General features: G+C 69.8%; 90 protein-coding genes, 1 tRNA gene, 1 other RNA gene, 1 pseudogene and 1 riboswitch. Of the genes and pseudogenes, 62 read left to right on the top strand and 31 right to left on the bottom strand.

Annotated elements, in window-relative coordinates:
* The first annotated feature begins 179 nt into the window (after window positions 1-179).
* A complete protein-coding gene (locus tag ACFYVR_RS15095) occupies window positions 180-1,157 on the top strand; it encodes an NAD(P)/FAD-dependent oxidoreductase (protein ID WP_387474586.1) in 978 nt (325 codons plus the stop codon).
* Here the strand turns inward: ACFYVR_RS15095 and ACFYVR_RS15090 are convergent.
* The gene (locus tag ACFYVR_RS15090; protein WP_387474390.1) at window positions 1,143-2,762 is read right to left on the bottom strand and encodes an acyl-CoA synthetase; all 1,620 of its coding nucleotides are present in this window, start codon (window positions 2,760-2,762) and stop codon (window positions 1,143-1,145) included. The two genes, ACFYVR_RS15095 and ACFYVR_RS15090, sit on opposite strands and share 15 nt — an antisense overlap.
* Window positions 2,763-3,109: 347 nt before the next feature.
* Between ACFYVR_RS15090 and ACFYVR_RS15085 the strand changes: the two genes are divergently transcribed.
* A complete protein-coding gene (locus tag ACFYVR_RS15085) occupies window positions 3,110-3,295 on the top strand; it encodes a hypothetical protein (protein WP_387474388.1) in 186 nt (61 codons plus the stop codon).
* A 565-nt stretch (window positions 3,296-3,860) separates the two neighbouring features.
* On the opposite strand, the gene ACFYVR_RS15080 is transcribed toward ACFYVR_RS15085, so the two are convergent.
* On the bottom strand, window positions 3,861-5,066 hold the full coding sequence (locus tag ACFYVR_RS15080; RefSeq protein ID WP_387474386.1) for an acyl-CoA dehydrogenase family protein: 1,206 nt from the start codon (window positions 5,064-5,066) through the stop codon (window positions 3,861-3,863).
* A 79-nt stretch (window positions 5,067-5,145) separates the two neighbouring features.
* Window positions 5,146-6,540, bottom strand: coding sequence for an acyl-CoA dehydrogenase family protein (locus ACFYVR_RS15075; protein WP_387474384.1), 1,395 nt, complete (start codon window positions 6,538-6,540; stop codon window positions 5,146-5,148).
* 187 nt (window positions 6,541-6,727) lie between these two features.
* On the opposite strand from ACFYVR_RS15075, the gene ACFYVR_RS15070 reads away from it, so the two are divergent.
* The 3 genes from ACFYVR_RS15070 to ACFYVR_RS15060 all read left to right on the top strand — a co-directional run bounded on the left by ACFYVR_RS15070 (window position 6,728) and on the right by ACFYVR_RS15060 (window position 9,990).
* Window positions 6,728-7,423, top strand: a complete 696-nt coding sequence (locus ACFYVR_RS15070) for a response regulator transcription factor (RefSeq protein WP_387474382.1) — start codon at window positions 6,728-6,730, stop codon at window positions 7,421-7,423.
* Window positions 7,420-8,400 carry an ATP-binding protein gene (locus ACFYVR_RS15065; protein WP_387474380.1) on the top strand — a complete coding sequence of 327 codons (981 nt, stop codon included), beginning with the start codon at window positions 7,420-7,422 and terminating at the stop codon, window positions 8,398-8,400. Before ACFYVR_RS15070 ends, ACFYVR_RS15065 begins: the two co-directional genes overlap by 4 nt.
* Before the next feature lie 99 nt (window positions 8,401-8,499).
* Window positions 8,500-9,990 (top strand): DUF4153 domain-containing protein, encoded by a 1,491-nt coding sequence (locus ACFYVR_RS15060; RefSeq protein WP_387474378.1) that lies wholly within the window; start codon window positions 8,500-8,502, stop codon window positions 9,988-9,990.
* A gap of 13 nt (window positions 9,991-10,003) precedes the next feature.
* Here ACFYVR_RS15060 and hisN read toward each other — a convergent pair whose 3' ends face one another.
* The gene (gene hisN / locus ACFYVR_RS15055) at window positions 10,004-10,786 is read right to left on the bottom strand and encodes a histidinol-phosphatase (protein ID WP_387474376.1); all 783 of its coding nucleotides are present in this window, start codon (window positions 10,784-10,786) and stop codon (window positions 10,004-10,006) included.
* Window positions 10,787-10,983: 197 nt separating this feature from the next.
* Window positions 10,984-11,475 (bottom strand): beta-class carbonic anhydrase, encoded by a 492-nt coding sequence (locus tag ACFYVR_RS15050; RefSeq protein ID WP_387474374.1) that lies wholly within the window; start codon window positions 11,473-11,475, stop codon window positions 10,984-10,986.
* A gap of 143 nt (window positions 11,476-11,618) precedes the next feature.
* Here ACFYVR_RS15050 and prfB point away from each other — a divergent pair, with 143 nt between their 5' ends.
* From prfB to ACFYVR_RS15015, 7 genes are all read left to right on the top strand, one after another.
* Window positions 11,619-12,722, top strand: a complete 1,104-nt coding sequence (gene prfB / locus ACFYVR_RS15045; protein ID WP_387474372.1) for a peptide chain release factor 2 — start codon at window positions 11,619-11,621, stop codon at window positions 12,720-12,722.
* The gene (locus ACFYVR_RS15040) at window positions 12,723-13,634 is read left to right on the top strand and encodes a mechanosensitive ion channel family protein (RefSeq protein ID WP_387474370.1); all 912 of its coding nucleotides are present in this window, start codon (window positions 12,723-12,725) and stop codon (window positions 13,632-13,634) included.
* Window positions 13,631-14,104, top strand: a complete 474-nt coding sequence (locus tag ACFYVR_RS15035; protein WP_387474368.1) for a hypothetical protein — start codon at window positions 13,631-13,633, stop codon at window positions 14,102-14,104. Before ACFYVR_RS15040 ends, ACFYVR_RS15035 begins: the two co-directional genes overlap by 4 nt.
* A gap of 88 nt (window positions 14,105-14,192) precedes the next feature.
* The gene (ftsE, locus tag ACFYVR_RS15030) at window positions 14,193-14,882 is read left to right on the top strand and encodes a cell division ATP-binding protein FtsE (RefSeq protein WP_387474366.1); all 690 of its coding nucleotides are present in this window, start codon (window positions 14,193-14,195) and stop codon (window positions 14,880-14,882) included.
* A gap of 51 nt (window positions 14,883-14,933) precedes the next feature.
* Window positions 14,934-15,839: a permease-like cell division protein FtsX gene (gene ftsX, locus ACFYVR_RS15025; protein ID WP_387474364.1), complete on the top strand. Its 906-nt coding sequence runs from the start codon at window positions 14,934-14,936 to the stop codon at window positions 15,837-15,839.
* Between the two features lie 92 nt (window positions 15,840-15,931).
* On the top strand, window positions 15,932-16,408 hold the full coding sequence (gene smpB, locus ACFYVR_RS15020) for an SsrA-binding protein SmpB (RefSeq protein ID WP_387474584.1): 477 nt from the start codon (window positions 15,932-15,934) through the stop codon (window positions 16,406-16,408).
* Window positions 16,405-17,265 (top strand): EamA family transporter, encoded by an 861-nt coding sequence (locus tag ACFYVR_RS15015; protein WP_387474582.1) that lies wholly within the window; start codon window positions 16,405-16,407, stop codon window positions 17,263-17,265. Before smpB ends, ACFYVR_RS15015 begins: the two co-directional genes overlap by 4 nt.
* A 147-nt stretch (window positions 17,266-17,412) precedes the next feature.
* Here the strand turns inward: ACFYVR_RS15015 and ACFYVR_RS15010 are convergent, their stop codons facing one another.
* Window positions 17,413-19,521, bottom strand: a complete 2,109-nt coding sequence (locus ACFYVR_RS15010; protein WP_387474362.1) for an elongation factor G — start codon at window positions 19,519-19,521, stop codon at window positions 17,413-17,415.
* A 77-nt stretch (window positions 19,522-19,598) separates the two neighbouring features.
* Entirely contained in the window at window positions 19,599-21,698 is a 2,100-nt protein-coding gene (locus ACFYVR_RS15005; RefSeq protein WP_387474360.1) for a peptidase, read from the bottom strand.
* 190 nt (window positions 21,699-21,888) lie between these two features.
* Here ACFYVR_RS15005 and ssrA point away from each other — a divergent pair.
* Both ssrA and ACFYVR_RS14995 read left to right on the top strand, forming a co-directional pair.
* Window positions 21,889-22,259: a transfer-messenger RNA gene (gene ssrA / locus ACFYVR_RS15000) on the top strand.
* A 60-nt stretch (window positions 22,260-22,319) separates the two neighbouring features.
* Window positions 22,320-22,670, top strand: coding sequence for a hypothetical protein (locus ACFYVR_RS14995; RefSeq protein WP_387474358.1), 351 nt, complete (start codon window positions 22,320-22,322; stop codon window positions 22,668-22,670).
* Between the two features lie 29 nt (window positions 22,671-22,699).
* Here the strand turns inward: ACFYVR_RS14995 and ACFYVR_RS14990 are convergent, their stop codons facing one another.
* Complete coding sequence (locus ACFYVR_RS14990) at window positions 22,700-23,899, bottom strand: lipase family protein (protein WP_387474356.1); 1,200 nt, start codon at window positions 23,897-23,899, stop codon at window positions 22,700-22,702.
* Between the two features lie 296 nt (window positions 23,900-24,195).
* Here ACFYVR_RS14990 and ACFYVR_RS14985 point away from each other — a divergent pair, with 296 nt between their 5' ends.
* The 6 genes from ACFYVR_RS14985 (at window position 24,196) to ACFYVR_RS14960 (ending at window position 29,070) form a co-directional block, all read left to right on the top strand.
* Entirely contained in the window at window positions 24,196-24,903 is a 708-nt protein-coding gene (locus ACFYVR_RS14985) for an LON peptidase substrate-binding domain-containing protein (protein ID WP_387474354.1), read from the top strand.
* Entirely contained in the window at window positions 24,903-25,313 is a 411-nt protein-coding gene (gene crcB / locus ACFYVR_RS14980) for a fluoride efflux transporter CrcB (protein WP_387474352.1), read from the top strand. Before ACFYVR_RS14985 ends, crcB (ACFYVR_RS14980) begins: the two co-directional genes overlap by 1 nt.
* A 1-nt stretch (window position 25,314) precedes the next feature.
* Window positions 25,315-25,677 carry a DUF190 domain-containing protein gene (locus tag ACFYVR_RS14975; RefSeq protein WP_387474350.1) on the top strand — a complete coding sequence of 121 codons (363 nt, stop codon included), beginning with the start codon at window positions 25,315-25,317 and terminating at the stop codon, window positions 25,675-25,677.
* Window positions 25,674-26,045 (top strand): fluoride efflux transporter CrcB, encoded by a 372-nt coding sequence (crcB, locus tag ACFYVR_RS14970; protein WP_387474348.1) that lies wholly within the window; start codon window positions 25,674-25,676, stop codon window positions 26,043-26,045. Before ACFYVR_RS14975 ends, crcB (ACFYVR_RS14970) begins: the two co-directional genes overlap by 4 nt.
* A gap of 90 nt (window positions 26,046-26,135) precedes the next feature.
* Window positions 26,136-27,779, top strand: coding sequence for a phosphoglucomutase (alpha-D-glucose-1,6-bisphosphate-dependent) (gene pgm / locus ACFYVR_RS14965; protein WP_387474346.1), 1,644 nt, complete (start codon window positions 26,136-26,138; stop codon window positions 27,777-27,779).
* Window positions 27,780-27,798: 19 nt separating this feature from the next.
* Window positions 27,799-29,070 (top strand): MFS transporter, encoded by a 1,272-nt coding sequence (locus ACFYVR_RS14960; protein ID WP_387474344.1) that lies wholly within the window; start codon window positions 27,799-27,801, stop codon window positions 29,068-29,070.
* On the opposite strand, the gene ACFYVR_RS14955 is transcribed toward ACFYVR_RS14960, so the two are convergent.
* The gene (locus ACFYVR_RS14955) at window positions 28,987-29,688 is read right to left on the bottom strand and encodes a VIT1/CCC1 transporter family protein (protein ID WP_387474580.1); all 702 of its coding nucleotides are present in this window, start codon (window positions 29,686-29,688) and stop codon (window positions 28,987-28,989) included. The two genes, ACFYVR_RS14960 and ACFYVR_RS14955, sit on opposite strands and share 84 nt — an antisense overlap.
* Before the next feature lie 236 nt (window positions 29,689-29,924).
* On the opposite strand from ACFYVR_RS14955, the gene ACFYVR_RS14950 reads away from it, so the two are divergent.
* The 4 genes from ACFYVR_RS14950 to ACFYVR_RS14935 all read left to right on the top strand — a co-directional run bounded on the left by ACFYVR_RS14950 (window position 29,925) and on the right by ACFYVR_RS14935 (window position 33,155).
* A complete protein-coding gene (locus tag ACFYVR_RS14950; RefSeq protein WP_387474342.1) occupies window positions 29,925-30,674 on the top strand; it encodes a DsbA family protein in 750 nt (249 codons plus the stop codon).
* 160 nt (window positions 30,675-30,834) lie between these two features.
* Window positions 30,835-30,907 (top strand) — tRNA-Ala (locus ACFYVR_RS14945).
* A gap of 479 nt (window positions 30,908-31,386) precedes the next feature.
* A complete protein-coding gene (locus ACFYVR_RS14940; RefSeq protein ID WP_387474340.1) occupies window positions 31,387-31,968 on the top strand; it encodes a dihydrofolate reductase family protein in 582 nt (193 codons plus the stop codon).
* A gap of 527 nt (window positions 31,969-32,495) precedes the next feature.
* Entirely contained in the window at window positions 32,496-33,155 is a 660-nt protein-coding gene (locus ACFYVR_RS14935) for a dihydrofolate reductase family protein (RefSeq protein ID WP_387474338.1), read from the top strand.
* A 10-nt stretch (window positions 33,156-33,165) separates the two neighbouring features.
* On the opposite strand, the gene ACFYVR_RS14930 is transcribed toward ACFYVR_RS14935, so the two are convergent.
* Together ACFYVR_RS14930 and ACFYVR_RS14925 are read right to left on the bottom strand one after the other, a co-directional pair.
* Window positions 33,166-34,752, bottom strand: a complete 1,587-nt coding sequence (locus ACFYVR_RS14930; protein WP_387474336.1) for a bifunctional 3-(3-hydroxy-phenyl)propionate/3-hydroxycinnamic acid hydroxylase — start codon at window positions 34,750-34,752, stop codon at window positions 33,166-33,168.
* Between the two features lie 56 nt (window positions 34,753-34,808).
* The gene (locus ACFYVR_RS14925) at window positions 34,809-36,098 is read right to left on the bottom strand and encodes a glycosyltransferase (protein WP_387474334.1); all 1,290 of its coding nucleotides are present in this window, start codon (window positions 36,096-36,098) and stop codon (window positions 34,809-34,811) included.
* Between the two features lie 232 nt (window positions 36,099-36,330).
* Here ACFYVR_RS14925 and ACFYVR_RS14920 point away from each other — a divergent pair, with 232 nt between their 5' ends.
* A complete protein-coding gene (locus tag ACFYVR_RS14920; protein WP_387474332.1) occupies window positions 36,331-37,380 on the top strand; it encodes a type III polyketide synthase in 1,050 nt (349 codons plus the stop codon).
* Between the two features lie 228 nt (window positions 37,381-37,608).
* A complete protein-coding gene (locus tag ACFYVR_RS14915; RefSeq protein WP_387474578.1) occupies window positions 37,609-38,685 on the top strand; it encodes an N-acetylmuramoyl-L-alanine amidase in 1,077 nt (358 codons plus the stop codon).
* A 102-nt stretch (window positions 38,686-38,787) separates the two neighbouring features.
* Here ACFYVR_RS14915 and ACFYVR_RS14910 read toward each other — a convergent pair whose 3' ends face one another.
* Complete coding sequence (locus ACFYVR_RS14910; RefSeq protein WP_387474330.1) at window positions 38,788-39,426, bottom strand: hypothetical protein; 639 nt, start codon at window positions 39,424-39,426, stop codon at window positions 38,788-38,790.
* A gap of 250 nt (window positions 39,427-39,676) precedes the next feature.
* On the opposite strand from ACFYVR_RS14910, the gene ACFYVR_RS14905 reads away from it, so the two are divergent.
* The gene (locus ACFYVR_RS14905; RefSeq protein WP_387474328.1) at window positions 39,677-40,717 is read left to right on the top strand and encodes a CobW family GTP-binding protein; all 1,041 of its coding nucleotides are present in this window, start codon (window positions 39,677-39,679) and stop codon (window positions 40,715-40,717) included.
* 28 nt (window positions 40,718-40,745) lie between these two features.
* Here the strand turns inward: ACFYVR_RS14905 and ACFYVR_RS14900 are convergent, their stop codons facing one another.
* From ACFYVR_RS14900 to glp, 4 genes are all read right to left on the bottom strand, one after another.
* Window positions 40,746-42,266, bottom strand: coding sequence for a DEAD/DEAH box helicase (locus ACFYVR_RS14900; protein WP_387474326.1), 1,521 nt, complete (start codon window positions 42,264-42,266; stop codon window positions 40,746-40,748).
* 242 nt (window positions 42,267-42,508) lie between these two features.
* Window positions 42,509-42,922, bottom strand: a complete 414-nt coding sequence (locus ACFYVR_RS14895; protein WP_387474324.1) for a molybdenum cofactor biosynthesis protein MoaE — start codon at window positions 42,920-42,922, stop codon at window positions 42,509-42,511.
* Window positions 42,915-43,901 (bottom strand): bifunctional molybdenum cofactor biosynthesis protein MoaC/MoaB, encoded by a 987-nt coding sequence (gene moaCB / locus ACFYVR_RS14890; protein WP_387474322.1) that lies wholly within the window; start codon window positions 43,899-43,901, stop codon window positions 42,915-42,917. Before moaCB ends, ACFYVR_RS14895 begins: the two co-directional genes overlap by 8 nt.
* Before the next feature lie 20 nt (window positions 43,902-43,921).
* Window positions 43,922-45,106, bottom strand: a complete 1,185-nt coding sequence (gene glp, locus ACFYVR_RS14885) for a gephyrin-like molybdotransferase Glp (RefSeq protein ID WP_387474320.1) — start codon at window positions 45,104-45,106, stop codon at window positions 43,922-43,924.
* 98 nt (window positions 45,107-45,204) lie between these two features.
* Here glp and moaA point away from each other — a divergent pair, with 98 nt between their 5' ends.
* Both moaA and ACFYVR_RS14875 read left to right on the top strand, forming a co-directional pair.
* Complete coding sequence (gene moaA, locus ACFYVR_RS14880; protein WP_387474576.1) at window positions 45,205-46,260, top strand: GTP 3',8-cyclase MoaA; 1,056 nt, start codon at window positions 45,205-45,207, stop codon at window positions 46,258-46,260.
* A complete protein-coding gene (locus ACFYVR_RS14875; protein ID WP_387474318.1) occupies window positions 46,253-46,522 on the top strand; it encodes a MoaD/ThiS family protein in 270 nt (89 codons plus the stop codon). The genes moaA and ACFYVR_RS14875 overlap by 8 nt, the downstream gene beginning before the upstream one ends.
* A 5-nt stretch (window positions 46,523-46,527) precedes the next feature.
* Here the strand turns inward: ACFYVR_RS14875 and ACFYVR_RS14870 are convergent, their stop codons facing one another.
* Both ACFYVR_RS14870 and nadE read right to left on the bottom strand, forming a co-directional pair.
* A complete protein-coding gene (locus ACFYVR_RS14870; RefSeq protein ID WP_387474316.1) occupies window positions 46,528-47,289 on the bottom strand; it encodes an SDR family oxidoreductase in 762 nt (253 codons plus the stop codon).
* 4 nt (window positions 47,290-47,293) lie between these two features.
* A complete protein-coding gene (gene nadE, locus ACFYVR_RS14865; RefSeq protein WP_387474314.1) occupies window positions 47,294-48,133 on the bottom strand; it encodes an ammonia-dependent NAD(+) synthetase in 840 nt (279 codons plus the stop codon).
* A gap of 52 nt (window positions 48,134-48,185) precedes the next feature.
* Between nadE and ACFYVR_RS14860 the strand changes: the two genes are divergently transcribed.
* On the top strand, window positions 48,186-48,740 hold the full coding sequence (locus ACFYVR_RS14860; protein ID WP_387474312.1) for a nucleosidase: 555 nt from the start codon (window positions 48,186-48,188) through the stop codon (window positions 48,738-48,740).
* A gap of 33 nt (window positions 48,741-48,773) precedes the next feature.
* Here ACFYVR_RS14860 and ACFYVR_RS14855 read toward each other — a convergent pair whose 3' ends face one another.
* Both ACFYVR_RS14855 and ACFYVR_RS14850 read right to left on the bottom strand, forming a co-directional pair.
* Complete coding sequence (locus ACFYVR_RS14855) at window positions 48,774-49,562, bottom strand: META domain-containing protein (RefSeq protein WP_387474310.1); 789 nt, start codon at window positions 49,560-49,562, stop codon at window positions 48,774-48,776.
* Between the two features lie 76 nt (window positions 49,563-49,638).
* Complete coding sequence (locus tag ACFYVR_RS14850; RefSeq protein ID WP_387474574.1) at window positions 49,639-50,217, bottom strand: helix-turn-helix domain-containing protein; 579 nt, start codon at window positions 50,215-50,217, stop codon at window positions 49,639-49,641.
* 122 nt (window positions 50,218-50,339) lie between these two features.
* Here ACFYVR_RS14850 and ACFYVR_RS14845 point away from each other — a divergent pair, with 122 nt between their 5' ends.
* The gene (locus ACFYVR_RS14845; protein WP_387474308.1) at window positions 50,340-50,903 is read left to right on the top strand and encodes an NADPH-dependent FMN reductase; all 564 of its coding nucleotides are present in this window, start codon (window positions 50,340-50,342) and stop codon (window positions 50,901-50,903) included.
* Between the two features lie 85 nt (window positions 50,904-50,988).
* On the opposite strand, the gene ACFYVR_RS14840 is transcribed toward ACFYVR_RS14845, so the two are convergent.
* Both ACFYVR_RS14840 and ACFYVR_RS14835 read right to left on the bottom strand, forming a co-directional pair.
* Complete coding sequence (locus tag ACFYVR_RS14840) at window positions 50,989-51,483, bottom strand: FBP domain-containing protein (RefSeq protein WP_387474306.1); 495 nt, start codon at window positions 51,481-51,483, stop codon at window positions 50,989-50,991.
* 118 nt (window positions 51,484-51,601) lie between these two features.
* Complete coding sequence (locus ACFYVR_RS14835; RefSeq protein ID WP_387474304.1) at window positions 51,602-51,901, bottom strand: hypothetical protein; 300 nt, start codon at window positions 51,899-51,901, stop codon at window positions 51,602-51,604.
* Window positions 51,902-52,137: 236 nt separating this feature from the next.
* Between ACFYVR_RS14835 and ACFYVR_RS14830 the strand changes: the two genes are divergently transcribed.
* Entirely contained in the window at window positions 52,138-53,601 is a 1,464-nt protein-coding gene (locus tag ACFYVR_RS14830; protein WP_387474302.1) for an APC family permease, read from the top strand.
* Window positions 53,598-54,044 carry a DUF732 domain-containing protein gene (locus ACFYVR_RS14825; protein ID WP_387474300.1) on the top strand — a complete coding sequence of 149 codons (447 nt, stop codon included), beginning with the start codon at window positions 53,598-53,600 and terminating at the stop codon, window positions 54,042-54,044. Before ACFYVR_RS14830 ends, ACFYVR_RS14825 begins: the two co-directional genes overlap by 4 nt.
* On the opposite strand, the gene ACFYVR_RS14820 is transcribed toward ACFYVR_RS14825, so the two are convergent.
* A complete protein-coding gene (locus ACFYVR_RS14820) occupies window positions 54,041-55,390 on the bottom strand; it encodes an APC family permease (RefSeq protein WP_387474298.1) in 1,350 nt (449 codons plus the stop codon). The two genes, ACFYVR_RS14825 and ACFYVR_RS14820, sit on opposite strands and share 4 nt — an antisense overlap.
* A gap of 129 nt (window positions 55,391-55,519) precedes the next feature.
* Here ACFYVR_RS14820 and ACFYVR_RS14815 point away from each other — a divergent pair, with 129 nt between their 5' ends.
* Window positions 55,520-56,290 carry a DUF899 family protein gene (locus tag ACFYVR_RS14815; RefSeq protein ID WP_387474297.1) on the top strand — a complete coding sequence of 257 codons (771 nt, stop codon included), beginning with the start codon at window positions 55,520-55,522 and terminating at the stop codon, window positions 56,288-56,290.
* A gap of 41 nt (window positions 56,291-56,331) precedes the next feature.
* Here ACFYVR_RS14815 and ACFYVR_RS14810 read toward each other — a convergent pair whose 3' ends face one another.
* Window positions 56,332-57,165, bottom strand: coding sequence for a putative protein N(5)-glutamine methyltransferase (locus ACFYVR_RS14810; RefSeq protein WP_387474296.1), 834 nt, complete (start codon window positions 57,163-57,165; stop codon window positions 56,332-56,334).
* 131 nt (window positions 57,166-57,296) lie between these two features.
* On the opposite strand from ACFYVR_RS14810, the gene ACFYVR_RS14805 reads away from it, so the two are divergent.
* Window positions 57,297-57,989: a TetR/AcrR family transcriptional regulator gene (locus ACFYVR_RS14805; RefSeq protein WP_387474295.1), complete on the top strand. Its 693-nt coding sequence runs from the start codon at window positions 57,297-57,299 to the stop codon at window positions 57,987-57,989.
* 117 nt (window positions 57,990-58,106) lie between these two features.
* On the top strand, window positions 58,107-58,778 hold the full coding sequence (locus tag ACFYVR_RS14800) for a TetR/AcrR family transcriptional regulator (protein WP_387474572.1): 672 nt from the start codon (window positions 58,107-58,109) through the stop codon (window positions 58,776-58,778).
* A gap of 32 nt (window positions 58,779-58,810) precedes the next feature.
* On the opposite strand, the gene ACFYVR_RS14795 is transcribed toward ACFYVR_RS14800, so the two are convergent.
* A complete protein-coding gene (locus tag ACFYVR_RS14795) occupies window positions 58,811-59,284 on the bottom strand; it encodes a MaoC family dehydratase (protein WP_387474293.1) in 474 nt (157 codons plus the stop codon).
* Window positions 59,285-59,452: 168 nt separating this feature from the next.
* Here ACFYVR_RS14795 and ACFYVR_RS14790 point away from each other — a divergent pair, with 168 nt between their 5' ends.
* From ACFYVR_RS14790 to ACFYVR_RS14750, 9 genes are all read left to right on the top strand, one after another.
* A complete protein-coding gene (locus tag ACFYVR_RS14790; protein WP_387474291.1) occupies window positions 59,453-60,271 on the top strand; it encodes an SDR family oxidoreductase in 819 nt (272 codons plus the stop codon).
* A gap of 38 nt (window positions 60,272-60,309) precedes the next feature.
* Window positions 60,310-61,536, top strand: coding sequence for an acyl-CoA dehydrogenase family protein (locus tag ACFYVR_RS14785; protein WP_387474289.1), 1,227 nt, complete (start codon window positions 60,310-60,312; stop codon window positions 61,534-61,536).
* 201 nt (window positions 61,537-61,737) lie between these two features.
* Window positions 61,738-62,496, top strand: coding sequence for a 3-oxoacyl-ACP reductase FabG (gene fabG, locus ACFYVR_RS14780; protein WP_387474287.1), 759 nt, complete (start codon window positions 61,738-61,740; stop codon window positions 62,494-62,496).
* A gap of 55 nt (window positions 62,497-62,551) precedes the next feature.
* A complete protein-coding gene (locus tag ACFYVR_RS14775) occupies window positions 62,552-62,695 on the top strand; it encodes a hypothetical protein (protein ID WP_387474285.1) in 144 nt (47 codons plus the stop codon).
* Entirely contained in the window at window positions 62,692-63,468 is a 777-nt protein-coding gene (locus ACFYVR_RS14770; RefSeq protein WP_387474283.1) for an SDR family oxidoreductase, read from the top strand. Before ACFYVR_RS14775 ends, ACFYVR_RS14770 begins: the two co-directional genes overlap by 4 nt.
* A 129-nt stretch (window positions 63,469-63,597) precedes the next feature.
* Window positions 63,598-63,906, top strand: a complete 309-nt coding sequence (locus tag ACFYVR_RS14765; RefSeq protein WP_387474281.1) for an acyl-CoA thioesterase — start codon at window positions 63,598-63,600, stop codon at window positions 63,904-63,906.
* Window positions 63,903-65,411 carry an MFS transporter gene (locus ACFYVR_RS14760; protein WP_387474279.1) on the top strand — a complete coding sequence of 503 codons (1,509 nt, stop codon included), beginning with the start codon at window positions 63,903-63,905 and terminating at the stop codon, window positions 65,409-65,411. Before ACFYVR_RS14765 ends, ACFYVR_RS14760 begins: the two co-directional genes overlap by 4 nt.
* 79 nt (window positions 65,412-65,490) lie before the next feature.
* A complete protein-coding gene (locus ACFYVR_RS14755; RefSeq protein WP_387474277.1) occupies window positions 65,491-66,090 on the top strand; it encodes a CHAP domain-containing protein in 600 nt (199 codons plus the stop codon).
* 86 nt (window positions 66,091-66,176) lie between these two features.
* Complete coding sequence (locus ACFYVR_RS14750; protein WP_387474275.1) at window positions 66,177-66,989, top strand: DUF1206 domain-containing protein; 813 nt, start codon at window positions 66,177-66,179, stop codon at window positions 66,987-66,989.
* Window positions 66,990-66,995: 6 nt separating this feature from the next.
* On the opposite strand, the gene ACFYVR_RS14745 is transcribed toward ACFYVR_RS14750, so the two are convergent.
* The gene (locus ACFYVR_RS14745) at window positions 66,996-67,829 is read right to left on the bottom strand and encodes a siderophore-interacting protein (protein ID WP_387474273.1); all 834 of its coding nucleotides are present in this window, start codon (window positions 67,827-67,829) and stop codon (window positions 66,996-66,998) included.
* Between the two features lie 386 nt (window positions 67,830-68,215).
* Between ACFYVR_RS14745 and ACFYVR_RS14740 the strand changes: the two genes are divergently transcribed.
* The 5 genes from ACFYVR_RS14740 (at window position 68,216) to ACFYVR_RS14720 (ending at window position 72,640) form a co-directional block, all read left to right on the top strand.
* Complete coding sequence (locus ACFYVR_RS14740; protein ID WP_387474271.1) at window positions 68,216-68,449, top strand: redoxin NrdH; 234 nt, start codon at window positions 68,216-68,218, stop codon at window positions 68,447-68,449.
* 40 nt (window positions 68,450-68,489) lie between these two features.
* Complete coding sequence (gene nrdI, locus ACFYVR_RS14735) at window positions 68,490-68,948, top strand: class Ib ribonucleoside-diphosphate reductase assembly flavoprotein NrdI (RefSeq protein WP_387474269.1); 459 nt, start codon at window positions 68,490-68,492, stop codon at window positions 68,946-68,948.
* Window positions 68,906-71,092, top strand: a complete 2,187-nt coding sequence (nrdE, locus tag ACFYVR_RS14730; protein WP_387474267.1) for a class 1b ribonucleoside-diphosphate reductase subunit alpha — start codon at window positions 68,906-68,908, stop codon at window positions 71,090-71,092. The genes nrdI and nrdE overlap by 43 nt, the downstream gene beginning before the upstream one ends.
* A gap of 37 nt (window positions 71,093-71,129) precedes the next feature.
* Complete coding sequence (gene nrdF / locus ACFYVR_RS14725; protein ID WP_387474265.1) at window positions 71,130-72,104, top strand: class 1b ribonucleoside-diphosphate reductase subunit beta; 975 nt, start codon at window positions 71,130-71,132, stop codon at window positions 72,102-72,104.
* A gap of 149 nt (window positions 72,105-72,253) precedes the next feature.
* Window positions 72,254-72,640 (top strand): VOC family protein, encoded by a 387-nt coding sequence (locus ACFYVR_RS14720; protein ID WP_387474263.1) that lies wholly within the window; start codon window positions 72,254-72,256, stop codon window positions 72,638-72,640.
* A gap of 12 nt (window positions 72,641-72,652) precedes the next feature.
* Here the strand turns inward: ACFYVR_RS14720 and ACFYVR_RS14715 are convergent, their stop codons facing one another.
* Both ACFYVR_RS14715 and ACFYVR_RS14710 read right to left on the bottom strand, forming a co-directional pair.
* On the bottom strand, window positions 72,653-73,126 hold the full coding sequence (locus ACFYVR_RS14715) for an NUDIX domain-containing protein (RefSeq protein ID WP_387474261.1): 474 nt from the start codon (window positions 73,124-73,126) through the stop codon (window positions 72,653-72,655).
* Window positions 73,127-73,156: 30 nt separating this feature from the next.
* The gene (locus ACFYVR_RS14710) at window positions 73,157-74,233 is read right to left on the bottom strand and encodes an ABC transporter substrate-binding protein (protein ID WP_387474260.1); all 1,077 of its coding nucleotides are present in this window, start codon (window positions 74,231-74,233) and stop codon (window positions 73,157-73,159) included.
* Between the two features lie 102 nt (window positions 74,234-74,335).
* Here ACFYVR_RS14710 and ACFYVR_RS14705 point away from each other — a divergent pair, with 102 nt between their 5' ends.
* The 4 genes from ACFYVR_RS14705 to ACFYVR_RS14690 all read left to right on the top strand — a co-directional run bounded on the left by ACFYVR_RS14705 (window position 74,336) and on the right by ACFYVR_RS14690 (window position 79,190).
* Window positions 74,336-75,151 carry a DUF427 domain-containing protein gene (locus ACFYVR_RS14705; RefSeq protein WP_387474258.1) on the top strand — a complete coding sequence of 272 codons (816 nt, stop codon included), beginning with the start codon at window positions 74,336-74,338 and terminating at the stop codon, window positions 75,149-75,151.
* 168 nt (window positions 75,152-75,319) lie between these two features.
* Window positions 75,320-77,050: a cytochrome c oxidase subunit I gene (gene ctaD, locus ACFYVR_RS14700; protein ID WP_387474256.1), complete on the top strand. Its 1,731-nt coding sequence runs from the start codon at window positions 75,320-75,322 to the stop codon at window positions 77,048-77,050.
* Window positions 77,051-77,187: 137 nt separating this feature from the next.
* A complete protein-coding gene (serB, locus tag ACFYVR_RS14695) occupies window positions 77,188-78,426 on the top strand; it encodes a phosphoserine phosphatase SerB (protein WP_387474254.1) in 1,239 nt (412 codons plus the stop codon).
* On the top strand, window positions 78,423-79,190 hold the full coding sequence (locus ACFYVR_RS14690; protein WP_387474252.1) for a peptidyl-tRNA hydrolase: 768 nt from the start codon (window positions 78,423-78,425) through the stop codon (window positions 79,188-79,190). Before serB ends, ACFYVR_RS14690 begins: the two co-directional genes overlap by 4 nt.
* Window positions 79,191-79,211: 21 nt before the next feature.
* Here ACFYVR_RS14690 and ACFYVR_RS14685 read toward each other — a convergent pair whose 3' ends face one another.
* From ACFYVR_RS14685 to ACFYVR_RS14675, 3 genes and pseudogenes are all read right to left on the bottom strand, one after another.
* Window positions 79,212-80,228 carry an ABC transporter substrate-binding protein gene (locus ACFYVR_RS14685; RefSeq protein WP_387474250.1) on the bottom strand — a complete coding sequence of 339 codons (1,017 nt, stop codon included), beginning with the start codon at window positions 80,226-80,228 and terminating at the stop codon, window positions 79,212-79,214.
* 28 nt (window positions 80,229-80,256) lie between these two features.
* Window positions 80,257-80,997, bottom strand: coding sequence for an ABC transporter ATP-binding protein (locus ACFYVR_RS14680; protein WP_387474248.1), 741 nt, complete (start codon window positions 80,995-80,997; stop codon window positions 80,257-80,259).
* A gap of 13 nt (window positions 80,998-81,010) precedes the next feature.
* Window positions 81,011-81,804 (bottom strand): annotated as a pseudogene (locus ACFYVR_RS14675) (ABC transporter permease).
* 199 nt (window positions 81,805-82,003) lie between these two features.
* Window positions 82,004-82,114: riboswitch (TPP riboswitch) on the top strand.
* Between ACFYVR_RS14675 and ACFYVR_RS14670 the strand changes: the two are divergent.
* The 8 genes from ACFYVR_RS14670 to ACFYVR_RS14635 all read left to right on the top strand — a co-directional run bounded on the left by ACFYVR_RS14670 (window position 82,106) and on the right by ACFYVR_RS14635 (window position 89,446).
* Window positions 82,106-83,455: a purine-cytosine permease family protein gene (locus ACFYVR_RS14670; protein WP_387474246.1), complete on the top strand. Its 1,350-nt coding sequence runs from the start codon at window positions 82,106-82,108 to the stop codon at window positions 83,453-83,455. (Overlaps the previous riboswitch by 9 nt.)
* The gene (locus ACFYVR_RS14665; RefSeq protein ID WP_387474244.1) at window positions 83,452-84,057 is read left to right on the top strand and encodes a TenA family protein; all 606 of its coding nucleotides are present in this window, start codon (window positions 83,452-83,454) and stop codon (window positions 84,055-84,057) included. The genes ACFYVR_RS14670 and ACFYVR_RS14665 overlap by 4 nt, the downstream gene beginning before the upstream one ends.
* Complete coding sequence (locus ACFYVR_RS14660) at window positions 84,054-84,668, top strand: hypothetical protein (RefSeq protein WP_387474242.1); 615 nt, start codon at window positions 84,054-84,056, stop codon at window positions 84,666-84,668. The genes ACFYVR_RS14665 and ACFYVR_RS14660 overlap by 4 nt, the downstream gene beginning before the upstream one ends.
* A 56-nt stretch (window positions 84,669-84,724) precedes the next feature.
* The gene (locus tag ACFYVR_RS14655) at window positions 84,725-85,555 is read left to right on the top strand and encodes an ABC transporter ATP-binding protein (protein ID WP_387474570.1); all 831 of its coding nucleotides are present in this window, start codon (window positions 84,725-84,727) and stop codon (window positions 85,553-85,555) included.
* Between the two features lie 49 nt (window positions 85,556-85,604).
* Window positions 85,605-86,411 carry an NUDIX hydrolase gene (locus ACFYVR_RS14650; RefSeq protein ID WP_387474240.1) on the top strand — a complete coding sequence of 269 codons (807 nt, stop codon included), beginning with the start codon at window positions 85,605-85,607 and terminating at the stop codon, window positions 86,409-86,411.
* 9 nt (window positions 86,412-86,420) lie between these two features.
* Complete coding sequence (locus ACFYVR_RS14645; protein WP_387474238.1) at window positions 86,421-87,200, top strand: enoyl-CoA hydratase/isomerase family protein; 780 nt, start codon at window positions 86,421-86,423, stop codon at window positions 87,198-87,200.
* A gap of 97 nt (window positions 87,201-87,297) precedes the next feature.
* Window positions 87,298-88,284, top strand: coding sequence for a class I SAM-dependent methyltransferase (locus ACFYVR_RS14640; protein ID WP_387474236.1), 987 nt, complete (start codon window positions 87,298-87,300; stop codon window positions 88,282-88,284).
* Window positions 88,285-88,291: 7 nt separating this feature from the next.
* Complete coding sequence (locus tag ACFYVR_RS14635; RefSeq protein WP_387474234.1) at window positions 88,292-89,446, top strand: class I SAM-dependent methyltransferase; 1,155 nt, start codon at window positions 88,292-88,294, stop codon at window positions 89,444-89,446.
* Window positions 89,447-89,685 lie beyond the last annotated feature (239 nt).

Here is an 89,685-nt window from a genome sequence, read left to right as displayed (position 1 = left end):
CCGGTCTCATTCGAGACCGGGCCCTCGTTGTGTCTCCGGTCCGGTGCTCGTCTCGCGTTCCACGCATTCGGTTCGGGAAGTGGTCCGCCTCCCAATCTTGCCAAGTTCGCAAGGCTTCTTGTCGAAATCGCTCACTCCGGTGACAGTGGTGGAGGAAGCCGCGAGTGAACGGAGCCGAGATGGACAACGCCGGGACGAACGACAGGTACGACGTGGTGGTCGTCGGAGGCGGCGCCGCTGGGCTCGGCGGCGCACTGTCGCTGAGCAGAGCGCGGCGCTCGGTGCTGGTGATCGACTCCGGAACACAGCGCAACGCGCCCGCGGCGCACATGCACAACTACCTCGGACGCGAAGGGGCCGCTCCCGCACAGCTCATCCGGATCGGGCGCGGCGAGGTGGCCGCCTACGGCACCGAGTTCCTCGACGGGGAGGTCGTCGACGCGCGCCCCGCGGAAGGCGGGTTCACGGTGACGCTCGGCGACGGCCGGTCGGTGTCGGCCCGTCAGATCCTCGTCACCTCGGGTCTGGTCGACGAACTGCCCGACGTTCCCGGACTGCGCGAGCGGTGGGGACGCGACGTGCTGCACTGCCCCTACTGCCACGGCTGGGAGGTCCGAGACACCGCGATCGGCGTTCTCGCGACGAGCACCGTCGCCGTGCACCAGGCGCTGATGTGGCGGCAGTGGAGCGACGATGTGGTCGTGTTCGCGCACACCGCACCGGCATTCGCCGCCGACGACCTCGAGAAGTTCGCCGCGATGGGCATCGAAGTCGTCGACGGCGCCGTCGCCGGCCTGGAGGTGGCCGACGACCGGCTGACCGGGGTGCGACTGGCTACCGGCGAGACAGTCGCGCGGGAGGCACTCGTCGTGCCGCCCCGATTCACCGCCCGGGCCGGGTTTCTCGCCGGACTCGGCCTCGATCCGGTCCAGCAGGAGATGGGCGGCGAGGTGATCGGCAACCACATCGCGGCCGGACCGACCGGCGCGACCGACGTGGCCGGGGTGTGGGCCGCCGGGAACGTCACCGACCCGCGCGCACAGGTCATCTCGGCCGCATCGGCCGGCGTGTTCGTCGGCTCGATGATCAACTCCGCTCTGATCGAGGAGGACGTCGCGGCGGCCGTCGCCGACCGTCGGGCCTCACGCGTCGGGTAGCCGAAGTTCGTGGAGGGCCCGGCGCAGCAACTTGCCGGTCGCATTGCGCGGCAACTCGTCGAGGAACACCACCTCACGCGGCACCTTGTACCGCGCGAGGTGCTCCTTGACGAACGTCTTGATGACCTGGGCGTCGGGAGTCGAGTCCGGCGCCGCGACCACGAAAGCCCGGAGCCGGTGGCCGAATTCGGCGTCCTCGACACCGATCACCGCGGCATCCGCGACGTCGGGGTGCTCGGCGAGCCGGTTCTCCACCTCGATCGGATAGACGTTCTCGCCGCCCGAGACGATCATGTCGTCGTCGCGCCCGTCGACGAACAGCAACCCCTCCCGGTCGAAGTGGCCGACGTCGCCCGTGGAGAGCAGGCCGTCGATCCGCTCCTTGTCGCGGCCGTCGGTGTAGCCGTTGAAGCTCAGACCGCTGGAGACGAAGATCCGTCCCACCGTGTCCGGGGTGGTGACCGGCGTGCCTGCGTCGTCGTACAGCGCGACACGGCAGGTGACGGGCGCGCGACCGGCGGTGCCGGGGGCGCGCGCCAGGTCGGCGGGTGTCGCGACGGTCGCCACCGCGCATTCGGTGGAGCCGTAAAGGTTGTGCAGCACCGGGCCGAACGCCTCGGTCGTGCGACGGCACACGTTGGGGGAGATGGCCGAACCCGCTGCGAAGATGACCGACAGGTTCGTCGTGTCGTACCGGGCCAGGACCTCGGGGCTGATGTCGAGGATGCGCTGCAGCATCGTCGGGACCACGACGAGGACGTCGGCGCGGTTGTCCGCGACCAGTTCCATCGTCCGAAGGGGCTCGAACCGACGCTGCAGGATCACCGACTGCCCGAGCGAGAGGGCAAGGCCCAGCTGGGACAGTCCGGTGCCGTGGAACGCCGGTGCCGCCATCACCATCGTCTGGCCGCGGCGCAGCGGCACCCGGTCCAGGAACTGGGCCGACGCGAACGGTGAGGTCTTCTCGCGCGGCGCGCCCTTCGGGGTGCCGGTGGTCCCGCTGGTGAGCAACACGAAACTGCCGTGAACGGACGGTGGGGGCGTCGCCTCGGTACTGCGACCGGCGATCGACGTGTCGAGGGTGCGATCGGTCCCCGACGTGCCCCAGGCGAGGTACCGCGGCACGTCGGCGGGCAGCCCGGCCGCGATCGCGGCGAACTCCTCGTCGTACACGAAGGCCCGAACCTGTTCGCGCGCCGCCACATCCACCAGCTGCGGGGTGGCGAAACCGGTGTTCATCAGCACCAGTTTCGCGCCGAGCTTGGCGGCGGCGAGCATCGTCAGGACGAGTCCGCGGTGATTGCGGCACATGACACCGACGACGGTGCCGGGCGCGATGCCGTCCGAGGTCCAGGCTCGGACCAGTGCGTTCGACATCTCCTCGAGCTGGAGGTAGGTGAGCTGACCGCGTTCGTCGACGATCGCGACCGCGTCGAGCCCGGCGGCGGCCTGGGCGTGGACCGCGCCCGCGAACGGCCCGTACCTGTCGACGGCGCGGATCGTGGCGAGGCCCTGGTCGAGTCGGGGGAACGGGACCAGGCCCGACCGCATCATCACCCGGACTGCCCCGACGGTGTCGGTGACCTTCGTCAGAACACGTGGCATCGCTTCTCCCCAACCTGTGATCCTCTGTGCCTCGGATCACAGTAGACGGTGAAGTCGATCTTGATGCCCGGAAATCGTCCGCGTGCGCCCGCGCCGGTCACCGGCCCGGTACGGGCATGGCGAGGACCGTCGCCGTCGCGGGAACGCGACGGGGTGTCGTGAAAGGCGTCGGCCTCCCCGCTGTCCGGTTCCGGTCATTCATGCACCGGGTGCACTATCTGACTCGCGAGTCAACCACTCGAGTCGGTAGCGTGCCGAACGTGCCGCCCGTCCACGAGAAGCGGGCGGCCTGGGCTCGTCATGCTCCTCGGCTGGCGGGCCGCCGATGTGAACCGGGAGAACTGACAATGCGACTACCACTGTGGATCGCCGGGCCCGCCGCTGTCGCACTGGCGGCAGCCGACGCGGCGCTCGAGCTCCAGGCCCGCGTCGTCAGTGCTGCTGCCCGGGCGGTGATTCACGGGATGGACCCGGATCATGTGGCCCCGTCCATCCCGGCGGCGCCCCCGCCGCGCGCCGCCGAGCGTAGGTAGAGTGACGCAGCCGTGCTCCTGCGCGACCCGGCCGGAAGCGCAGTCGCCATGTGATGTGCAACACAGTGTCCCGCTCGATCGACCGCGATTCACTGCGGCCGAGAGGGTGACGAGTGTGACGCGCGTCCAACTCTGATGTTCCCGTGCTGGCCTGGGAACGCCGGATCGCCACCGGGTCCGAACCCGCCCCACGGAGACAGCCCACGACGTGGATCGGCAACACATTCTCGAACCAAGCAACCTCTTGGTCTTGTACTCGCGAGCCGACTGGGGCGCAACTACGCTGCCGTTCGCGTCGTTGTCGCCCCTCTGCGGAACGGCGAAGGCCCGCCGGTGCCCCCTCAGCCCGGCGGGCCGCCGCCAATCCGTGTCGGGGCCACCCGCCCGGTCGGGCGTGTTCCCCAACTTCGTTCTCGCGCATGCGGCGCACGCCCGGCGACACAATCCCCGTTGCCGGTCTGGGAGGCGCTCAACGAAGCTGCGCGACATGTCGGAGACGAGTCCGCCCCCGACGCCGTGGAGGTGACGGGGACGGATGGCGTCTCGAAAGTGGCTGCGCCGAAAGCTACTTGAGCTCGGCCGACGACTTGCCGAGCAGGCGGCGCGCGACGATCAGCTGCTGGATCTGCTGGGTGCCTTCGAAGATGTCGAGGATCTTGCTGTCCCGCGCCCACTTCTCGAGCAGGGGACGCTGCGAGTAGCCCTGGGTGCCCGCCAGCTCGACGGCCTTGAGCGAGGCCGCGGTACCGGTGCGTCCGGCCTTGGCCTTCGACATCGACGCCTCGAGCGAGTTCGGCTTCTTGTTGTCCGCCATCCAGGTGGCGCGCAGAGCCAGCAGGTAGGCGGCCTCCCAGTCGGCCTCCAGGGCGAGGAACTCGGCCGCGGCGGCGTGCTGGTTGTTCGCCGGGACGTCGTACGACACCTCGACGCCCGCCTCGGACAGGATCGAGCGCAGTTCCTCGAGCACCGCGCGACCGAGGCCGACCGCCATGCCCGCGACGATCGGACGGGTGTTGTCGAAGGTCTGCATGACCCCGCCGAAACCCTTCTCCACGTTGACCTCCGCGTCGCCGAGGATGTTGTCCTTCGGGATGCGGCAGTCCTGGAGAAGCAGTACCGCGGTGTCGGACGCCTTGACGCCGAGCTTGTGCTCGAGCCGGGCGACGGACAGGCCCGGCGCGTCCCGCGGCACGACGAACGACTTGATCGCCGCGCGGCCCTTGGTCCGGTCCACCGACGCCCACACCACGATGTGGGTGGAGCGCTCGCCCGCGGTGACGAAGATCTTCTCGCCGTTGAGGACCCACTCGTCGCCGTCGAGAACGGCGGTCGCGGTGACGGCCGCCGAGTCGGAGCCGAAGCTCGGTTCGGTGATCGCCATCGACGCCCACACCTTGCCGAACCGTTCGAGCTGTTCGTCGGTGGCGACGGCGGCGATCGCGGAGTTGCCGAGACCCTGGTAGGGGATCGACAACGTCAGTCCTACGTCGCCCCAACAGGTTTCGATGACGTTCATCAGCGACGCCATGTTGCCGCCGTTGGCGTTGCCGATCACCGACGGGGCGTCGCCGCGGCCGAGGGCGGCGCCGGACGCGCCGGTCCCGGAGTCGTTGAGGCCCTCGACCATCGCCGCCATCGTGTCGAGTTCGACGGGATACTCGTGCTCGGCGAGGTCGTACTTGCGCGAGATGGGTCGCAGGATCTGCGCGGCGACCTGGTGCGCCTGGTTCGCGGATGCCTTGAGCTTCTTGGGAAGTTCGAGATTGATCATGTGTCTGTGTCTCCTGTGGCAAACGGCACTGGATGGAGGGCTCGTGCTCGCGTTGGACGGAGGGCACGGCCCTCGCGCGTCAGATCAGGACGATGCCCTCGGCAACGCCGATGGCGCGAAGGTCTCGGTACCAGCGCTCGACAGGGTGCTCCTTGGTGTAGCCGTGTCCGCCGAGCAGCTGCACCCCGTCGAGGCCGATCTGCATGCCCTTGTCGGTGGCCAGCTTGCGGGCCAGCGCGGCCTCGCGGGCGAAGGACAGGCCCTGCTCGGCGCGGGAGGCGCCGCGCAGGGTCACCAGGCGCAGGCCGTCCAGTTCGATGCCCATGTTGGCGACCGTGAACGCCACGGCCTGCCGGTGGCTGATCGGCTCGCCGAACGCCTCGCGCTCGTTGACGTACGGGATCACGTAGTCGAGTACGGCCTGGCCGGTGCCGACGGCGAGCGACGCCCAGCCGAGGCGGGCCAGCCGGATCGCGTCGGCGTAGTCGGCCGCCCGCTGATCGGCGTCGCCCTCGCCGAGGATCGCGGACTCGGGCACCGCGACATCGGTGAGGTTCAGCCTGCCCAGGCCCGCCGCACGCAGGCCCATGCTCGGATCCGCCTCGACGACAAGGCCCTTCGCGTCGGACTCGACGACGAACAGCGCGGGACGTCCGTCGAGTTCGGCGGCCACGAGAAACAGTTCGGCGTCCGCGGCGGCAGGCACGAACGACTTGACACCGTTGAGCCGGTAACCGCTGGGGGAGCGAACAGCCCTGGTCTGCAGCGCGAACGGGTCGAACAGGGCGCGCGGTTCGGTGACGACGAGTGCCGCGGCCGGCACGTTCTCGCCGGTGAACGACGGCAGGTAGGTCTTCTGCTGGCCCTCGGACCCGAACTGGGTCAGCGCGACCGCGACACCACTCGGCGCGAGGATCGGCAGGGCCAGGCCCATGTCGCCGTGCGCGAGGGCCTCGGCGACGAGGGAGTTGGTGACGGCGCCGCGTTCGGTGGCGACGCCCTCGAACTCCTCGGGGACGTTGACCAGGGTGATGCCGAGCTCGGCGGCTCGCATGCCGAGGTCGGTCGGTGACGCGGCGGCCTCGTCGGAGTCGTGCGCCGCGGGACGGAGGATCTCGGCGGCGAACTCGCGGACCGTGTCGACGATCATCTGCTGCTCGTCGGTGGGCGTGAGGTCGAAGTAGTCGGCGTTGCGCGCCTCACCCGCGGGCAGTCGGGTCGGCTTGCCGCCGCCGGACACCTTCGCGAAAGTCCGGGTGGCCGCGCCGAGCGTCTTGAACCCGGTCTTCGTGCCCTCGTAGGTGACCCGGTTGATCGGCTCGCGGAGGTTGTACTTCTCGGCGAGGTCCGAGCCGGTGATCCTGGTCAGCACGCGCATGGCGGCACCCATCGCGTCTCGCTTGATCGGGTTGAGGCCGACCGCGGAGGTGTCGCGCGGGGCCTTCACATCGCTGTCTTGCTTGCTCATGATCACCATTTCTCGGTGTTCGGGTCGGGGACGGTTCCATATCTTACTTGGGAGTAAGAAGTGAAGTCGAGCGTACACCGCACACGCCGCTCCGCAAGGCGTCCGGGCGGTGACGCGCACACCGCCGCGACCTCCACGGAACCTTCACAGGTCGTACCCGGGATTCCCGCATCGGGCCCCTACAGTCGAGAACATGACCCAGCGCACGGTGCTCGTCGTGGAAGACGACCCGACCATCGCCGACGCGATCGCGGCCCGGTTGCGGGCGGAGGGCTACGTCGTCCGAACCGTCGCCGACGGACCGTCCGCCGTCCGCGAGTGCGCCGATCGCCGGCCCGACCTCGTCGTCCTCGACGTGATGCTCCCCGGGTTCGACGGCCTCGAGGTGTGCCGGCGCATCCAGGCGTCCTCGCCGGTGCCGGTGCTGATGCTCACCGCCCGGGCCGACGAGACCGACATGGTCATCGGGCTCGGAGTGGGCGCCGACGACTACCTCGGCAAGCCGTTCAGCATGCGCGTACTCGTAGCCCGGGTGGCGGCGTTGCTGCGGCGCGTCGACCGGGCCGCAACCACCCGGGACGGCGAGGTGCTCGACTTCGGATCCGTCGCCATCGACCTGGCCTCCCGCCGCGTGCGGTGCGGCGACACCGAGGTGCACCTGACCCGCACCGAATTCGATCTGCTCGCCCACCTGGCCGCCCGGCCCGGTGCGGCGATGGCCCGCGACACCCTGCTCGACGACGTCTGGGGATGGGGTGCGGGCGCGACGAGCAGAACCGTGGACAGTCACGTCAAGGCGTTGCGCCGCAAGCTCGGCGGCGACCTGATCCGGACGGTGCACGGCGTCGGTTACGCCTTCGAGGGGACGGCTGGGGAGGTCCCCCGATGAGATGGCCGCGACCGCTCGACCCGTTCCGCTCGTTCAAGGTCAAGACCGGAGTGCTGGTGATCGCCTCGGTCTTCGCGGCGTCGGTGACCTTCTGGTTCGCCTCGGACTGGCAGTTCCGCTTCGCGCTCGGGGTGGCGTTGCTCGTCTCGCTCGCCGTCACGCAGGTGCTGGCGCACGGGATGACCTCGCCGCTGCGGGAGATGACGGCGGCGGCGCGGGCGATGGCCACCGGCGACTGGTCGCGGCGCGTGCACACCACCTCCCGCGACGAGATCGGGGAACTGGCACTGGCTTTCAACCAGATGGCCGAGGACCTCGAGGCCGACGACCGGTACCGGAGGGAACTGATCGCGAACGTCTCGCACGAACTGCGGACACCGATCGCGGCACTGCAGGGCGTGCTCGAGAACGTCGTCGACGGCGTCGTCGAACCGGAGCCCGAGACGCTGCGCGCCGCACTGCGCCAGACCGAACGCCTCGGCGACCTGGTGCGTGACCTGCTCGACCTCTCCCGTCTCGAATCGGGCGTTGTCCCGTTGCGCCGCACGGAGTTCGAGGTCGAGCCGTTCCTGCGGCGGATCGTCGACGAATGCCTCGATCCGGCGGTGGCCATCCGGCTCGACGTGGTCCCCGTGAGCCTGCGCGCATGCGCGGACACCGACCGTCTGCACCAGGTGGTGACGAACCTCGTCCACAACGCGCTGACCCACGGGGCGTCGGCGCAGGTGCTCGTGCGCGCCCGGACGGACCGGAGGTCGGGAACGCTGATCGTGGACGTGCACGACGACGGCCCGGGAATCCCGGCGCAGGAACGCATCCGGGTGTTCGAACGCTTCAGTCGCGGTGGCACCGCAGGCGGCGGCACCGGGCTCGGTCTCGCCATCGCCCGCTGGGCCGTCGAGCTGCACGACGGCCGGATCGGTGTGCTCGACACCCCGTCCGGGTGCTGTATCCGGGTGGAACTGCCGGCCGCCTGAGCCGACGAAACACCGTCCGGGGCAGCGGACGGTCGTCCGCCCTCCCTCGACGACGCCTGCCCACGGCCGGGTGAGGCACCACACGACAAGGAGTCCGCCATGACGGCACCGAGCACCGATCGCGACGTGAGGACGACGCGTGTCTTCGCGGCGCGGATCTGGCGACCCGACCGGACGTCACTCGCGCCGCCCGCCACCGTGACGGCGGCCGTGGTCACCGGACTGGTCGCCGGGGTCACGGTGCGGGCGGGGCAGCCGGGCGTCGCGTACCCGCTGATCGGCATGGCGGTCGTGGCGACGGTGCTCTCCTCCGGGCGGACGCGGTCCACGCGCGGACCGCTCCTCGCGGCCGCGCTCGTCGTCGCCCTGCTCGCGGTGGCGGCGGTGCGCGGCGCGGGCTGGCTGATCGCGCTGTGCGTGATCGCAGGCTGGACGGTGGGATCGGTGGCGCTGCTCGGCGTGCGGACCTGGACGGGTGTCGCGTTGGCGCCGCTCGCAGTGGCGGTCACTCCCGGCCGCGTCGCCGGCTGGCTGCGGCGCGGTCGGCGGCGGCGCCGACGCGTCGGCGGCGTCCCGGCCGGCCGCATCCTGGGCGTCGCCCTCGTCAGTGGGGGACTGCTGGTGGTGTTCGGATGGCTGTTCGCGGGCGCGGACCCGGAGTTCGCCCGGCTCCTCGGCGGCGCCGTGCCGACCGTTCCGACGGACGAACTGACCGCCGGAATCGTGATCGGTCTCGGTGTCGTCGCCGTGTCGCTGTCCGCGGCGTACCTGTGGCGCAGGCCGATTCGGTTCGACGCGCTCGCCCCGGCGGCGGGGCGTCCGATCGCGTGCTGGGAGTGGGCGGTGCCGCTGATCGCGCTCGACCTGCTGTTCGCGGGATTCGTAGCCGTCCAGGCGCGGGTGATGTTCGCGGGGGACGGGCACGTCCTGACCACGCCGGGCCTGACCTACGCGGACCACGCCCGGCAGGGATTCTGGCAACTGTGTGCGGTGACCGCGCTGACGCTGCTCGTCGTCGCGGTCGCGATCCGCAAGGTCGATCTCGCCGCCCGCCGAGACCGCGCGTTCGCCCGGGTGCTACTCGGCGTCCTGTGCCTGCTCGCGCTCGTGGTGGTGGCCTCAGCGCTGCATCGAATGGCGCTGTACGAGAACGCTTTCGGGTACACCCGGCTGCGGCTCGCGGTGTGGGCGGTGGAGCTGTGGTTCGGCGCGGTGTTCGTGATCGCGCTGGTCGCGGGGATCCGGATGCGCGGACAGCTGCTGCCGCGCGTCGTGCTCGGGTCCGCAGCGGTCGCGCTGCTGGCGTTCGCGGCGGTGAACCCGGACGGCCACATCGCCGACCGCAACATCGACCGGTACCAGCGGACCGGTGCCATCGACGTGACCTACCTGCGGGGCCTGTCCGTCGACGCGGTGCCCGCACTGGACCGGCTGCCGGAACCGCTGCGGTCGTGCGCCCTGCTCGGAACCTCGACGAGCCCGGATCCGTGGTACCGGTTCAACGCCGCCCGGGACCGCGCCCGCGAGATCCTCGGCGCACGCCCCGTCGACCGGGATGTGGTCTGCGCCGGCGCGACCGCGGTCCGCTGAGCGCACGGCTCGGTCAGGACAGCCGGCGGAGAACCTCGTCGTGCAGCAGTCCGTTGCTGGCGACCGCGTTTCCGCCGTGCGGGCCCGGCGTCCCGTCGAGAGCGGTGAACCGGCCGCCGGCCTCCCGGACCAGCAGGTCCAACGGCGCGAGATCCCACAGCGAGACCTCCGGTTCGGCGGCGATCTCGAGCGCGCCCTCGGCCAGCAGGCAGTAGGAGAAGAAGTCGCCGTAGCCGCGCACCCGCCACACCGCGTCGGTCAGGTCGACGAACCGGTCCCGGATGCCGAGGTCCCGCCAGCCGGACAGGCTCGAGAAGCTCAGGCTCGCCGACCCCAGCCGATCCACGCCGGAGACCGCGATACGCCTCGGCTCCTCGCCACCGACGGAGGTGAACGCACCGGCACCGGCGGAGGCCCACCACCGCCGCGACAGGGCGGGAGCGCTCACCACGCCGACCACCGGGACGCCGCCGCGCAGGAGCGCGATCAGCGTCGACCACACCGGCACACCGCGCACGAAGTTCTTGGTGCCGTCGATCGGGTCGACCACCCACTGCCTGCCCTCGAACCGGGCCTCACCGCCGAACTCCTCGCCGAGCACCGCGTCGGCTGGACGCTGGTCCGTCAGGATCGCCCGCACCTCCCGCTCCACCGCCAGATCCGCGTCGGACACCGGCGTCAGGTCCGGCTTGTCGTCGACCCGCAGGTCCAGGGCGCCGAAGCGGTCCCGGGTGATGGCGTCCGCGGCGTCCGCAAGTCGAAGGGCCAGGTGCAGGTCTGCGGAGTAGTCGGTCACGGGCTCACACGCTACCGCCGGCCCTCGACACCGCCCCTCCCGGCTGAAGGTCCCCTTGCGTTCGTTCGACGAGACGAAGGCCGCCTTCAGCCGAACCGGCGGGGGTCTGTGCGGCTGCCGGTTCGTTCCGGCTGAAGGTCTCCTTGTGTTCGTTCGACGAGACGAAGGCCGCCTTCAACCGAGCCGGCGGGGGCTCGTCAGGCGTCGACCTCGCGCAGCAGGCCGGTCGCGACGTCGAAGACGAATCCGCGCAGCGACGTCGTCTTCGACACGAACGAATTCGCCTCGATCCGGCGCAGCGACTGGCGCACGTCCTCGTCGAGGTCGGTGAACGCCTCCGCCGACCACGCCGGCTTGATCCCGACCTCGTCCTGGATGGACCGCTTGAAGTCGTCGTCGGTGAACGTGAGCATCCCGCAGTCGGTGTGGTGGATCAGGATGATCTCGGTGGTTCCGAGCAGACGCTGGCTGATCGCCAGGGATCGGATCTCGTCGTCGGTGACGACGCCGCCCGCGTTGCGGATCACGTGCGCCTCACCCTCCTTCAACCCGAGGATCCGGTACACGTCGAGGCGGGCGTCCATGCAGGCGAGGACCGCGACGTGGCGGCTCGGCGGCAGCGGCAGCGGGCCGGTGAAGGTATGGGCGTACTCGGCGTTGTTCTTCAGGTATTCGTCGGTGACGGTCATCGTGGCTCCGTTCGTCGTGGACGGGAATGGTCCGTGCATCGAACGCCGGGGTCACGGTCCGCGCAAGGGTTCCACGCACGCCGACGGCAACGAGCGGCGGCGGGCGGCGGCATTGTCGCCACGACCCGGTAGCCTTGATTCTCGTGCATCCCGACGTTTCCACAGACCTCGCCGAACTCGACACCACCCTGACCACCGTCGAGACGGTGCTCGACGTCGAGGAGTTGCGCCGCCGCATCGACGAGCTCGAACACCAGGCGGCCGACCCGGACCTGTGGAACAACCAGGAACACGCCCAGCAGGTCACCAGCCAGCTCTCGCACGCCCAGGCCGAGCTGCGCCGCGTCGAGGAGCTGCGGTCGCGGCTCGACGACATGGAAGTGCTCTACGAGCTCGCCGAGGAGGAGGGCGCCGACGCGGTCGCCGACGCCGACTCCGAACGCGCGAAGCTGCGCGAGGACATCGCCGCGATGGAAGTCAAGACGATGCTCTCCGGCGAGTACGACGAGCGCGACGCCCTGGTCAACATCCGCGCCGGCGCCGGCGGCGTCGACGCCGCGGACTGGGCCGAGATGCTGATGCGCATGTACATCCGGTGGGCCGAGAAGCACGGCTACGGCGTCGAGGTCTACGACACCTCCTACGCCGAGGAGGCCGGCATCAAGTCCGCGACCTTCGCGGTCAAGGCGCCGTACTCCTACGGCACCCTGTCGATCGAGATGGGCACCCACCGACTGGTCCGGATCAGCCCCTTCGACAACCAGGGCCGTCGCCAGACGTCGTTCGCCGAGGTCGAGGTGCTGCCCGTCGTGGAGACCACCGACCACATCGACATCGACGAGAACGACGTCCGCGTCGACGTGTACCGCTCGTCGGGTCCGGGTGGACAGTCCGTCAACACCACCGACTCCGCGGTGCGCCTGACGCACATCCCGACCGGCATCGTCGTCACCTGTCAGAACGAGAAGTCGCAGCTGCAGAACAAGGTGTCCGCGATGCGGGTCCTGCAGGCCAAGCTCCTCGAACGCAAGCGTCAGGAGGAGCGCGCCGAGATGGATGCGCTCAAGGGCGACGGCGGCAGCTCGTGGGGCAACCAGATGCGGTCCTACGTCCTGCACCCGTACCAGATGGTCAAGGACCTGCGCACCGAGTACGAGGTCAACAACCCGTCCGCCGTCCTCGACGGCGACATCGACGGGTTCATCGAGTCCGGTATCCGGTGGCGCATGCGGGGAGAGCAGGACTAGTTGACCGGCCCCGTCGTGTCCGGTGCCCTGGCGCTCGAGTGGCTTCCGGAGACCACCAACTTCGGTAACTGGCTGAAGTCGAGTGGCCTCGAGATCGTTCTGTACGTCCTCGGCGGCCTGCTCGTCGGTCGGTTCCTGTCGTGGGCGGGCAACCGCGTCACCGATCGCATCGACCTGAACTACAGCCAGGGCGACGCCCTGGTCCGGTCCGAGGCGACCAAGCACCGGCACGCGCTCGCCCAGGTGATCACCTGGGTGCTCGTCACGATCGTGTACACCCTGGTCTCGATCGAGGTACTGCAGCGGCTCGGGTTCTCCGTCGGGAGCCTCGTCGCGCCCGCGACGGTGCTCGGCGCCGCGCTCGGCTTCGGCGCCCAGCGGGTCGTGCAGGACATCCTCGCCGGGTTCTTCATCATCGCCGAGAAGCAGTACGGCTTCGGTGACGTGGTCAAGATCGCGATCACCGGGTCCGGCGACGACGCCTACGGCACCGTCGAGGACGTGACGCTGCGCGTGACGCGCCTGCGGTCGTCGGACGGCGAGGTGATCACCGTGCCCAACGGGCAGATCGTCAAGGCCGTCAACCTGTCCAAGGACTGGGCCCGCGCCGTCGTCGACGTGCCGGTCCCCGCGTCCGCCGACCTCAACCACGTCAACGACGTGCTGCGCACCGTGGGCAAGGACGCGTTCGCCGACCTCGACCTCGAACCGCTGCTCCTCGACGTCCCGACCGTGATGGGTGTCGAATCCATCGAACTCGACACCGTCAACATCCGCATGGTGGCCCGCACCCTCCCGGGCAAGCAGTTCGAGGTCGGGCGCGCGCTCCGGATCCGGGTCGCGGCCGCGCTGCGCCGGGACGGCATCCTCATCGGCCCCGACCTGTCCGTCGACCACGGAGACGCGACATGACCCGCCCGGAGGGCACACGCTCCGACCCCCCGGCCTCGGAGAACGACCCGAAGCCTGTCCGCGCGTGGCACTGGCCGCGGCACCTCGGCCGGCTCCGCACCTCGACGGTGGTCCTCGTGGTCGCCTTCGTCGCCACCGCACTGCTGCGCGGCTACTTCATGAACGTGGAGGAGGTGGACGAGCCGCAACAGACCGTCGTGATCCCTGTGCAGACGACGCAGGTGCCGGTGCCCCGGTCCGAGCCGGCCACCACCGTGCCACCGACCACGACCACCACACCGGCACCGGCCTCGTCGACGACCGCACCCGGTGGTACCGCCGGGACGGCGCAGACACCGACCACCTCGCCGCTGATCGTGCTGCCGCCGGGCGCGGTGCCCAGCGGCGTCGAACTCCCGCCCGGGGTCGCGGTCGAGACCACGAGCCCGGTCGCTCCGGCCACCTCCGCACCGGCCGCGACGACACCCTGACGTCGCCGCGCTGCCCCTCCGGCCGCCGGACCTGCACGCTCGTCGTCCTCGGGTGGCCGATCGCGGGTCGTGTCTAGACTGGCTCCTCGTGATCAGCGTGGAGAGTGTGTCCAAGTCCTACAAGGCGTCCTCGCGTCCGGCTCTGGACAAGGTGACGGTCTCGATCGACAAGGGTGAATTCGTCTTCCTGATCGGCCCCTCCGGATCCGGGAAGTCCACGTTCATGCGTCTGCTCCTGAAGGAGGAGACCCCGACTTCGGGCGACATCCACGTCGCCGACTTCCACGTCAACAAGCTGGCCGCGCGGCGGGTGCCGAAGCTACGGCAGTCGATGGGCTGCGTGTTCCAGGACTTCCGGCTGCTGCAGCGCAAGACCGTGTCGGAGAACATCGCGTTCGCGCTCGAGGTGATCGGCAAGCCGCGCGCGGTGATCGAGCGGACCGTGCCCGAGGTGCTCGACCTGGTCGGGCTGTCCGGGAAGGCCGACCGGCTGCCGACGGAACTGTCGGGGGGGGAGCAGCAGCGGGTCGCGATCGCGCGGGCCTTCGTCAACCGTCCGCTGGTGCTGCTGGCGGACGAACCGACCGGCAACCTCGATCCCGACACCAGCGGCGACATCATGCTGCTGCTCGAGAGGATCAACCGCACCGGCACGACCGTGCTGATGGCCACCCACGACAATCACATCGTCGACTCGATGCGACGCCGGGTGGTCGAACTCGACCTCGGACGCGTCGTCCGTGACGAGGCCAGGGGCGTGTACGGCGTCGGGCGCTAGCCGCCGCCCGCCCGCCCCCCACGACACACGACCGAAGGACGACCACTTCCGATGCGTGCCAGCTTCATTCTCGGCGAGGTCTTCACCGGCCTGCGCCGCAACATCACCATGACGATCGCAATGATCCTGACCACCGCGATCTCGCTCGCCCTGTTCGGCGGCGGCCTGCTCGTCGTGCAGATGGCGGGCAAGACGCAGCAGATCTTCCTCGACCGCGTCGAGGTGCAGATCTTCCTCACCGACGACGTCTCCAGCTCCGATCCCGACTGCGTCCAGGACATCTGCCGTGGCCTGCGGTCCGACCTGGAGAACACCGACGCGGTCGTGTCGGTGCAGTACCTCAACCGTGAGGACGCCGTGGCCGACGCGAAGGAGCGGGTGTTCGCGGACCAGCCGGAGCTCGCGTCGATGGTGAGCCCCGAGGCGCTGCCCGCGTCGTTCAAGGTCCGGCTCGACGACCCCGACCGGTTCGGGGTCATCGAGGACTCGTTCGCGACCCGCCCCGGAGTCGACAGCGTGCTGAACCAGCGGGACCTCGTCGAGCGGCTCTTCAGCGTGCTCGGCGGCATCCGCAACGCCGCGTTCGCGATCGCGATCGTGCAGGCGATCGCCTCGGTCCTGCTGATCGCGAACATGGTTCAGATCGCCGCGTTCACCCGTCGCACCGAGGTCGGGATCATGCGGCTGGTCGGCGCGACCCGCTGGTACACGCAGTTGCCGTTCCTGCTCGAGGCGGTCGCGGCCGCCCTGATCGGTGCGGTGCTCGCGATCGTGTCCCTGTTCACCGCGAAGAACCTGTTCCTCGACGACGTCCTCACCGACGTCTACGACGCCAACATCGTCGCCCGGATCTCCAACAGCGACATCCTCCTGGTGTCGCCGATCCTCATCCTCGTGGGTGTCGGCATGGCTGCCGTCACCGCGTACGTGACGCTGCGGCTGTACGTGCGGGAATAACCGGTTGTCCGATCGAACTATCCTAGGGTCGTGGTGAAACCGACTCACCCGCTGATCACATGCTCACCGCAGTGGACCGAAGGGGCCCGGACGTGAAGGAAAAGGGCCGGAAGGTCATCGCAACGAACCGCAAGGCGCGGCACAACTACACCATCCTCGACACGTTCGAGGCCGGTATCGCGCTCGTCGGTACCGAGGTGAAGAGCCTGCGGGAGGGCAAGGCGTCGCTGGTCGACGCGTTCGCCACCGTCGACTCGGGCGAGGTGTGGCTCCGCGGCCTGCACATCCCCGAGTACGGGCACGGCAGCTGGACCAACCACTCGCCGCGGCGCACCCGCAAGCTGTTGCTGCATCGGCGCGAGATCGACAACCTCGTCGGCAAGTCGCGGGAGGGAAACCAGACCCTGGTACCGCTGTCGATGTACTTCAGCGACGGCAAGGTCAAGGTCGAACTCGCCCTCGCGAAGGGCAAGCAGGACTACGACAAGCGTCAGGACATCGCCCGGCGCACCGCCGAACGCGAGGTCACGCGGGAGCTGGGCCGTCGCGTCAAAGGTATGAGCCGCTGACCGCTGTACTCCTGGCGTTGGTCGCTGCCGTCACCTACGGGGTGAGCGACTTCGTCGGCGGTATCGCGTCCCGTCGCGTAGCGGCGCTCCGCGTCGTACTCGTCTCGTACCCGGTGTCGCTGGTGATCGCGCTCGCCGTCGCGCCGCTCGCCGGTGGTTCCCCGACCTGGTCGACCACGATGTGGGGTGCGGTGTCGGGCGTCGCGTCGGGCTTCGCCATCTGGTGGTTCTACCTCGCGCTCGCCGACGGCCCGATGTCCGTGGTGTCGCCGCTGACGGCCATCCTCGTCGCGGGGATCCCGGTGGTCGTCGGATTCGCGGCCGGGGAACGGCCCGGCGGGCTCGCCATCGCCGGCGTGGTTCTGGCTCTCGTCGCGGTCGTGCTGGTCAGCCGCGAGACGCCGGAGACCGCGGGCGAGGCGGTCGACGGTCACCGGGTCGGGTTCACCCCGAAGGTGGCGTGGTTGACGGTCGGGGCCGGGGTGGCGTTCGCGGTGTCGTTCGTCGGTCTCGACCGGATCGGGGACGACTCCGGACTGTGGCCGCTGGCGGTGTCGCGTGCGGCGGCGACCGCGGCGGTGTGGGTGGCCGCCGCGGGAATGGGTCAGTTCCGGTTCCCGCCCCGCTCGGTGGTCCGGCTCGCGATCGGGATCTCGGTGCTCGACGTGATCGCGAACGGGGCGATGATGTACGCCTTCTCCGGCGGCATGCTCTCCCTCGTCGCGGTGATCGGCTCCCTGTACCCGGCGGCGACGGTCCTACTGGCGATGACGGTGCTCGGCGAGCGGGTGGGCGGGCTGCAGAAGGTGGGGATGGGCCTGGCCGTCGCCGCCGTCGCGATGATCGCCGTCGCCTGACCCGCGTCCCTGGCTGTGGCCGAAGGCGGCCTTCGTTCGGTCAGACCGAACGAAGGCCGCCTTCAGCCGCGGCGGGTGGGGGCCAGTGGGTCAGGGGCAGTGGGTCAGGGGCAGTGGGTCAGGGCCGGTGGGTCGGGGGCCGGATGGTCAGCGGCCGGCGGGGACGGCGCCGTCACCGGTGTAGCGCGCGGCGACCGCGGCGGGCATCACCTCGTAGCGCAGGTGCATGCGCGCGAACTCGGCGGTGCCGTGGGTGAGCGAACGCAGGTCGACGGGATAGCGGGCGAGTTCGATCTCCGGCACCTCCGCGCGCAGCAGTGCGGTGCCCGGCTCGGTGGTCTCGGTCCCGAGCACGTGGCCGCGCCGCGCCGACAGGTCGCCGAGCACGGCACCCAGGTAGTCGTCGGGCAGCGTCACGCGGACCGCCGCCACCGGCTCGAGGAGCCGGATCTCCGAATGCGACGCGGCGTCCTTGAGCGCGAGCGCCGCCGCGGTCTGGAACGCCGCATCCGAGGAATCCACCGAGTGCGCCTTCCCGTCCACCAGCGTGACCCGCACGTCGACGAGGGGATGACCGGTGGCGACACCTGCCGCCAACTGGGTGCGCACCCCCTTCTCCACGGACGGGATGAAGTTCTTCGGGACGGCGCCGCCGACCACCTTCACCGCGAACTCGAAACCCTCCCCGGTCGGCAGTGGCTGCACCTCGAGATCGCAGATCGCGTACTGGCCGTGGCCACCGGACTGCTTCACCAGCCTGCCGTGCCCGGACGCACCGGTGCCGAACGTCTCCCGCAGCGCCACCTGGTACGGCACGGTGTCGACGTGCACCCCGTGCCTGCGCCGCAGCCGGTCCAGCGTCACCTCCGCGTGCGCTTCGCCGGTGCACCACAACACGAGCTGGTGGGTTTGCGGGTTCTGCTCCAGCCGCAGAGCGGGATCCTCGACGAGCAGACGCGTCAGCGCCTGCGACAGCTTGTCCTCGTCGGCCTTGCTGTGCGCCTCGACGCCGATCGGCAGCAGCGCGTCCGGTCGTGGCCATGCGGGCAGCGGCAGTGTGGACGGATCGTCGGTGATCGTGTCGCCGACATGGGTGCCGGCCAGCTTCGGGATGCACACGATGTCGCCGGCGACGCCCTCGGGGATCGGCCGGGTGGTGGCGCCGAACGGTCCCGACAGCGTGGTGATCCGGTCTTCGACGGTTTCACCGGCCGGCGTCGGTGACGCGGTCGAGGTTCCGCGGTTCACCGACTCGGTCGGCCGCTTCACCCACACGTGCGTGTCCGGCCGCAGGGTGCCCGTGTACACCCGCACCAGGTTGATCCGCCCGACGTAGGGGTCGCCGGTGATGCGCATGACCTGAGCGGTCAACGGTATGTCCGCGTCGGACACGGGGCCCGGACCCACCCGGTGCGTCGGATCGGGGAACGACCCGGCTATCAGGTCCAGCAGTTCCTCCGCGCCGAAACCGGTGTCGGTGACGGCGAGCGCGGGATGCAGTGTGCAGTCGGTGATTTCGTGGCGCAGGCCGGCGAACAGCGCGTCGGTGTCGAGTTCCTCACCGCCGAGGTAACGCTCCATCAGGGTGTCGTCGAGGCCGGAGATCGCCTCCACCAGCGATTCGCGGGCGGCGGACGTGTCGACGTCGGCAGGGACGTCGCCGTGGTGGCGGCCGGTGAGCAGATCGACGGTGCCGACGGGGACGCCGTCGCGGACCACCGGGATGTAGATGGGACGCAACGTGTCCGGCCCCAGACCGAACGCGTCGTGGCAGGTTTCGAGGATGTCCTCGAAACTTTCGCGCGCGAGATCCAGTTTCGACACGACGACCGCGCGTGGGACCCCGAACTCGACGCCCGCGCGCCAGATGGTGCGGGTCGCCGCGCTGACCGGGTCGGTCGCGGACACGACGAACACTCCGGCATCCGCGGCCCGGAGCGCGGTCAGCATCTCGGCCTCGAAATCCGGATGCCCGGGCGGGTCGAGGACGTTGATCCGCACGCCCTTCCAGTCGAGCGGCAGCACCGAGAGTTGCACGGACCGCTGCTGCTGGTGCTCGATGTCCTCGTGGTCGGAGACGGTCGTGCCGTCCGACACCCGGCCGGCCTTGCCGACGGCGCCCGCGGCGAATGCCAGGGATTCGGCCAGCGTGGTCTTCCCGACGCCGCTGGCCCCCACGAGCACGACGTTGCGGATCTGTTCCGGACCGGTGACGGGCGTGACCTGCGCTGCGCGAGCTGAGGTTCGGTCGGCCACGGCGGCCTCCTGGCGGTTGCGGTGTCGGCTGCACCTCGAGTCTAGGCCCACGTGCCCACCGCGGCCGGACGATTCGGCTACTTCGCGACGCGCTCCCACATCTGCAGATACGCTTCGGCGCCGCGGCTCATGTCCTCGATGATCCGGTCGCTGTCCGGGCCCGCCGCGGTCCGCATGTCCGCGATCCAGTCGGGAATCAGTCCGTACTGGGCGACGCCGTCGGTGTTCAGGTCGAAGACCCGCTCGCCGGTCCGCTGGCGGTCCATCACCGTCCCGCCGTCGAAGGTCGTGTACGGGTAGATCAGGGGGTTCTCGGCCGCGTCCTTCCGCGGGGCCGCCTGCGGGCCGAAGCCGTTGGTGTCGGCGCCGTAGCCGAACCCGAAGTAGTAGTCCTCGCTGCGCTGCGCTCGGGCGTCGCGCCACGCCGCGACGAAGCCGGGGGCACGGTCCGCCTTCGGATCCTGGCCCGGTTCACGTTCCTGCGGGTCGAGCTGGCCGGCGTACAGCGCGACGAACCCGCCGAGCGCGTAGATCCGCTGGTAGAACAGTGGATCCGACCAACTGTGGCTGGACACCACACCGGAATAGCCCGCGTCCTCGAGAATGCGGAGCGTCGCGTCGGCCGTCTTCACGCTCATGTGGTCGATGTCGACGATCATGCCGCGGTCCGTCATGCCGCGGATCATGTGCTCGCCGAGGGGGGTGAGGCCACGGACGTTGCACAGCGGTCCCTCGGGGTAGACCGGCGTGGTGACGCCGGCGGGCAACGCGGCGAGGGCCTCGGCCGGACCGTCGCCCACCGACAGCAGCGGGTTGTCGTGCTCGGCGGTCGTGCACGGCTCCGCCTCCCAGAACCGGCCGGTGCCGAGGAAGTTGCCCGCGTTGACCGCGACCCCCTGCACGCCGGAGTCGAAGCGGACGCCGCCGAACGCGTTGTCGAACTTGTGGGTCACGATCATCTGCCGGACCCCGAGGTCGTACACCTCGTCGAGGCCGCGGTCGACGTCGGCCTCGGTGCACTGCGCGACGCCGTGCCGGATCCCGCAGCCGAACGGCTCGGACACCTCGATGCCGAGGGTCGCCGCAAGTTTGCCCGCGGCCGCGACCTGCCGGACCTCCTCGGGCGAGCTGACGATGCGGAACCAGCCGCGACCGGGCCCGCCGTACTGGGCGTCGATGTAGTCCTGCACGGCGTGCGCCTGCGCGGCCTGCGCGCGCACGGTGTCCATGTCGTTGCACGACCCGCTCTTGAGCGGATAGACCTCGCACAGCACGTGGTTGTTCACCAGCAGATTGGTGAAGATCCGCAGCCCGCCGCGCCAGGCCCGCTCGACCCACCGGTAGTAGGTCTGCTCGTGGGTGAGCGAATCGTGCGCCGGCCAGTCCTCGAACGTGGGCCAGCCGGTCGTGTCGTGCTGCTCGAACGGGGTGCCGTGCGAGATCACGTTCTCGAGCAGTGCGGGCAGGCCGTCGGTGCCGTGGTCCGGGCAGTCCCGCAGCGCGACGGTGATGCCCTGCGGGTCGAACGGGGTGCCGCAGTGCACGTCGCCACCGATGAAGAGGTTGGCGTCGAGATGGACGTGGGCGTCGATGAAACCGCGGACCTCCCCGTTCGGTCCGGTCCCGGACAGCGGGGTGCCGGTGGCGTTCACCTCGGAGTCCGGGAAGTCGGCGCACCCCGACGCCGGGACGAGGGTGAAGCGTCCGCCGTCCGGGTCGAGGCCGGGTTCGGACGAGTACAGGCGCCCGTCGTGCGTGGTGAGCTGGTTGCCGTTGTCGGTGGCGGTGAGGCTGTACACGCCGTCGGTGTGGGTCAGGGTCCAGTCCGTCGCGGGTGTCGCGTCGCGGGTGGCGACGATGCCGTTGCCGCCGCCGTGGGCGAGCATCTCGCCGCCGCGGCCGTAGAACATGAACCGGCCGAGCTGGGCGGCGTGCACGCGGAATGTCTCGGCGTCACCCTGGCGGGCGTCGACGCGGTAGCCGTCCGGGGTGAGACGGGTGAAGTGGCCCGACTGTTCGGAGCGGAGGGCGTAGCAGCCGTTGGCGAGCCCGAACACGGGATCGTCGCCGGGCGCGGTGGGCGCTGTGGCGGGTGCGGCGCCTGCCGTCGACACCCCGAGGGCGAGGGCGAGGACCAGTGCGGGGACGAGCGAGCGTCGTGGGGCTGCGAATGTCATGGGCTGTCCGGAACTCTTCCGCCGAGGAAACCGTGTCACGAATCATGAGTCGAGCAGGGTCCGGAGAGTACGAGCGGCTTGGACGATTGTCCAGCATTTGGGCCGGGCGACACGCCGACGAAGAGCGGGGATGATTTCTCGGCCGCGGGACGTTACAGTGTGTGGTCCCAGCATGGTGCTGGGTACGTACGGGGCTGAACGGTTTCGACTGCGTACGTTGAGTCAGGGGAAGCGTGTCGGTGCAGGCAAGAGACCACCGTAAGCGTCGATGCAACCAATTAAGCGCCGATTCCAATCAGCGCGACTACGCTCTCGCTGCCTAAGTAGCGAAGCGTGTCTGTCAGTCCGATCTCGCCCTCGGGTCGGGTACTGGCATCAGCTAGAGGGCTCCACCGCTCGGCTCGGTCACGGAGTCGGACGGGACATCCAACAGTGACTGGGATCGTCATCACGGCTTGTTCGCGAGACCGGGAGATCCAAGTAGAGGCATAGCGAACTGCACACGGAGAAGCCCAGGCGAAGCTGCGTAGGACCCGGGTTCAATTCCCGGCAGCTCCACCGAACGAGGCCCCGGACCACACGGTCCGGGGCCTCGCCCCTTTCCGCACTAGTCTTGTCGACGTGACCCCCGGCGACCCCGACACCCCGCAGGCCGTCGACTTCGCGCACACCGACGCGGCGTCGAGCCGGCGCCGCGACAAGGCGCTGGTCCTGGCCCGGTTCGTGTGGGACCACGCCATCACCTCCGCCGAACTGCTCGCGATGCCCGACGATCGGCTGCGGCGGCTGGCCCGCGCCGCGGGAGCGAACCCGCCGAGCACGCGGGAGACGTGGACCGTCGTCGCCGACCTCCTCGACGAGAAGTCCCGGTGGGCGGCGGCGCATCCCGACGACCCGCGTGCCACACCCGCGCACGGCGACGAGAAGATCACGTGGGTCAAGCCGCCGCTGCCGCCGTGGCCGACGAACTGAGCGGGCTCGGCAGTTGCACCTGAGCGGGCTCAGCAGTTGCTCGGTGCCGGGATGCCGGCGAACCGGTCACCGAGGTAGCCGAACACCCCCGGGATCCCGGCGATCGACGCCGGCCCGTGGTCACCCGGCAGGACGTTGAGCAGCACTCGCGTCCCGGACGCGCACCAGTGGCTCATCGTCGCGGCGGTCGAGGCGAGCGGTGCCAGCTGGTCCCCGGACCCGTGCCACGCGAACACCGGTGCTCGCGGAGCTCCCGGATAGCTGATCAGGCTGTTCTCGTCGAAGACGGTCCGCATCGGAGGTTCGAGGATCCGTCCCGGTTCGCTCGTCACCTCGGCGGTGCTGTGGCCGGCGCCGTTGTCGATGATGTCCTCGGAGCAGCCGTCGACGATGCGGTCGCGCAGCGCGGCGCCGGTCGGTGTGAGGAACGGTGACACCGCGATCCGCGTCGGGTACTCCCGCTCGAGGCCGAGGGTGGCGGCGAACGCCAGCCCGAACAGGGGGTGCGGCGCGAGTCCCAGACCGGCGGCCATCTCGTTCAGATTGGTCGGCACACCGCCCTGCGCGACACCGACGATCGGCAGTTCGGGTGCGTAGGTCGGGGCCAGTGCCGCCGCCCAGCCGGTGGCCATGCCGCCGCCCGAGTAGCCGACCAGGCCGACGGCGCTGTGGCCGACCCGGGCCTCGGGCAGCCGTTGGACGGCGCGGATGCCGTCCAGTGCGATCTGCCCACCGAGCCGGGCCGCGCCGTACGCGCTGTTCGGGCCGAGGTGGTCGGGGATCGCGACCGCCCAGCCGCGCAGCAGGATCGGTCCGATCGCCGGCGCCTCGGTGAACTGCCCGTCGAACAGGCTGTGAGACGGGGCGCACCGGGTGCCGAGGGAGTTGATGATGGCCTGGTACGAGACGAGAGGTCGGTCCACGCCGCCGCGCGGCACCATCAGTGTGGTCGTCGCGGCGATCGGGGCGCCGGACGAGTTCGTGGAACGGAACAGGATCTGCCAGCCGTCGGCGTTTCCGTAACGTGACACGTCGACCGGACGCACCCCCAGGACGTCGCCGTTGGCGTGGGCGCCGAGATCCGGGGGCGCGACGTGGAAGACGTCGGGATCCGCGCCGGGGAAGGTGGGTTGGGCGGAGACGATCGGGGCGGTGCCCATCAGGGGTGCGGTTCCGAGCAGGGCGGCGGCTGCTGCGGCTCCGAGCAGCCGGGTGAGAATCGAACGCATCAACGGACCCTTCCTGCCGGTCGGTGTCGGGTCGATCAGCTCGAGATCGGTCGCCGGAGCACGGCGCCGAGAGATCGGCGCCCGGGTGGCGTTCGAGAGTCGGAAGAGGATCAGCGACCTCGCGCCGAACCCGGCGGCGTCACATGATGTGGATCACGATAGCCGGGTTCGGCGGCGAAGGTGGCCGGACCGGTGAGGTCGGTCGGGTCGATGCGTGTTCGGAATGCGGTGGCGGGGTGGGACCCGTCCCTGCTTGCCTGCCCAGGCGCAGGTCGGCGGGTTGCTAGCCTGTCTCGATGGGATGGGACGAGGGTGTCGACGCCGCCGGAAACCTGCCGCTCCTCGCGCCGGGGACGGAGTTGCCGATGTTCCCGCTGGGCGCGGTGCTGCTGCCCGGTGAGGAGCTGCCGCTGCAGATCTTCGAACCGCGCTATCTGGCGATGGTCGACCACTGCGTGGCCGCACCGGACCGGATGCGGTTCGGTGTCGTGCTGATCACACGCGGCCATGAGGTCGGCGGCGGCGACGAGCGGACCTCGGTCGGCACGGTCGCGCGGATCACCTCCTGCAGTCCGGCGGCCGGCGGCCGGCTTCTGCTCGGATGCGTCGGCGGGCATCGGATCCGGGTCGACGACTGGCTCGACGACGACCCCTACCCGCGGGCCCGGGTGCGGTCGTGGCCGGACGAGCCGTCCGCGGTCGGTGCCGCGATGGTCGCGGAGTTGACCGACCGGATCGCGGAACTGACCGATCTCGCCGGCGCCGCGTCACGCGCGCGGGGCTTCACGGCGCCCCGGTTCCCGGACTGGGAATCACTCGACGGCGATCCCGGTCGACGCGGATTCGCGCTCGCCCGGGCACTGCCTCTCGGCGCGATCGATAGACTGCGGGTGCTGTCCGCGCCGGGTCCTCGTCAACGGGTGGCGGCCCTGATCGACGCGCTGGACGACGTCGTGGCGGCGCTGCGGTTCCGGCTCGCGGATCCGGGTGGCGGGGAGGCGTGATGCGCGGTGAGGCGGGACCGGTCGCGGTGGTCGCCGCGGGCGGTGCCGTCGGCGCCCTGGCGCGGTACGCGCTGTCCGTCGCGATGCCCGTGCACAGCGGAACGATTCCGTGGGCGACCGCGACCGCGAATGTGCTCGGCTGCTTCCTGATCGGCATCCTGATGGTCCTCGTCGTGGACGTGTGGCCGGCGCACCGGCTGCTGCGGCCGTTCCTCGGTGTCGGCGTCCTCGGTGGCTTCACCACCTTCTCGACGTACGCGGTCGAGGTGCGCGGGCTGTACGCCGACGGCCACGCGCCGGTCGCCGTCGCCTACCTGGCAGGCAGTGTCGTCGCCGCGCTCGTCGCGGTGATGACGGGACTGTCGATCACCCGGGCCGTCGTCGGCATCCGGACCGGAAGGGGAACCTGACATGGCTGACGCGGAACAGACCCCGGTACTGGTGTCACGGCCGGAGTTGCGGCTGTCGATCATTCTCGGTCTCGACGACCTGTGGCACCACCGGCCGAAGTACCAGGAGATCGTGCGCCGGGCCCGCGACGCCGGGCTCGCGGGCGCCAGTGTCTGGCGCGGCATCGAAGGCTACGGTGCGTCGTCGCACATCCACACCACCCGGCTGCTCGACCTGGCGGACGGGCTGCCGGTCCTGGTGGTCGTCGTCGACGAGGAAACGCGGATCCGCGGATTCCTCGACACCGTCGCCGAACTGCTGACCCACGCCACGGTGACCGTCGAGCCGGTCGAGCGGGTGCACGTGAGCGACAGCCCGGCGTGACGACGGTTCTGCTGGTGCTCCTCGGCGGCGCGGTCGGGGCTCCGGCACGCTTCCTCCTCGACCGCGCGGTGCAGTCCCGCCACGACACCGCCTTCCCCTGGGGGACGCTGTGCGTCAACGTGATCGGATCCGCGATCCTCGGTGCGCTCGCCGGCGCCGCGACCTCCCACGACAGCGCGCTGTGGACCCTGGTCGGCACCGGTTTCTGCGGCGCGCTGACGACGTTCAGCACGTTCGGGTACGAGACGGTTCGCCTGCTCGAGGACCGGGCCCGGCTGCTCACCGCCGCGAACGTGACGGTCACCCTCGTGGCCGGGATCGGTGCCGCGGTCGCGGGCTTCGCCGCCGGAGCGGCGCTGGTCGGCTGAGCCGTCGCGGCGGGCATGGTGCGGCTCCCGCGGCGCCGTGATCGAATGACGGAGCACGTCGACGGGCGGGCAATCACAAGGGAGGGCATCGTGACACACGATCGGGCGGGTCAGCCGGCACAGGCGGGAGATCTGGAGGATCTGGCACACCTGGTGACGGCGTACTACACGCGCACGCCCGACGCCCTGAACCCCGACCATCGGGTCGCGTTCGGCACGTCGGGGCACCGCGGCTCCAGCCTCGACGACGCGTTCAACGAGGCGCACATCCTGGCGACGACGCAGGCGATCGTCGAGTACCGGGCGGGCAAGGGCATCACCGGTCCGCTGTACCTCGGACGCGACACCCACGCGCTGTCGGAGCCGGCGTGGACGAGCGCCCTCGAGGTGCTCGGCGGCAACGGTGTCGACGTGCTGATCGACGCCGCCGATCGTTTCACGCCCACCCCGGCCGTCAGTCACGCCATCCTGCGCCACAATTCGGATCTGCCGACCGCGCTCGCCGACGGGATCGTCGTCACCCCCTCGCACAACCCGCCGCGCGACGGCGGCTTCAAGTACAACCCTCCGACCGGCGGTCCGGCCGGCTCGGACGCGACGTCCGTCATCCAGGACCGCGCCAACGAACTGCTCGCCGCGGGACTGGACGGGGTGCGGCGCGTGCCGCTGGCCACCGCGCTGGCGACGGTCGCCCGCCCGTTCGACTACCTCGGTACCTACGTCGACGACCTGCCGAACCTCGTCGACCTCGACGCGGTCCGCTCCGCCGGGATCCGCATCGGCGCCGACCCGATGGGCGGGGCCGCCGTCGACTACTGGGGCGCGATCGCCGACCGGCACCGGCTCGACCTGACGGTGGTCAACCCGCTGGTCGACGCGACGTGGCGGTTCATGACCCTCGACAGTGACGGCAGGATCCGGATGGACTGCTCGTCGCCGCACGCGATGGCGTCACTGATCGGGGCCCGCGACCGCTTCGACATCGCCACCGGAAACGACGCGGACTCCGATCGGCACGGCATCGTCACCCCCGACGCCGGACTGATGAACCCCAACCACTACCTGTCCGTCGCGATCGAGTACCTGTACACCCACCGCCCCGGGTGGGGCGCCGGCACCAGGGTCGGGAAGACCCTCGTCAGTTCGTCGATGATCGACCGGGTCGTCGCCGGCCTCGGCCGGGAACTGGTCGAGGTGCCGGTCGGGTTCAAGTGGTTCGTGCCGGGCCTGCTGTCGGGGGAGCTCGGGTTCGGCGGCGAGGAGAGTGCGGGCGCGTCGTTCCTGCGCCGCGACGGCCGCGTGTGGACCACCGACAAGGACGGCATCGCGCTCGCGCTGCTGGCCTCCGAGATCCTCGCCGTCACCGGCACGTCGCCGTCGGCGCGGTACCGCGACCTCACCGCACGGTACGGCGACCCGGCGTACGCGCGGGTGGACGCACCTGCCGATCGGGCGCAGAAGGCGACGCTGGCTGCCCTGTCACCGGAGGCGGTCACCGCGACCGAACTCGCCGGCGAACCGATCACCGCCACCCTCACCGCGGCCCCCGGCAACGGCGCCCCGCTGGGCGGGCTGAAGGTGAGCACGGCGAGTGCGTGGTTCGCCGCACGCCCGTCCGGCACCGAGGACAAGTACAAGATCTACGCGGAATCGTTCCGCGGACCCGACCACCTCGCGCAGGTCCAGGACGCCGCGCGCGACCTGGTGTCCCGCGCGCTGGCCGTGGCCGGCTGAGCGATAGCGTGGGGCGGTCATGACCTCAGCAGAACCCGCCCCACATTCCCGCTCCACCCGGCTTCCCAGCGAGATTTGGGTGCTCGTCAGCGCGAGCTTCGTCGTCGCATTGGGCTACGGGATCGTCGCGCCCGTACTTCCGCAGTTCGCGGTCAGCTTCGACGTCGGCGCCTTCGCCGCTACCGTCGTGATCTCGTCGTTCGCGTTCATGCGGTTGGTGTTCGCGCCGGTGAGCGGCTCCCTCGTGCAGCGGCTCGGCGAGCGACCCACCTACCTGACGGGGCTGCTCATCGTCGCCGCGTCGTCCGGTGCGGTGGCACTCGCGTCGAACTACTGGCAGCTGCTGGTCTTCCGCGGCCTCGGTGGCATCGGTTCGACGATGTTCACCGTCTCCTCGTTCGGCCTGCTGATCCGGATCGCACCCCCGACCATCCGCGGCCGCGTCGCCGGGCTGTACTCGACGTCGTTCCTGTTCGGCAGCATCGGCGGCCCCCTGGTCGGGGCCGCGCTCGTCGGGTTCGGGTTGCGGGTGCCGTTCCTGATCTACGCGGGGGCACTGCTGATCGCGGCCGCGGTCGTGTACGTCCGGTTGAAGGGCTCGGCGTTGGCCGTGCCGGAGCAGACGTCCGGCACGGCCACCATGACCTTCCGTCAGGCGATCCGCGCACCGATCTACCGGGCGGCCCTACTGTCGAATCTCGCCAACGGCTGGGCGGTGTTCGGCGTGCGGATCGCGCTGGTGCCGCTGTTCATCGTGCAGGCACTCCACGCCGGCGACGGCTACGCCGGCATCGCGCTGACGGTGTTCGCGGTCGGCAACGCCCTCGTCCAGATCCAGGCGGGACGCCTGTCCGACGTGTACGGCCGTCGACCGTTCGTCCTCACCGGACTGGTGATCGCGGGCATCTGCACCGCAGGCATCGGCTTCAGCCCCAACCTGTGGGTGCTGTTCGCCCTGTCGGCGTTGGGCGGCATCGGGTCCGGTCTGATGAACCCGGCGCAGCAGGCCGCGGTCGCAGACGTGGTCGGGTCGAAGGCGCGGGGTGGTCCGGTGCTCGCCGCGTTCCAGATGGCGTCGGACGTCGGGTCCGTCGTCGGACCCCTGGTGGCGGGTGTGCTCGCCGAGCAGCTGTCCTACGGGACCGCGTTCGCGGTCACCGGTGCCCTGACGATCCCCGCGATCGCCGCGTGGCTGCTCGCGGGCCGGTCAACCCGGGACACCGACGCCGATCACGAGACCGACGAGGTACGTCGCCCCGACCGCGACGAGACCGAACAACAGTTGCCGTAACGCACCCCACACCAGCGGCCGTGACGTCAGGTGCGCCGTCGTCGCACCGACCAGCAGGAGGCCGAGACAGCCGACGGCCAGCCCGGCGATCAGGGACTCGAACCCGAGCAGGTACGGAATCAGCGGGATGATCGCGCCGATCGCGAACATCAGGAACGACGACGCGCCCGCCACCAGCGGTGACGGTTTCTCGGTGGGATCCACCCCGAGCTCGTGCGTCAGGTGGATCGTGACCGCCTGCGCGGCGTCGCGATGTACCTCCGCCGCCGCGACCCGTGCAGTCTCCTCGGTCATGCCCATCTCCACGAACGTGCCGACGAGTTCGGTCTGCTCGGACACCGGATGCCGAGCCTGCGCACGGGCCTCCACCTTCACTTCCGCGTCGATCTGCTGGTTCGCCGTCGTCACCGACGCGTACTCGCCCAACGCCATCGAGAACGCACCCGCCGCGAGTCCGGCGATTCCGCTCATCACGATCTCGTGCGCCCCGAGGCCGGCGCCGCCGACGCCGGCGAGCAGAGAGGTGTTCGTCACCAGGCCGTCCATTGCGCCGAACGCCGCGGCCCGCAACCAGCCGCCCGAGACGTCCGCATGGTGGTGGTCGAACTCGTGCGGCAACGCGCCGTGTGGCAGTGCCGGCCCGCCGGCGTGTGGCAGTGCCGGCTCGCCGGCGTGTGGCAGTTCCGGTTCGCCGGCGTGCGGAAGTTCCGGCTCGTCCATGGTCCGAATCTACGTCGGGGGACCGGCGGGACCGGACCGAAACGCCCCGCTCGCTCTCAGAACGCGCTCAGCCGGAGATGGCAGAGTACAGGGGTAGTTACCGCTCGAACCATCCGGACCGGAGGACCGCACCAGTGAGCAGCAAGAAGGTCAAGCCCGTCAAGGCCTCGCCGCAGCCGACCTCGAGTCGATCGACGTACGTACTCGGCGGCATCGCGGTCCTGGTGATCGCCGTCGTCGTGATCGCCGGGGTGCTGTGGAGCTCGAATCGCAGCAAGCCGCGCAACGAGGGCTACGGCGGCGTGTCCAACTCCGCGGTGCAGGTGTCCGCGGACGAGAACGGCGTGATCCTGCTCGGTGTGCCGAACGCCGCCACGACGATCGACCTCTACGAGGACCCGATGTGCCCGTACTGCGCGCAGCTCGAGCACACCAACGGTCAGGAGATGGCCCAGAAGATCGACGAGGGAGCCCTCGCGGTCCGCTACCGCACGCTCGACTTCCTCAACCGCCTCTCGGCCAGCGGCGACTACTCCACGCGCGCCGCGGCCTCGCTGCTGTGCGTCGCCGACAGCGGTAACGCCGTCGCGTTCTCCGCGTTCCACACGGCCCTGTTCGCCGAGGACGTCCAGCCGGAGGAGAACGGCGACTCCGACCACAGCAACGCCGAGCTCGCGCAGATCGCCAAGGACGCCGGCGCCGACGACACGGCGGTCGCGTGCATCAGCGACGGCACCAATGTGGAGAAGGCCGCGGCGTCCGCGCAGGCCGGGCGTCAAGCACTCGTCGCGACCGGCGCGACCGGCACCCCGGCCGTCGTCACCGCCGACGGCACCGTCGTCGACGCCCTCGGCAACCCGAACTGGCTCGCCGACCTGAACTGACCCGAAAGACGGTGGGCGCCGCGCAGGCGCCCCCCGTTTTTCGCCCCTGACCAGCCGATTTGTTGCGCTGACCGATGGTGGTGTAACTTTTTCCAGGCGAGAGCGGAACGGCCCGAAACGGCCGAGACACTCTCACGCTGGTAGGAAAATTCAACATCGCGGGGCTATGGCGCAGCTGGTAGCGCACCACACTGGCAGTGTGGGGGTCAGGGGTTCGAGTCCCCTTAGCTCCACTTCAAAACCCGCAGGTCAGATACTGTTTCTGGCCTGCGGGTTCTTCGTTTCTCCGGCCAGGTGGCTAGAACGTGGCCAAATCCCTCGCGAACGTGGCTCAGCCACGTGGCCACCGCCTTCGAGAGAGGTTTGGGACCGGCCCACCATTGCTGAGCCGCGAGACCGGCTGGTCACGGCGGACGGACCGCACGAGATGCCGACGCTGCTCGAGGAGGAGCTGATGCGACGGCTGCGGGACCGCCGCCTGGGGCGACCTCGCCGGTGGCGCAGGCTACTTCGACCAGGCCCACTTCGGCCCCGAGTTCCGGGCATTCACCGGGCTCACGCCGACCCGGTACGTCGAAGTCCGGCGGCGGTTCCGGCGCGAATCCCGGCCACGCGCTGGACGGCTGGCCGCTGCCGGCCCGATTGATTTCTTACATGAGCGACAGCTCACGACACGCTAATTTTGGGGCACCCCAAAGCGAAGGAGAGCCCCGTGGGCAAGGTGGTCATGTACAGCTCGGTGTCGGTGGACGGCTTCGTCGCGGACGAGAAGGACCGGCCCGGACCGCTGTTCGACTGGTTGTCCAGCGGTGACGTTCCGTTGGACGAGAGCGGCGAGGTGAAGGTGTCGCAGACGTCCTACGACTACACCCGGCCGTACTGGGACCAGATCGGGGCGACACTCGTCGGCCGCCACGTCTTCGACATGACGGACGGCTGGGACGGGAAGCCTCCGGGCGGGATCGACCACGTGGTCGTCGTGACGCATCGGCCGAAGCCCGAGGGCTGGGACCCCGAGGCGCCGTTTCACTTCGTCGACGGCGTCGAGGCAGCCGTGGCCAAGGCGCAGGAGCTTGCGGGTGACCGCGTGGTCGAGGTCGCCGCTGGAGACGTCGGTGGCCAGGTGCTTGCCGCGGGCCTGATCGACGAGGTGCGCATGGACGTCGTACCCGTCGTGTTCGGGTCCGGCAAGCGCTACTTCGGGTCGGTCCACGCGCAGCACCTGTTGGAGGATCCTGACGTGGTGATTCAGGGCAACCGGGTGCTTCACCTGCGCTATCGGGTGCGCCGTTGACCGATCTGAGCGGGTACGCGAAGAAGTCCACTGTCTGAATCCGCCTGTCTCGAGTAGGGATCGGGCGATGAAACCGGCGCGCACCGGCGTGAGGTCGATGATCACGGTGACGTACTTGTCCCCGCGGCGGGTGTGGCGCCCCACAAGGTCCACATCCGGTGCACCCCTACCGGCGGATCGTCACCAGCAGGGTGGTCGGTCGCCAACCCAGCGGCGATGGTCTGAGCGATTCTCGGGTACTCCGAGGAGAACAGCGGCGGATCCTCCAGCAGCGCCGACCGCACCAGCCGGGCCGTTGTCCGGACCCTCGACGTAACCGAGCGTCACCTCGCCGACCGTCGCGGTTTCGGGACGTACCCGGCGGTCGCCGGTGTCGACGTCCTTCCACGGTCGCCGGTGTCGACGTCCTTCCAAGAGGTGGTGTCGCGGGGAGAACGTGTCGCGGAACCTCACGTGTTCGCCCCTGTCCGGCGATGATAGGCAGCGAGCGGGGTCGTCCCGCTGTGGTTGCGATCACCGGAGGGGACATGTCACAGGTCCGCGTGCACAACTTCTCGATTTCTCTCGACGGATTCGGTACGGGTGAGGGGCTGACCGTCGACGCGCCGTTCGGCCACGCGGGCCAGCGCCTGCACGAGTGGATGCTGGCCACCCGCAGGGGTAAGGAGCTCTTCGGCGAACCGGGTGGGTCGCTCGGCGTCGACGACGCGTTCGCGCAGCGCTACACCCTGGGTATCGGCGCCGAGATCATGGGACGGGGCAAGTTCACGCCGCAGACGGGCCCGTGGACCGATCTGGGCACGGACGACGAATGGCGCGGTTGGTGGGGGCCGAATCCGCCGTTCCACACACCGGTCTTCGTCCTCACCCACCATCCGAGACCGTCGATCGAGATGGAGGGTGGGACGGTCTTCCACTTCGTCGACGCCACCGAACACGAGGTGCTGGCCCTGGCCCGGGAGGCCGCGGGCGACCTGGACGTGCAGGTCGGCGGCGGACCGACCACCGTGCGGAACTTCCTCGCGGCCCGCCTGATCGACCTCCTGCACGTCGTCGTGGTGCCGATCGTGCTCGGCCGCGGTGTTCGCCTGTGGGACGGCCTCGAAGGCATCGAGGACGACTACGACGTCGAGACGGTGTCCGCGCCGAGCGGTGTCACACACCTGACCTTCACCCGCCGGACCTGAACCGGCACCGTCACCGGCCCAGCGAGCGGAGGCTGCGCGGCCCCCGGAACCGGCCACGCCCGTCGACGGTCGCCAGCACGACCCGATCGGGCCGGATCAGGGCCGCCCGCAGGCGGTGCCGGCTCAGCCAGCTCGCGGCGGCGGGAAGGTCGGCGATCGGCACCCGTCGTGCGTCGAGTTCGCGGACCAGCTCGTCGAGCGGGCCGCCGGGGGCGGCCCCCAGCAGCGCGAAGCCGTCGCCGAGCAGGTCGTCGGAGCGGCGACCGTCGGCGAGCACCCACTGCGGAAGCGGCGCTCCGATCGGGGCGGACAGCGCCGACGGGGTCAGCGCGCTGCCGCGCAGCCGTGGTGCCAGGACCCGCTGCGTGATCGGATCCGGGTCGGGCAGTCGGCCGAGGCCACGGAGCGCCGCATGCCCGATGCGTACCGGCGGCGCCGCCATCACCCGCCCGACGAGGACGGCACCGAGGATCACGCGGGTGACGTGGGCGCGCCGCTCCGGCTGGTACGTGTCGAGGAGGCGCTCGTCGGCCTCGCCCGCGACGACCGCGGCGAGTTTCCAGGCCAGGTTCATCGCGTCACGCTGTCCGGCACCGAGTCCCTGGCCGATGAACGGGGGTGTCAGGTGTGCGGCGTCGCCGAGCAGGAACACCGGGCCGCGCCGCCAGACGTCGGCGACGGTGGCGCGGTGCGAGTACACGGTGTGACGCAGCACGGTGACCGGGCCCGCGTCCGGTGGGAACCAGGGCGCGAGCAGTGCTCGGACAGCGGCCTCGTCGACCGGTTCGGGGGACGGCAGGCGGAACTCCCAGCGGTACCGGTGCTCGCCGATCTGCATGTACGTCCCGGACCGTGGGCCACCGCAGATCTGGTGGACGCCCGGCCACACGTCCATCGCGCGTTCGGAGTGGACGTCGACGACGAGCCAGTGCTGATCGAACCCGAGATCACGCATGCGCGCGCCGATCTGCTGCCGCAGGGGGCTGTTCGCGCCGTCGCAGGCCAGGACGTGGCCGGCGGTCACGGTTCGGACCCCGCCGATGTCGAGGTCGCGGACGTCGACCGCGGCGCCGCCGTCGGGTCGGGGTCGCACCGCGACGACCTCGTGCCCGGTGAGCAGCGTGGCCCGCGGGTGCCGCAGCAGGTTCGACCGGAGCACCTGCTCGAGGTCGGGCTGGTCGAACATGTTCGTTTCCGGCCACCCGTGCACCCCGACGGTCCGGTCGCGCCGGATCTCCACCAGCGTGCGCAGGTCCGGGTCGACCAGCCGCATGCCGAGGGCCGGTCGGCACACGGACGCGACCTCCTCGGCGACGCCGGCGGCCTGCGCTATCCGCAGCACCTCGTCGTCGAGGTGCACCGCGCGGGGGAGGGGATAGGGCTGCCGGTGCCGCTCGACGACGAGGCAGTCGACGCCGCGGCGGGCCAGTAGTGTCGCGGCGGTCAGGCCGGTCGGGCCCGCGCCGACGACGAGGACCGGGACGGTGTCGGCTCGCGGCGCCGCGTCGCTCTCCCGGGACCCGATCAGAGCGTGCTCGCGGCGCTCGGGAACCGCACCGGACCGGCGTCCTCGACGACACTCGAACCGACGATCCACGGGAGACGTTTACGCACGGCCGCGAAGATAGCCCAGACGGCCACCACGGTGTGGCGCTACCTCGGGCGCGCAACCGGCTCGCGCACGCGGCGCGAGATGAGTGCGGTGGCGTCGAGAGTGGCGAGTTCGTCGGCGAGCGCGCGGGCGCGGAAGCGGCGCTCCGGGGAGGTGAGCACCTCGTCGACGGCCCGCCGGATCGCGGTCGGCGAGGGCGAGCCCGAGCGGATCCTGATTCCCGCTCCGGACCGCGCCACGCGGGCGCCGATCTCGGCCTTGTCCTCGGTGCTCCCGGCGACGACCAGCGGAACCCCGTGCGAGAGTGTGAAATGCACTCCGCCCCAACCGCCGTTCGTGACGACCGCGTCGACGTGGGGCAGGAGCACACCGAACGGTACGAACTCGGTGACGATCACGTTGGGGGAGGTGCGCCGCACCGCCTCGACGGGGCGTCCGCCGGTGGCGACGACGACCAGGACGTCCGCGTCGGAGAGGGCATCGACGGTGGGCTCGATCAGGGTCCCGAGGTCGTGGTTGTCGAGCGTGCCCTGAGTGACGAGTACCACAGGACGGTCGGTGTCCAGTCGGTCCCACCACGGCGGTCGCGGCCAGTCCGCGGGGGCGGCGGGCAGGATCGGACCGACGAAGGTCAGGCGCTCGCCGATGTCGGTGCGGGGGTATTCGAAACCGGGGGTGGTCAGCACGAACACGTCGTCGGCGTGGAGCGGCCAGTCGAGCAGGAAGCAGGCCGCGTCCGTGCCGGTCACCCGGCGGGTCTCGCGGGCCGCGACCGCCTGTGCGCGGCGCATCACCACCGTCCGGGTGCCCGCGCCCAGGACGCGGTTGCGCAGGCGTCCGAACCGGCCCGTGGACGGCGGGAGACCGGGGCCGAAGGGCGCGGTGTCGATGCTGCTCGCCATCAGCGGAGAAGTGCAGACGGCGAACACCTTCGGCCGGCCGTCCGGTGTGGTACCGACGAGGGGCAGCGCCCCCATGAACAGGTTCTCGACGATCACCGTGTCCGCACCGACCTCGTCGATCGCGTCGACGATTGCGCGGTACTGGTCGCCGGCCAGCGCGGCGAACATCCGCTCCGCGTCGAACAGTGACCGCAGGAAGGCGGGCCTGCGGGAGCGTCCGGGAAACCGCTCGTCGAGGCGGGTGTCGTCGTAGTCGCAGCTCGGGGGCAGTGCGACGAACCGCAGGCCGGCGCGCTGCGCACGTTCGGCGAAGGCACGTCCGGTCAGGATGGCGACGTCACAGCCGTCCTCCACCAGGCGGCGGCCGATGGCGAGCATCGGCTGCACGTGCCCGGTCAGGGGCGCACTGCAGAGCAGAATCGAAGCCACTGGAGTCCTTTCGGGCAGGCGTTCGCCCTGGGTGTTCGCGGGGATGCGCCCCGGGGACGCAGCGACGTGCGGGGGCAGCAGTCGTTCAACGTACCGCTTGCATCCGTGATTAGGGTGCGCTAACTTTTCGACGTCAAGGCTTCAACCGTCGCACCCAGGTCTCCTCGGCGCGCCCATTCCCGCAGTGTTCCGCACTGCCTGCTGCTGTCCATCCCCAGTTCCGGAGCGCCCCATGACCACTGCCTACATCAACCGCATCAGCACCGTGGTGCCCGAGCACGACGTCCACCAGGCGTTCGTCGACTTCGCGGACGCCACCTTCACCGAACGCCGCAAGCAGTTGCTGTTTCGCAGAATGGCCGATCGCTCGCAGATCTCCCACCGGTACGCGGGCATCGGCTCGCCCGCGGCCTTCTACGGCGACGACCCGAACAAGGTCGACACCGAGACCCGGATGCTCGAGTTCGAGCGCAGCGCACCGGATCTCGCCGTCCGCGCGGTCGAGGGACTCGATCTCGGCGACCGGGCCGCCGAGATCACCCACCTGATCGTCATCACCTGCACCGGATTCTATTCGCCCGGTATCGATTTCGAGATCATCAAGCGGTGCGGGGTGCCGCAGTCCGTCGAGCGCACCCAGATTGGGTTCATGGGCTGCTTCGCGGGCATCAACGGCCTCAAGCTCGCCCACCACATCGTGCGGTCCGAGCCGAATGCGCGGGTGCTCGTCGTGAGTCTCGAACTCTGCTCCCTGCACCTGCAGCGGTCCGAGTCGCTCGAGACCATGCTCTCGTTCCTGGTCTTCGGTGACGGATGCGCCGCGGTGCTGGTCACCGCCGACGAGGAGGGCATCGCGATGGACTCGTTCAAGGCGGTCATGGTGCCCGAGTCCGCCGAGCTCATCACCTGGCGCATCGGCGACATCGGCTTCGACATGGTGCTGTCCGGCAAGGTGCCCGGCGCGCTCGGTCGTGCGCTCGACGAGCCCAACCTCAAGGAGATCCTGGCCGGGGCCTCGAAGGACTCGATCGACCTGTGGGCCGTGCATCCCGGCGGCCGGTCGATCCTCGACGCCGTGCAGGACGGCATCGAGCTGGCCCCGGACGCGCTGTCCGCGTCGCGGTACGTGCTCGACAACTACGGCAACATGTCGTCGGCCACCATCTTGTTCGTGCTCGCCGAGATCATGCGTCGGGCCGAGAACGGCGGGCCGACCGGTTCCGGCTGCGCGATGGCGTTCGGGCCCGGGCTGACCGCGGAGACCATGCTGTTCCACATCTGAGCGTGTTCGGCACCTGAGGGGCCGTCCGGCGAGGTCACAGAACACCAACGGTTCGGTGTGGACCCCGCCGGAGGCCTCGCGGTACGGGTGTGTCGGGTGTTTCACTTGCTTCGCTTGTGAACTCCGGGGGCTGTGGTGACTGCCCCGTCGAACCCGTGCCCCGAAAGGAGAGCGGTGCCGCCGGACGAATCCGGTTGTGCCCATTCCCCGATGACGAGAGCCGCCTCGATGACGAGATCCGGTCTGGCCGTGGGCGTGGTCGCCGTCGCGGCCACCGCCCTGCTGGTGCCGATGTCCGCCACCGCCGATCCCGCCGCGGGTGCGCGGGCGGCGGGCGTCGCCGCGCCGATCGACCCGCTCGCCGGGAAGAAGGTCTTCCTCGATCCCGGTCACCAGGGCACCGGGCATTCCGAGGACCTCTCCAGGCAGGTCGACGACGGGCGCGGCGGGACGAAGGACTGCCAGACGACGGGCATGACGACCCTCGGCGGGGTGCCGGAGCACACCATCACCTGGGACGTCGCCCAGCTCGTCAAGGCCGGGCTCGAGAACCTCGGGGCCACCGTCGAGCTCAGCCGCCAGGACGACACCGGCTGGGGCGGCTGCGTGGACGAGCGGGCGCGAGCGGCCGGCGCATCCGGCGCCGACCTCGCTGTGAGCATCCACGCCGACTCGACCACCGCGGGCGAGGACACGACCCGGCACGGCTTCCACCTGATCGTGCCGACGCTGCCGATCCCCGACCCGAAGGTCGACGAGGTGCAGTCCGGCGCCGGCCGCGTGGCGACCGAAGCGATCCGTGACGCGTACGTCGAGGGCGGCTTCACCCCCGCGAACTACGCGGGGGTCGTCGACGGGATCCAGACCCGCGACGACATCGCCGGTCCCGCGCTGACCACCGTCCCGCTCGCCTTCGTCGAGATGGGCAACGGATCCAACCCCGACGACGCCGCGGTGCTCGAGAGCCAAAACGGACGCCTCGAGCACGCCGTCGCGATCATCGTGGGTGCGGTGGACTACCTGATGGGCGCCGGCGGCACCGACGCGGCCGCGGCGACAACCCCGACCACGACCGCCCCGACCACGACCGCGGCACCGGCGCGGGCCGCGGACACGCCGGCCACCACCACGCCCGCGGCGCCGGTCACCACCACGGCGCCCGCGGGGCAGGACCTCGGGGCGATCGGGGCCCTGCTCGACGCACTCGGGCTCGGCGGTGTCGCGGACCTCGTCGACGCCGAGGATCTCGGCGACCTGGTCGGTCTGCTCAGCGCCCTGCTGGACCTGGTGGGCGCACAGGGCTGACCGGGCCGAGCCCGGCGCACACCACCACGAAACGGCCGGGGCCGGACACCATCGCGGTGTCCGGCCCCGGCCGTTGCTGTCGGGAGGGCAGCTGTCGGGAGGTCAGCCTCCGAGAGCTCCGGAAACGAGGGCGTCCGAGACCGGCTCGCTCGCGGCGAGCGATCCGGTGTCGACGGAGCCGGACGCGACGAGCGACCCGGCCGACTCGGAGGTGAGGACCGCTTCCGCGGAACCACTGTCGGTCGAGCCCGCGCTGAGGAGGCTGTCGGGGAACAGGACGCCGAGCGAACCGCCGAACGCGAGCCCGGCGACCGAGCCCCCGACCTTGGCGGTCTTGGCCTCCACCTCGAACGCGACCAGCGCGCGCTCCACGCAGCCCGCGGCTGCGGTCGAGATGATCGCCGCCGGGCCGTTGATCACGGCGATGATCCGCTTCGTGGCGGCGTTGACGAAGACGAGGACGTTCTTGGTTGTCAACTCGTCGGTGGTGTTGCCCACCAGGGCGCCGAGGCCGCATTCGCGCAGAGCCTTGACGCCGATCTCGCCGGCCGCGCTCTGGATGGCGGTCTCCGCGTCCTCGGCGGTCGCGGCCCGCTGGAGCGCGTCCACGGCCGTCGAGCCGGTCGAGTCGATCGACTCCACCTGTTCGGTCGCGGCGACCGCAGGCTGGGCGGTCGCGACCCCGGCGCTCAGGCCGAGAGTCAGTCCGAGCGCGCCGATCACGGTCGCAGTACGCTTCATCGTCATATTTCCCGCCGTGTGAGAGTGCTCGCGCCGGTGCCGCGAGGAGGTGTGACATGCCGAAAGGCGCCGTTATTACATCGTGATCCCGGGGCATCTGCAACGCCCAGGCCGGTGGTTGTGACGGGAACCACCGCGGGTGCGGTTCGGGAAACACGCTGTTCACAAAGATTTTACCGGTTCGAGCGCGCGAAACCCGATTCACTACGATGGCCAGCGAATCGACGGCAGCGACCGAGGACGGGGTGCGATGGTGCGGAGGCGTGTTCCGGTGGTGCTGGTGGCCGGCTTCCTCGGCTCCGGCAAGACCAGCCTGCTCAACCATCTGCTCCGCGGCGACCACGGCGTCCGCATCGGCGTGATCGTCAACGACTTCGGCGCCGTCAACATCGACTCGATGATGGTTGCCGGGCAGGTCGATTCGACGGTGTCGCTGAGCAACGGCTGCCTGTGCTGTGCGGTGGACGTCAGCGAGATGGACACCATGCTGGACCGGTTGACGCAGCCGCGGTCGAACATCGACGTCATCGTCGTCGAGGCCAGCGGCCTCGCCGAGCCGCGCAACATGGTGCGGATGATCCTCGGCAGCGAGAACCCGCGGATCGGCTACGGCGGGTTGGTCGTGCTGGTCGACGCGGCCGAGTTCGAGGACTCCCGTCGACGTCACCCCGAGTTGGATCTGCACGTACGGATGGCAGACCTGGTGGTGCTCAACAAGATCGACCGTCTCACCGAAGAAGGGACCGCGGCCGTTCGCGGCAGTGTCGACGCCCTCGCCGACCGCGCGCCGGTGCTCCCGGCGACCCACGGCCGGATCGATCCGCGACTCCTCTTCGACGAGGTCGTGCGGGTCGACGACGGTCCTCGGCAGCTGAGCCTCGACGAACTGCTCGTCGCCGGCGGCCACGAGCACGACGAGTGTGGGCATGTGCACCTGCACGACCACTACCGCAGCGTGAGCTTCACCTCCGACGCGCCGATGGATCCTCGGGCGCTGGTCCGATTCCTGGAGAGCCCGCCCGCCGGCCTGTATCGCTCGAAAGGCTTCGTGTACTTCGATGTTCCCGGTCACACGCAGCGGTACCGGCTGCAGACCGTCGGCCGCCACATCCGATTCGACCGCGGATCCTGGGGTCGGGGAGAGCGGCGCGGCACGGAGCTGGTGCTGATCGGATCGGGCATGGACACCGCCGCCGTGGAGCGGGAACTGCGGGCGTGCGTCGCGGAGGGATCCGAGGTCGCCGGCCCCGAGACCATGACCGGGGTCCACCGCTACGTGGTGGAGTCCTGATCCCGGGGGCCGACACCCGACCCGACGACTACGGACGTGTCGCGCGACGCCGGCGCTGGTTGCTGCCGCCGGAGCGCGGCGTCTCGCTGCTGTACACCGGGGTCGCGCCCGCCGCGGCGGCCTGACCGCGACCGCGGCCCCCGCCCGATCCGCGACCGCCGCGCGACGCCGAAGCCTCTGCGCCGGTGCGGGTTCCGCCGGCCGCGCCCTGACCGCGCCCGCGCCCGGTGCCCTGTCCCTGACCGCTTCCACGGCCGCGACCGCCCTCGGCTGCGGGACGGCCACCGCCTTGCCCCGCGCCGCGGGCGCGGCCGCCACCACGCCGACCGCCACCCTGACCGGCCGGCTGCGTCGCCGGCTTCGGTGCGGGAATCACGTGCGGGGCGATCTCGCCGACCAGTTCGGTCACGGCGGGCGAATTCGCCGTCACCTGCTGCGGGGTGACGGTGATCTTGGCCTTGCGCATCAGCGCCGCGAGGTCCTTGCGCTGATCGGGCAGGACGACGGTGACCACGTCGCCGGCGCTGCCCGCGCGGGCGGTGCGGCCCGAACGGTGCAGGTACGCCTTGTGTTCCGCGGGAGGATCGACGTGCACGACGAGTTCGACCTCGTCGACGTGCACGCCGCGGGCCGCGACGTCGGTGGCCACCAGCACCCGCGCCTCGCCGGAGGAGAAGGCGGCCAGGTTCCGGTCGCGGGCGTTCTGCGACAGGTTGCCGTGCAGGTCCACCGACGGGATCCCGGCCTCGGTGAGCTGCTTGGCGAGCTTGCGGGCCTGATGCTTGGTGCGCATGAACAGGATTCGGCGTCCCGTACCCGAGGCGAGCTTGTGCACGAGGTCCTTCTTGTCGCCGGGACCGGCGACGTCGAACACGTGGTGGGTCATCGCGGCGACGGGGGAGTTCGCCTCGTCGACGGAGTGCAGTACCTGGTTGTGCAGGAACTTCTTGACCAGGATGTCGACGCCGTTGTCGAGGGTGGCGGAGAACAGCAGGCGCTGGCCGCGATCCGGTGTCGCCTTCAGGATGCGCGTCACGCCGGGCAGGAAGCCGAGATCGGCCATGTGGTCGGCCTCGTCGAGGACGGTGATTGTGACGCCGTCGAGCGAGACGAAGCCCTGCTTCATCAGGTCCTCGAGCCGGCCGGGGCACGCGACGACGATGTCGACGCCCGCCTCGAGTGCCTTGACCTGGCGGTGCTGCGAGACGCCGCCGAAGATCGTGGTGACGCGCAACCCCGCCGCGTCGGCGAGGGGCTGCAGCGTCGCCGTGATCTGGGTGGCCAGTTCACGCGTCGGGGCCAGGACGAGTCCGCGGGGCTTGCCGGGGCGACGCCTGCCGGCCAGGTCGCCGGACAGGCGCGCGACCATCGGGATCGAGAACGCGAGGGTCTTGCCGCTGCCGGTCTTGCCGCGGCCGAGGACGTCACGGCCGGTGAGGGTGTCGGGCAGGGTGTCGACCTGGATGGGGAAGGGGGCGGTGATCCCGCCGTCGGCGAGTGCCGCAACGAGGGGAGCGGGCACGCCTAGTTCGGCGAAGGACGCAGTCATGTGTCGTGTGCCTTTCGGGCATCGGGTTGCACTGCGCAGCACACGGATCGCGGAGGATCCACGCGCGACTACAGCACAAGTGTGGCGAGATTGCCGGTGGGCAAAATCGATCGCCGTAAGAAGAGTTCGTGCTGCGCACGGGAAAACCGTTCCACGACGGCTGGCGCTGTGGAGCACGCGCCAAGTGACTGTCAGCATAGCCGACCGGACGGACGTCCAGCCGTTGCCTGGATCACAGCAGGCTAGAGCCCGACCCACTCGGTGACGCCGTCCGCGAAGTGCTGCCGCTTCCAGATCGGGACCTCGGCCTTGATTCGTTCCACGAGCAGCGAGCACGCCGCGAACGCCTCGGCGCGGTGCGGCGCGGCCACCGCCGCGACGAGGGCCAGATCGCCTACGGTCAGCGGGCCGACCCGGTGCACCGCCGCAACCGGAAGTCCGGACTCCGCGGACACCTGTTCGCAGCAGCGTCGCAGGAACGACTCGGCATCCGGGTGGGCCTGGTACTCGAGCGCGGAAACGGACTGTCCGCCATCGTGATTGCGCACCACACCGGAGAACAGCACCACCGCACCGTGCTCGGGTCCGGCGACGGCGGCATCCACCGCCGCCGGGTCGAGCGGTTCCGCGGAGATCGCGGCCAGCAGGTCACTCATCGTGCATGCCTCCACCGGACACCTGTGCCAGCAGGTGGTCGAGAATCGGTTCCAGGACGGCGATTCCGTCCCGGACCCCGCCCGGCGAGCCGGGCAGGTTGACGATCACCGTGCGGCCGGAGAGGCCGACCAGTCCGCGACTGAGCGCCGCGTGCACGGTCTTCTCGGTTCCCTTGCGCCGCAACGCTTCCGCGACTCCGGGAAGCTCGCGGTCGAGGACCGCCGCGGTGGCCTCGGGGGTGCGGTCGGTGGGGGAGGCGCCGGTGCCGCCGGTGCTCACCACCAGTGCCGGGCCGCCGGTCAGGGCGTCGGCGACACCGGCGTCGATGTCGGCGTCCGCGTAGACCAGGGGCCCGCGGACGGAGTAGCCGAGCCCGTCCAACCAACTCGCCAGCACCGGCCCGGTGGTGTCCTCGCGGGTGCCGGCCGCGCCCGCGGTGGACGCGACGAGCACGACCGCCGACCGGGCGCCGAGCGCGGCGGCCTCGGGTCGGTGTTCGAGCTCCTCCCGGACCCAGTGGCCGCGCTTGCCGCCCTCCTTGCTCAGCAGGCGCACCCCGTTCAACACGGCGGCGGGGTCGACGGCCTTGACCATGTCGTGCAATGTCAGCCCGGCCACCGCGACGGCCGTGAGAGCCTCCATCTCGACGCCCGTCTGCCCGGTGGTCTTCGCGCGCGCCTCGATCGTGATGGTGGTGTCGGTGAACCCGAACTCGACCTTCACCGACGACAGCGCGAGCTGATGGCACAGCGGGATCAGCTCGGACGTCCGCTTGGCCCCGGCGATCCCGGCGATCCGCGCGGTGGCGAGGACGTCCGCCTTCGGCATGTCGTCGGCCCGCACCAGCGCGATCACCTCGCGGGTGGTCTGCAGTTCGCCCGCCGCGACGGCGATCCGGGCCGTGGTGGCCTTCGCGCTGACGTCGACCATCCGCGCCCGGCCCTCGCCGTCGAGGTGTGTGAGGTTTGCCCCACTCACGGTGTCGTGGTTCGCGCCGCTCACAGCACCCACACCCGCACGTCGTCTCCCGCCTGCATCGTCGTCACGTCCTCCGGAATGTCGATCAGTACATCGGCCCTGGCCAGCGCCGCGACCAGGTGCGATCCCGGCCCCGCTTCCAGTGTCACCCCACCGGGCACCCGCCGCCCACGCAGGAACTGGCGTTTTCCCGCGGGCGACGTGACGGGCACGGTCAGTGTCGAGCGGTCGGTGGGCGCCGCGGGGAGCCCGGCGCTGCCGCGCAGTGCCGCACGTGCGAACACCTCGAACGAGACCAGCGTGCTGACCGGGTTGCCGGGGAAGCTGAGCACGGGGATCCCGTCGACCGCGGTCAGACCCTGCGGTCCGCCCGGCTGCATCGCGACGTGCCCGAACCAGCCTCCGAGCGGGGTGAGGACCTCCCGCACCACCTCGAACTCGCCCATCGACACGCCACCGGAGGTGATCACGACGTCCGCGTCCGCACCGGCCTCGCGGAGCATGCCCCGGAACTCGTCGGGTGTGTCGGTGCTGCGGCCGGTGAAGGTCACCTCGCCGCCGTTCGCGACCACGCTCGCGGCCAGGGCGATCGAGTTCGAATCGTGGATCTGCCCGGGCCCCAGCGGGGTGCCGGCCGGGACGAGTTCGGCACCGGTCGCGATCACCGCGACGCGGGGGCGGCGGCGCACCGGGACCTCGACCAGTCCGACGGCGGCGAACATCGCGATGTGCCGCGCGGTCAGGTGCGCTCCGGCGGCCAGCAGCAGGTCCCCGGCGTGGACGTCGCTGCCGCGGTCGCGGACGAACTCACCCGCCCGTCGTGGGGCGAGGATGCGGACCCGTCCCTCCTGCGATTCGGTGTCCTCCACCGGGACGATGCAGTCGGCGCCCTCGGGGATCGGAGCTCCGGTCATGATCTTGACCGCGGTGCCCGGTGCGAGCCGGTCGGCGCCGGCGTCACCGGCGGCCACGGTCGATGCGACGGTCAGCGTCACCGGGGTGTCACGGACGTCCGCCGCCGCGACTGCGAATCCGTCCATCTGCGAGTTCCGGAACACCGGCAGGTCGATCGGCGCGTGCACGTCGCCGTCGAGGACCCGGCCCAGTGCGTCCGGAACCGCGATGTGCTCGGTCGCGGGCGCCCACGCGCGATCGAGGAGTTCCCGCACGGCCCGGGCGTGCTCCTCGACGGATCTGCTGCTCATGGTCCTCCCTGGAACGTGGGGACCCATCGTAAGCAGCCCCCACCTCGGGGCAGTCATACTGGTCACATGAGCGAGGTGGTGACCCGATGACAGCGACCGTGCGGCCGGTGCAGATGGGGTTGCCTCGCGTGCGCGGCGCGGTCGACGTCACCGATCGTCCCGACGTCCCGGAACTGGTCGACCGGTTCGGGCGGGTCGCCCGCGACCTGCGGGTCTCGATCACCGAGAAGTGCTCGCTGCGCTGCACGTACTGCATGCCCGCGGAGGGCCTGCCCGCGATTCCGCAGTCGCGGCTGCTCACGGCCGACGAGATCGTGCGGTTGGTGCGCATCGCGGTCCGTGACCTCGGGGTGCGCGAGGTGCGGTTCACCGGTGGCGAGCCGCTGATGCGCCGCGACCTCGAGACCATAGTCGGTGGCTGTGCCCGCGCGGTGCCCGGTGTCCCCTTGGCGATGACCACGAACGCCGTCGGCCTCGAACACCGGGCGCAGGGTCTGGCGGATGCGGGCCTGAGCCGCGTCAACATCTCCCTCGACACCGTCGACCGCGCCCACTTCGCGGAACTGACCCGCCGTGATCGGCTCGCGTCCGTCCTCGCCGGCATCCGGGCGGCCGCCCGGGCGGGGCTGACACCGCTCAAGATCAATGCGGTGCTCATGCCCGAAACCCTGGACGGCGCAGGCGATCTGCTGCAGTGGTGCCTCGAGGAGGGCGCGCACCTGCGTTTCATCGAGGAGATGCCGCTGGACGCCGACCACGCGTGGCAGCGGTCGTCGATGGTCGACGCACAGCGACTGCTCGAGGTGCTCCGGCAGCGTTTCGTGCTCACCGAGGCCGGGCGGGAGGATCCGTCGGCACCCGCCGAGGAGTGGCTCGTCGACGGCGGGCCGGCCACCGTCGGCATCATCGCGTCCGTCACCCGCAACTTCTGCGAGGACTGCGACCGCACCCGGCTGACCGCGGAGGGCACGGTGCGCTCGTGCCTGTTCAGCGACCGCGAGATCGATCTGCGCGACGCCCTGCGCGCCGGAGCGAGCGACGACGACCTCGCCGGGCTGTGGCGCGGCGCGATGTGGGACAAGTGGGCCGGGCACGGGATCAACGCGGCCGGTTTCGAACCGCCGCAGCGGAGCATGGGAGCGATCGGTGGCTGAGACGACCGTGGCGGCAACGACGGTGACGGTGCGGTATTTCGCGGCGGCGGAGGAGGCGGCTGGGTGCGGCGAGGAGGCCGTGTCCCTGGTGGCGGGCGCCACCCTCGGGGACCTGCGCGCCGCGCTGATCGACCGGCACGGAGCCGCGATGGAGCGGGTGCTCACCGTGGCGGCGTTCCTGCAGGGCGACGAACTGACGCGGGACCTGGGCGTCGCCGCGGCGGACCGGGTGGACGTGCTGCCGCCGTTCGCGGGCGGCTGATCCGCTCAGTTCTCGGCCAGCCACCGATCGAATGTGACTGTCCCGTAGGTGTTCTCCGGTGTCAGGTTGCGTCCCTCGCGGAGGAAGCGGCCCGCCCCGCCGGGAACCGGCAGCCCGACGACCAGCGCCCGCGAGCCCGTCACGCGCTTCCACGTCTGTGCGAGTTCCCGCATCGACGTCACCACCGGCCCGCCGATCTCGACGCGGTCCCGGTGCACCTCGGCGAGCGCGGCGTCGGCGAGGGCACGTCCCACCTCGGCGGGGTCGATCGGCTGGAACCGTGCGCCCCGGACCGCGGGCAGCACCCCGACCCGGGCGGTCGCAGCGAACACCGACCGCAGCAGCGTGTGGAACTGCGTGGCCCGCACGATCGTGGTCTCGAGTGGTGAGGCGGCGTAGATCCGCTCCTGCTCGGTCAGGGCCGCGTAGTACGAGAAGTCGAGACCGTCCACTCCGACGATCGACAGCAGCACCGCCCGGCGCACCCCCGCCGACTCGGCGGCGGCGAGAAGATTCCGGGCGCCGTCGGTGAACACCGGCCGCGTCGCCTTGGTCTGCCCGTTGACGGCACTGACCAGAACGTCGACACCGCCCAGGGCGTCGGCGAGCCCGGCACCCGAGAGCAGGTCACCGGACCGGTGGTCCACCCCACCGGCGGCAGGTGCGTGCCTGCTCAGGATCCGCACGTCGTGGCCACCGGCGGCCAGGGCCGCGACCGCCGCGCTGCCCGCGGTCCCGGTACCACCGGCGACCAGCACCGTGGTCATCGCGTCACTTCCACCAGTCGTCGAGCGGGGTGACCGGCACGGCACGCTTGTGCCGCGTGTTCCGGAACATCGTCTCCACCTTCCCGGCGACCTCGTCGGTGACGTCCTTGCCCTCGAGATAGTCGTCGATTTCGCTGTAGCTCAGGCCCAGTGCCTCCTCGTCCGGGAGGGCGGGCCGGTCGTCCTCGAGGTCGGCGGTCGGGACCTTGCGCCAGGTGCTCTCCGGCGCACCGAGGTACTGCAGCAGCGCCGCACCCTGCCGCTTGCTCAATCCGGTCAGCGGGGTCACGTCGACGCCGCCGTCGCCGTACTTGGTGAAGAAGCCCGTGATCGCCTCCGCGGCGTGATCGGTGCCGACCACCAGATATCCGAGCTGACCGGCGATCGCGTACTGGATGACCATCCGCTCGCGGGCTTTGACGTTGCCGCGCACGAAGTCCCGCAGTTCGCCGTCGTGGCCGAGGATCTCGGCGAGACCGGCCGCGCTCTCCGCGGCCGCCGCCTCGGCGCTCGGCTTGACGTTCACGGTCACCGAGCGGTCCGGCCCGATGAACTTCAGCGAGATCTGCGCGTCGTGCTCGTCGGCCTGGACGCCGTACGGCAGGCGCACCGCGACGAACTCCGCGTCGACTCCCTCGGATCGCAGTTCCTCGGCGGCGAGCTGGCACAGCCTGCCGGTGAGCGTGCTGTCCTGCCCGCCGCTGATCCCCAGGACGAAGCCCTTCGCCAGGGTGGAACGTAGGTAGGCCTTGAGGAAGTCGACGCGGGCACGCACCTCGGCGGCCGGGTCGATCGTCGGCTTCGCGCCGAGTTCCTCCAGAATTCGTGCACGCAGTGTGGACATGGGCGTGACTCTAGCGAGATGGCTGCCGCGGCGCGAAGGATAGAGTCGGCCGGTGACCGAAGTCCCTGTTCTCGTCGTCTCCGCCACCCGTTCCGAGGCCGCGCACGTGCCCGCCCGGTTCGAGGTCCTCGTCACCGGGATCGGCAAGGTCGACGCGGCGATCGCGGTGACCGAGTCGCTGAGCCGGTATCCGGACAGCGCCCGCCCGACCGTAGTCAACATCGGCACCGCCGGCGCCCTGCACGGCCACCACGCCGGCCTCTACGTGCCGTCGGAGGTGCTCAACCACGACCTCAGTGCCGAGGTGCTGCGGTCGCTGGGCTACCCGGCGCAGGAACGCATCTCGCTCGACGGCGGCGACGGATCGGTCCTCGCCACCGGCGACGTGTTCGTCTCCGACCCCGTTCTGCGCGACGAACTCGCGCGGCGCGCGGACCTGGTCGACATGGAGGGGTTCGCGGTCGCCGCGGCGTGCGTTCGGCTCGGTGCGCGCTGCCGGCTGGTCAAGCACGTCAGCGACCACGCCGACGAGTCGGCGATGGACTGGCCCGCCCAGGTCGACGCGAGCGCACGCATCCTCGGGGCGTGGCTCGCCGACCACTACTGAGTCGGCGAGTGCCGCGGCGCGTGTGCGCCGGCGTCACCTGGCGTGCAGGCCCAGACCGTGGCCGTTCACGTTCATCAGCCGCAGACGGTCCGACTCGATCGTCGCGGTGGTCGTGCCGTCCAGCGCGGTGAGGACCGCGGTCTCGACCTCGGCGACGTCCGGTTCGCACATCATTCGGGTGGTGGCGAGCGGACCGAACGTGACGGTGTCGCCCGCGACCTCGGCGGTCCCGGTGAAGTTGTTGCAGCCGGTCGAACCGGTGACGGTGCCGTCGTCCGCGATCAGCAGGGTGGGCATCGAGTCCTCGATCGCCAGCGACGACGTGACGGCCGACCGGCTGATGGTGGCGTCGACCACCCAGGCGGTGCCGACCAGTGGCCGGTCCGGCTGGGCGACCTTCTTGTCGAGCAGGGTCACGGTCGCGTCGTCGGTGCTCAACTGCAGGGTGTCCCCGTCGAGGGACCAGTTGGGGCTCGCGGCGAAGAACTCGGCCACCCAGGCGTCGGCGCCGGCGCGGCCGCCGGGGCACGCCATCATCGTGGTGGCCAGCGGCCCCGTCACGGTGATCCTGTCGTCGGAGAAGTCCGCGGTGCCCACGGCACGGTTGCAGCCGGCCGCGGCGGACAGTCGGTCCGGTTCCTCGAACGAGACGGTCAGTGGGCCGCCCCCGGGAATCGGCGTCCCCTCGACCTCGGTCGAGACGAAGGTCCGGCCCACCAGGTCGGCCTGGGGCGGCTCCGGTGCCGCCGCACTCGAGTCCGAGCAACCGGCGAGGGCGGCGACGGCCAGTGCGGCGAGCCCGATCGAGCGAAGAAGGCGCATGCCTGGAGCGTAGTGACCGGAGCGGCGTCGCGGGGTGGGCGACACAGGCGTGGGAGGTGTCGACGCGGCTCGGCGCTCAGGCGGCGGTGACGCGGCGGGCCAGGTCCTCCCAGGCGTCGGCGATCCGCTCGATCGGCATGTGGAGGTCGCGGACCTGGTGCAGGACGAGGGTCGCCTCGAGCGGGGCGAGCAGGCTCTGCGCCAGCAGTGACAGGTCGCCGGTCGTGCCCGCCGCGCGGAGCAGCGTCACCACGTGCGTCAGGCTCACCTGGCGGGCCGGACCGCCGAACCGGAGTTCGGGTGAGACCTCGACCGCCCGCAGCACGTCGCCCTGCACCTCGACCATCCCCAGCCGGGCCCGGCCGTACGCCACCAGTCGGTCGATCGGACCGGCGCCCGGTCCGAGTGGGGGAGGCCCGTACATGAACGCGTCCTGGAGTTCGCGCTCGGTGTGGTCGAGGAGGGCGTGCATCAGTCCGGACCGGCTGCCGAAGCGGCGGAAGACTGTGCCCTTGCCCACACCCGCGCGGGTCGCGACCGCCTCCATCGTGACGGCGTCCACGCCCCGTTCGGTGACCAGGAGAGCGGCCGCATCCAGCAACAATGCGCGGTTGCGGGCAGCGTCGCAGCGTTCGACGTCGGGGGCGTCGGCCATCGGGACGGGGGAGGATTGCACGCACCGATGGTACCGGCGCGGGAACAAAAGTGGACCGCGGTCCGGTTAGAGTGGTCGTACTGGATCGAACCAGCCCCACGAACTTTGTGAAGGATCAGCGCATGTCCCAGACTCGTGTTCTCGCCCTCGTCGGCAGCCTGCGTGCCGGCTCCGTCAACCGCCAGCTCGCCGAGACCGCCGTCAAGGTCGCCCCCGAGGGCGTCGAGGTCACGGTCTACGAGGGCCTGGCCGACGTTCCGTTCTACAACGAGGACATCGACGCCGGTGAGGTCGCCGCGTCGGTCGAGGCCCTCCGCGCTGCCGCCAACGAGGCCGATGCGCTGCTGCTCGTCACCCCCGAGTACAACGGCACCATCCCGGCCGTTCTCAAGAACGCCATCGACTGGATCTCGCGGCCCTACGGTGCCGGTGCCGTCAAGGACAAGCCGGTCGCCGTGATCAGCGCGTCGCCGTCCGGCAACGCCGCGCAGTGGGCGCACGAGGACACCCGCAAGGCCGCGAAGATCGCCGGCGGCGCCGTTCTCGAGGACGTCTCCATCTCCATCGGTGGCACCATCGACAAGTTCGGGGACAAGCACCCGAGCGAGAACGCCGAGGTCGCGGCCCAGGTTGCGGCCGTCGTCGCCGGCCTCGCCGCCGCTGCCGGCGAGCTCGTCAACGCCTGACCACGTTCCGCTTCCACGGGCCCGGGTGGTGCATCTGCACCACCCGGGCCCGCGTGCATTCCGGGGCTGTCGGGGGCGAGGGCTCTCAGTTGTGCAGGCCGGCGACGAACGAGGAGATGTTGCCGCGCACCCGCTCGACCTTCTCGTCGAGAGTGAGGGATTCGCGGTAGCGGTTGCCTGCGGCGGGCCGGCGCTTGTTGCGGGCGTACAGCGAGCACGCGAGGTCCGTGCACATGTAGATGCCGATCGTGTTGCCGCGCCGGCCGGACTCGCCCGCCTTCTGCGCCGTCATCAGCGAGACGCCTCCGCCGGTGTGCGTGGTCTTGCAGATCGTGCACATCTGCGCCCTGCCGTTGCCTCCGGTCGAGTACCGGAGGGCCACGCCGGTCAGACTCAGATTGTCCTCTCCCGGCACCACGATGTAGCAGCGGCCGCGCAGCGTCGGATCACCCCAGCCGAGGAAGTCCAGATCCTCCCACGGGCGTTCGGTCAGGTCCTTGGGGACCGTGAGTCTATTGGCGTCGCCCTTCGAACAGTTGACGAACGAGGCCCGGATGTCGGCTTCGGTGACGGGCAGCATGCCTCGAACGTGTCCTTCGTGTCTGTGGGTGCGGGTGGCGACAGCTTCGACGCTATCGACAGGGTGACCCGCAGCGCAACGAGGTTTCGCGAATCGCCACCCGTTCCGGCGCGGTGGCCTACGCGGACTCGTCGCTCAGCGTGACGCGCATGAGTTCCGTCCGGGCGACCACGCGGTCGCGTTCGTCGGCGAGCGCGACGCGGCGCTCGTCGTTCATGTACGCGTCCAGCGCGTCCTGCGAGGCGAACGTGAACACCTGGATCTCGAGCGGCGCCCCACCGGAACCGTCGGTGCGGGCCCGCTGCAGCACCCGCCCGCCGTGCTCGCCGACGAGCTCGAGCACCCGATCCTCGTACGCGACGAGGCCCTGCTCCTCACCGGGCCGCGCCCACAGCAACACGCACAGGGAAATGCTCACGGCGGGCAGCGTAGCCGATCCGGGGTGACGCGGCGTGGAGGTGTGGGAGAAAAGACTAGTCGTTCACCGAACCGAGACTGTGATGCAATCACGATCGCACCGTGTTCGGCGAGCGCAGGTGACACACTGGCACAGCCGAATTGGGGTACCTGCCGCATGCTCGCGCAGGCGGGCAGCGAGATCCCGCTGTAGATCGGCGAGTGCGCGGAATCCGATCCTGAACTGGGGTGGTCGTGATGAGTGACACGGATGCTTCCTCGGACGTTCCGCCGGGATCGGCCCCACCCGGGGGTCGACCGCCCGCCGCCGCCTGGATCTCCTGGATCGCCTTGGCGCTGATGACAACCAGTTCGGTTGCCAGCCTTCGGCCGTCGCCGACCATGGCGGTGTACGGACTCGCCTGCGTCTTCCTCTACGTGGTGCCCGCGATCGTGTTCCTGCTGCCGACGTCACTGGTGTCGGCCGAACTGGCGTCGGGGTGGAGCGGCGGCGTCTACAACTGGGTGGCCCTCGGGATCTCCAAGCCGATGGGGTTCCTGGCCGTGTGGTGCCAGTTCGCGATGACCATCTTCTACTACCCGAGCCTGCTCGGGTACGTCGCCAGCACTCTCGCCTACGTCATCAACCCGAGCCTGGCGAGCAACGGTGTGTGGACCGCGCTGGTCATCATGATCGCCTACTGGGCAGGTGTTTTCATCTCCGCCCGCGGCACTCAGGGCGTCGCCGGCCTGGCCAGCGGTGGGCTGATCATCGGGACGCTGGTCCCCGGGGTGCTGCTGGTCGTGCTCGGCATCGTCTTCCTCGGGCAGGGCAATCCGTCGGCGGCGCCGATGACCGCCGACAACCTGCTTCCCGCGTGGGCGGGGATCGCCAGCCTGGTCCTAATCGTGAACAACTTCCTGTCGTACTCCGGCATGGAGATGAACGCGGTCCACGTCTCGTCGCTGCGAAACCCGGCCAAACAGTTTCCCCGGGCGATGTTCTTCGCGATGGCGCTGGTGCTGCTGATCTTCATTCTGCCGGCGCTCGCCATCAGCTGGGTGGTGCCCGCCGAGCAACTGTCGCTGACGGCCGGGGTGATGCAGGCATTCGACGCCGTGTTCGCACAGTTCGGGTGGCAGTGGCTCACTCCGGTCATCGGCATCATGTTGGTGACGGCCTCGCTGGGAGGCATGCTGACCTGGCTGGCAGGCCCGTCGAAGGGTCTGCTGCTGATCTCGCGGCAGGAAGGCTACCTGCCCCCTTTCCTGCAGCGCGTCAACAAGCGTGGCGTGCAACAGAACATCCTTGTCACGCAGGGACTCGTGACCACGGTGATCGCGTTGCTGTACGCGTTCATCCCGGACGTGTCGAGCGCATACTGGATCTTCTCGGTGATCACCACCCAGGTGTACCTGATCATGTACCTGCTGATGTTCGTCGCCGCCGTCCGGCTCCGCCGCAAGTTCCCCGACCATCCGCGTGGCTACCGAGCGCCGATGCTCGTCGGGCTCTGCGGAGTTGGGTTCGCCGCCTCCTTGGCCGCGCTGCTCATCGGCTTCGTCCCGCCCTCCCAGTTCGGTGGCGGCAACGCCGGGGTGTACTTCCTGTTCGTCGCCGCGGGCGCCCTCGGTCTGGGTCTGCTGGTGCCGTTCCTGTTCTACCGCCTGCGCAAGCCCGCCTGGAAGCAGCCCGAGCAACCGGATTGGAGCCCGTCATGACGACCGACCGGAATGCCTCACCACCCGACGGTCGGGCGACGCTCTACGTCGTCGCCGGCCTCGTCGTCGTCGTGCTGCTGGTGATCGCCCTGTTCTCCTACAGTGCCGCAGAGTCCTCCCGACAGGCGGACGAGAAGGCAGACCAGTTCACCGCCGAACTCCAGGCGGCGGGCCTGACGGCACCCTCGCACGACCAGATCGTCCGGGTGTTCGGGGACGACGGCGGTGCGGTGTGCGACCACCCGAACGAAGCCCTCGCACGTGCCACCCTGGCGGCGCAGCTCGCCAACGGCTCCGGCGGCCCGGGCAGCCGGCCGATCATCACGGACAGTCGGCTGCTGCAGGGGCAGCTGCTGGCGATCAAGACCTACTGCCCCGACGAACTCGCGGACTTCCAGGAGTTCGTCGACGACCTCGAAACCGCACGTGTGGTGAAGAACTAGGGCACGGTGCGTCGTCGTCGGCGATCCCACGCGAGCTCGAGGCCGATCGCCAACGCCAGGATCGCGATCATCCCTGCGAACGTCTCCGGCGCCGTCAGCAGGGTTTGGACAGCGAACACGGCGAGCACGACCGCGGTCAACACGATCCCGGTGACGAGGATCGAGGTGCGGGCCCTGATCTCCTTCCGCAGTCGGAACGCGCCGATCGAGGTCACCAGGAAGATCGCCAGGGCCACCGCACTGCCGAGCGACGCGATCGCGGTCAGATCGACGAACAGGGCCAGGAGGAGGATGAGCGCAGCCGTGATGACCAGCCCGCCCGTGCCGCCGATCCTGACGTGTTTGCCGAACACCGGCGGGAACGAGCCGGACTCGGCCAGCTTCGCGGTCGAACCGGTAGCAGCGTAGAGGTTGGCGTTCGCTGATGACGAGGTCGCGAGCAGCGCCGCAAAGGCCATGATGGCGAAGCCGGCGTCCCCGAGCGCGGGTTGGGCGGCGACGGCGAGGGCGGTCTCGCCGTTGGCGATCACCTCGTCGACGGTGAGGGTGCCGAAGACTCCGACCGAGATCAGGATGTACAGGGCCATGGTGATGCCCAGTGCCAGGTACATCGCGCGCGGCAGAGTGCGGTTCGGGTTCGGGAGATCGCCGCCGGTGAAGCTGACGACGGTGAAGCCGAGATAGGCGAAGAAGGTCAGCGCCACACTCGAGATGATGTCCACCACCGGCGGGTAGGTCGAGCGGGCGAGCAGGCTGGGATCGATCTCGGTCAGCGTGACGACGACGAAGACCGCGAACACGGCCAGCAGGAGCACGACGATCGTCGTCTGGACGCGGTCGAGGAGAGTCGCGCCCACGACGTTGACCGCCGCCACGACCACGACCACGGCACCGGTGAGGATCCTGCTCCACAGCGCGGAGTCGTCGAAGAGCAGTGCGGCACCGTAACTTCCGAACGACACGGCGACCATGGCGGTGACGATGACGGCGGCGAAGTAGAGCAACCACGACGCGATGGCGGTGGTGTGACCGCGGCCGTAGGCCTGCAGCAGGAACGTCACGATGCCACCGGAGGACGGGTACCGCGCACCGAGTTTCGCCACCGCGTAGCCCTGCAGAGTCGCCACGATCCCGGCGACGAGGAACGAGACCCACACCGCCGACCCGGCCACGGCTCCGGCCTCACCGAGGAGCGCGAAGATACCGGCGCCGACCATCGATCCGACTCCGAGGAACGCGGCTCCGCGCACGGTCATCGTCGCCGACGAATCGCCGGCCGCGGGACCACCGGAGCGGCCGGCGCCCTCGTCTGCACCGCCAGACCCGCCGGAGAGAGTGCTGCCCATGGATCCATGGTCCTCGCCCATACTGGTCGGGTCGCTGATTTTCGGCTGTGCAATTCGCCGTTCGACTTCTCGGCACCGTCCTCGGCGTCGCGGGACGCCGCACCGCAACGAGCCCACTCGGAGGACACCATGACGCCCACGCCACACGACCCGCTGCCGGGCCGGCCGCCCATCGTCGACCTCGACACCTGGCAGACCGCCCGCGACGAGCTGTTGGTCCGCGAGAAGGCCCACACCCGTGAGGGCGACGCCCTCGCCGCCGCCCGGCGGCGACTGCCGATGGTGGAGTTCGACGGGAGCGTCCGGGTCGTCGGCCCGGACGGCCCGGTCCCGTTCCTGGACCTGTTCCAGGGCCGCGACGAGCTCGTGGTCTACAAGCACATGTGGTACGACGGAGCGCCGCACCAGGGCCAGTGCGAGGGGTGCACCACGACCGCCTGGCACGTGAAGGACGCCGTCTATCTCAATGCCCGCGGTGTCTCGTTCGCGGTCCTGACCACCGGCCGGTGGGAGGAGGTGGCCGCGTACGTCGAGTTCATGGGCTACGAGCAGCCGTGGTACTCGGTGCGTGACGTCGCTCCACCGGTCGGCGGCGGCATGGGTTTCGTCACCTGTTACCTGCGTGACGGCGACCGGGCATTCCTCACCTACTCCACGACGGGCCGGGGCAACGAGCCGGTCAACGGATCCTTCGGGCTGCTCGACATGACGCCTTACGGCCGCGGCGAGGCGTGGCAGGCCCATCCCGAGGGCTGGCCGGAAGGTCGGTCGCCGTGCTGGTACTGGCGGGCGGACGCCGACGGGAACGCCACCTGGGGGCCGACCAGTCGCCCCGTGCCGCAGTGGACCCGCCCCGGCGCGGCCCCCCGTTCACACGCTCGGCCGCGGAGAACGTCCTGACTGACGTGTGACCGTCGCGGGCGCACGCGGGTCGGCGTGAGCTATCGGCACCGCGCGACGACGACGGTCGCGCCGAGGTCGGGGTCGTGAATCGAACACGCATCGAGCCCGGCCTGCTCGCACGCGTCGGCGGTCAGTCCCGCCTGCTGCTCGCTGGTTTCGATCAGCAGGTGGCCGCCCGGCGCGAGCCAGTCGGGTGCCCCGGCGGCGACGCGGCGGTGCACGTCGACCCCGTCGGCGCCGCCGTCGAGTGCGGTGCGCGGTTCGTGCAGTCGCGCTTCCGGTGGCATCGTCCCGATGGCGTCGGACGGCACGTACGGGGCGTTGACCACGAGCACGTCGACGCGGCCGCGCAGGGTGGGTGGCAGGGCGTCGAACAGGTCGCCGCAGTGCACGCTGCCGGACGGGATGTTCCGCGCCGCACAGTGCGCCGCCACGGGATCGATGTCGCTGGCGTGCACCACGATCGACGTCGACGTCGACGTCGACGTCGAGGCCAGGGCCGCGGCCACCGCTCCCGACCCGCAACACAGGTCGACCACGACCGACTCCTCGGCGGACAGCAGTGCCGCGGCCCGGTGGACCAGGAACTCGGTGCGGCGGCGGGGAACGAACACGCCGGGTTCGACGATGATGCGGAGCCCGCAGAACTCGGCCCAGCCGAGGATCTGTTCGAGCGGGCGCCCGGCAACCCGGGCGTCGACCATCCCGGCGAGCTCCTCGTCGTCGAGCGCCGCGTCCAGCACCAGTCGCGCCTCGTCCTCGGCGAAGACGCATCCGGCGGCGCGCAGTGTCGCGACCACTCGGTCCAGGGGTGTCGACGGGGTGAACGTGGCGGGTCCTCGATCGTCCGGGGGCTCGGTGGGCTCCATCATCGTGGATCACGGGCCCGGTGTGCGCATCCGATTTCCGTGATCGACCCACCCGGGGGCGTCCTCCCGGTGCGCGTCGGGTATCGGTGGGCGGATGAATCGTCCCAGGTCTGCGCGTTGCTATAACTGTGGGCATGTCACGATCTGCCGCAGCGCACGAGGGCCGCGAGAATTCGCCACCGTCGATGGCGAACTCCGCGCTGCTCCGCGAGCTTCCGACGACCGAGCGCGGGCTACGCACCCGGTCGGCGTTGATCGCCGCCGCGCGCACGGTGTTCGAGCGCGCCGGCTATCTCGACACCCGGCTGATCGACATCACCAAGCAGGCGAAATGCTCGGCGGGCACCTTCTACACCTACTTCTCCAGCAAGGAGGAGATCTTCGCCGCCGTCCTCGAGATCGCGCAAGAGGACATGATGCATCCCGGCATGCCGCACGTCGCCGACGAGGACGACCCCGCCGCGATCGTCGAGGCCAGCAACCGCGCGTACTTCGAGGCCTACCGGCGTAACGCGAAGCTGATGGGGCTACTCGAACAGGTTGCCAACATCGACCCCGAGTTCCGGAAGCTCCGCCAGAAGCGGGCGGACGCCTTCATCCGTCGCAACGCCCGCAGCATCGCCGCGCTGCAGGAGCGTGGTCTGGCGGACACCGAGGTCGACCCGCTCCTCGCGTCGCGTGCCCTCTCCGGCATGATCAGCCGACTCGCGTTCGGCTACTACGTGACCGGCGACTTCGCGGGCGAAGCCGGTCCGGTCGACCTCGACGAGCTCACCGCCACCGCCACCCGACTGTGGGTCAACGCGCTCCGCATGCCCCGCTCCTGAGCGTCACCTGTGCGCTAGTTCGGGCGCCAGGGCTACCGAACTCGCGTACGGGCGCCGGCCACCCCGTTGTCGAATATGACGCCATATTCATGTATAAACGGTGTGGTGAGGGCAACCGTGGGGGACGACGGCAGCGCAGGCCACGCCGGCCCGTCGGCGCCGCAGCGCGACCTGCCGCCCACGCCGCGCGGCGTCCGGACGCGCGCCGCGCTCGTCGCCGCGGCGCGGGTGGTCTTCGAGCGGGACGGCTACCTCGACACCCGGCTCGCCGACATCACCGGACAGGCCCACTGCGCGACGGGCACGTTCTACACCTACTTCGCCAACAAGGAGGAAGTGTTCGCCGCCATCCTCGACGAGGCCAAGCAGGACATGCTTCACCCCGGTGTCGGTCGGGTGGCGGACTCCGACGACCCCTACGACGTTCTCGAGGCGAGCAACCGGGCGTACCTGACCGCGTATCGACGCAACGCGAAGCTGATGGGGCTGATGGAGCAGGTTGCGCACATCGATCCCGAGTTCCGTCGGTTCCGCACCGAGCGGGCCGAGACGTTCATCGCCCGCAACGCCCGCGGCATCGCGGACCTGCAGAAGCGGGGAATTGTCGATCCCGACGTGGACCCGATGACGGCCTCGCGGGCACTGTCCGGGATGGTCAGCCGCCTGGCCTACGCGGTGTTCGTGTCGGGGGAGGTCGACGGTGACGGTCGCGAGTACGACCTCGACGAGTTGGTGTTCACCGTGACCCGGTTGTGGGCGAACGCCCTTCGCTTCCCCGACCGCGGTTGAGGTCCGGCGGCCGGGGATCTCGTGTTCGGAGGTCAGCCGGCGACGACGCGGGCGACCGATTCGGCGACCATGACGGGCTTGTCCGAGTCCTGGCGCTCGATCACCTGGGAGGTGGTCACCTGGATTCCGCCGGGGAGCTCCTCGACGGCCACGACGGTCGCGCGCATCCGGATCCGTGAGCCGACGGGAACCGGCGCGGGGAAGCGAACCTTGTTGTAGCCGTAGTTCAGTCCGTGTGCGAAGCCCGTGAAGGACAGCAACCGGCTCGCCAGGTACGGGCCGAGTGACAGGGTGAGCAGGCCGTGCGCGATGGTGCCGCCGAACGGGCTGGCGGCGGCCTTGTCGACATCGACGTGAATCCACTGGTGGTCCTCGGTCGCGTCTGCGAACGCGTTCACCCGCTCCTGCGTGACCTCGAACCACTCGGTGGGTCCGAGCTCCTTACCGGTCAGTGCGGTCAGGTCGGCTGCCGAGGTCGGGCGGACGGGAAGGGTGGTCGTGTCCATGAGTCTCCCTGAGGGTCGCATCGGTTGAATATGACGCCGGATTCAACTATACATGGTGACGAGAGCTGGATCACGTCCGCGTGGTCGTGCACGGGGCGAGCTGCGGGTCGGCCCTGTTGCGGCGGTTCCGGCGGCGCGCACGATCGACACGAAAGCGGGGCTCGTCAGGTGAAGGTTGCAGGCAAGGTGGCCGTCGTCACCGGCGGGGGTGGAGGAATCGGAGGCGCACTCGCGCACGCCCTGGTCGGGGAAGGTGCCCGCGTCGTCGTGGCGGACCTCGACGCGGACACCGCGCAGAAGGTCGTGGACGAAATCAACACCGCCCGCCCCGGCACGGCCGCCGCGGCCGGTGCCGACGTCTCCGACGCCGACGCCATCCGCGAACTGATCGCCCTGGCGGAGCGGCAGTTCGGGCCCGTCGACATGTACTTCGCGAACGCGGGCATCAGCGGTGCACCCGGACTCGACGCCGACGAGGCCGCCTGGGACCTCTCCCTCGACGTGAACCTGCGCGCCCACATCCGTGCGGCTCGCCTGCTGGTGCCGGGATGGGTCGAGCGCGGCGACGGCTACTTCGTCAGCACCGCGTCCGCCGCCGGCCTGCTCACCCAGATCGGCTCCGCCACCTACTCGGTCACCAAGCACGCCGCCGTCGGCTTCGCCGAATGGCTCGCCGTGACCTACGGCGATCAGGGTGTGAAGGTCAGCTGCCTGTGCCCGCAGGGGGTGAACACCAAACTGCTCTTCCCCGACGAGAACGCCGACCGCGGACTCACCGCCGCTGCGGCGAAGGCGGTCACGTCCGCCGGTGACGTGCTCGAGCCGGCCCGGGTCGCCGCCGACACCCTCGCCGCGATCGACGAGGAGCGGTTCCTGATCCTGCCGCACCCGCAGGTGCTCGACATGTACCGCCGCAAGGGCGCCGACTACGACCGGTGGCTGCGCGGCATGCGCCGCTACCAGGCTTCCCTGCTCGAGCAGGGCTGACGACGTCGATTTCTCCCCTCCCTCAGTCAGGAGTGCTCATGTCCCTGTTCGACCTCTCGGAACGCGCCCAGCGGCTGCAGACGGAACTGCAGGACTTCATGGATTCCCGCGTCTACCCGGCCGAAGCGGTGTACGAGGAGCAGATGCGCGAGTCCGGCGACCCGCACTTCCAGCCGCCGATCCTCGAGGAGCTCAAGGCCGAGGCGAAGGCGCGGGGCCTGTGGAACCTCTTCCACCCGCACCCCGGCACCGGCGCCGGACTGACCAACCTCGAGTACGCACCCCTCGCGGAGATCATGGGCCGCAGCCACATCGCGTCCGAAGCGTGCAACTGCAACGCCCCCGACACCGGCAACATGGAGGTGCTCGAGCTCTTCGGCACCGAGGAGCACAAGGAGAAGTACCTGAAGCCGCTGCTCGACGGCACCATGGCGTCCGCGTTCGCGATGACGGAGCCCGCGGTCGCCAGCTCCGATGCCACCAACGTCGAGCTGTCGATGGTCAAGGACGGCGACGACTACATCCTCAACGGCCGGAAGTGGTTCGCCTCCAACGCCCTTCACCGCAACTGCAAGGTGATGATCGTGATGGGCAAGACCGACCCGACCGCGGCGCCGCACCGGCAGCAGTCGATGATGGTCGTGCCGATCGACGCACCCGGCGTCACCGTGTTGCGCGGCCTGCCGGTGTTCGGCTACCAGGACCGCGAGGGCCACGCCGAGATCGACTTCACCGACGTCCGGGTGCCCGCCACGGACCTGCTCAAGGGGGAGGGTGAGGGCTTCGCGATCAGCCAGGCCCGCCTCGGTCCCGGCCGGATCCACCACTGCATGCGCTCGATCGGCATGGCCGAGCGGGCACTCGAACTGCTGTGCAAGCGCGCCCAGTCCCGCGTCACGTTCGGCAGGCCGGTCGCCGACAACGCCAACATCCAGGACTGGATCGCGGAGGCGCGCATCGACATCGAGATGATCCGCCTCCTCACCCTCAAGGCCGCGTACCTGATGGACACCGTCGGCAACAAGGAGGCGCAGACCGAGATCGCCGCCATCAAGGTCGCGGCCCCGGCCATCGCGCTGAAGATCGTCGACCGCGCCATCCAGGTGCACGGCGGCGCCGGTGTCACCGACGACTTCCCACTCGCCATGGCGTATGCGCACCTGCGGACGTTGCGGCTGGCCGACGGCCCGGACGAGGTGCACAAGCGGGCCATCGCCCGCGGGGAACTGCGCCGGTACCGCGATCTGCGACCGGAAGGCGTCTGATCCGTGTCCGGGGTGCCTGAGGCGGTGATCCACCGGGCCGGGGCCACGCCGGCCGACACGGCGGCTGCCGGGACGTCGATGGGCGAGCGGATCGATTTCCTCGTTCACAAGGCCCGTGAAACAGACGAAACTGCAGGCATCTAACGTCCATATGGCGGCACAGCCGCTGAATCGGAATTCACAAGTGAGAGGAAGAAGCCCATGACTGAAGAACGCAGGACCGCGATCGTCACCGGCGGTGCACGGGGTATCGGTGCCGCGGTGGCCAGGAAGCTGGCCTCCGACGGCTACGCGGTCGCCGTGATCGACCTCGACGAGTCGGCGTGTGTCGGCACCGTCGACGCCATCGAGGCCGCGGGCGGGTCCGCGCTGGCCGTCGGCGCGAACGTCGCCGACGAGGCGTCGGTCGCTGCCGCCGTCGAGCGGGTCGCCACCGAACTGGGTGCGCCGACCGTGCTGATCAACAATGCCGGCATCACCCGGGACAACCTGCTGTTCAAGATGACGGTCGAGGACTGGGACTCGGTGATGAACGTGCACCTGCGCGGCTCGTTCCTGATGACCCGTGCCGTCCAGAAGTACATGGTGGACGCGAAGTTCGGGCGCATCGTCAACCTGTCCAGCGTCTCCGCGCTCGGCAACCGCGGCCAGGTCAACTACTCGGCCGCCAAGGCGGGCATGCAGGGCTTCACCAAGACCCTCGCGATCGAACTGGGACGGTACGGCGTCACCGCCAACGCGATCGCTCCCGGCTTCATCGAGACCGAGATGACCGCCGCCACCGCGGAGCGGGTCGGCGTCGGCTTCGAGGAGTTCAAGGCCGCTGCGGCAGCGCAGATCCCGGTGAACCGGGTCGGGCAGCCGGAGGACATCGCGAACACCGCGTCGTTCCTCGCCAGCGAGGGCGCCGGCTTCGTCTCCGGTCAGGTCATCTACGTCGCCGGTGGCCCGCGGGACTGATCCAACCCCGACCTGGCCTCCGCCGCACCACCGGGCGGAGCCCGAAGGAGTTCCCATGAGGGAAGAAGTCGTCGTCTCGACCACCGGAGCACCGGTCGGCGAGGATTCGACCGGCAACGACAGTGCGCGGCAGACGCTTCTGCGCGCCGGACTGCCGGAGGCCTCGCGCCGCGGGCGGACGTTCGAGGTCGCGCTGTGAGCGGACTGTTCGACGTTGCAGGCAAGAACGTCGTCGTCACGGGCGGCACCCGCGGCATCGGGCTGATGGTCGCGAAAGGTTTCGCCGAAGCCGGTGCGCGGGTGATCATCTCGTCCCGCAAGCCGGACGCCTGTGCGTCGGCCGCCGCGGAGCTGTCCGCGTTCGGCGACGTGGTCTCCCACCCGGCCGACCTGGCCGCCGAGGCGGGTGTCGCCGACCTCGCGGCGTTCGTGGCGCGGACCGTCGACCGGGTCGACGTCCTCGTCAACAACGCAGGCGCGACATGGGGTGCCCCGATCGACGAGTTCCCCGCGGCGGGGTTCGACAAGATCCTGAACGTCAACGTCAAGTCGGTGTTCCTGCTCACCCAGAAGCTGCTGCCGCAGCTGAGGGCGGCGGCGAGTGCCCAGAGCCCGGCGCGGGTGATCAATGTCGGTTCCATCGACGGGATCGTCGTCTCGGGGACGGAGAACTTCTCCTACGGGGCGTCGAAGGCGGCGGTGCACATGCTCACCCGGAAGCTGGCGGGGACACTGGCCGGCGAACACATCACGGTCAATGCCATTGCGCCGGGACCGTTCCCGACGAAGATGACGGCGTTCCTCCTCGACGATCCCGAGCTGAAGTCCGCTGTCGAGGGCAATGTCCCGCTCGGCCGCCTCGGCAGCCCCGACGACATCGCGGGCACGGCGATCTTCCTGTCGTCCCGGGCCGGCGCCTATCTCACCGGGACGGTGATCCCGGTCGACGGGGGTATCAGCGGCACCCGCTGACGCGTGTGCGAACGTGGGTGCACAGCAGATCGGTCGCCGGGGGTGGGTTCGGGGTGCGAACCGACCCCCGGCGGTCGCGCCGTCGGCAGGGGCCGGTCTGCGCGCGCACAGTGTGAAAGGCAGGTTGTCGTGGCACACCTCGACGAGATCCTCGACCTCGAGGAACAGGAGCCGGACACGTTCCGCTCCCGACCGATCCCGAGCGACGAGGGGTTCTCCCCCGACCGGCCCCTGCAGGGCGCGTCCCTCGACCACACGCTGTGGTTCTTCCGCGACTTCCGCGCGGACGACTGGCTGGTCTACGACCAGGCGTCGCCGTCGTCGGAGTCCGGACGGGCGCTGGTGTCGGGGCGGTTGTTCGACTCAGCGGGGCGGCTTGTCGCGGCCGCCGCGCGGGAGGGGTTGGTGCGGTTCGCACGCACCGGGGTCGAGCAGTGACGGCGATCTCCGCGACCTCGACCGAACCCGACACCCGGCGTGCGCCCCGACTGATGCTGCCCGCCCTGTGCTTCATCGTCATGACCGTGTCGATCCTGCAGACGATGGTCGTCCCGATCGTCGGGCACATCGGCGTTCAGCTCGGTGTCGACAGCGTGGCGGTCGGTTGGGTGCTGACCGCGAACCTGCTCGCCGCGGCGGTGTGCACACCGATGCTCGGGCGTCTCGCCGATCTGCGCGGCAAGCGCCCGGTGATGATCGGTGTGCTCACCGCGGTGCTGTGCGGGTCGCTGCTCGCGGCGCTCACCCAGTCACTGCCGTGGCTGATCGTCGGACGGGTGCTGCAGGGGGTGTCGTTCGCGCTCTTCCCGATCGGCATCGCCGTCCTGCGCGACGAACTCCCGCCCAACAGACTCGTCGGCGGAATGGGGCTGCTGTCCGGCACCCTCGGTGTCGGTGGCGGCATCGGGATGGTGGTGACCGGACTGCTGGTGCACGACGACGCGGACTACCGGCGGGTGTTCTGGCTGGCGGCCGGTGTCAGTGCCGTCGCGTTGGCCGCCGCGGCGCTCGCGATCCCGGCTCGCGCCCGATCCGCGTCCGGGTCGCTGGACTGGGCGGGTGCCGTGCTGCTCGCCGCCGGGCTGGTGCTGGTCCTGCTGGCCCTGTCGCAGGGCGGCGAGTGGGGCTGGCGCACGCCCGCGACGCTCGCCTGCGCGGTCGGGGGAATCGTCGTCCTCGCAGGGTGGTTCGTGTTCGAGAGGCGCGTGCCCGAGCCGCTGGTGTCGCCGCGGATGCTCACCCATCGACCGGTCCTCGTCGCCCACCTCACCGCCCTGCTCGTCGGCGCCGCCATGTTCGTGTCGTTCCTGGCCTGCTCGTATCTCGTGCAGACCCCACCGGGTGTGGCGGGCTACGGATTCGGTGCGAGCGTCCTCGAGGCCGGCGCGGTGTACCTGCTGCCCGGGGCGCTGGCGGGTGTGGTCGCGGCGGCGGTGAGCGGACGCCTCATGCACCGCTTCAGTGCGCGCACCCTGATGATCGTGGCCTGCCTGATCGGCGTCGCCGGGTTCGTCGTCATCGCCGTGTGGCACGACGCCACCGCCACGGTGATCGGGGCGATGGTCGCCGTCCAGGTCTTCATCAGCCTCGCCTACGCCGCGTTGCCGGCGATGCTGGTCGCAGAGGTCACGCGGGCCGAGACCGGCATCGCGAACAGCGTGAACTCGATCGCCCGGACCGTCGGCAGCTCCCTGTCGAGTGCGCTGGTGTCGACGGTGCTGGCGACGCTCACCGTGTCCGGAACGACCGTGCCCCGCGAGGTCGCGTTCGTGATCGTCTTCGGGGTCGGCGCCGCGGCCGCCGCACTGGCCATGCTGCTCACCGTGTTCGCGTCCGGACCCGCGGTGCGGCTGCCCACCCCGGAGGAGGAGGCGGAGGTCGACGCGACCGCCCTCGCGGGGGAGTGGGGGACGGTCGGCGGACTGGGGTCGGGGCAGGGCTGAGTCACCGGGACCGGAAGTGTGGGTTTCCTCCCGGTTTCCGGGAGGAAACCCACACTTCCGTGCTGGCTACAGTGAATTCATGACGACGACCGCCACCCGTGTCCGTCGCCGTGCGCTCGCCGGGGCGACGGCGGCACTCGCCGTTCTCGTCGTGGTCGTCGCGGGTGTGCTCTGGGCGGTGCCGAGCCGCTACCTGCCCTGGGACACCACCGACTTCCCCGACGTCGACCGCACCGCGTTGTCCGCGGAGCAGGCCAGGGTGGTGGATCTGCTCGAGACCGAACACGACGCGCAACGGCCCGGCACCTTCTACTCGGAGGGAGTCGAGGAGCCGTGGTGCGCGGACTTCGTCAGCTGGATCATGCGCGAGTCCGGCATGCCGCTGTCGAATCCGAACTCCGGCCACTGGCGCATTCCCGGCGTCTACACCCTGCAGGCGTACTACGAGTCGCAGGGTCGGTTCGCGCCCGTCGAGGGCGGCTACCGGCCGGGGGTCGGGGATGTCGTGCTCTACGACAACAGCAGCTGGGTGGGCCAGCACACCAACATCGTCGTCGCCGTCGACGGTGACACCGCGACGACGGTCGGCGGCAACGAGATGGGCCGGATCCGCGTCCACACCGTCGACTGGGCCGGTGACTCGGCGGTCGTCGGATTCGGGCGCCTGCCCGTGGCGTGAGCCAGGGATGAACCTCGCCCGCTGTGGGTAACCACCGTCGAACGAGGCCGCTCGCGGCGTCGAATCCCGACACCCGGGGGTGGATCATGATCGAGAAGAACCTCAATCGTGCGGTCGACAGGGCCACCGACAGCACCGCGTTCGAGCAGGCGGCGCGTGGCGGGCACGTGATGAGCGGGTTCGTGCATCTGCTGATCGGGTACATCGTCATCCGGCTGGCGTTCGGTGACAGCGGCAGTGCCGATCAGTCGGGAGCGCTGGGCACGCTGGCATCGACCACCGGGGGCGAGTTCGTGTTGTGGGTGGCCGTCGTCGCGTTCGTCGCGATGGGACTGTGGCGTCTCGCGGAAACCGTGATCGGACCCCACGCGACCGAGCACACCCAGGAGGACGACTCGTCGCTCGTCGACCGCGCCAAGGCGTTCGGGTTGGCCGTCGTCTACTTCGCGCTCGCGTACTCCGCATACCAGTTCGCGCGGGGGAGCGGGAAGTCCAGCGGGGAACAGAACGCGGGGCTCAGTGCCCGCCTCATGGAGTCGGCCGGCGGCAAGACGGTGCTGATCGTGGTGGGACTGATCGCGATCGCGATCGGGGGCTACCACGTGTACAAGGGGGCGTCGAAGAATTTCCTCGACGACCTGAAGCCCTCGGGCAGTAAACTCGTCGAGCCGCTCGGGGTGGTCGGTTATGTGGCCAAGGGGCTGGTGATCGTGGGCGCCGGGATCCTGGTGATCGTCGCGACCCTGCGGTCGGACCCGTCCAAGGCCACCGGCATCGACGCTGCGGTCAAGACGCTGGGTCAGGCCCCGTTCGGGCAGTTCCTCCTGGTGGCGGCCGGCGCGGGCATCGCCGCGTACGGGCTGTACAGCTTCGTCATGGCCCGATACGCACGGATGTGACGCGGCCTACAGCCCCGCCGCGGTCAGTGCGTCGTCGATGGCGTCGCGAACCTCCTCGAGGGTCCGGCCGGACGCCAGCTCGCGCGCCGTCAGTGCCTCGATCCGTTCCTCGACCTCGGCGTACCGCTCGAGCCAGGCCTCCCTGTCGGCCTGCCAGTACCCCATCACGTGGTAGCGGTCGGGCGACCAGCCGAGCGTGCGGCGCAGGAGGGTGCGGACGCGCCGGGACGCGCCGGTCTCGCCGCCGAACCACAGGTACTCGACGTCGGCGAGCCCGGGCAGGTCGGCGATAGCCTGCGGCAACGCGCTGGGCGAGCCGCCGTTGCCGGTGCCGGTGAGCCAGGTGACCCTCAGATCGGCGGCGGTGTCCCACTCCTGTCGGTCGCGCTCGTCGGGGACCTCGGCGACGAGACGGACGGTGGCGGCCGGGCCGAGGGACTCGACGATCCGGCCGGCGGCGGGCAGCGCGGTCAGGTCGGCGAGCAGGAGCAGGCGCCGCGCCCCGGCGGGAGGATTCCACCAGCCCTTGGGGGAGGACAGCAGTACGGGAGTGCCGGGCACCGCGGTCCGCGCCCACCGGGCCGCGGCGCCGCCGGCGTGCACCGCGAAGTCGACGTCGACGGTACGACGGTCCGGGTCCCACGCCCGGACGGTGTAGCTGCGGCGGTGGCCGTGCTCGGGATCGTCACCGAACGCGATCAGGACGCGTTCGTCGGGGTCGCCGCTGGTGCTCCAGTCGCGGAGGTCGGGGCCGCCGAGCCGGACTCGGCGCAGGCTCGGTGAGAGGGTCGTCACGTCGGTCACGCGGGCGGGCAGCCGCGGTTCGTCCGGTGTCGTCACCCGCCCACCCTAGGCTCACCAGAACCTTCGCAGCGAGTGCGGGGCGGACCCGGTGCGCATGTGTCCTGGGACACGCTGACGGAGGCGCGCCGGTGACCTGCGCAAAGGCTTACGACCTGGGAATTTCACGAATGTGGTTCACAACATCTCGCGTGTTGCGGGAATGTCGGACACTAGGTGTAGTGTCTAGGACACCGAGAGGGCAGAGCCGGAACGGTCGAGAATTGCAGGCCGAAGGGCTGCTCCAGTAGGTGAGATTGGCGTCACGCACGGCGTCACGATCCCGCTGTCGGCGGTCGTGTTCACCATGCCCCGCAGTACCGCGACACCAGGTTTCCGCGTCACTGTCACTGACCATTTCGTAAGACCAGGGGAAGAGGACTTACATGAGCATCACCGTCTACACCAAGCCGGCGTGCGTTCAGTGCAATGCGACCTACCGGGCGCTCGACAAGGCCGGTGTCGAGTACTCCGTGATCGACATCTCCGAGGACCCGGAGGCGCGTGACTACGTGATGGCCCTGGGTTACCTGCAGGCTCCCGTCGTCGTCGCCGGTGACGAGCACTGGTCCGGTTTCCGGCCCGACCGGATCAAGACGCTCGCGACGAGCGCCGCCTGAACGGATCCCACCCCGAACCGACTTACGGAGATGATCGGCTGTGACTTCGCTGGTCTACTTCTCCAGCGCGTCCGAGAACACTCACCGCTTCGTGGAGAAGCTGGGGATCCCGGCCGCCCGGATTCCGATCCACGACCGTGACGGGACCTTCGAGGTCGACGAACCGTACGTCCTGATCCTGCCCACCTACGGTGGCGGGACGACGGTGACCGGCCGGGACACGAGCTACGTCCCCAAGCAGGTCATCCGGTTTCTGAACAACAAGCACAATCGTTCCCTCATCCGAGGGGTGATCGCTGCTGGCAACACCAACTTCGGCGAGTCGTACTGCTATGCCGGAAACGTGATTTCACAGAAGTGTCGGGTCCCGTACCTGTACCGCTTCGAACTAATGGGAACAGCCGAGGACGTCGACGCAGTGCGCCAGGGCCTCGCAGACTTCATGGAGAGTGAACAGTGGCACCGACCATCACAGACGCAGCCCCGGCTGGGAGTGTAGAGCGAGCTACGGCACGACCCGATTCGTCCGCGGGGGAGCTCGATTACCACGCCCTCAACGCGATGCTGAACCTGTACGGCCCCAACGGTGAGATCCAGTTCGACAAGGACCGTGAGGCGGCGCACCAGTACTTCCTCCAGCACGTCAACCAGAACACCGTCTTCTTCCACAACCAGGACGAGAAGCTGGACTACCTGATCAAGGAGAACTACTACGAGCGTGAGGTTCTCGATCAGTACACCCGCAACTTCGTCAAGGAGCTGATCGACCGCGCGTACGCGCACAAGTTCCGCTTCCCGACGTTCCTCGGCGCGTTCAAGTACTACACCTCGTACACGCTCAAGACGTTCGACGGCAAGCGGTACCTGGAGCGGTTCGAGGATCGCGTCTGCATGGTCGCGCTGACCCTCGCCGCCGGCGACGAGCAGCTCGCGACGCACCTGGTCGACGAGATCATCTCCGGCCGGTTCCAGCCGGCCACCCCGACGTTCCTCAACTCCGGCAAGAAGCAGCGCGGCGAGCCCGTCTCCTGTTTCCTGCTGCGCATCGAGGACAACATGGAGTCCATCGGCCGCGCCATCAACTCGGCGCTGCAGCTGTCCAAGCGCGGCGGCGGAGTTGCGTTGCTGCTCAGCAACGTTCGTGAGCACGGTGCCCCGATCAAGAAGATCGAGAACCAGAGCTCCGGTGTCATCCCGATCATGAAGCTGCTCGAGGACTCGTTCTCGTACGCGAACCAGCTCGGTGCGCGCCAGGGCGCGGGCGCGGTGTACCTGCACGCGCACCACCCCGACATCTACCGCTTCCTCGACACCAAGCGCGAGAACGCGGACGAGAAGATCCGCATCAAGACGCTGTCCCTCGGTGTCGTCATCCCGGACATCACGTTCGAGCTGGCGAAGAAGAACGAGGACATGTACCTCTTCTCGCCGTACGACGTCGAGCGCATCTACGGCAAGCCGTTCGCCGACATCAACGTCACCGAGAAGTACTACGAGATGGTCGACGACAAGCGGATCCGCAAGTCGAAGATCAAGGCGCGCGAGTTCTTCCAGACCGTCGCCGAGCTGCAGTTCGAGTCCGGCTACCCGTACATCATGTACGAGGACACCGTGAACCGGGCCAACCCGATCGCCGGCAAGATCACCCACTCGAACCTGTGCTCGGAGATCCTGCAGGTCTCCACGCCGTCGGAGTACAACGACGACCTGACCTACAGCAAGGTCGGCAAGGACATCTCCTGCAACCTCGGCTCGCTGAACATCGCCAAGGCGATGGACTCGCCGGACTTCGCGCAGACCATCGAGGTGTCGATCCGCGCGCTCACCGCGGTCGCCGACCAGACGTCCATCGACTCAGTCCCGTCGATCCGCAAGGCGAACGACGAGGGCCACGCCATCGGGCTGGGGCAGATGAACCTGCACGGCTACCTGGCGCGTGAGCGGATCCACTACGGCTCCGACGAGGGCATCGACTTCACGAACATCTACTTCTACACGGTGGTGTTCCACGCGATCCGGGCGTCGAACGAGATCGCCAAGGAACGCGGCTCGTACTTCGCGGGCTTCCCCGAGTCGAAGTACGCGTCCGGCGAGTACTTCGACAAGTACACCGACCAGGTGTGGGAGCCGAAGACCGAGAAGGTGCGCACGCTGTTCGCCGACTCCGGCGTCCACATCCCCACCCAGGACGACTGGCGTGAGCTGAAGGCGTCGGTGCAGGAGCACGGCATCTACAACCAGAACCTGCAGGCCGTCCCGCCGACCGGGTCGATCTCGTACATCAACAACTCCACCAGTTCCATCCACCCGGTGGCGTCGAAGATCGAGATCCGCAAGGAAGGCAAGATCGGCCGCGTCTACTACCCGGCGCCCTACCTGACGAACGACAACCTGGAGTACTACCAGGACGCGTACGAGATCGGGTACGAGAAGATCATCGACACCTACGCCGCAGCCACCCAGCACGTGGACCAGGGCCTGTCGCTGACGCTGTTCTTCAAGGACACCGCCACCACCCGCGACCTGAACCGGGCGCAGATCTACGCGTGGCGCAAGGGCATCAAGACGCTCTACTACATCCGCTTGCGGCAGATGGCTCTCGAAGGCACCGAGGTGGAGGGTTGCGTCTCGTGCATGTTGTGACGCTTGCTAACGATTTTTCGAACGGAGTGAGGGCATCGTGAGCCAGAAGATCAAGCTGATCGACCGGGTGTCGGCGATCAACTGGAACCGGGTTCCGGACGAGAAGGACGCGGAGGTGTGGGACCGCCTCACCGGGAACTTCTGGCTGCCGGAGAAGGTGCCGGTCTCGAACGACATCCCGTCGTGGAACACGTTGACCGCGAACGAGAAGCAGCTCACGATGCGCGTCTTCACGGGCCTGACGCTGCTCGACACCATTCAGGGCACCGTCGGCGCCGTCAGCCTCATCCCCGACGCGCTGACCCCGCACGAGGAGGCGGTGTACACCAACATCGCGTTCATGGAGTCGGTGCACGCGAAGTCGTATTCGAGCATCTTCTCGACGCTCTGCTCGACCCGCGAGATCGACGACGCGTTCCGCTGGTCCGAGGAGAACCCGAACCTGCAGCGCAAGGCCGAGATCGTCCTCGAGTACTACAACGGCGACAGCCCGCTCAAGCGGAAGGTCGCCTCGACGCTGCTCGAGTCGTTCCTGTTCTACTCCGGCTTCTACCTGCCGATGTACTGGTCGTCGCGGGCCAAGCTCACCAACACCGCGGACCTCATCCGGCTCATCATCCGCGACGAGGCCGTGCACGGCTACTACATCGGCTACAAGTACCAGAAGGGCCTCGAGCAGCTCACGAAGGAGGAGCGCGAGGACCTCAAGAACTACACGTTCGAGCTGCTGTTCGAGCTGTACGACAACGAGGTCGAGTACACGCAGGACCTCTACGACGAGGTCGGGCTCACCGAGGACGTCAAGAAGTTCCTGCGCTACAACGCGAACAAGGCGTTGATGAACCTCGGCTACGAGGGCCTGTTCCCGAAGGACGAGACGGACGTCAACCCGGCGATCCTGTCGGCGCTGTCGCCGAACGCTGACGAGAACCACGACTTCTTCTCCGGCTCGGGATCGAGCTACGTCATCGGCAAGGCCGTCAACACCGAGGACGAGGACTGGGACTTCTGACCCGGCGCCTCGCACATTTCCGCGGTTGAAGGTGGCCGTCGTTCGGTTCACGCGAACGACGGCCACTTTCGGCCGTTTCGGGCACTTCACGCGTGTCGGTGTCGGGGCTAGCGTCGAACCTGCAGGTTCACCCACACGAGGAGGCGGCGATGAGTGGTCGAGTGGTGCACTTCGAGGTCCCGTTCAGCGACGGGGACCGGGCCCGCGACTTCTACAAGCAGGTGTTCGGCTGGAACTACCAGCAGATGCCGGAGTTCAACTACACCGGCGTCTCGACCGGCCCGACGGCCGAGACCGGAATGCCCGCCGAACCGGGCTACATCGGCGGCGGCATGTTCGAACGTGAACCATCCTTCCCTCAGGGCCCGGTGATCACGATCGACGTCGCGAGCATCGACGACGCGCTGGCGAAGATCACCACCCTCGGCGGGGAGCCTGTGGGGGAGAAGACCGCGGTGGGCGAGATGGGGTACGCCGCCTACTTCAAGGACACCGAAGGCAACGTCATGGGGCTGTGGGAGACGAAGACGTCCTGAGCCCTCGAACCGTCAGCGTTCGAACCACGCCTCCGCCGCGCCGCGCAGCGCCTTCTCGATCCGCCCGATCGAGCTGTCGTTGAGCGGCGTGGGCAGCGCGTCGGGGGCGAACCACCGGACCTCGAGGTTCTCGTCGTCGGCGGGGTGCGGGTCGCCGCCGACGTACCGGGCCAGGAAGCACAGGTCGAGATACTGTGCGCGGTCGCCGTTGGCGTGGGTCAACGGCGCGGTCACGTCGACGCTGGTGAGGCGAAGCAGCTCGACCTCGACTCCGGTCTCCTCGCGGATCTCCCGGACGATCGCCTGCCCCGGCTGCTCGCCCGGCTCGAGGATTCCGGACACGATCGCCCACCGCCCGTTGTCGGCCCTGCGGGTCAACAGGATTCGGCCCGTAGGGTCGACGACGACGGCGCTGACACCGGACAGCCAGAGCGGGGCCTGCCCGATGTGGGCGCGCAGGGCGGTGACGAACTCGGGGACCGGCATCAGACGCCGGACCTCACGGCGCGGGCGCGATCAGTTGGCATAGCCGTTGAGCGACGCGGTGAGGTCGTCGAGGATGCCGCGGGCGGCGATCACGCCGATGCCGGTCATCCAGATCTCGTCGTCGACGACGAAAACCCGCTTGTCCTGGACTGCGCCGAGACCCTCCCACAGGTCGCCGTCCATGATCGCGACGCCCTCGTCGCGTGCCTCGTCGCCGTAGAAGCTGACGTAGATGATGTCGCCCTCGGCCTTGGCGATCTCCTCCTCGCTGAGTTCGGTGAACCGGCGGTCGTCGGCGCCCTCGAGTCGCTGGAACGTGGGCCGCTGGACACCGGCGTCCGCGAGGACCTGACCGGAGAAGCTGTCGGGGCCGTAGACCCGGATGACGCCGGGCATGAACCGTACGACCGAGGCCTGCGTCTCCGAGGAGTTCAGTGAGGCGCCGGTGTCGACCGCGGCCGTCTCGTACGCGTCGAGCGCTGCGACGGCACTCGCGCCGCGACCGAGGGCGGTGCCGTCGAGCTTCAGGTTGTCCTTCCACGTCAGACCGACCTTCTCGGTGAACGTGGTCGGCGCGATCGCGCTCAGCTGGTCGTACAGCTCGGGTGTACGGAACTTCGAGCCGAGGATCAGATCGGGCTGCAGCGCCGCGATCTTCTCGAGGTCGGGCTCCTGCAGGGTGCCCACCGGCTCGACGTCGGCGATGGTCGCGCCGAGATAGGTGGGCTGCGACCCGACCGCTCCGGCGACCGCCGCGCCGACCAGCCGGTCCTGCAGACCCAGCGCGCACACCGTGTCGAGCTTGTCGGTGTCGAGCACCACGATCCGCTGCGGATCCGCCGGGACCACGGTCTCGCCTGCCGCGTGCGCGACGGTGCGGGTGGTGCCGGTCACCCCGGCCGGGTCCACGGGAGCCGTCGGGCCGCAGACGTTCTCGGTGTCGCGGTCGTTGCCCACCACGCCCGCCCCCGCGACGGCCGTGGTGCTGCGCACGATGCTGCTCGCCGCGTCGTCGGTGCCCGACCCGCCGCAGGCGGCCAGGACGAGCGCGGTCACGGCCAGCAGGGCGGCGGGGGCGGTTCGGCGGGCGAGTCTGCGCTCGGGCATGGTGCGGGGCATTCCTCTCGTGGTGGGACGGTCCGAGACTAACCGCGCTGCGGATCGACGCCGAATGCGTCGCCGAGGAGCGGATGCGCGCACAATGGGCTGATGGCTGTCCCGATGAGTCAGGTCCTGGGGAAAGCGGTCGGGGACCTGCGGCATCACCCGGCAGCGCCGCGCATCAGGGCGGTGCGCGACGGGACGGTCGTCGCCGATTCCCGGGACGCGCTGCTGGTGTGGGAGCCCGGACGCATCGTGCCCGGCTATGCGGTACCCGAGTCCGACCTGCACGTGCAGATCGAGGCGTCCCCGACCCGTTCGGCGCCAGTGGAGCCGGCTCCCGTGATCCTTCCGGGCACGCCGTTCGCCGTTCACAGCTGTCAGGGCACCGCGTACGACGTCGTGGCGTCCGGCGAGGTGCTCGCCGGTGCGGCGTTCCGGCCGGCCGACCCGGACCTGTCCGGGGTGCTTCTGCTCGACCTCGATCGGTTCTCCTGGATGGAGGAGGACGAACCGGTGTTCGGTCACCCCCGCGATCCGTTTCACCGGGTGGACGTTCGCCGGGGGTCGCGGCACGTGCGACTGGGACTGGACGGACTCGTGGTCGCGGAGTCGCGCCGGCCTGTTCTGCTGTTCGAGACGACGTTGCCCGCTCGCTACTACCTGCCGCGCGACGACGTTCGTCTGCCGCTGATCGAGAGCGGTACGCGCACCCGGTGCCCATACAAGGGGGAGGCCACCTACTACTCGGTGGCGGCCCTCGGCTCCGCCGGAATCGACATCGCGTGGAGCTACCGGACCCCGCTTCCGGACTGTCCGCTCGTCGCCGGACTCGTCGCCTTCCATCATGAGCGGCTCGACCTCACCGTCGACGGTGTGACCGAACCGCGTCCGCGTCGTGCCTGGTCACAGGACGACGACTGACCTGACGGGGCGCGAAGTACGACACTGGGTAGGACCGACTCCGCGGATCGTGGAGGGACGGTCTACGATTCGTCAGAGCGCAAGCCATGAGGATGTTCGCCTCGCAGCCCGGGGCCGGACGTCCTGAGCGAGCCTGCGGAGCGATCAAGGGCACAAACAGGAGGATCAGTGACTGCGGTAGCGCCCCAGCCAGTCCCAGAGCTGACGGCCAAACGGCCGTTCCCGGCGAGACTGGGACCAAAGGGCTCGTACATCTACAAGATGATCACCACGACCGATCCCAAGGTGCTCGGGATCATGTACATGGTGACGTCGTTCGCGTTCTTCCTCATCGGCGGCCTGATGGCACTGCTGATGCGCTCGGAGCTCGCGGTCCCGGGTCTGCAGTTCCTGTCGAACGAGCAGTTCAACCAGCTGTTCACGATGCACGGCACGATCATGCTGCTGATGTACGCGACCCCGATCGTCTTCGGTTTCGCGAACTACATCCTGCCGCTGCAGATCGGTGCACCCGACGTCGCGTTCCCGCGGCTGAACGCGTTCAGCTACTGGCTGTACCTGTTCGGTTCCACCATCGCGACCGCCGGCTTCATCACCCCCGGTGGCGCCGCTGACTTCGGGTGGACCGCGTACAGCCCGCTGACCGACGCCCTGCACTCTCCCGGTGTCGGCGCCGACATGTGGATCCTGGGCCTCGGCGTGAGCGGACTCGGCACCATCCTCGGTGGTGTCAACATGATCACCACCGTGGTCTGTCTGCGCGCCCCCGGTATGACGATGTTCCGGATGCCGATCTTCACCTGGAACATCCTGGTGACCAGCGTCCTGATCCTGCTCGCCTTCCCGCTGCTGACCGCCGCGCTGCTCGGCCTGTTCGTCGACCGTCACTTCGGTGCCCACATCTTCGACCCCGCCAACGGCGGCGTCATCCTGTGGCAGCACCTGTTCTGGTTCTTCGGCCACCCCGAGGTGTACATCATCGCGCTGCCGTTCTTCGGCATCGTCTCGGAGATCTTCCCGGTCTTCTCGCGCAAGCCGATCTTCGGCTACAGCGGCCTGGTCTACGCCACCCTGGGCATCGCCGCCCTGTCCGTCGCGGTGTGGGCGCACCACATGTACGCCACCGGCGCCATCCTGCTGCCCTTCTTCTCGTTCATGACGTTCCTCATCGCGGTCCCGACCGGTGTGAAGTTCTTCAACTGGATCGGCACCATGTGGAAGGGTCAGCTGACGTTCGAGTCGCCGATGCTGTTCTCGGTCGGCTTCATCGTGACCTTCCTCTTCGGTGGTCTGTCCGGTGTGCTGCTCGCCAGCCCGCCGCTCGACTTCCACGTCAGTGATTCGTACTTCGTCGTCGCGCACTTCCACTACGTGCTCTTCGGCACCATCGTGTTCGCCACCTACGCCGGCATCTACTTCTGGTTCCCGAAGATGACCGGCCGGATGATGGACGAGCGGCTCGCGAAGTGGCACTTCTGGACCACGTTCATCGGGTTCCACACCACGTTCCTGGTGCAGCACTGGCTCGGCAACGAGGGCATGCCGCGGCGCTACGCCGACTACCTGCCCTCCGACGGGTTCACCACGCTGAACACGATCTCCACGATCGGCGCGTTCATCCTCGGTGCCTCGACGCTGCCGTTCCTGTGGAACGTCTTCAAGAGCTACCGCTACGGCGAGGTCGTCACGGTCGACGACCCGTGGGGCTACGGCAACTCCCTGGAGTGGGCGACCAGCTGCCCGCCGCCGCGGCACAACTTCACCGAGCTGCCCCGGATCCGGTCGGAGCGGCCCGCGTTCGAGCTGCACTACCCGCACATGGTCGAGCGGATGCGCGCCGAGGCACACGTCGGCCCCGGACACGGCAACAAGCACGCCGTGCTCGAGGACGCGCACTAGGCGTCGCACGATGACAATGCGATGAGCGGAAGGCCCCGCCCGAGTTCCGGGCGGGGCCTTCCGCTTGCGAAAACCGCTCTTGGCACAATGGACGGCGAAACCCGTGGCAGTCGCCGCGGGATGGGAGGAGTTTCTCGGTGGGTTCGGAAGCCTCGGTGAAGTCGGGGACCACGGTTCTGGTCACGGTGACGGGGCGCGACCGTCCCGGCGTCACCTCGGTGCTGCTGGCCGCGTTGTCCCGGCACCAGGTCAGCCTGCTCGACGTCGAGCAGGTCGTCATCCGGGGTCGGCTGACCCTCGGCGTCCTCGTCGAATGCCCCTCCGACCCGGAGGCGCTGCAGGAGGCGCTCGAGGACGCGATGGCCACCGTGGGGATGACCGTCGACGTCGAGATCGGTGCCGGTGCGGCGGAGCGGCCGGCGCCGTCCACGCACGCCGTCGTCGTGCTCGGCAGCCCGGTGACGGCGCGTTCGTTCAGCCACATCGCCCGGGAACTGGCGAAGCAGGGCGCGAACATCGACTCCATCCGCGGCGTCGCCGACTACCCGGTGACGGGCCTCGAACTGATGGTCACTGCGTCCGACACCAGCGACGAGGCGAACGGGCGACTGCGCACCGGGCTCTCGGAGCTGGCGATGGTCGAGTCCGTCGACATCGCCGTCGAGCGTGCCGGTCTGGCCCGTCGCGCCAAGCGGCTCATCGTGTTCGACGTGGACTCGACGCTCGTGCAGGGCGAGGTGATCGAGATGCTCGCCGCCCACGCCGGGGTCGAGGACAAGGTCCGCGAGGTCACCGAGTCCGCGATGCGCGGTGAGATCGACTTCACCGAGTCGCTGCACCAGCGCGTCGCGACCCTCGCCGGGCTCGACGCCTCGGTGATCGACGAGGTCGGCCAGGCACTGGCCCTGACCCCGGGCGCCCGCACCACCATCCGCACCCTGCGTCGTCTCGGCTACCACTGCGGTGTCGTGTCCGGCGGGTTCCGTCAGGTCATCGAGGGCCTTGCCCACGAACTCGAACTCGACTTCGTCGAGGCGAACACACTCGAGATCGTCGACGGAAAACTCACCGGACGGGTGGTCGGTGACGTGGTGGACCGTGCCGCGAAGGCGGTCGCGTTGCGCAAGTTCGCCGCACAGGTCGGGGTGCCGATGGAGCAGACCGTCGCGGTCGGCGACGGCGCCAACGACATCGACATGCTCAACGCCGCGGGCCTCGGGGTGGCGTTCAACGCCAAGCCGGCGCTGCGGGAGGTCGCGGACACCGCGCTGTCGCACCCGTTCCTCGACGCGGTGCTGTTCGTGCTCGGCGTGACCCGTGACGAGGTCGAGGCAGCCGACGCCGTCGACGGACTGGTGCGCCGGGTCCCGCTGTGACCACCGGTCCGGATGCGGGCTTCGCGGCCCGGCACGCGGTGTTGGCGGCCGGATACGGCCACCGCGCCGATCCGGACGATCCCGCTCTGGTGCTGGCGATGCCGCTGGTGCTGCACATCCCGAAGACGGAGCCTCCGGCCCGGACCGAGGTTCTCGAGGCGGCCGCGGCGGCGACGGTGGCACTGTGCCTCGATCCGCGGGTCGGGGAGGGAACCGACGGCGAGCCGGGGCCGTGGCGGGACAACTATCTGGCGTGGACGGGCGCACGGATCCGCAAGGTGGCGCGACGCGCCAGGGGTGCCCAGTGGACGGCCGTGCAGGACGTCGACGGGGTGACGGTCGAGGTGGACGGTGCGCAGGCGCGCGCCTTCGTGCCCGGACGCGTCGGCGCCCTCGATCAGCGCGTCCGCAAACTTCAGATCGGCGGCACCGACCTCGACCACGACGAGCCTGGTGAACCGGAACCGGGATTGCCGGTGCTGTGGCTGAACGCCGAACTCGGCATGACGGTGGGCAAGGCGGCGGCGCAGGTCGGGCATGCGGCGATGCTGCTGGCCGGAGCGATGTCGGCGGCGCAGGCGCAGGCCTGGGCGTCGGCGGGCTACCGCTGCTCGGTGCGTGACGCGGACGCGCCGACGTGGGCGCGTCTGGTCGGGCTGGTGGACGCCGGCCGTGCGGTCGCCGTCCGCGACGCCGGGTTCACCGAGGTCGCGCCGGGCTCGATGACGGTGATCGCAACGCCGAACGTGCCCGCCGCGACCTGATCGCGGCGGGCACGCGGGACGTCAGCTGTCGAAGCGCTTGTCGACCGCCGCGGCGAAATCGACCTTGCCGGGCAGTTCCCCGGCCTCGGTGAAGGCGTCGGCGATCTCCTGCTCGGATGCGATGACGTCGTCGCTGAGGGTGATCGGCTGCTTGATCGAGCGGGTCCACGTGGTACGTGAGGCGTCCGGGCTGATCGAGGTCAGTTCGGCGTACTTGGCGGACCATTCGTCGAGGTTCTGCTCGGACCAGGCGGTGGCCGCTGCGTAGCGCGTGAGGAAGTCCTCGATCGCGGCTGTCCGGGAGGGGTCGGCGAGTGCCTGATCGGATGCGGCCCAGAAGTTGTAGCCGTTGGCGGCCTCGTCGGCGGTGGCGATCACACGGGCTCCGGATTCCTTCTCCGCGATCGCGGTGTAGGGATCCCAGGTGGCCCAGGCATCGACGTCGCCCTTCGTCAGGGAGGTGTATCCGTCGGCCGGGGAGACGAACACGGTCTCGATGTCGGTGCGGTCGAGGCCGGCCTTCTGCAGCTGCATGAGCAGATTGGCGTGGGCGGAGCTGCCCTTGAAGGTGGCGACCTTCTTGCCCTTCAGGTCGGCCACGGATCCGATGGTGGAGTCCTTGCCGACGAGGATCGCGTCCCCCTTGCCGGTGGCCTCGAGTGCGCCGACGATTTTGATGTCGGCCTTGGACGCGGCACCGAAGATGACCGGGGTGTTGCCGGTCTGTGCGAGGTCGATGCCTCCCGCGCTGGCGGCCTCGATGAGGGGGAGTCCGGCGGTGAAGGTGGAGAATTCCAGCTTGTAGGGCAGGTTCTCGAGCTGACCGGAGGCCTGCAGCAGCACCTCGATGGAGGTGGCCTTCTGGTCACCGACCTTGAGTGTGACGGCCGACAGGTCGACCGGTCCGGTGGGGGCTGCGGCGCTGTCGGAGTCGCCGTCCGATCCGCCGCATGCCGTGAGGGCGAGAGCGGTGGCCGCGGCCACCGCAAGTGCGGCGAGCCGACGCCGACCGGAGCGGCCGAGAATGCGAAGTGTCATGGGGGCTTTCTTTTCCAGTGATCGTGTCTCAGTCGGTGACGCCGAGCAGTGCGAGGAGTCTCGAGGTGTACTCGGTGGCCTCGACGCTGACGCGGCGGCGTGGTCGGGGGAGGTCGATGGGGACCTCGTGGGCGATGCGTCCGTCTTCGAGGACCAATGCGCGGTCTGCAAGCGCAACCGCCTCGGCGACGTCGTGGGTGACGAGCAGAACTCCGAAACCGTGCTCGGTGAACAGTCGGAGCAGCAGGTCGTGGACTGACAGCCGGGTCAGGGCGTCGAGCGCGCCGAACGGTTCGTCGAGGAGCAGCAGTGTCGGTTCGGCGACGAGTGCGCGGGCGAGTGCCGCTCGCTGCGCTTCGCCGCCGGAGAGCGTCAGCGGCCAGGCGTCGCGGCGGTGGCCGAGCGCGACCTCGTCGAGGACTCGTTCGACGTCGGCGCGTCTGCCCGATCGGCGTCTGCGGTCGGGCAGGCCGAGTTCGACGTTGGTTGCGACGTCGAGCCAGGGCACCAGGCGCGGTTCTTGGAACACGACCGTCGGGTGCCCGTCGGTGGTGATGTGGCCCTCGTGGTCGTCGGACAGTCCAGCGAGGGCGCGCAGCAGTGTCGACTTGCCCGAGCCGCTGCGGCCGAGGAGCGCGAAGATCTGGCCGCGGGGGATTTCCAGGTCGATCCCGTCGAGGACGACTCGGCCGTGGAAGCTTTTGCGCAGTCCGGTCACTCGGGCCGCGGGTGCCGTCGCGATGGTGGACTCGTCGAGGGTGTGGCTCATCTGTCGTACTCCTTCACAGGACGCCGGGACGCCATCGCAGCGCCCACACTTCGAGCCAGCGGACGAGCGCGTCGGTGATCAGTCCGAGCAGTCCGTACACCAGCAGGCCGAAGATGACGATGTCGGTGCGGAGGAACTCGCGGGCGTTGTTCAGATGTAGCCGAGGCCCTCGCTGGCGTTGATCTGTTCGGCGACGATCAGGGACAGCCAGGCGATGCCCAGGCTCTGTCGGAGGCCGACGAGGATCAGGGGGAGCGCACCGGGGACGACGAGGCGGCGGAGCCGTTCGGTGCGGCTCAGGCGCAGTACTCGGCCCAGTTCGAGCAGTTTCGGATCGAGCTGCCTGATGCCGGAGAACGTGTTGAGGTACAGCGGGAATGCGACGCCGAGCGCGATGAGGTAGACCTTCGGCTCTTCGCCGATACCGAACCAGATGATGAACAGGGGGATCAGGCCGAACAGGGGTACGGTGCGCAGCATCTGCAGTGGTGGGTCGACGACGTATTCGCCGATTCGGCCGATGCCTGCGACGACACCGAATCCGATGCCGAGGGCGGCGCCGAGCAGGAATCCGAGTAGGACGCGCTGACCGGAGACGACGAGGGCGTCGGCGAGCGCCCCCGACTCGAGGACCTCCAGGCCGGCTTCGAGGATCACCGACGGCGCGGGCAGGATCCGCTCCGACAGCACGCCGCTCTGGCTGCCGATCTGCCACAGGATGAGCAGTGTGAGTGGGGCGAGCGATCGGAGCACTCCGCGACGTCGGTAGAACGCGACGGCGTTGCCGGGTTTGCCCCGTGTGTTCACAGAGGTGGCGGGGCATCCGCTTCGGCGGTAGTCGTCACGGACATTCAACCCTTCGTTTCCGGCAGCCCACCGGGCGGTGGAACAGGGCGCCATCCTGCCCAGGGAGGGCCGGTCGCGGAAGGTTTGCGATCACGGTGATTATTTCGATTGCCGGGGTCGGCTTGGATCGAGACGACCCCGCGTCCTAAGGTGGGCCTCGTCCATCCAGCGCGGGAGCCCGAGCGTCGTCGGGCTGAGAGGGAGCACGGCTGCTCCGACCGTCTCACCTGATCCGGGTCATTCCGGCGTAGGGAGCAGCGCGATGTCCGTCGCACCGTCACATCCATCGGGGCCCGCACCGGCCGAAGCCGCCGAGCCGTCCCTCACCCTCGACACCGTCCCCGCCCGCACCCTCGGTTTCGGTGCGCAGGTCGGACTCTGGGGCAATCTCGGGATCTCACTCCTGCTCCCGGTCGCCGCGACCTTCGCGGTCCTGCCGGGGCAGTCGCTGCTGGCGACGTTGCTGGCCGTCGTGGTCGGCGCCCTGGTCGGATCCACCCTGCTCGGATTGTGCGCGGCCGCGGGTGCCTCGGTCGGCGCCCCCGCCATGGTGATGATGCGCGGGTTGCTCGGCGCACGGCTGTCGGCGTTGCCGACGGTGATCAACCTCGTGCAGTGCGTCGGGTGGGCGACGTTCGAGGTGTTCGTGATCGCGGAAGCCGCGGCGCGGCTGACGGACTGGCAGCGGTGGCCGTTCGTCCTCGTCGCCGGTGTGCTCGCGACGGTGATGGCACTGTACCCGCTGCGGGTGGTGAAGATCCTCGCCCGCTACGCGGTGTGGGCGGCGCTGGCGTCGACCGCGTACCTGCTGGTGAACGTCCTGATGAAGGATCTGCCGTCGCTCACCGACGGCACCTTCGCCGGCTTCTGGACCAGCGTCGACCTGGTGATCGCGATGCCGATCTCCTGGGTGCCGCTGGCGGCCGACTACGCCCGGCACTCCCGGTCGCCACGGGCCGCGTTCTTCGGCGCCACCGTGGGGTACGGCGGCGCGACGATCGCCTTCTTCACCCTCGGTGTCCTCGCGTTCGTCGCGTTCGGGCTCGAGCCCGGCTTCGACATCATCGGCAGCCTGCTGGTGCTGCCCCTGGCCGGTGTGGCCCTGCTGATCCTGCTCGTCGACGAGGTCGACGAGGCGTTCGCCAACATCTACTCGACCGCGATCAGTGCGCAGAACCTGCGGCCGTCGCTGGACCGGCGGTACCTCGTGATCGGTGTCGGTGTCGTCGCGACGCTGCTGGCGCTGACGGTCGACGCGTACAGCTACGAGCCGTTCCTGTTCCTGATCGGCGCCGTGTTCGTGCCGTTGACGGGGACCTTCCTCGCGGCGTTCTACCTGATTCGCCGGGGCACGTGGGACGTGTCCGCGCACGCACCGACGCGCTGGGTGATGTTGGTGCCGTGGGTGTTCGGGTTCGTCGTCTACCAGTTGGTGACGCCGACGTACTTCACCGGCTTCGGTTCCGGCTGGACGCAGTGGTGGACGAATCTCCAGTCGTCGCTGGGGATTCCGTCGACGGGCTGGTCGGCGTCGGTGGCCGCGCTGCTCGTCGCGGGAGTGCTGACCCTGCTGATCGGACTGGTGGGGTCGCGTAAGACGGTGCGGGCGTGAGTCTTTCGGCGCGTCTGCAGGAGAAGGGCCGGCCCCTGCTGATCGAGCAGCTGGCGCACCCGACGGTGACGGGCATCGCCTGCGGCGACCTGGATCCCGCGGCGTTCCGCGGCTGGCTCGAACAGGACTACCTGTACCTGCTCGACTACACCCGGGTGTTCGTGCGGCTCGCGTGGCAGGCGCCGGACGGACACCTCGGCTACCTGGTGGACCTGGCGCACTCGACACTGCACGAGGAGCTGAGCCTGCACCGTGAGCTGTCCGAGCCGTTCGGCGCCGACTTCGACGCCGCGGTGAAGAGTCCGCAGTGCGTCGCGTACACGGAGTTCCTGATCGATGCCGCCGCCGACTACGGCCGCGGACTGGCGGCGCTGCTGCCGTGCATGTGGGGGTACTCGGAACTGGGGGTCGCGCTCGCCGCGAACCCGCCCGCCGACCCGCGCTTCCGACGGTGGGTCGACACCTACGCGGACCCGGGGTTCGCGGCGTTGGCGCAGCGGTGCGCCGAGATGCTGGACGAGGCGGCCCCCGACGAGGCGGTCGCGGAGGAGGCGTTCATGACGGCGATGCGACACGAGCTCGCGTTCTGGGACGCGCGGTGAGCGCGGCGGCGGAGTCGTTGCTCGCGGGGGAGGCGGACCGGTGGCGGGCGATGACCGAGCACCCGTTCGTGCTCGCCACCGCGGACGGCATCCTGCCGGAGGCGGCATTCGACCGGTGGCTGCTCGAGGACCACGTGTTCGTCGTCGAGTTCCGGCGGTTCCTCGCCGGCGTGCTGACCCTCGCCCCCGACGAGCCGTCGCGGGACGTGCTCGCCGGTGGTATCACCGCGCTGACACCGGAACTCGGGCTGTTCCGGGCGGAACTCGAACGCCGCGGGCTCGACAGGGACGGTCACACTCCGAGCGCGGGCTGCCTGGCGTACACGTCGTTCATGATGGCGAGCCTGCACGACGGCTACGAGGTTGCGTCCGCCGTGCTCTACGGCGTCGAGAAGGCGTACCTGGACGCGTGGACCACCGTCCGCACCCGCGCGCGGGAGGCGGGATCGCGCTACCGCGAGTTCATCGACAACTGGAGCGCGCCGCCGTTCGCGACCTACGTCGATGATCTGGGTGCACTGCTCGGCGACGGGGAGCCCTCCGCCGCGCAGCGGCTCGCGTTCGGCCGCGTCGTCGTCTTCGAGCAGCGGTTCTGGGACGCGCTGGTGTGATCGCGTCCGACACGCGGCCGGATCCCGTTGCACGGACGCAACGCTCGTGCGGAATGATGGCTGCCGTGTCCGAACCTGATCCCGATCTGCTCATCGACTTCGACGACGTTCTGATCCGCCGCGGTGGAGTGACCCTGGTGGGTCCGGTGACCTGGAAGGTGGAGCTCGACGAGAAGTGGGTCGTGCTCGGCCCCAACGGCGCCGGCAAGACCTCGTTGCTGCGCATCGCCGCCGGCGAGGTGTACCCGACGTCGGGCAACGCGAACCTGCTCGGCGAGACGCTCGGCCGCGTCGACGTCAACGAACTCAAACCGCGGATCGGGTTGTCGTCGTCGGCGCTCGCGCACCGCGTGCCCGCCGACGAACTCGTCAAGGACCTGGTCGTGTCCGCCGGTTACGCCGTCCTCGGTCGCTGGCGGGAACGTTACGAGGACATGGACACCACGCGCGCGGTGGAGATCCTCGAGAGCATCGGCGCCGAGCATCTCGCCGACCGCACCTACGGCACCCTGTCCGAGGGCGAGCGCAAGCGGGTCCTCATCGCGCGCGCATTGATGACGGATCCCGAGTTGCTGCTGCTCGACGAGCCGGCCGCCGGACTCGACCTCGGTGGCCGCGAGGAGCTCGTCGCCCGGCTCGCCGACCTGGCGGCGGATCCGGATGCTCCCGCGACCGTGCTGATCACGCACCACGTCGAGGAGATTCCGCCGGGCTTCACCCACGCGCTCCTGCTCAGGGAGGGTGAGGTGGTCTCGCAGGGTCTGATCGACGACGTGATCACGGCCGAGAACCTGACGACGGCATTCAGTCAGGCCATTTCGCTCGATCACGTCGACGGTCGTTTCTTCGCCCGCCGCACCCGGCTTCCCGGTCAGCACCGCCGCTGAGCGGAGGGGGGCACGGGCCGTCGGCGGCCCACGGCGTATGTTGCGTCACATGGCACACGAACTGCACCCCGACTTCGCGGTCAAGGACGCGTCCACCGTCATCCTCGTCCGAGACGGCGTGCCCGGGCCGGAGGTGTTCCTGCTGCACCGGGTCGGTGGGATGGCATTCGCCGCCGGCATGACCGTCTTTCCCGGCGGCGGGGTGGACCCTCAGGACGCGAGCGCCGACATCGCCTGGGCCGGCGCGCCGGTGTCGTGGTGGGCGGGGCGGTTCGGTGTCGACGAGGCCCGCGCGAAGGCGCTGGTGTGTGCAGCGGTGCGCGAGACGTTCGAGGAGTGCGGCGTGCTGCTCGCCGGTCCGACCGCCGACACCGTCGTCTCCGACACGTCCAGTTACGCCACGGCCCGCAAGCAACTCGAGGCCCGCGAGTACTCGTTCAGCGACTTCCTCGCCCGGGAGGGACTGGTCCTGCGCGCGGATCTGCTGCGGCCGTGGGCCAACTGGGTGACCCCGACCGGCGAGCACCGCCGGTACGACACCCGTTTCTTCGTCGCCGCTGCCCCGGCGGGGCAGACCGCCGACGGCGCGACCTCGGAGGCGGCTTCCGCCGGGTGGCAGACGCCGGAGGAGGCGATCGCCGACTGGCGGGAGGGACGGACGCTGCTGCTGCCGCCGACGTGGACCCAGCTGCGGTCGATCGCGGAGTTCGGTTCGGTCGCCGAGGTCCTCGCGGCCGAGCCGGAGATTCCGGTCATTCTGCCGACGTTGTACCAGGAGGACGGACAGCGGCGGGTGCGGTTCCCGGGGCAGGACCCCTACTACGGTGCCGGGATCCATCCCTGGAGTAACCGGTAGCCTGCGGGTATGGCTGAGTTCGTAACCTTCGACGTTTCCGACGGCATCGGCACCATTCGCCTGAGTCGTCCTCCGATGAACGCGCTGAACCGTCAGTTGCAGGAGGAGTTGCGCGCCGCGGCCCGGGAGGCCACGGTCGACGACGAGGTCGACGCGGTCATCGTCTACGGCGGCGAGAAGGTCTTCGCGGCCGGTGCGGACATCAAGGAAATGGCGGACATGACGTTCGCCGAGATGGCGCCGGTCGCCGGTGAACTGCAGTCGGCGCTCGGTTCGATCGCGGAGATCCCGAAGCCGACCGTCGCCGCGATCAGCGGCTACGCGCTCGGTGGCGGCCTCGAGATCGCGCTCGGTGCGGACCGTCGCATCGCGGGCGACAACGCGAAGCTCGGTGTTCCCGAGGTGCTGCTCGGTGTCATCCCCGGTGGTGGCGGCACCCAGCGACTCGCCCGGCTGATCGGTCCGGCGAAGGCGAAGGACATGGTCTTCACCGGCCGGTTCGTCGGCGCCGAGGAGGCACTCGCGATCGGTCTGGTCGACGAGATGGTCGCGCCGGACGAGGTGTACAACGCAGCTCGGGCGTGGGCGTCGAAGTTCGTGGGGGGTGCGTCGCGGGCCCTCGCGGCGGCGAAGGCGTCGATCGATCAGGGTCTCGACACCGACCTGAACACCGGGCTGAAGATCGAGGCGGCGCAGTTCGCGGCGTTGTTCGCCACCGAGGACCGCGCGATCGGCATGGCGTCGTTCATCGAGAACGGCCCCGGCAAGGCGAAGTTCGTCGGCAGGTGACAGCGGTGTCCCGGGTGGGTGCGCGGGCACTCCTCCCGGGACACTTTCGTCCAAAACTAGAACTTGTTCATTCCTGACCACCGGGTAGGCTCCCCCCATGACTGCAAGCCCGAATGACGGTGTCGATCCCGCGCCGAACCCGCACGCCACCGCCGAAGAGGTCGAGGCCGCGCTCAAGGACACCAAGCTCGCTCAGGTGCTCTACCACGACTGGGAGGCGGAGACCTACGACGACAAGTGGTCCATCTCCTACGACGAGCGCTGCATCGAGTACGCACGCGGACGCTTCGACGCGGTCGCCGGGGACCAGCCGCTTCCCTACGAGCGTGCCCTCGAACTCGGTTGCGGCACCGGGTTCTTCCTCCTGAACCTGATGCAGGGTGGCGTCGCCGGCACCGGATCGGTGACGGACCTCTCGCCCGGCATGGTCAAGGTCGCGCTGCGCAACGCCGAGGGCCTCGGGCTTCCCGTCGACGGTCGTGTCGCCGACGCCGAGCGGATCCCGTACGACGACAACACGTTCGACCTCGTGGTCGGTCACGCCGTGCTGCACCACATCCCGGACGTCGAGCAGTCGCTGCGCGAGGTGATCCGCGTGCTCAAGCCCGGCGGACGATTCGTCTTCGCCGGTGAGCCGACCACAGTCGGCGACTTCTACGCGCGCTGGCTCAGCCGGGCCACCTGGTACGTGACCACCAATGTCACCAAGCTGGGCCCGCTGCAGGGATGGCGTCGCCCGCAGGCCGAACTCGACGAGTCGTCCCGGGCCGCCGCGCTCGAGGCGGTCGTCGACATCCACACCTTCGATCCCGCCGATCTCGAGAGAATGGCCCGCTCGGCCGGCGCGGTGCACGTGCACGCCGCGAGCGAGGAGTTCACCGCGGCGATGCTCGGCTGGCCGGTGCGCACCTTCGAGGCCGCGGTGCCGGAGGGCAAACTGGGTTGGAACTGGGCCAAGTTCGCGTTCGGCGGCTGGAAGGCCCTGAGCTGGCTCGACGAGAACGTGATGAAGCGGTTCGTTCCGAAGGGGTTCTTCTACAACGCGATGATCACCGGTGTGAAGCCGGGCGACAAGGAGTCCTGACCCTCCGGTGGGATACGACTTCACCACGGACGACGTCCGGTACCTGACGACGGCCGTCGACGACCTCGCCGAAGTGGGGCGTCTCGAGCTGTCCGCGCGCACGCATCTGGCCGACATCGGCCGGGTGCGTGCGCGTTTCGGTGACCGCTCCGGCGCCCTCGTCGAAACGGTGCTGCTGCGCCGCCGGGCGGAGGGCAAACTCGACGGCCGGGACTGGCTGCTCACCGACGACGCGCTGCAGCAGGCCACCCCGTCGATCGTGGCGGCGCGCCGCGCCGTGCGGCTGGCCGGCCGCAACGTCCACGACGTCACCTGCTCGATCGGTGCGGAACTGTCGGCGCTGGTCGGGGTTGCGGGCGTGGTGCTCGGCAGCGACCTGGATCCTGTCCGGCTGGCGATGGCGAAACGAAACGTGCCCGGCGCCACCGTGATCCGGGCCGACGCGCTGCGGCCGTGTAGTCGCGGCACCGTCGTGCTCGCCGACCCGGCCCGGCGGTCCGGCGGCAAACGCAGGCACGACCCGTCCGCGTTGACGCCGCCGCTGCCGGATCTGCTGGACGCCTACGCCGGTCGCGACCTCGCCGTGAAATGTGCTCCGGGACTGGACTACGACGAGTTGGGCTGGGACGGCGAGGTCGAGATCGTGTCGCTCTCGGGCGGCGTGCGGGAGGCGTGCCTGTGGTCACCCGGCCTCGCCGGCGTCGGGGTGCGGCGCCGGGCGACGGTCCTCGCGGCCGACGGCAGCGGCTGGGAGATCACCGACGCCGAACCGGACGACATCCCCGAGCGGGAACCGGGGGAGTGGATCGTCGACCCGGACGGCGCGGTCGTGCGGGCCGGGCTGGTACGGCACTACGCAGCCCGTCACGGACTGTGGCAGCTCGACCCGCGGATCGCGTACCTGACCGGGGACACGGTGCCCGAAGGCGTGCGTGGATTCCGGATCCTGGTGCAGCTCAAGTACTCCGAGAAGACTCTGCGTCAGGAGCTGGCGCGGCTGGACTGCGGTGTCGCGGAGATCCTGGTCCGCGGCGTCGACGTCGATCCGGCGGTGCTGCGGCCGCGGCTCAAACTGCGCGGCACCAGGTCGTTGAGCGTCGTGCTCACCCGGATCGGCCGCACGCCCACGGCTTTCGTCTGCGAGTCCGGCGCCCGCGCATGACCCTGGTGCGGCACCCGCGCGCAAACCTCCCCTCCCACCCGGCTGAAGGTGGCCTTCGTGCGGTCCAACGAGATGAAGGTGGCCTTCGGCCGCGGGCGGGAGGTCGCGCGCTGACGGGTGAAGGGCACCTTCGTGCGGTTCAGGCGCACGTGAACTGGTCCCCGGAAGTTGGACTGGGTAATCGGAAGCCTAGGCGGCGAGGGCTTGGGCCCGGTATGTGACCGGGCTCAAGCCGTCGA

Origin of the sequence: Rhodococcus sp. NPDC003318 (genome assembly GCF_042879035.1) — a bacterium.
Classification (GTDB): domain Bacteria; phylum Actinomycetota; class Actinomycetes; order Mycobacteriales; family Mycobacteriaceae; genus Rhodococcus_G.
This window is presented reverse-complemented; position numbering and strand designations above follow the sequence as displayed.

Coding starts and splice junctions, on each gene's coding strand:
- ACFYVR_RS15095 (WP_387474586.1), top strand. CDS start 180: ATGGACAACGCCGGGACGAACGACAGGTACGACGTGGTGGTCGTCGGA.
- ACFYVR_RS15090 (WP_387474390.1), bottom strand. CDS start 2,762: ATGCCACGTGTTCTGACGAAGGTCACCGACACCGTCGGGGCAGTCCGG.
- ACFYVR_RS15085 (WP_387474388.1), top strand. CDS start 3,110: ATGCGACTACCACTGTGGATCGCCGGGCCCGCCGCTGTCGCACTGGCG.
- ACFYVR_RS15080 (WP_387474386.1), bottom strand. CDS start 5,066: ATGATCAATCTCGAACTTCCCAAGAAGCTCAAGGCATCCGCGAACCAG.
- ACFYVR_RS15070 (WP_387474382.1), top strand. CDS start 6,728: ATGACCCAGCGCACGGTGCTCGTCGTGGAAGACGACCCGACCATCGCC.
- ACFYVR_RS15065 (WP_387474380.1), top strand. CDS start 7,420: ATGAGATGGCCGCGACCGCTCGACCCGTTCCGCTCGTTCAAGGTCAAG.
- ACFYVR_RS15060 (WP_387474378.1), top strand. CDS start 8,500: ATGACGGCACCGAGCACCGATCGCGACGTGAGGACGACGCGTGTCTTC.
- ACFYVR_RS15050 (WP_387474374.1), bottom strand. CDS start 11,475: ATGACCGTCACCGACGAATACCTGAAGAACAACGCCGAGTACGCCCAT.
- ACFYVR_RS15035 (WP_387474368.1), top strand. CDS start 13,631: ATGACCCGCCCGGAGGGCACACGCTCCGACCCCCCGGCCTCGGAGAAC.
- ftsX (WP_387474364.1), top strand. CDS start 14,934: ATGCGTGCCAGCTTCATTCTCGGCGAGGTCTTCACCGGCCTGCGCCGC.
- ACFYVR_RS15005 (WP_387474360.1), bottom strand. CDS start 21,698: ATGACATTCGCAGCCCCACGACGCTCGCTCGTCCCCGCACTGGTCCTC.
- ACFYVR_RS14990 (WP_387474356.1), bottom strand. CDS start 23,899: ATGCGTTCGATTCTCACCCGGCTGCTCGGAGCCGCAGCAGCCGCCGCC.
- ACFYVR_RS14985 (WP_387474354.1), top strand. CDS start 24,196: ATGGGATGGGACGAGGGTGTCGACGCCGCCGGAAACCTGCCGCTCCTC.
- crcB (WP_387474352.1), top strand. CDS start 24,903: ATGCGCGGTGAGGCGGGACCGGTCGCGGTGGTCGCCGCGGGCGGTGCC.
- ACFYVR_RS14975 (WP_387474350.1), top strand. CDS start 25,315: ATGGCTGACGCGGAACAGACCCCGGTACTGGTGTCACGGCCGGAGTTG.
- ACFYVR_RS14960 (WP_387474344.1), top strand. CDS start 27,799: ATGACCTCAGCAGAACCCGCCCCACATTCCCGCTCCACCCGGCTTCCC.
- ACFYVR_RS14935 (WP_387474338.1), top strand. CDS start 32,496: ATGTCACAGGTCCGCGTGCACAACTTCTCGATTTCTCTCGACGGATTC.
- ACFYVR_RS14920 (WP_387474332.1), top strand. CDS start 36,331: ATGACCACTGCCTACATCAACCGCATCAGCACCGTGGTGCCCGAGCAC.
- ACFYVR_RS14915 (WP_387474578.1), top strand. CDS start 37,609: ATGACGAGATCCGGTCTGGCCGTGGGCGTGGTCGCCGTCGCGGCCACC.
- ACFYVR_RS14910 (WP_387474330.1), bottom strand. CDS start 39,426: ATGAAGCGTACTGCGACCGTGATCGGCGCGCTCGGACTGACTCTCGGC.
- ACFYVR_RS14905 (WP_387474328.1), top strand. CDS start 39,677: ATGGTGCGGAGGCGTGTTCCGGTGGTGCTGGTGGCCGGCTTCCTCGGC.
- ACFYVR_RS14900 (WP_387474326.1), bottom strand. CDS start 42,266: ATGACTGCGTCCTTCGCCGAACTAGGCGTGCCCGCTCCCCTCGTTGCG.
- ACFYVR_RS14895 (WP_387474324.1), bottom strand. CDS start 42,922: ATGAGTGACCTGCTGGCCGCGATCTCCGCGGAACCGCTCGACCCGGCG.
- glp (WP_387474320.1), bottom strand. CDS start 45,106: ATGAGCAGCAGATCCGTCGAGGAGCACGCCCGGGCCGTGCGGGAACTC.
- ACFYVR_RS14870 (WP_387474316.1), bottom strand. CDS start 47,289: ATGACCACGGTGCTGGTCGCCGGTGGTACCGGGACCGCGGGCAGCGCG.
- nadE (WP_387474314.1), bottom strand. CDS start 48,133: ATGTCCACACTGCGTGCACGAATTCTGGAGGAACTCGGCGCGAAGCCG.
- ACFYVR_RS14855 (WP_387474310.1), bottom strand. CDS start 49,562: ATGCGCCTTCTTCGCTCGATCGGGCTCGCCGCACTGGCCGTCGCCGCC.
- ACFYVR_RS14850 (WP_387474574.1), bottom strand. CDS start 50,217: ATGGCCGACGCCCCCGACGTCGAACGCTGCGACGCTGCCCGCAACCGC.
- ACFYVR_RS14845 (WP_387474308.1), top strand. CDS start 50,340: ATGTCCCAGACTCGTGTTCTCGCCCTCGTCGGCAGCCTGCGTGCCGGC.
- ACFYVR_RS14840 (WP_387474306.1), bottom strand. CDS start 51,483: ATGCTGCCCGTCACCGAAGCCGACATCCGGGCCTCGTTCGTCAACTGT.
- ACFYVR_RS14830 (WP_387474302.1), top strand. CDS start 52,138: ATGAGTGACACGGATGCTTCCTCGGACGTTCCGCCGGGATCGGCCCCA.
- ACFYVR_RS14825 (WP_387474300.1), top strand. CDS start 53,598: ATGACGACCGACCGGAATGCCTCACCACCCGACGGTCGGGCGACGCTC.
- ACFYVR_RS14820 (WP_387474298.1), bottom strand. CDS start 55,390: ATGGGCAGCACTCTCTCCGGCGGGTCTGGCGGTGCAGACGAGGGCGCC.
- ACFYVR_RS14815 (WP_387474297.1), top strand. CDS start 55,520: ATGACGCCCACGCCACACGACCCGCTGCCGGGCCGGCCGCCCATCGTC.
- ACFYVR_RS14810 (WP_387474296.1), bottom strand. CDS start 57,165: ATGATGGAGCCCACCGAGCCCCCGGACGATCGAGGACCCGCCACGTTC.
- ACFYVR_RS14805 (WP_387474295.1), top strand. CDS start 57,297: ATGTCACGATCTGCCGCAGCGCACGAGGGCCGCGAGAATTCGCCACCG.
- ACFYVR_RS14795 (WP_387474293.1), bottom strand. CDS start 59,284: ATGGACACGACCACCCTTCCCGTCCGCCCGACCTCGGCAGCCGACCTG.
- ACFYVR_RS14785 (WP_387474289.1), top strand. CDS start 60,310: ATGTCCCTGTTCGACCTCTCGGAACGCGCCCAGCGGCTGCAGACGGAA.
- fabG (WP_387474287.1), top strand. CDS start 61,738: ATGACTGAAGAACGCAGGACCGCGATCGTCACCGGCGGTGCACGGGGT.
- ACFYVR_RS14775 (WP_387474285.1), top strand. CDS start 62,552: ATGAGGGAAGAAGTCGTCGTCTCGACCACCGGAGCACCGGTCGGCGAG.
- ACFYVR_RS14755 (WP_387474277.1), top strand. CDS start 65,491: ATGACGACGACCGCCACCCGTGTCCGTCGCCGTGCGCTCGCCGGGGCG.
- ACFYVR_RS14750 (WP_387474275.1), top strand. CDS start 66,177: ATGATCGAGAAGAACCTCAATCGTGCGGTCGACAGGGCCACCGACAGC.
- ACFYVR_RS14740 (WP_387474271.1), top strand. CDS start 68,216: ATGAGCATCACCGTCTACACCAAGCCGGCGTGCGTTCAGTGCAATGCG.
- ACFYVR_RS14720 (WP_387474263.1), top strand. CDS start 72,254: ATGAGTGGTCGAGTGGTGCACTTCGAGGTCCCGTTCAGCGACGGGGAC.
- ACFYVR_RS14715 (WP_387474261.1), bottom strand. CDS start 73,126: ATGCCGGTCCCCGAGTTCGTCACCGCCCTGCGCGCCCACATCGGGCAG.
- ACFYVR_RS14710 (WP_387474260.1), bottom strand. CDS start 74,233: ATGCCCGAGCGCAGACTCGCCCGCCGAACCGCCCCCGCCGCCCTGCTG.
- ACFYVR_RS14705 (WP_387474258.1), top strand. CDS start 74,336: ATGGCTGTCCCGATGAGTCAGGTCCTGGGGAAAGCGGTCGGGGACCTG.
- ACFYVR_RS14685 (WP_387474250.1), bottom strand. CDS start 80,228: ATGACACTTCGCATTCTCGGCCGCTCCGGTCGGCGTCGGCTCGCCGCA.
- ACFYVR_RS14680 (WP_387474248.1), bottom strand. CDS start 80,997: ATGAGCCACACCCTCGACGAGTCCACCATCGCGACGGCACCCGCGGCC.
- ACFYVR_RS14670 (WP_387474246.1), top strand. CDS start 82,106: ATGTCCGTCGCACCGTCACATCCATCGGGGCCCGCACCGGCCGAAGCC.
- ACFYVR_RS14655 (WP_387474570.1), top strand. CDS start 84,725: ATGGCTGCCGTGTCCGAACCTGATCCCGATCTGCTCATCGACTTCGAC.
- ACFYVR_RS14650 (WP_387474240.1), top strand. CDS start 85,605: ATGGCACACGAACTGCACCCCGACTTCGCGGTCAAGGACGCGTCCACC.
- ACFYVR_RS14645 (WP_387474238.1), top strand. CDS start 86,421: ATGGCTGAGTTCGTAACCTTCGACGTTTCCGACGGCATCGGCACCATT.
- ACFYVR_RS14640 (WP_387474236.1), top strand. CDS start 87,298: ATGACTGCAAGCCCGAATGACGGTGTCGATCCCGCGCCGAACCCGCAC.